The organism is Nonomuraea sp. 10N515B, from assembly GCF_052245915.1.
Lineage (GTDB): Bacteria > Actinomycetota > Actinomycetes > Streptosporangiales > Streptosporangiaceae > Nonomuraea.
The window spans coordinates 112,260-227,602 of the sequence record NZ_JBQQBQ010000012.1 but is presented as its reverse complement, the minus strand read 5'-3'; the positions used below and the strand labels follow the sequence as shown (position 1 = coordinate 227,602).

Annotated in this window: 100 protein-coding genes (2 of these 100 cut by a window edge); 52 read left to right on the top strand and 48 right to left on the bottom strand. The window is 70.0% G+C overall.

Translation table 11 applies throughout. From position 1 onward, the window contains the following. Positions 1–700: the 5' portion of a succinyl-diaminopimelate desuccinylase gene (gene dapE / locus ACTWQA_RS20585; protein WP_443160780.1), read on the bottom strand. 356 nt of this gene lie to the left of the window's left edge; only the first 700 of its 1,056 coding nucleotides appear in the window; its start codon is at positions 698–700; the stop codon falls past the left edge of the window. Continuing rightward, the gene (locus ACTWQA_RS20580; protein ID WP_327588874.1) at positions 700–1,533 is read right to left on the bottom strand and encodes a 2,3,4,5-tetrahydropyridine-2,6-dicarboxylate N-succinyltransferase; all 834 of its coding nucleotides are present in this window, start codon (positions 1,531–1,533) and stop codon (positions 700–702) included. The genes dapE and ACTWQA_RS20580 overlap by 1 nt, the downstream gene beginning before the upstream one ends. Before the next feature lie 44 nt (positions 1,534–1,577). Here ACTWQA_RS20580 and ACTWQA_RS20575 point away from each other — a divergent pair, with 44 nt between their 5' ends. After that, the gene (locus tag ACTWQA_RS20575) at positions 1,578–2,387 is read left to right on the top strand and encodes a hypothetical protein (RefSeq protein WP_305924036.1); all 810 of its coding nucleotides are present in this window, start codon (positions 1,578–1,580) and stop codon (positions 2,385–2,387) included. A 21-nt stretch (positions 2,388–2,408) separates the two neighbouring features. On the opposite strand, the gene ACTWQA_RS20570 is transcribed toward ACTWQA_RS20575, so the two are convergent. The 3 genes from ACTWQA_RS20570 to fdxA all read right to left on the bottom strand — a co-directional run bounded on the left by ACTWQA_RS20570 (position 2,409) and on the right by fdxA (position 4,640). Further along, positions 2,409–3,071, bottom strand: coding sequence for a DUF4178 domain-containing protein (locus tag ACTWQA_RS20570; protein ID WP_443160779.1), 663 nt, complete (start codon positions 3,069–3,071; stop codon positions 2,409–2,411). A gap of 77 nt (positions 3,072–3,148) precedes the next feature. Continuing rightward, positions 3,149–4,219, bottom strand: a complete 1,071-nt coding sequence (dapC, locus tag ACTWQA_RS20565; protein WP_443160778.1) for a succinyldiaminopimelate transaminase — start codon at positions 4,217–4,219, stop codon at positions 3,149–3,151. Between the two features lie 94 nt (positions 4,220–4,313). Continuing rightward, positions 4,314–4,640 (bottom strand): ferredoxin, encoded by a 327-nt coding sequence (gene fdxA, locus ACTWQA_RS20560; protein ID WP_305923991.1) that lies wholly within the window; start codon positions 4,638–4,640, stop codon positions 4,314–4,316. A 105-nt stretch (positions 4,641–4,745) separates the two neighbouring features. On the opposite strand from fdxA, the gene ACTWQA_RS20555 reads away from it, so the two are divergent. The 9 genes from ACTWQA_RS20555 (at position 4,746) to iscB (ending at position 19,158) form a co-directional block, all read left to right on the top strand. Beyond that, positions 4,746–4,976, top strand: a complete 231-nt coding sequence (locus tag ACTWQA_RS20555) for a hypothetical protein (RefSeq protein ID WP_443160777.1) — start codon at positions 4,746–4,748, stop codon at positions 4,974–4,976. A 17-nt stretch (positions 4,977–4,993) separates the two neighbouring features. Beyond that, positions 4,994–6,055: an ABC transporter substrate-binding protein gene (locus tag ACTWQA_RS20550; protein WP_443160776.1), complete on the top strand. Its 1,062-nt coding sequence runs from the start codon at positions 4,994–4,996 to the stop codon at positions 6,053–6,055. A 74-nt stretch (positions 6,056–6,129) separates the two neighbouring features. After that, complete coding sequence (locus tag ACTWQA_RS20545) at positions 6,130–6,933, top strand: methyltransferase domain-containing protein (protein ID WP_443160775.1); 804 nt, start codon at positions 6,130–6,132, stop codon at positions 6,931–6,933. A 112-nt stretch (positions 6,934–7,045) separates the two neighbouring features. After that, a complete protein-coding gene (locus tag ACTWQA_RS20540) occupies positions 7,046–9,499 on the top strand; it encodes a hypothetical protein (protein WP_443160774.1) in 2,454 nt (817 codons plus the stop codon). A gap of 4 nt (positions 9,500–9,503) precedes the next feature. Next, positions 9,504–11,324, top strand: coding sequence for a UvrD-helicase domain-containing protein (locus ACTWQA_RS20535; RefSeq protein ID WP_443160773.1), 1,821 nt, complete (start codon positions 9,504–9,506; stop codon positions 11,322–11,324). A 47-nt stretch (positions 11,325–11,371) separates the two neighbouring features. Next, positions 11,372–13,216, top strand: a complete 1,845-nt coding sequence (locus tag ACTWQA_RS20530) for a sigma factor-like helix-turn-helix DNA-binding protein (protein ID WP_443160772.1) — start codon at positions 11,372–11,374, stop codon at positions 13,214–13,216. Between the two features lie 34 nt (positions 13,217–13,250). Then, positions 13,251–14,606 (top strand): cysteine--tRNA ligase, encoded by a 1,356-nt coding sequence (cysS, locus tag ACTWQA_RS20525; RefSeq protein ID WP_443160771.1) that lies wholly within the window; start codon positions 13,251–13,253, stop codon positions 14,604–14,606. 216 nt (positions 14,607–14,822) lie between these two features. Continuing rightward, positions 14,823–17,312 (top strand): penicillin acylase family protein, encoded by a 2,490-nt coding sequence (locus ACTWQA_RS20520; RefSeq protein WP_443160836.1) that lies wholly within the window; start codon positions 14,823–14,825, stop codon positions 17,310–17,312. A gap of 475 nt (positions 17,313–17,787) precedes the next feature. Beyond that, positions 17,788–19,158 (top strand): RNA-guided endonuclease IscB, encoded by a 1,371-nt coding sequence (gene iscB / locus ACTWQA_RS20515; protein WP_443160770.1) that lies wholly within the window; start codon positions 17,788–17,790, stop codon positions 19,156–19,158. Between the two features lie 10 nt (positions 19,159–19,168). Here the strand turns inward: iscB and ACTWQA_RS20510 are convergent, their stop codons facing one another. Continuing rightward, positions 19,169–19,594, bottom strand: a complete 426-nt coding sequence (locus tag ACTWQA_RS20510; RefSeq protein ID WP_443160769.1) for a hypothetical protein — start codon at positions 19,592–19,594, stop codon at positions 19,169–19,171. A gap of 333 nt (positions 19,595–19,927) precedes the next feature. Here ACTWQA_RS20510 and ACTWQA_RS20505 point away from each other — a divergent pair, with 333 nt between their 5' ends. After that, positions 19,928–20,581, top strand: coding sequence for a hypothetical protein (locus ACTWQA_RS20505; protein WP_443160768.1), 654 nt, complete (start codon positions 19,928–19,930; stop codon positions 20,579–20,581). A gap of 230 nt (positions 20,582–20,811) precedes the next feature. Here ACTWQA_RS20505 and ACTWQA_RS20500 read toward each other — a convergent pair whose 3' ends face one another. The 3 genes from ACTWQA_RS20500 to mshB are packed head-to-tail and all read right to left on the bottom strand — an operon-like array spanning position 20,812 to position 22,657. Further along, complete coding sequence (locus ACTWQA_RS20500) at positions 20,812–21,306, bottom strand: flavin reductase family protein (RefSeq protein WP_443160767.1); 495 nt, start codon at positions 21,304–21,306, stop codon at positions 20,812–20,814. 17 nt (positions 21,307–21,323) lie between these two features. After that, positions 21,324–21,740 (bottom strand): DUF6113 family protein, encoded by a 417-nt coding sequence (locus ACTWQA_RS20495; protein WP_443160766.1) that lies wholly within the window; start codon positions 21,738–21,740, stop codon positions 21,324–21,326. 11 nt (positions 21,741–21,751) lie between these two features. Continuing rightward, entirely contained in the window at positions 21,752–22,657 is a 906-nt protein-coding gene (gene mshB, locus ACTWQA_RS20490; protein WP_443160765.1) for an N-acetyl-1-D-myo-inositol-2-amino-2-deoxy-alpha-D-glucopyranoside deacetylase, read from the bottom strand. Positions 22,658–22,736: 79 nt separating this feature from the next. Between mshB and ACTWQA_RS20485 the strand changes: the two genes are divergently transcribed. Both ACTWQA_RS20485 and ACTWQA_RS20480 read left to right on the top strand, forming a co-directional pair. Continuing rightward, complete coding sequence (locus ACTWQA_RS20485; RefSeq protein WP_443160764.1) at positions 22,737–24,809, top strand: prolyl oligopeptidase family serine peptidase; 2,073 nt, start codon at positions 22,737–22,739, stop codon at positions 24,807–24,809. A gap of 124 nt (positions 24,810–24,933) precedes the next feature. Continuing rightward, entirely contained in the window at positions 24,934–26,364 is a 1,431-nt protein-coding gene (locus tag ACTWQA_RS20480) for an alpha/beta fold hydrolase (protein ID WP_443160763.1), read from the top strand. Positions 26,365–26,467: 103 nt separating this feature from the next. Here ACTWQA_RS20480 and ACTWQA_RS20475 read toward each other — a convergent pair whose 3' ends face one another. The 3 genes from ACTWQA_RS20475 to ACTWQA_RS20465 all read right to left on the bottom strand — a co-directional run bounded on the left by ACTWQA_RS20475 (position 26,468) and on the right by ACTWQA_RS20465 (position 31,749). Next, positions 26,468–28,225, bottom strand: coding sequence for an ABC transporter ATP-binding protein (locus ACTWQA_RS20475; RefSeq protein WP_443160762.1), 1,758 nt, complete (start codon positions 28,223–28,225; stop codon positions 26,468–26,470). Between the two features lie 3 nt (positions 28,226–28,228). Further along, positions 28,229–30,367, bottom strand: coding sequence for an ABC transporter transmembrane domain-containing protein (locus ACTWQA_RS20470; RefSeq protein WP_443160761.1), 2,139 nt, complete (start codon positions 30,365–30,367; stop codon positions 28,229–28,231). Between the two features lie 218 nt (positions 30,368–30,585). After that, positions 30,586–31,749: an MFS transporter gene (locus ACTWQA_RS20465; RefSeq protein WP_443160760.1), complete on the bottom strand. Its 1,164-nt coding sequence runs from the start codon at positions 31,747–31,749 to the stop codon at positions 30,586–30,588. 45 nt (positions 31,750–31,794) lie between these two features. On the opposite strand from ACTWQA_RS20465, the gene ACTWQA_RS20460 reads away from it, so the two are divergent. Genes ACTWQA_RS20460 through ACTWQA_RS20440 form a run of 5 tightly spaced genes read left to right on the top strand, consistent with a single transcriptional unit; the run spans position 31,795 to position 38,790 of the window. Then, entirely contained in the window at positions 31,795–35,289 is a 3,495-nt protein-coding gene (locus ACTWQA_RS20460) for a nitrate reductase subunit alpha (RefSeq protein ID WP_443160759.1), read from the top strand. Further along, positions 35,289–36,893 carry a nitrate reductase subunit beta gene (gene narH / locus ACTWQA_RS20455; protein ID WP_443160758.1) on the top strand — a complete coding sequence of 535 codons (1,605 nt, stop codon included), beginning with the start codon at positions 35,289–35,291 and terminating at the stop codon, positions 36,891–36,893. The genes ACTWQA_RS20460 and narH overlap by 1 nt, the downstream gene beginning before the upstream one ends. After that, entirely contained in the window at positions 36,890–37,444 is a 555-nt protein-coding gene (gene narJ / locus ACTWQA_RS20450; protein WP_443160757.1) for a nitrate reductase molybdenum cofactor assembly chaperone, read from the top strand. The genes narH and narJ overlap by 4 nt, the downstream gene beginning before the upstream one ends. After that, entirely contained in the window at positions 37,441–38,121 is a 681-nt protein-coding gene (narI, locus tag ACTWQA_RS20445) for a respiratory nitrate reductase subunit gamma (protein WP_443160756.1), read from the top strand. Before narJ ends, narI begins: the two co-directional genes overlap by 4 nt. A 48-nt stretch (positions 38,122–38,169) precedes the next feature. Further along, complete coding sequence (locus ACTWQA_RS20440) at positions 38,170–38,790, top strand: phosphotransferase (RefSeq protein ID WP_443160755.1); 621 nt, start codon at positions 38,170–38,172, stop codon at positions 38,788–38,790. 3 nt (positions 38,791–38,793) lie between these two features. On the opposite strand, the gene ACTWQA_RS20435 is transcribed toward ACTWQA_RS20440, so the two are convergent. Continuing rightward, positions 38,794–39,285: a hypothetical protein gene (locus tag ACTWQA_RS20435; protein ID WP_443160754.1), complete on the bottom strand. Its 492-nt coding sequence runs from the start codon at positions 39,283–39,285 to the stop codon at positions 38,794–38,796. Positions 39,286–39,455: 170 nt separating this feature from the next. Between ACTWQA_RS20435 and ACTWQA_RS20430 the strand changes: the two genes are divergently transcribed. Beyond that, positions 39,456–40,262, top strand: a complete 807-nt coding sequence (locus tag ACTWQA_RS20430) for an SDR family oxidoreductase (protein ID WP_443160753.1) — start codon at positions 39,456–39,458, stop codon at positions 40,260–40,262. Here the strand turns inward: ACTWQA_RS20430 and ACTWQA_RS20425 are convergent. Both ACTWQA_RS20425 and ACTWQA_RS20420 read right to left on the bottom strand, forming a co-directional pair. Beyond that, entirely contained in the window at positions 40,259–40,930 is a 672-nt protein-coding gene (locus tag ACTWQA_RS20425; RefSeq protein ID WP_443160752.1) for a phosphotransferase, read from the bottom strand. The two genes, ACTWQA_RS20430 and ACTWQA_RS20425, sit on opposite strands and share 4 nt — an antisense overlap. A 25-nt stretch (positions 40,931–40,955) precedes the next feature. Then, positions 40,956–42,143 carry an RtcB family protein gene (locus ACTWQA_RS20420; RefSeq protein WP_443160751.1) on the bottom strand — a complete coding sequence of 396 codons (1,188 nt, stop codon included), beginning with the start codon at positions 42,141–42,143 and terminating at the stop codon, positions 40,956–40,958. A 210-nt stretch (positions 42,144–42,353) separates the two neighbouring features. On the opposite strand from ACTWQA_RS20420, the gene ACTWQA_RS20415 reads away from it, so the two are divergent. The 3 genes from ACTWQA_RS20415 (at position 42,354) to ACTWQA_RS20405 (ending at position 46,300) form a co-directional block, all read left to right on the top strand. Next, positions 42,354–42,959 (top strand): response regulator transcription factor, encoded by a 606-nt coding sequence (locus ACTWQA_RS20415; RefSeq protein ID WP_443160750.1) that lies wholly within the window; start codon positions 42,354–42,356, stop codon positions 42,957–42,959. Next, the gene (locus ACTWQA_RS20410) at positions 42,950–44,767 is read left to right on the top strand and encodes a sensor histidine kinase (protein WP_443160749.1); all 1,818 of its coding nucleotides are present in this window, start codon (positions 42,950–42,952) and stop codon (positions 44,765–44,767) included. The genes ACTWQA_RS20415 and ACTWQA_RS20410 overlap by 10 nt, the downstream gene beginning before the upstream one ends. Before the next feature lie 78 nt (positions 44,768–44,845). Beyond that, positions 44,846–46,300, top strand: a complete 1,455-nt coding sequence (locus tag ACTWQA_RS20405) for a multicopper oxidase family protein (protein ID WP_443160748.1) — start codon at positions 44,846–44,848, stop codon at positions 46,298–46,300. A gap of 16 nt (positions 46,301–46,316) precedes the next feature. Here ACTWQA_RS20405 and ACTWQA_RS20400 read toward each other — a convergent pair whose 3' ends face one another. The 5 genes from ACTWQA_RS20400 to ACTWQA_RS20380 all read right to left on the bottom strand — a co-directional run bounded on the left by ACTWQA_RS20400 (position 46,317) and on the right by ACTWQA_RS20380 (position 51,204). Continuing rightward, a complete protein-coding gene (locus ACTWQA_RS20400) occupies positions 46,317–46,652 on the bottom strand; it encodes a cupin domain-containing protein (protein ID WP_443160747.1) in 336 nt (111 codons plus the stop codon). A 129-nt stretch (positions 46,653–46,781) separates the two neighbouring features. Beyond that, a complete protein-coding gene (locus tag ACTWQA_RS20395) occupies positions 46,782–48,026 on the bottom strand; it encodes a CU044_5270 family protein (RefSeq protein WP_443160746.1) in 1,245 nt (414 codons plus the stop codon). After that, a complete protein-coding gene (locus ACTWQA_RS20390) occupies positions 48,023–48,586 on the bottom strand; it encodes an RNA polymerase sigma factor (protein ID WP_443160745.1) in 564 nt (187 codons plus the stop codon). Before ACTWQA_RS20390 ends, ACTWQA_RS20395 begins: the two co-directional genes overlap by 4 nt. A 358-nt stretch (positions 48,587–48,944) precedes the next feature. Next, positions 48,945–50,414, bottom strand: a complete 1,470-nt coding sequence (locus ACTWQA_RS20385) for an AAA family ATPase (RefSeq protein WP_443160744.1) — start codon at positions 50,412–50,414, stop codon at positions 48,945–48,947. A 55-nt stretch (positions 50,415–50,469) separates the two neighbouring features. Then, positions 50,470–51,204, bottom strand: a complete 735-nt coding sequence (locus ACTWQA_RS20380; protein WP_443160743.1) for an SDR family NAD(P)-dependent oxidoreductase — start codon at positions 51,202–51,204, stop codon at positions 50,470–50,472. Between the two features lie 110 nt (positions 51,205–51,314). On the opposite strand from ACTWQA_RS20380, the gene ACTWQA_RS20375 reads away from it, so the two are divergent. Both ACTWQA_RS20375 and ACTWQA_RS20370 read left to right on the top strand, forming a co-directional pair. Continuing rightward, the gene (locus ACTWQA_RS20375; protein ID WP_443160742.1) at positions 51,315–51,953 is read left to right on the top strand and encodes a TetR/AcrR family transcriptional regulator; all 639 of its coding nucleotides are present in this window, start codon (positions 51,315–51,317) and stop codon (positions 51,951–51,953) included. Between the two features lie 73 nt (positions 51,954–52,026). Beyond that, positions 52,027–52,518: a hypothetical protein gene (locus ACTWQA_RS20370; protein WP_443160741.1), complete on the top strand. Its 492-nt coding sequence runs from the start codon at positions 52,027–52,029 to the stop codon at positions 52,516–52,518. Between the two features lie 46 nt (positions 52,519–52,564). Here the strand turns inward: ACTWQA_RS20370 and ACTWQA_RS20365 are convergent, their stop codons facing one another. Genes ACTWQA_RS20365 through ACTWQA_RS20355 form a run of 3 tightly spaced genes read right to left on the bottom strand, consistent with a single transcriptional unit; the run spans position 52,565 to position 55,856 of the window. Next, a complete protein-coding gene (locus ACTWQA_RS20365; RefSeq protein WP_443160740.1) occupies positions 52,565–53,305 on the bottom strand; it encodes a succinate dehydrogenase/fumarate reductase iron-sulfur subunit in 741 nt (246 codons plus the stop codon). After that, positions 53,302–55,227, bottom strand: a complete 1,926-nt coding sequence (locus ACTWQA_RS20360; protein WP_443160739.1) for a fumarate reductase/succinate dehydrogenase flavoprotein subunit — start codon at positions 55,225–55,227, stop codon at positions 53,302–53,304. The genes ACTWQA_RS20365 and ACTWQA_RS20360 overlap by 4 nt, the downstream gene beginning before the upstream one ends. Further along, complete coding sequence (locus ACTWQA_RS20355) at positions 55,224–55,856, bottom strand: succinate dehydrogenase cytochrome b subunit (protein ID WP_443160835.1); 633 nt, start codon at positions 55,854–55,856, stop codon at positions 55,224–55,226. Before ACTWQA_RS20355 ends, ACTWQA_RS20360 begins: the two co-directional genes overlap by 4 nt. A gap of 250 nt (positions 55,857–56,106) precedes the next feature. On the opposite strand from ACTWQA_RS20355, the gene ACTWQA_RS20350 reads away from it, so the two are divergent. The 7 genes from ACTWQA_RS20350 (at position 56,107) to ACTWQA_RS20320 (ending at position 63,433) form a co-directional block, all read left to right on the top strand. Beyond that, positions 56,107–57,036, top strand: coding sequence for a LysR family transcriptional regulator (locus ACTWQA_RS20350; protein ID WP_305920943.1), 930 nt, complete (start codon positions 56,107–56,109; stop codon positions 57,034–57,036). A gap of 36 nt (positions 57,037–57,072) precedes the next feature. Then, entirely contained in the window at positions 57,073–58,206 is a 1,134-nt protein-coding gene (locus ACTWQA_RS20345; RefSeq protein WP_443160738.1) for a PP2C family protein-serine/threonine phosphatase, read from the top strand. Then, on the top strand, positions 58,203–59,348 hold the full coding sequence (locus tag ACTWQA_RS20340) for a sensor histidine kinase (RefSeq protein WP_443160737.1): 1,146 nt from the start codon (positions 58,203–58,205) through the stop codon (positions 59,346–59,348). The genes ACTWQA_RS20345 and ACTWQA_RS20340 overlap by 4 nt, the downstream gene beginning before the upstream one ends. After that, a complete protein-coding gene (locus tag ACTWQA_RS20335) occupies positions 59,341–59,802 on the top strand; it encodes a response regulator (protein WP_443160736.1) in 462 nt (153 codons plus the stop codon). The genes ACTWQA_RS20340 and ACTWQA_RS20335 overlap by 8 nt, the downstream gene beginning before the upstream one ends. A 179-nt stretch (positions 59,803–59,981) precedes the next feature. Next, positions 59,982–60,770, top strand: coding sequence for a hypothetical protein (locus ACTWQA_RS20330; RefSeq protein ID WP_443160735.1), 789 nt, complete (start codon positions 59,982–59,984; stop codon positions 60,768–60,770). A 12-nt stretch (positions 60,771–60,782) separates the two neighbouring features. Next, positions 60,783–62,684 carry a fumarate reductase/succinate dehydrogenase flavoprotein subunit gene (locus ACTWQA_RS20325; RefSeq protein WP_443160734.1) on the top strand — a complete coding sequence of 634 codons (1,902 nt, stop codon included), beginning with the start codon at positions 60,783–60,785 and terminating at the stop codon, positions 62,682–62,684. Next, on the top strand, positions 62,681–63,433 hold the full coding sequence (locus ACTWQA_RS20320) for a succinate dehydrogenase/fumarate reductase iron-sulfur subunit (RefSeq protein ID WP_443160733.1): 753 nt from the start codon (positions 62,681–62,683) through the stop codon (positions 63,431–63,433). The genes ACTWQA_RS20325 and ACTWQA_RS20320 overlap by 4 nt, the downstream gene beginning before the upstream one ends. Positions 63,434–63,493: 60 nt before the next feature. Here the strand turns inward: ACTWQA_RS20320 and ACTWQA_RS20315 are convergent, their stop codons facing one another. The 11 genes from ACTWQA_RS20315 to ACTWQA_RS20265 all read right to left on the bottom strand — a co-directional run bounded on the left by ACTWQA_RS20315 (position 63,494) and on the right by ACTWQA_RS20265 (position 78,512). Next, positions 63,494–64,729, bottom strand: a complete 1,236-nt coding sequence (locus ACTWQA_RS20315; RefSeq protein WP_443160732.1) for a hypothetical protein — start codon at positions 64,727–64,729, stop codon at positions 63,494–63,496. A 99-nt stretch (positions 64,730–64,828) separates the two neighbouring features. Next, positions 64,829–66,475, bottom strand: coding sequence for a hypothetical protein (locus ACTWQA_RS20310; RefSeq protein WP_443160731.1), 1,647 nt, complete (start codon positions 66,473–66,475; stop codon positions 64,829–64,831). 76 nt (positions 66,476–66,551) lie between these two features. Continuing rightward, entirely contained in the window at positions 66,552–66,953 is a 402-nt protein-coding gene (locus tag ACTWQA_RS20305) for a (deoxy)nucleoside triphosphate pyrophosphohydrolase (protein WP_443160730.1), read from the bottom strand. Positions 66,954–66,966: 13 nt separating this feature from the next. After that, positions 66,967–68,061, bottom strand: a complete 1,095-nt coding sequence (locus ACTWQA_RS20300; protein ID WP_443160729.1) for a C40 family peptidase — start codon at positions 68,059–68,061, stop codon at positions 66,967–66,969. Then, positions 68,058–68,678, bottom strand: coding sequence for a hypothetical protein (locus tag ACTWQA_RS20295; RefSeq protein WP_443160728.1), 621 nt, complete (start codon positions 68,676–68,678; stop codon positions 68,058–68,060). The genes ACTWQA_RS20300 and ACTWQA_RS20295 overlap by 4 nt, the downstream gene beginning before the upstream one ends. Positions 68,679–68,680: 2 nt before the next feature. Continuing rightward, on the bottom strand, positions 68,681–70,987 hold the full coding sequence (locus ACTWQA_RS20290) for a type IV secretion system protein (RefSeq protein ID WP_443160727.1): 2,307 nt from the start codon (positions 70,985–70,987) through the stop codon (positions 68,681–68,683). After that, positions 70,984–73,461, bottom strand: a complete 2,478-nt coding sequence (locus ACTWQA_RS20285; protein WP_305920956.1) for an ATP-binding protein — start codon at positions 73,459–73,461, stop codon at positions 70,984–70,986. Before ACTWQA_RS20285 ends, ACTWQA_RS20290 begins: the two co-directional genes overlap by 4 nt. A 47-nt stretch (positions 73,462–73,508) precedes the next feature. Beyond that, a complete protein-coding gene (locus ACTWQA_RS20280) occupies positions 73,509–76,460 on the bottom strand; it encodes a TcpE family conjugal transfer membrane protein (protein ID WP_443160726.1) in 2,952 nt (983 codons plus the stop codon). A 55-nt stretch (positions 76,461–76,515) separates the two neighbouring features. After that, the gene (locus ACTWQA_RS20275) at positions 76,516–76,779 is read right to left on the bottom strand and encodes a hypothetical protein (protein ID WP_138665184.1); all 264 of its coding nucleotides are present in this window, start codon (positions 76,777–76,779) and stop codon (positions 76,516–76,518) included. Positions 76,780–76,842: 63 nt separating this feature from the next. After that, the gene (locus ACTWQA_RS20270) at positions 76,843–77,598 is read right to left on the bottom strand and encodes a conjugal transfer protein (protein WP_443160725.1); all 756 of its coding nucleotides are present in this window, start codon (positions 77,596–77,598) and stop codon (positions 76,843–76,845) included. Positions 77,599–78,185: 587 nt separating this feature from the next. Further along, on the bottom strand, positions 78,186–78,512 hold the full coding sequence (locus ACTWQA_RS20265) for a hypothetical protein (RefSeq protein WP_443160724.1): 327 nt from the start codon (positions 78,510–78,512) through the stop codon (positions 78,186–78,188). Between the two features lie 204 nt (positions 78,513–78,716). On the opposite strand from ACTWQA_RS20265, the gene ACTWQA_RS20260 reads away from it, so the two are divergent. Next, the gene (locus ACTWQA_RS20260; protein WP_443160834.1) at positions 78,717–78,983 is read left to right on the top strand and encodes an exodeoxyribonuclease VII small subunit; all 267 of its coding nucleotides are present in this window, start codon (positions 78,717–78,719) and stop codon (positions 78,981–78,983) included. A gap of 207 nt (positions 78,984–79,190) precedes the next feature. On the opposite strand, the gene ACTWQA_RS20255 is transcribed toward ACTWQA_RS20260, so the two are convergent. Further along, a complete protein-coding gene (locus ACTWQA_RS20255) occupies positions 79,191–79,604 on the bottom strand; it encodes a nitroreductase family deazaflavin-dependent oxidoreductase (protein WP_443160723.1) in 414 nt (137 codons plus the stop codon). 84 nt (positions 79,605–79,688) lie between these two features. Here ACTWQA_RS20255 and ACTWQA_RS20250 point away from each other — a divergent pair, with 84 nt between their 5' ends. Then, a complete protein-coding gene (locus tag ACTWQA_RS20250; protein WP_443160722.1) occupies positions 79,689–80,291 on the top strand; it encodes a TetR/AcrR family transcriptional regulator in 603 nt (200 codons plus the stop codon). A gap of 106 nt (positions 80,292–80,397) precedes the next feature. Here the strand turns inward: ACTWQA_RS20250 and xseA are convergent, their stop codons facing one another. Both xseA and ACTWQA_RS20240 read right to left on the bottom strand, forming a co-directional pair. Further along, positions 80,398–81,609 (bottom strand): exodeoxyribonuclease VII large subunit, encoded by a 1,212-nt coding sequence (gene xseA / locus ACTWQA_RS20245; RefSeq protein WP_443160721.1) that lies wholly within the window; start codon positions 81,607–81,609, stop codon positions 80,398–80,400. A 26-nt stretch (positions 81,610–81,635) separates the two neighbouring features. Then, a complete protein-coding gene (locus ACTWQA_RS20240; protein ID WP_443160720.1) occupies positions 81,636–82,577 on the bottom strand; it encodes a hypothetical protein in 942 nt (313 codons plus the stop codon). A 100-nt stretch (positions 82,578–82,677) separates the two neighbouring features. Here ACTWQA_RS20240 and ACTWQA_RS20235 point away from each other — a divergent pair, with 100 nt between their 5' ends. Next, positions 82,678–83,646 carry a 4-hydroxy-3-methylbut-2-enyl diphosphate reductase gene (locus ACTWQA_RS20235; protein ID WP_305920965.1) on the top strand — a complete coding sequence of 323 codons (969 nt, stop codon included), beginning with the start codon at positions 82,678–82,680 and terminating at the stop codon, positions 83,644–83,646. A gap of 26 nt (positions 83,647–83,672) precedes the next feature. Here the strand turns inward: ACTWQA_RS20235 and ACTWQA_RS20230 are convergent, their stop codons facing one another. Then, the gene (locus tag ACTWQA_RS20230; protein WP_305920966.1) at positions 83,673–84,149 is read right to left on the bottom strand and encodes a DUF6542 domain-containing protein; all 477 of its coding nucleotides are present in this window, start codon (positions 84,147–84,149) and stop codon (positions 83,673–83,675) included. 61 nt (positions 84,150–84,210) lie between these two features. Further along, positions 84,211–85,467, bottom strand: coding sequence for a DNA recombination protein RmuC (gene rmuC, locus ACTWQA_RS20225; RefSeq protein WP_443160719.1), 1,257 nt, complete (start codon positions 85,465–85,467; stop codon positions 84,211–84,213). A gap of 79 nt (positions 85,468–85,546) precedes the next feature. Here rmuC and ychF point away from each other — a divergent pair, with 79 nt between their 5' ends. Further along, on the top strand, positions 85,547–86,623 hold the full coding sequence (gene ychF, locus ACTWQA_RS20220) for a redox-regulated ATPase YchF (RefSeq protein ID WP_305920967.1): 1,077 nt from the start codon (positions 85,547–85,549) through the stop codon (positions 86,621–86,623). A gap of 14 nt (positions 86,624–86,637) precedes the next feature. On the opposite strand, the gene ACTWQA_RS20215 is transcribed toward ychF, so the two are convergent. Together ACTWQA_RS20215 and ACTWQA_RS20210 are read right to left on the bottom strand one after the other, a co-directional pair. Continuing rightward, a complete protein-coding gene (locus ACTWQA_RS20215; protein ID WP_443160718.1) occupies positions 86,638–87,168 on the bottom strand; it encodes a DUF4245 domain-containing protein in 531 nt (176 codons plus the stop codon). An 11-nt stretch (positions 87,169–87,179) separates the two neighbouring features. Continuing rightward, the gene (locus tag ACTWQA_RS20210; RefSeq protein ID WP_327588808.1) at positions 87,180–87,788 is read right to left on the bottom strand and encodes a TetR/AcrR family transcriptional regulator; all 609 of its coding nucleotides are present in this window, start codon (positions 87,786–87,788) and stop codon (positions 87,180–87,182) included. Positions 87,789–88,006: 218 nt separating this feature from the next. Here ACTWQA_RS20210 and glpX point away from each other — a divergent pair, with 218 nt between their 5' ends. Further along, the gene (gene glpX, locus ACTWQA_RS20205; RefSeq protein WP_443160717.1) at positions 88,007–89,035 is read left to right on the top strand and encodes a class II fructose-bisphosphatase; all 1,029 of its coding nucleotides are present in this window, start codon (positions 88,007–88,009) and stop codon (positions 89,033–89,035) included. 65 nt (positions 89,036–89,100) lie between these two features. On the opposite strand, the gene ACTWQA_RS20200 is transcribed toward glpX, so the two are convergent. Continuing rightward, positions 89,101–89,751, bottom strand: a complete 651-nt coding sequence (locus ACTWQA_RS20200; protein ID WP_305920971.1) for a DUF1707 SHOCT-like domain-containing protein — start codon at positions 89,749–89,751, stop codon at positions 89,101–89,103. A gap of 115 nt (positions 89,752–89,866) precedes the next feature. Here ACTWQA_RS20200 and ACTWQA_RS20195 point away from each other — a divergent pair, with 115 nt between their 5' ends. Together ACTWQA_RS20195 and ACTWQA_RS20190 are read left to right on the top strand one after the other, a co-directional pair. Then, on the top strand, positions 89,867–90,115 hold the full coding sequence (locus tag ACTWQA_RS20195; RefSeq protein ID WP_443160716.1) for a hypothetical protein: 249 nt from the start codon (positions 89,867–89,869) through the stop codon (positions 90,113–90,115). 57 nt (positions 90,116–90,172) lie between these two features. Beyond that, positions 90,173–90,862, top strand: coding sequence for a DUF998 domain-containing protein (locus tag ACTWQA_RS20190; protein ID WP_443160715.1), 690 nt, complete (start codon positions 90,173–90,175; stop codon positions 90,860–90,862). A gap of 8 nt (positions 90,863–90,870) precedes the next feature. Here ACTWQA_RS20190 and ACTWQA_RS20185 read toward each other — a convergent pair whose 3' ends face one another. Next, positions 90,871–91,455 (bottom strand): TetR/AcrR family transcriptional regulator, encoded by a 585-nt coding sequence (locus tag ACTWQA_RS20185; RefSeq protein WP_443160714.1) that lies wholly within the window; start codon positions 91,453–91,455, stop codon positions 90,871–90,873. Positions 91,456–91,549: 94 nt separating this feature from the next. On the opposite strand from ACTWQA_RS20185, the gene ACTWQA_RS20180 reads away from it, so the two are divergent. Then, positions 91,550–92,713, top strand: a complete 1,164-nt coding sequence (locus ACTWQA_RS20180) for an MFS transporter (protein WP_443160713.1) — start codon at positions 91,550–91,552, stop codon at positions 92,711–92,713. Here ACTWQA_RS20180 and pdxR read toward each other — a convergent pair. After that, a complete protein-coding gene (gene pdxR / locus ACTWQA_RS20175) occupies positions 92,710–94,116 on the bottom strand; it encodes a MocR-like pyridoxine biosynthesis transcription factor PdxR (RefSeq protein ID WP_443160712.1) in 1,407 nt (468 codons plus the stop codon). The two genes, ACTWQA_RS20180 and pdxR, sit on opposite strands and share 4 nt — an antisense overlap. Positions 94,117–94,184: 68 nt before the next feature. Here pdxR and ACTWQA_RS20170 point away from each other — a divergent pair, with 68 nt between their 5' ends. Both ACTWQA_RS20170 and ACTWQA_RS20165 read left to right on the top strand, forming a co-directional pair. Next, positions 94,185–95,072: a DMT family transporter gene (locus ACTWQA_RS20170; protein WP_443160711.1), complete on the top strand. Its 888-nt coding sequence runs from the start codon at positions 94,185–94,187 to the stop codon at positions 95,070–95,072. 26 nt (positions 95,073–95,098) lie between these two features. Continuing rightward, complete coding sequence (locus ACTWQA_RS20165; protein WP_443160710.1) at positions 95,099–96,751, top strand: fumarate hydratase; 1,653 nt, start codon at positions 95,099–95,101, stop codon at positions 96,749–96,751. A gap of 110 nt (positions 96,752–96,861) precedes the next feature. Here ACTWQA_RS20165 and ACTWQA_RS20160 read toward each other — a convergent pair whose 3' ends face one another. Further along, complete coding sequence (locus tag ACTWQA_RS20160; protein ID WP_305920980.1) at positions 96,862–97,056, bottom strand: DUF5999 family protein; 195 nt, start codon at positions 97,054–97,056, stop codon at positions 96,862–96,864. Between the two features lie 632 nt (positions 97,057–97,688). Here ACTWQA_RS20160 and ACTWQA_RS20155 point away from each other — a divergent pair. From ACTWQA_RS20155 to ACTWQA_RS20145, 3 genes are read left to right on the top strand one after another with little or no spacing between them, the layout of a single operon-like run. Then, a complete protein-coding gene (locus ACTWQA_RS20155; RefSeq protein ID WP_443160709.1) occupies positions 97,689–98,795 on the top strand; it encodes a serine/threonine-protein kinase in 1,107 nt (368 codons plus the stop codon). Positions 98,796–98,830: 35 nt separating this feature from the next. Beyond that, the gene (locus tag ACTWQA_RS20150; RefSeq protein WP_443160708.1) at positions 98,831–101,053 is read left to right on the top strand and encodes a serine/threonine-protein kinase; all 2,223 of its coding nucleotides are present in this window, start codon (positions 98,831–98,833) and stop codon (positions 101,051–101,053) included. Positions 101,054–101,101: 48 nt separating this feature from the next. Continuing rightward, positions 101,102–102,487 (top strand): class II fumarate hydratase, encoded by a 1,386-nt coding sequence (locus ACTWQA_RS20145; RefSeq protein ID WP_443160707.1) that lies wholly within the window; start codon positions 101,102–101,104, stop codon positions 102,485–102,487. A gap of 10 nt (positions 102,488–102,497) precedes the next feature. Here ACTWQA_RS20145 and trpD read toward each other — a convergent pair whose 3' ends face one another. Beyond that, a complete protein-coding gene (trpD, locus tag ACTWQA_RS20140) occupies positions 102,498–103,568 on the bottom strand; it encodes an anthranilate phosphoribosyltransferase (RefSeq protein WP_443160706.1) in 1,071 nt (356 codons plus the stop codon). 240 nt (positions 103,569–103,808) lie between these two features. On the opposite strand from trpD, the gene ACTWQA_RS20135 reads away from it, so the two are divergent. From ACTWQA_RS20135 to ACTWQA_RS20115, 5 genes are read left to right on the top strand one after another with little or no spacing between them, the layout of a single operon-like run. Then, positions 103,809–104,561, top strand: coding sequence for a 3-hydroxybutyrate dehydrogenase (locus ACTWQA_RS20135; RefSeq protein WP_305920985.1), 753 nt, complete (start codon positions 103,809–103,811; stop codon positions 104,559–104,561). Beyond that, positions 104,561–106,474 (top strand): helix-turn-helix domain-containing protein, encoded by a 1,914-nt coding sequence (locus ACTWQA_RS20130; protein ID WP_443160705.1) that lies wholly within the window; start codon positions 104,561–104,563, stop codon positions 106,472–106,474. Before ACTWQA_RS20135 ends, ACTWQA_RS20130 begins: the two co-directional genes overlap by 1 nt. Positions 106,475–106,505: 31 nt before the next feature. Beyond that, entirely contained in the window at positions 106,506–107,780 is a 1,275-nt protein-coding gene (locus tag ACTWQA_RS20125; RefSeq protein WP_443160704.1) for an MFS transporter, read from the top strand. Next, the gene (locus ACTWQA_RS20120) at positions 107,777–108,778 is read left to right on the top strand and encodes an alpha/beta fold hydrolase (protein WP_443160703.1); all 1,002 of its coding nucleotides are present in this window, start codon (positions 107,777–107,779) and stop codon (positions 108,776–108,778) included. The genes ACTWQA_RS20125 and ACTWQA_RS20120 overlap by 4 nt, the downstream gene beginning before the upstream one ends. Next, positions 108,779–109,921, top strand: a complete 1,143-nt coding sequence (locus ACTWQA_RS20115; protein WP_443160702.1) for an alpha/beta hydrolase family protein — start codon at positions 108,779–108,781, stop codon at positions 109,919–109,921. On the opposite strand, the gene ACTWQA_RS20110 is transcribed toward ACTWQA_RS20115, so the two are convergent. Both ACTWQA_RS20110 and ACTWQA_RS20105 read right to left on the bottom strand, forming a co-directional pair. Beyond that, a complete protein-coding gene (locus ACTWQA_RS20110; protein ID WP_443160701.1) occupies positions 109,914–111,905 on the bottom strand; it encodes a glycosyltransferase family 2 protein in 1,992 nt (663 codons plus the stop codon). The genes ACTWQA_RS20115 and ACTWQA_RS20110 overlap by 8 nt on opposite strands. 90 nt (positions 111,906–111,995) lie before the next feature. Then, entirely contained in the window at positions 111,996–112,697 is a 702-nt protein-coding gene (locus tag ACTWQA_RS20105) for a lytic transglycosylase domain-containing protein (protein WP_443160700.1), read from the bottom strand. A gap of 284 nt (positions 112,698–112,981) precedes the next feature. Here ACTWQA_RS20105 and ACTWQA_RS20100 point away from each other — a divergent pair, with 284 nt between their 5' ends. The 3 genes in view from ACTWQA_RS20100 to ACTWQA_RS20090 are tightly spaced (at most 29 nt apart) and all read left to right on the top strand, a layout consistent with a single transcriptional unit that may run on beyond the window. Beyond that, positions 112,982–113,656: a response regulator transcription factor gene (locus tag ACTWQA_RS20100; protein WP_305920992.1), complete on the top strand. Its 675-nt coding sequence runs from the start codon at positions 112,982–112,984 to the stop codon at positions 113,654–113,656. A 29-nt stretch (positions 113,657–113,685) separates the two neighbouring features. Then, the gene (locus tag ACTWQA_RS20095; RefSeq protein ID WP_443160699.1) at positions 113,686–115,065 is read left to right on the top strand and encodes an ATP-binding protein; all 1,380 of its coding nucleotides are present in this window, start codon (positions 113,686–113,688) and stop codon (positions 115,063–115,065) included. Between the two features lie 26 nt (positions 115,066–115,091). Then, positions 115,092–115,343: the 5' portion of a hypothetical protein gene (locus ACTWQA_RS20090; RefSeq protein ID WP_443160698.1), read on the top strand. The gene runs 225 nt beyond the window's last position; only the first 252 of its 477 coding nucleotides appear in the window; it begins with the start codon at positions 115,092–115,094; the stop codon falls past the right edge of the window.

Genomic DNA, 115,343 nt, shown 5'->3' with positions numbered 1-115,343 from the left:
GGATGACGTTGCCGGCCACGCCGCCCCGCACGCCGACCGCGTTGAGTCCCTCGTGGTATTCGAGCGCGTCCACGACCGGCCGTCGCGCCTCGTAGGCGTTCAGTCTCGCCAGCACCGGCTCGATCCCGTGAATGGCGTTGACCCCGAACCACGACCTGGCGCTGTGCGCCCGCTTGCCCGTCACCGTGATGTCGGCGCGCAAGGTGCCCTGGCAGCCGCCCTCGATCACGCCGTCGGTCGGCTCCATCAGCACCGCGAAGTCGGCCAGCAGCCAGTCGGCGTGGTCCCTGGCCACCCGGGTGAGGCCGTTGCGCTCCGCCTCGACCTCCTCGCAGTCGTAGAAGACGTAGGTCACGTCCTTGTTGGGCGCCGGCACGGTGGCCGCCAGCTTGAGCGCGACCGCCACGCCGGCCTTCATGTCGGAGGTGCCGCACCCGTACAGCAGGTCGCCCTCCACGCGGCTGGGCAGGTTGGCGGCCAGGGGGACGGTGTCGAGGTGGCCGGCGATCAACACGCGCTCGGCGCGCCCCAGCTCGGTGCGGGCCACAACGGTCTCCCCCGACCGCTCCACCTTCAGATGCGGCAGCGCGGACAGCGCCCGCTCGACGATGTTCGCCAGCGCCCGCTCATCGCCGCTCACCGACTCGATGTCCACGATCGCGGCGGTGAGCGCGCGTACGTCCTGCGTCAGGTCCAGCATCAGGTGTTCACTCCGTGTTCCCGCAGCACCTCGTTGAGCGCCGCCTTGTCGTGCCGCTGCCCCGGCTTCAGCCGCTTGATCACCAGCACGCAGGGCAGCCCGAACGTGCCTCCGGGGTATTCCTTCTGTCGGGTGCCCCCGACCGCCACGCACCAGTCGGGGATCCGGCCGCGGGCCAGCTCCTCGCCCGTCTCCACGTCGATCACCGGGATCGTGCCCGACAGGATCGTGCCGGCGCCGACGACCGCGCCCTGCCCCACCCGGGCGCCCTCGACGATCATCGCCCGGCTGCCGATGAGCGCCTCGTCCTCGATGACGACCGGCACGGCGTTGGGCGGCTCCAGCACGCCGCCGATGCCGACACCGCCGGAAAGATGCACGTTTTGTCCGATCTGGGCGCAAGATCCTACCGTGGCCCAGGTGTCGACCATCGTCCCGGCGTCCACGTACGCGCCGATGTTGGTGAACGACGGCATCAGCACCACCCCGGGCGCCAGATAGGCGCCCCAGCGGGCGATCGCGCCCGGCACCACCCGCACCCCGTCGAACGAGCTCTTCAAAGGGATCCTGTCGTGGTGATGGAAGTCGCCCACCTGGGACCGCGCCATGCCCAGCACCTTGAAGGCCAGCAGGATCGCCCTTTTGGCGCGCTCGTCCACCACGACCTCGCCGTCCACCAGGCGGGCCGCCCTGGCCTCGCCCTTGTCGAGCTGATCCACCGCGCCGACGACCGTGTGGCGCGCGTCGACGTCGGAGGTCGACAGCTCCGCGCGACGCTCCCACAGCTTGTCTATGGCCGGGGATATCGGTGTGGAGGTGCTCACGTCACTCATGGCCACGGAGCTTATCCAGGCCGGGTAGGTTTTTCAGGGTGCGCATGCGGTTCTCCCGTGGAGTCATCACCATCGCGATCATCATGGTCGTGCTCGCCGTGGGCATATCCGTGGGCGTCTACCACCTGCTGAAGAAGGCGACGCCGCTGGCGGTGCCCGACCCCTACTGCGTCGTGCGCACCCCCGACGGCGTCCGTGAGCTCCAACCAGAGCAGGCGCAGATCTCCGCCACGATCGCCGCCGTGGCGGCGCGCAGGAAGCTGCCCGAGCGGGCCGTGGTCATCGCCTACGCGACCGCGATCCAGGAGTCGAAGCTGCTGAACCTGGAATACGGTGACCGTGACTCGGTGGGCGTGTTCCAGCAGCGCGAGTCGCAGGGGTGGGGCCGCAAGGAGCAGCTCATGGACCCCGTCTACGCCACGAACAAGTTCTTCGCCGCCCTGGTGAAGGTGAAGAACTACCGGAAGATCCCGCTGGCGGAGGCGGCCCAGGCGGTGCAGCGCTCGGCGGGCGGCTACGCGTACGCGCCGCACGAGGGGGAGGCCAAGATCCTCGCCGCGGCCTTCACCGGCCGGGTGCCGCAGGCCGTGCACTGCTGGTATCCGACGGCCAAGACCCCGGCGCCGCGGCCCAAGACGACCGAGGCGCGCAAGCAACTCGCCCGGGCGCTGGGCAGCACCGCGATCGTCAGCAAGAAGCGCGGGTGGCTGATCGCCGCCTGGTCGGTGGCCCACGCCGAGAAGTACGCGCTGAGCCAGGTCCGTTACAGCGGCGCCACGTGGTCCAACGACGTCGAGCTGGAAGGCTGGAAAGCCGGCGACACGTCCGGCACCGCCCAGGTCGAGCTCTCCTGACCCGCCCCGGGGCTGGGTGCGCTACGAGGCGCGGCGGACGATGGAGATGGAGCCAGGCGGCAGGGGCTGGGCGTAGCTGGCCGTCCAGCCGCTGCCCTGAATGCGTTCGAAGGACAGCAACCGTCCGTCGGAGGCGCGGTAGTCGGCGAAATCGAGCAATCCCCGATCGGGGTTACCGGTGTCCCCCTCGCTCCGGAACGCCGCCGTGCCCCGCTCGATCGGGAAGAACTCCACGCCCTCCATGATCAGCATGCTCTTGGCCGGGATCATGCCCTGCGTGGGCACGTCGTTCCAGAGCAACACTTCCAAATGCGGCCGATCGCCGGCACGCACCTCGACCGAGAGCCACTGCAGGCGCCGGGAAGCATCCCGCAGCAGGTATTCGGTCCACTGCTGCCCTTGCCACGAAATGTGCATGGCGCCCAGCACACGGGCGGGCGACCCGAGCACTTCGATCCGGTCACCCACCTGGATCGTGCGCGGGTCGATGTAATCGGTGCCGGCCTGCCCCGGCACGCTGACCGGAGCCGGCATGGGACTCTCGACGGGAGCGACCTCGACCACCGGCGGCGGCGTGCTCGTGCGGCCCTTCCTGTCTTGCCGCAAGGTGGCCAAGAAGGCTCCCAGCAGCAGGAGGACCAGGGCGATGCTCAGCCCGAGTACGACCATGGAGGTCACGCTCATCGATCAGCTCGCTCCACTCGCGGCCTGCCTCGGCGTAAGCCCTTATCGATTTGTTGGCTTGCTTTTGACGGGCGATCCTACTGGAGGCGGCGCACCGCCGCACTGATGCGTTCGTCAGTGGCGGTGACGGCGATGCGGATGTGCCGCGCACCTGCCGCTCCGTAGAACTCGCCGGGGGCGACCAGAATACCGATTTCGGAGAGCTTGCCTACCTGGTCCCAGGCGTTCTGCCCGTTCGATGCCCAGAAGTAGAGCCCTGCCGTCGAATGGTCGATCTGCCAGCCCGCCTGCTCCAGCGCGGGCCGCAGCAGGGCGCGGCGCGCGGCGTAGCGCTCGCGCTGGGCGTCGGCGTGCGCGTCGTCCCCGAGCGCGGCCGTCATCGCGGCCTGTGCGGGGGCCGGCATCATCATGCCCGCGTGCTTGCGGATCTCCAGCAGCCGCTTGACCAGGACGGGATCGCCCGTCACGAACCCGGCGCGGTAGCCGGCCAGGTTGGAGCGCTTGGAGAGTGAGTGAACCGCGAGCAGCCCTTCGTGGGAGCCGCCGCAGACGTCGGGGTGGAGGATCGAGACCGGCTCCTCTTCCCAGCCGAGCTCGATGTAGCACTCGTCGGAGGCGACGATCGTGCCGCGCTCGCGGGCCCAGGAGACGACCTTGCGCAGGTGCTCGGCGGGCAGCACCCGGCCGGTGGGGTTGCCGGGCGAGTTGACCCAGAGCAGGTCCACCTGCTCTGGGCCGAGCGCGAGCGTGCTGTCGGAGGCCGTGGCCACGGCCCCGGCCAGGCGGGCGCCCACGTCATAGGTGGGGTAGGCCAGCTCGGGGAAGACCACGCGCCGGGCGCCGAGATAGGTCGGCAGCCAGGCGACGAACTCCTTGGAGCCGATCAGCGGGAGCACGTCCTGCTGCTCGACGGTGACGCCGTGCCTGCGCCGCAGCCACCCGGCCGCGGCCTCGCGCAGCGACTTGGTGCCGTGCGTGAACGGGTAGCCGGGGCTGTCGGCGGCCTGGACGAGGGCGTGCCTGACGACCTCGGGCACGGAGTCGATCGGCGTGCCGATCGAGAGGTCGACGATGCCGTCGGGATGTGCGAGTGCGCGCTCCTTGTACGGCTCCAGCCGATCCCAGGGGAAGTCGGGCAGGTTGTTCACGGTTCTCCAGGGTGTTGCGTTGCCGTACGAAAAGCACACGCCGCGAGGGCGCATCCAGCACGGGATGCCCCCTCGCGAGGCGTATCAGAACCGGCTAGTGGTCCTCAGCCTGCGGCGGCAGGGCGGCCACCACCGGGTGGTCCTTGTCGATCTTCCCGACCTTGGAAGCGCCACCGGGCGAGCCGAGGTCTTCGAAGAAGTCCACGTTCGCCTTGTAGTAGTCCTTCCACTGCTCGGGAAGGTCGTCCTCATAGAAAATCGCCTCGACGGGGCATACAGGCTCACACGCGCCGCAGTCCACGCACTCGTCGGGGTGGATGTAAAGCATGCGCTCGCCCTCGTAGATGCAATCGACGGGGCATTCCTCGATGCACGCCTTGTCCAGGACGTCCACGCAAGGCTGCGCGATGACGTAGGTCACCTCGAGCTCCTTCTTCTCCGCACCATGGCATGAGTCTGACCGCGGTTTGCTACGCCCTAGTATTGCCGTGCTTGCCAGCTGGCCGAAACGGAGGGTGGCAAACTCGTGGCCGCACGCCTCGTCATCGCGATTACAAGTCAGGACACAGGTAAACGGATCACCACACGCAGGCGCGTATCTGGAGGGTATCGCGATGCGGTAGGGATCCTCGAGTCCTGGGAGTCCGGCGTGCTACGACTTCGTAAAAAAGACGGCACGCTGGTGGAGATTCTTGAGGAGACGCTGGTTGCGGCCAAGGTCGTCCCGGCCGCGCCTCCTCGACCTGAGCGGATGTAACGGTAAGTATTCCATGTGTGACTGTACGTACCTGCGCCGCCGCAGCAGCCCTTCTCGCCAGCGCCGGATGCGGCGCGTCCACATCCTCGCAACCGGCTGAGAACCTGCCGCCGGTCAACGTGCAGGCGGGCTCGCTGAAGTCCGGCTTCGCCAACATGGAGCGCCTCGCCGAGGCCGCCAAGCGGGAGGGCGAGCTCAACGTGATCGCGCTGCCCCGCGACTGGGTCAACTACGGCGAGATCATCGACACCTTCGCCGACAAGTACGGGCTCAAGGTCAACGAGCTCGAGCCCGGCGCGAGCAGCCGCCGCCAGATCGACGCGGCCGCGCAGCTCAAGCCCGACGTGTTCGACCTGACCCTGGACGTCGCGGTGCGCGAGGCGGCCAGGTTCGCGCCATACAAGGTGCTGGGCTGGCAGGACCTGCCCGACGACGTGAAGGATCCGTCCGGCGCCTGGTACGCCGCCTACGGCGGTTACATGTCCATCGGGTACGACCCGCGCGCGGTCAAGCCCCCTGCCTCCTTCGCCGACCTGCTCCAGCCCGGCTACCGGGTGGCACTCGACGGGGACCCGCTGCGCTCGGCGTCGGCGTTCGGCGGCGTGATGGCGGCCTCCATGCGGGCCGGAGTGCCGCGGCCCGAGCAAGGGGTGGAGCTGTTCGCCAAGCTCAAGCAGGGCGGCCGGCTCACCGACCTGGCCAAGGCCAACACGATCGTCGCCTGGGATCACCTGAACGCCGCCCGCAGCGCCGGCCAGCCCGACGCGTGGCAGGTGACGATTCCGCGGGACGCGGCGCTCGGCGGCTACCACGTGCAGGCGATCAACAAGGCCGCCCCGCATCCCGCCGCGGCCCGCCTGTGGCAGGAGTTCCTGTTCTCGGACGAGGGCCAGAATCTGCTCCAGAAGGGCTGGGCCCGGCCGGCCCGCGGTGAGGCCATGACCATGAAGGGCACGCTCGACACGGCCCAGGCGGCCAAACTGCCCAAGGCGCCGGGGCCGCCCGTCCTCATGACGATTCCCCAGGCAGACGCGGCGAAGGCGTACTTGAAGAAGGAGTGGGCGAAGAGCGTGGGATGAGTCCAATGTGACTCGATATGTCCTAGGGACGTTCAGGCTCTAAAGTGAACAGACAGCACGGCCACGGGGGCCCGATGTCTGACGAATGTGAGCTGATCGTCTTGCGATACGACACACCGAGTTTGGAGCGGTGGAACAGTCGCGCCTACGACAGCAGCTTCGGCTACGTCTCCACACAGGGCGCACCGCTGGTCGACCTGCTGGATCCGCGGCCCGGCGAGCGTGTGCTCGACCTCGGGTGCGGCACGGGCGTGCTCACCGCGCAGCTCGCCTTCAGGGGCGCAGACGTCCTGGGCATAGACGGCTCGTCCGCCATGATCGAGAAGGCGCTGGCGCAGTACCCGGGCATCAACTTCATCGTCGGGGACGGGCACGACTTCACCGTGGTGGACCCGTACGACGCGGTCTTCTCCAACGCGGCGCTGCACTGGATGAGCCGGGATCCCGCCATCGTGATCGCCAACGTGCGCGAGGCGCTCACGCCCGGCGGGCGCTTTGTCGCCGAGATGGGCGGGGCGGGCAACTGCGCCGAGCTGACCGCCGCGATGCTGACCGCCTGGCGCGAGTACGGCCTGCAGGAGCCCGATCTGCCGTGGTACTTTCCCACGCCTGCCGAGTACGCCCGCCGGCTCGAGCAGGAGGGGTTCGTCGTCAGGCTGCTCGAATACTTCGACCGGCCGACCCCACTTGACGAATGCCCTGGCGGGGCGGCCGATTGGGTACGCATGTTCGCCGCCTCGGCGCTCAAGGGGCTCGCGCCGGACATCGTGGAGCCCCTGCTTCGTCGGGTCAATGAGCTGGCAGCGCCCGCGCTTCGCAGGGAGACTGGCTGGATGGCCGACTACGTGCGTTTGCGCTTTGCCGCTGTTCGGCGCTGATGCGTAGTGCATGATGCGTAGGGCTGTTTTGCCGGACTATGGTCTGTTCCGTGGGCGGCGAGATTATGGCTGCACCGCTGCGGCGGCGTGAGGGGCTGGTGAACGGAACGGGATGAACTTCTGCCTGAGCGACCTCGTACCACCGTTGAGGTGGAGCGACGCGTCGACGATCACGCTACTCACCGGGCAGCCGGACCTGCCGGATGCGTGGTGGCGCAGTCTGCCCATGCCGCATGTCCTCGCCGCCATCGGCCCCGAGTCCCTGGGCGAGTTGCTGACGGAGATCGCCCTCGAGCAGTGGCCGGCGGCGGCCCTGGGTGACGTGCTGCCCGCGCTGCACGTGCTCGACCCGGATGACGCCGACGAGCCCGCCGTCGCGATCGCGCTCGACCGGGCCGGGTCGTGGCCCGGGCTGCTGGGGCTGACCAGCCGGGAGCTGGTCGACCAGCCCTTCATCCAGGCGCGCCCGGTGCTCAACACGCTGTTCGCGGCCGTGTTCGCCCGCCTGGCGTCCCCGCAGGCCGCCCGGACGGCCTCTGTGGCCTCATCGGCGGCCGGCCCGGCTCCCGCGGCGATCCCCGCGCCGCGGGGCGAGCGGCACGGCCTGCCGCAGCCCGCACCCGCGCCAGTGCCCGAGGCCGTCGCTGAGGCGCCGCAGCCGGTGCCGGCGACCGAGGAGCCCGCGCATGCGCCGGACGCCGCGCCGGGCGAGCATGAGGCCGCCGCGCCGGCCGAAAGCAACCTTGAGCCTGCCGCAGCAGGCGCGGACGGCCCCGAGAGCGCGCTCCCACAGGAGGCGGCGGCCCAGCAGGGCGCGGCTCAAGACGCGCCGGAAGGCCCCGCGCCGGTGCTGGACGCCGACGCCGAGCCCGCTGTCGAGGCGGGCGATGGGCCCGAGCCCGTGCTGCACGCGGCCGAGGACCCCACGCCGGAGCCGGCGCCCGAAGAAGCGGCCGCAATGGCGACAGAAGCGCCCCGGAGCTCGCCCGAGGCCGAGGGCGCCCCGGAGCAGGCCGCCGAAGCCGAGGGCGCTCCAGAGGAAAGCGCCGCGCCGGTGCTGGACGCCGACGCCGAGCCCGCTGTCGAGGCGGGCGATGGGCCCGAGCCCGTGCTGCACGCGGCCGAGGACCCCACGCCGGAGCCGGCGGCCGAAGAAGCGGCCGCGTCTGCGGAAGAAGCGCCCCCGAGCTCGCCCGAGACCGAGGACGCCCCGGAGCAGGCCGCCGAAGCCGAGGGCTCTCCGGAGGAAGGCGCCGAAGTCGTCGGCGCACCGGAGGAGACCCCCGAAGCCGTCGGCGCCCCAGAAGAGACCCCCGAAGCCGTCGGCGCCCTGGAGGAGAGCCCTCAAGCCGAAGGCGCTCCGCAGGAAAGCGCGGAAGCCGAGGGAGCCCTGGAGGAGAGCCCCCGAGCGGAGGGCGCTCCGGAGGAGAGCGCCGAAGCAGGGCAGGCGGACGAGGAAGAGGAGCCGGCCGCGGCCGAAGCGCACGAGCAGGAGCTCCCCCAGCTCATCGAAACCGCGTTCGCCGGGCTGGACGACAAGAGCTGGGCCGTGGCGCAGAACCGGGTGTTCACGGACGAGCCCTCGGCCGTGGACCAGCTGGCCAAGCTGTTCGCCGTCCCGCCGGCCGAGATCTCCGCCACGGAGAACGAGTTCCGCGACCGCCTGAACCGCTGGCTGGCCAGTGAGGAGGCGGCCCCGTACCGGGCGCATCTGGACGAGCTGCGCAGGACGCTCGGCCCCGCGGCGCCCAAGGAGGAGCTGATCGGCGCGGCCGACTGGCACAGGGTGGAGATCCGCGCGCTGGAGGTGCCCGCCTGGCAGTTCGTGCTGGCCACGCTGCCTGGCCAGGCCCAGCCCGTGGCCCAGCAGCCCCAGATCGACCTGCCGCCCCCGCCGCGGCCGCATCCGCCGATGGAGCTGCCGCCGCAGTCGGCGTTCGGCCACGTGCCGATGCCGCCGCCCCCCGGACCGCCGCAGTTCCAGGCGTTCGCTCCGGCCGCGCCCCCGCCGGGCGAGTCCAACGGCGGGCAGGGCGAGCAGAAGCCGTACCAGCCGCTGAAGGACGTCTCCCAGACCAGGCGCTGCTTCAGGCAGCCGGACGGCCGCTGGTGGTTGCGCATCGACGTGACCGCCGAGCAGCTGGCGGGCGGCGAGTGCGCACTGCCGACGGGCTTCGCTTCCTACCTGGGCTTGTCGCCGGGCGAGAGCAGGACGGTCAGGAGCGCCGCGGGCGAGCTGACCATGACCTGGCACGGCAGGCCGGTGCTCGAGTCCATCGAACGCCTCCTCGTGGACGTCGGCGCCCGCGAGGGCGGGCACCTGTTCCTGACGCTGTCGGACGAGGGCGTGCTGCGGGCCAGGCACCTGCCGGTCGCCGCGCAGGGCGCCGAGAAGATCACCAAGGCGCTGCGCCTGGTCGGGTACACGGCTCCGGGCGGCACCAAAGATCAGGCAGCTCGGGTGATCGCCACGAGGATCGGCATGACGGGTCCGGTCAGCCTGCCGGACCTGCTCGTCAGGCTCCGCGAACGCGGGGACCGCGATCTGCTCGCCCTCTTGGACTGAGCCTGTGCCGCGGCTCGCGATCGGCCCTGAGTTTCCCAGGGAGCTCAGCGCACTGGCCCAGCCAGTGCGCAGGGACGCCGTGGTCGCGCTGCGCCGGTTCCTGCTGAACGTGGCCGGCGCCCCGCACCCCGAGCGGGTGCGGGGGGCCAGAGATCCGCGGGTCGCCACGCTGCGGCTGGCCGAGGGGCATCGCGGGGTGGTGGTACGCCAGCGGGACGTCTATTGGCTGCGTACGGTCCTGCCCGACCCCGAGGCCTGGTCGTACGCGCAACGCCACAGGTACGGCGTCAACCCGGTGGTCGGCGTCGTCGAGGAGTGGGACGCCGAGGCCCTGGAGCGGGTGGAGCCCGCGTTACGCAGGTCCGCCGGCTCGTCGCGGCTGTTCGCCCCGATCTGCGACGGCGACCTGCTGGCACTCGGCCTGGACGGGCACGCCCTGCCGCTGTTCCGGCTCATCACGACCGAGGCCGACGTGGCCGCGCTCGAACCCCTGCTGCCGCCCACCCAGCACCTGCCGCTCGCCGTACTGGCCCGCGGCGGCTCGCTGGCCGAGGCCTGGCGCGAGCTGGACGCCTGGCGCGCCTCGGACGCCGACCCCGGGGCGATCGACCCCGACGACCTGCACGCGGCGCTGCGGCGCAGCCCGGACCGGGCGGCGTTCGCGGCCGACAAGGTGGCGCTCGACCGGGTCCTGGGGGCGCCGGAGTGGTGCACGTTCCCTCATCCAGCACAGCACCGGCTGTCCAGGGCGGCCCGCTACGAGCATCCGGTGCTGGTGGTCGGCGGCGCGGGCACCGGCAAGACCGTCATGGCCCTGCACCGCGCCGCCCACCTGGCCGCGAACGGCAGCGGTCCCGTCCTGCTCATCACGCTCTCGCAGGGCCTCGCCGAGGAGCTGTCGGCCAGGCTGGACGAGCTGATCGAGGACGAGATCATTCGCAAGCGGGTCGAAGTGGACAATGCCGAGCGCCTGGCCATGCGCATCGTGGCCGACGCGGAGGGCCGCCGCCCGCCGCTGGTGGGCCCGGGGGCGCGGTCGCTGGCCCAGCTGACGGACGAGGCGCTCAGGCTGTTGTCGCTCACGACCGGCGACCTGCTGGACGACGTGGAGCCGGAGCGCAAGCCGTACCGTCACATCGTGGTGGACGAGGCGCAGGACATCAGCCCGGCGCAGTGGCGGCTGCTGCGGGCGGCGGTGCCGCGCGCGCACGACGACCTGTTCATCGTGGGTGACCCGCACCAGCGGGTCACCGACACGCGGGTGGCTCTGGGCACCCTCGGCATCCCCGCCCAGCAGCACACGTTGAAGGTCTCCTATCGGCTGCCGCAGGAGCTGCTGTCCTTCGTGGTCCGGCTGCGCGGCGGCGGCCCGGCGCCCGGCCTGGTCAAGGGCGCGACCGAGATGTACGGCTACCGCGCCACGCACAACGGCGAACGCCCGATGATCAGGGCGTACGACTCGCCCGAGTCGGAGCTGGCCGGGCTGCGGGCCACGATCGAGTCGTGGCTGGCCGACGGCGTGCCCACCGGCGAGATCGCCGTCGGCGCCCGCACCACCCGGCTCGTCCGGCAGGCCAAGAAGGCGCTGGCGGGCCTGGACGTGCGGGCCTCGACCTTCCAGCATCTGAAGGGGCTGGAGTTCGAGCGGGTGGCGCTGATCGGCGTGGCGGAGGGCGTGGTGCCCGAGCCGCCGCCGGAAGAACCTGGCGCAAGGGCTCGAGCCCTGCAGCGCGAGCGGAGCATACTGTTCGTCGCCTGCACACGTGCGCGGGCGATGCTCTATATCTCCCATTCCGGAAGAGGCAGCCCCTTTACGCCCCTCTGATCACATAGTCTGAACTGCGGATACTTCCCATTGCCGGTTGGACCTCAATGAATCTCAGCCTGAGCGACCTCGCGCCACCCGTGCGCTGGACCTCCCCTGGTCAAATCGCGCCGATCGTGGAGGAGCCCCAGCTGCCCGAGGCCTGGTGGCAGGCGATCCCCCTCGACCGCGCGTGCGCCATCGTCGGCACCCAGACCGTGGCGAGCCACCTGGCCGACCTGGCCGTGGCCTGCTGGGCGCACCTGATGCTCGGCGACATCCTGCCGCTGGTGCGCTTCTCCGACCCCGCCGAGGCCGAGCGCACGCCGGAGTCGCTGGGCAAGGACGTCGTGCAGAAGCTGTTCACCGGCGTGTTCGAGCGGCTGCTCGAGCCCGTGCCCGACGCTGTGCCCGCGCCCTCCCGGCCGGACAGGCCGCTGCCCGAAGTGATCGACGCGCTGTTCGCGGCGCTGGACGAGCGGCAGCGGGCCATCGCCCGCGACCGGCTGTACGCGGCGCAGCGGGCCACGCTCGACGAGCTGGCGCAGCGCTTCTCGGTGACGCGGGAGCGGATCAGGCAGATCGAGCGCGACCTGCGCGACCACGTGGAGGCCTGGCTCAGCGGCCCCGACGCGGTGGCGCTGGTGGCGCACGTGGCGTGGCTGCGTACCCGGCTCGGCTCCGCCGTCCCCGCCGACGACCTGCAGGCCGCCGTTCCGTGGCACGGGACCGAGCTGCGTACGCTCGGGATGCCCGCGTGGCGGTTCGTGCGCACGCTGCTCACCGGCTTTGAGCAGTCCGACGGCTGGCTCGTCGCGGGCGGGGCGGACGAGCTGCGCGAGAAGACGCGCCAGCTGTTCGCCGACGGGCCGCACCCGCTCGGCGAGGCCCTGTCCATGGTGTCCCAGCTCGGCGTGCGCGAGGACGTGGCCGAGCGGTGGATCCTGGCCGTGCCGCAGCTCCGCGTGCTCGGCCAGCACGTGGTGCCGTGGCCGCGCAGCATCAACGAGAAGGCGGAGGCGGTGCTGGCGGTGGCGGGCGCGCCGCTGTCGCCCGAAGAGATCCAGGAGCGCATCGGCGAGGACTACAGCCTGGTCGGCATCCGCAACCAGCTCACCGCCGACGAGCGGTTCATGCGGGTGGACAGGAACAAGTACGGGCTGACCCGGTGGGGCGGTGAGGAGTATCTGGGGATCAGGGAGATGATCGCCAGGGAGATCGAGCGGGCCGGCGGCGAGGCGTCGGTGAGCACGATCGTGACGAACCTGACCACCCGGTACGACGTCTCCGAGAGCTCGGTGCGGGCGTACTCGGGCGGTCCCGGGTTCGAGCGCACGCAGCGGGGCTGGATCCGCGTGGCGGGCACCTCGCCGAGCGGGGAGGCGGAGCCGTACCAGCCGCGCAAGGACGTGTCGGAGACGCGCCGCAGCTTCCGCTCCCGCGACGGGCGCTGGTGGCACCGGGTGGACATCAACGCCGAGCACCTGCGCGGGTCGGGGTCGCCGCTGCCGACGGGGTTCGCGGCCTACCTCGGCATGGCGCCCGGTGGGCAGCTGACCGCCTCGGCGCCGTCCGGTGACGTGGTGATCAGCTGGCACAACCAGCCGACCATGGGGTCGATCAGGAACGTGCTGGCCGAGTACAAGGCGAGCGAGGGCGACCACGTCTTCCTCACCGTGTCGGACGGCGGCGAGTTGCTGACCCGCTACCTGCCTGCCGCGCCCGTCGGGATGCCGCCCATCAATCGCGCGCTCTACCTGTTCGGCTACACCGCTCCGGTCAGCTCGGAGATGGAGGGGCTGCGGCTGATCGGGGCCAGGATCGGGCTGCCCGACACGGCCACCCGCGAGGAGATCCTGGGCAGGCTGCGCGAGCGCGGCGACCGGGACATCCTCGGCTTCCTGGGCGAGTGAGCTCCCGCATTCCGGGGTCGGTTAGGCTCGGGAGATGTTGCGGATCTACGACACGCGGACCAGGCAGGTCGAGGAGCTCGCCTTCGGGCGGGCGGCGCGGATCTACACCTGCGGACCGACGGTCTACCGCTACGCGCATGTGGGCAACCTGCGCACCTACCTGCTGTCCGACCTGATCAGGCGGGTGCTCGAGCGGCGGCGGACGCGCGTGCTGGCCTGCCAGAACATCACCGACGTCGGCCACCTGACCGACTCCGGGGTCGACAAGGTCGTGCAGCAGGCGCAGGCCGAAGGGCGCTCCGTGCGGGAGCTGGCGCGCTTCTACGAGGACGCCTTCAGGTCCGACACCGCCGCGCTCAACCTCCGTCCGCCGGAGCACACGCCGCGCGCGAGCGAGACGATCGAGCTGATGATCGAGCTGATCGCCAAGCTGATCGAGAAGGAGCACGCGTACGTGGTGCCGGACGGATCGGTGTTCTTTGACGTACGGACATTTCCCACCTACGGCGAAATTTCTGGAAATCGCCTGGATGCACTGAAGCCGGCCCACCGCGTGGACACCGTCGACCCGCGCAAGCGCTTCCACGCCGACTGGGCCCTGTGGAAACCCGCCGAAGGCGAGCTGACCTGGGAGGCTCCGTGGGGGCGGGGGTTCCCGGGGTGGCACGTCGAGTGCTCGGCCATGTCGCTGCGCTACCTCGGGGCGCCCTTCGACCTCCACACCGGCGGGATCGACCTGCGCTTCCCCCACCACGAGGACGAACGGGCCCAGTCCAACGCGGCGGCGGGGCAGGAGGTCGTACGGCACTGGGTGCACGGGGAGCACCTGCTGTTCGACGGGCGCAAGATGGCGAAGTCCACGGGCAACGTGGTGCTGCTGTCCGACGTGGTGGCGGCCGGGCTCGATCCGCTCGCCGTGCGGATGGCGTTCATGGAGCACCGCTACCGGCAGCAGATGAACCTGACGTGGGACACGCTGCGGGCGGCCGATCGCACGGTGCGGCGGTGGCGGACGCGCGTGGCCGAGTGGGCCGAGTCGCCCAGCGCGCCGATGGCGTCCACGTACGTGGAGCGGATGGAGACCGCCTTCGCCGACGACCTGGACACGCCCGAGGCCTTGCGGGTGCTGCGGGAGCTGGAGCGGGACGAGTCGGTGGCCCCGGGGGCGAAGTTCGAATCATTCCTGCACCTGGACCAGGTGCTCGGGCTGGATCTGTCCACGGACATCGGCAAGGTGCCCGTGCTGCCCCCGGGGGCGGGGGAACTCCTGGAGGCGAGGGCCCGGGCGCGCGAGGCGAAGGACTGGAAGGAGGCTGATCGCCTGCGGGACGAGCTGTCCGCTCTGGGGGTCCGCGTCTCCGACACCCCCGACGGCCAAACCTGGACCTGACCCACCCTTACCGCCGCTCGCCGCACCACCGTGCGCCCGCCGGGCTGTTCATGACCCCAACCATCTACGGCGGGTGAGACGTCGGCAGCCTCCTGTGACCGCCACCTCAAAGTCGCCTGCGAAGGACCGTGAAGTCGGCCGGAGGAGTGATCGCGGGCTGCCAGACTTAGTGCCAGTTTCGGCAAGATGGAGGTGTCGGTGAGGCCCTATGCGTGGATGCCGCGGCCGTTGCGGTGGTTCGCTCGGGTGTTGACCGTTCTTCTCGCCCTGGCCCTCGTGCTGGCAGGGGTCGTCGTCTACACCGTGCGGAAGTCGTTCCCGCAGGTTGATGGATCGTTGCGACTACCCGGGTTATCCGCCGATGTAGAGATTTATCGCGATAAATGGGGAGTCCCCCACATCTATGCCGGCAGCGCCGCCGACCTCTTCATGGCCCAAGGGTTCGTCCACGCCCAGGACCGCTTCTACGAGATGGACTTCCGCCGCCACATGACCGCGGGCCGCCTCTCGGAGCTCTTCGGCGCCTCCACCCTCGGCACGGACAAGGCGCTCAGGACCATGGGCTGGCGCAGGGTCGCCGAACAGGAGCTGCCCGAGCTGGCCAAGCCGACCCAGGACTACCTCAACGCGTACGCCAAGGGTGTGAACGCCTGGCTCAGCGCCAACCCCAACGCCTCCGATCGCAGCCTCGAATACTCCGTTCTGAAGCTCCAGAACAGCGCCTACCAGCCGGAGGCGTGGACCGCGGTCGACTCCCTCTCCTGGCTGAAGGCCATGGCCTGGGACCTGCGCTCCAACATGGAGGACGAGATCGACCGGGCGCTGATCGCCGCCACGCTGCCCAGGGAGCGGGTCGAGCAGCTCTACCCCGGCTACCCGTACGACCGCCACTCCCCGATCGTCACCGAGGGCACCATCGATGAGGACCGCTTCAACCAGCGGGCCGAGCCGCGGCTACGCGCCGGCGTCGGCGCGCTGACCCAGGCGGCCGCGACGATGGACGCCGTGCCGAGCACGATGGGCACCGAGGACCGCGAGGGCGTCGGGTCGAACTCGTGGGTGATCTCCGGCGCGCACACCGCCAGTGGCAAGCCGCTGCTGGCCAACGACCCGCACCTGTCCCCGCAGATGCCGTCCGTCTGGTACCAGGCGGGGCTGCACTGCAGGAAGGTCTCCGAGGAGTGCCCGTTCGACGTCACGGGGTTCACCTTCTCCGGCGTTCCCGGCGTGATCATCGGGCACACTGACAAGATCGCGTGGGGTTTCACGAACCTGGGTCCCGACGTGGCCGACCTGTTCCTGGAGAAGGTCGACGGCGACACGTACCTGCACAAGGGCGAGCAGCTGAAGCTGGAAACCAGGCAGGAGCAGATCAAGGTGGCGGGCGGCTCCCCTGTCACGATCACCGTGAAGAGCACCATGCACGGCCCGCTGATCAACGAGGTGATCGGCGACGCCAAGCCCACCGGCGAGACGAACGCGGTCGCGCTGCAGTGGACGGCGCTGACCCCTGGCAGAAGCGCCGACGCGATCTTCGCGTTGGACAAGGCCGCCGACTGGCAGGAGTTCAAGGCCGCGGCGGCGCTGTTCGACGTGCCCGCGCAGAACCTGGTGTACGCCGACACCACGGGCAAGATCGGCTACCAGGCGCCCGGGCGTATCCCCGTACGCCAGAAAGGCGACGGCACCTGGCCCGTCCCCGGGTGGACGGGCGAGTACGACTGGAGGGCGGCGCCCATCCCGTACGACCAGCTGCCGTCAGTGGAGGACCCGGCGGACGGCTTCATCGTGACGGCGAACAACGCGGTCATCGACCCCAGGCGCTACCGGCCGCTGCTGACCGCGGACTGGGCGCATGGCTACCGCTCCGAGCGCATCCGCGACCTCGTCAAGGACGCCATCGAGAAGGGCAAGGTCGACGCGGCGACCATGTCCCGGATCCAGCAGGACACCCACAACGGCTTCGCGGACACGCTGGTGCCTGCACTGATGGAGGTGAACCTGGCAGGCCCGAGCATCCGGGCCAGGGAGCTGCTGAAGGCGTGGGACGGCACGCAGAGCGCCGATTCCGCACCCGCCGCGTTCTTCAACGCGGTCTGGCGGCAGCTGCTCGTGCTGACGTTCAACGACGAGCTGCCGGAGGGGGCCAGGCCGGCCGGAGGCGACCGCTGGTACGAGGTGATCAGGCGCCTGCTCCAACTCCCGGACGACCCCTTCTGGGATGACGTGACCACGAAGAACCATACGGAGAGGCGTGACGACATCCTGCGGCAGGCGATGGCGTCGGCCTACCACGAGCTGTCGGAACGGCTCGGGACGGACGCCCGCGCGTGGCGGTGGGGCGATCTGCACCAGCTGGAGCTGGTCAACGGCTCGCTGGGGACCTCGGGGATCGCGCCGGTCGAGTGGTTGTTCAACCGCGGCCCGTTCGCCGTGGCGGGGAGCAAGGACGCGCTGAACGCCACGGGCTGGAACGTTCAGAGGGACTACACGGTCAGCGCCGTGCCGTCGATGCGCATGATCGTCGATCTGTCCGACCTGGACGCCTCCCAATGGATCAACCTGACGGGCGCTTCCGGGCATGCCTTCCACGACAACTACTGGGACCAGGCGGAGGTGTGGGCCAGGGGCGACCTGTTACCGATGCGCTCCACACCGGAGTCGGTCAAGAAGGACGCCGCGCACACCCTCAGGCTGACGCCCTGAACGTACGACCAGGGTCGTAGTCACGATCCAAACCGTGGGCCGACGCACGGGCCGGGGTCGGTCTGCCAGCATGGGCCCATGAATCGCCTCTGGCAACTCGTCGGAGCCCTGCTCTGATGATGCCTACCGTCGCACTTCAACGTCGCTCGCTCCACGACCCGAAGCGGAAAGCCTGGACTTGCCCTCCGTGAATCGGCGCGGGTCGGAGTGACCAGACCCAGCCACCACGCACAAGGAGGTGACCTTGGTGGCTACGTTGGACACACGTCAGCAGATCCACTCCGCCGTGCTTCCTCAGCGGCGGACCCTGGAATCCGCGTCAGCAGACACCCCTGAAGCAGGGACGAAACGGGGCGCGGAGGCCCTCAGGCAGCGGAGTGCCCAACATGGTCGAGGGGAGACCCACGCCGCCTCACCTGGCGGCGCGGGCGTCACCCGCGCAAGCGGAGCACGCGGTCGTGAGACCGCACCCCGCGTGTTCGTCCTCGCTTCGGATGGCACGCCGCTAGACCCGTGCCACCCCGCCCGCGCACGCAAGCTCCTGACGGCGGGACGGGCGGTCGTGGCCCGGCACACGCCCTTCGCCATCCGGCTGAAGGACCGCACCGCGGAGCAGTCACAGGTCGAGGGTGTGGAGGTCGGCATCGACCCGGGCAGCCGGCACACCGGCATCAGCGTGTTCCAGGCTCGTGACAGGATCCGGTTCGGCCTATATAGCATCCAGCTCGACCACCGCGGCGATAAGATCCGCGACAAGCTCACCGCACGCTCGGCCTACCGCAATCGTCGCCGCACGGCCAACCTGCGCTATCGCGCCCCCCGGTTCGCCAATCGCGCCCGTCCACAGGGCTGGCTGCCACCGAGCCTTAGGCATCGGGTGGAGACCGTGATGAGCTGGGTGCGGCGGTTGCGCCGCCTGGTCCCGGTACGTGCTATCCATGTAGAAACCGTGCGATTCGACACCAATGCCCTGGTCGCCGGCAGGCCGCTGGAAGGTGTGGAGTACCAGCACGGCACACTGCACGGCTATGAAGTGCGCGAATATTTGCTGGACAAATGGGGGCGGGCATGCGCGTACTGCGGAGCGAGTGGCGTCCCGTTGAACGTCGACCATATCCAGCCCCGCGCTCGAGGCGGCACGGATCGGATCAGCAACCTGTGCCTGGCGTGCGTGACCTGTAACCAGGCCAAGAACAGCATCCCGGTCAGAGCGTTCCTGGCCGACCGCCCGGCGGTGTTGGCTCGCGTGCTCGCCCACGCCAAGGCACCACTGCGGGATGCTACGGCCGTGAATAGCACCCGCCGAGCGCTCTACCGAGCGTTGGCGGCGACCGTCCTGCCGATAGGCTGTGGCAGCGGCGGTCGCACGAAGTGGAACCGCCACCGCAACGGCATCCCCAAGTCCCACACCCTGGACGCTCTCCACGTCGGCCAACTCGACCACGTGGTGTCTTGGCCGAGCCAAGTGCTGGTGGTCGCCGCCACCGGGAGAGGAACATACTGCCGCACCCGTACCGACGCCTTCGGTTTCCCCCGGCTCCGCCTGCCCCGCACCAAGCAGATCCACGGCTACCAGACCGGGGATCTCGTGCGCGCGATCGTGCCAAAAGGGAAATACGCCGGAACCCACACCGGCAGGGTCTCCGTCCGCACCTCCGGCTACCACACCATACAGACCCCCTCCGGCCGCCTCGACACCTCGCACAAGCATCTTCGCCTGCTCCAGCGAGCCGATGGCTACGCCTACACGATCAAGAAGGAAACATACGTGTCCGCCCCTGACGGCGAACCAGCTCGGAGACACGCTACCGACCTCGGGCACCTCCAAACCAAGCCATCATCTTGACTGAAGGCTGTCAACCTTGGCTGCCGCCGCCCCTCCTCCACCACAGCGGCGCGCGGGGGTAACCGCCGTCCTCGAGATCGGCGAGGCGTTCGAAAATGTTGTACGTCGCCTGGTGCCCGCACAACATGACCGACACCAGCATGGCCAGCAGGTAGAGCGGCAACATGGGCAATCCGACGCACCAGGCCCACTGGGTGGCGTGCCGCCCTTCGTGCAGCAGGAGCCGGTTGCTCAGCGAATCCCACCTGGTCAGGACGACGTTTCCCACGGTGAACGCCCCCGCGATGGGGAAGCGGTAGCGGTAGCCGAAGGCGAGGATGAGGCCGTCGGGGCCGGGTCGGCGGGTGGCGCCACCGATGATCGAGATCAGCAAACCGAGCGGAGTGGCGAGGTTGATGAAGTTCGCCACGCGCCGGAACCGAAAGCGCCTGTCCATGCGTCTCAGTCTTGACCAATCTTGACATGTCGGAATAATGGCCAGGGTCCTGAAATCTCCTACAAGAGCAGGATTATGAGATTCTCTCTCCTGGGCGCGCTGCTCGGCACCGTCGCACTGGCAGGAGCCGGCGGAGTCGCGTTCACCCAGACGTCAACGTCCGATCCCCTACGATTCTCTGACACGTCTGCCGATGGGCGAGTGGCTTTAGCCGCCGCGACTCCGACCGCTTCTCCCACGGAGACGCCGCCTCCACCAACTCCCACTGAGACGCCGCCGCCCCCCACTCCCACCGAAGCTCCACCCGCTGAGGACTACGTCGTCACGACGGCGGTGGTCAAGAGGAGAGGCACGTCCTACCTGGACGTCTCCATTGAGTACACCGGGGCCGCCATCTTCAGCGTCAAGCAGAAAGTGTGCAAGCGAAGGTCGTGCAAGACCGCGACCGCGGACATCCCGGTCACTGAAGGAACAGCACAATCCATCAAGCGACTGGGCTGGGGCTCGTACAAGAAGCGTGGTGAGCCGGCCGTCGCCATGACGCCTCTGCCGACCGTCACGGTCACGGAGCCAGGCCCCACGGTCACGGTCACCGAGCCCGGTCCGACGGTGACGGTCACCTGCCAGCCCGCACCGACGGACACCGCCACGCCGACCGACGTCCCCACGGACACGCCGACGGCGACGGTGACCCCGACAGAGACGCCCACGACCCCACCGACCGAGACCCCGACCCCGACCGTGACTCCGACGGAGACGGCGACAACCACTCCGACGGACACGCCTACCGAAACCCCGACAGGGACCCCGACGGACACGCTGCCGCCGACGGTGACTCCCACGGAGATCCCCGTCTGCCCGGCGCCGGAGCAGCCCTCGGAGCCCCCGACGGACACGGCGCCACCGCCCACGGAGACGCCGACCGGCGTCCCGACGGAGACACCAACCGCGACACCGACGGAGACGGCGACCACTCCCGCTCAGTGACAGCGGAGTTACGACCGACCGTCTGACCCGGGCCAGGCCACCGTGCCTGGCCCGGCTCATGCCCAGACACCGCCCGCTCGCGCGGCGACAGCAGGTGGCAGCACCCGCGCGGCGACAGCACCCGCACACCGAGCTCGCTCAACGCCTTCGCGATCCTGATCAGCGTCGTTGTCTTCGCCCTCGCCGCGGCGGACAGGGCGCCGGTGGGGCGAGGGCCGCTTCCGACAGCACTAGAGGCGCTTGTAGCGCCCCTCGTGGTACATGAGCGGCGCCTCTTCGGACGGCGTGCCCATCGCGGTCACCTCGCCCACCACGATCGAATGGTCTCCGCCCTCATGGACATCCGTCGTCGTGCACTCGAGCGTGGCGATCGCCTCGTCGAACAACGCCACCCCCGAATGTCCCCGATGGTGCGCCCACTTGGTGAGCTGCCCGTTCAACGGCCGCCCTCGATGCGCGAAGAACCGTGAGGCGTCCTCCATCGAGGCCGGCAGCACGGACACCCCCCACACCCTCGTCTCCAGCACCACGTCGTGGAAGCGGGCCACCTTCTCGGCGCAGAACAACACGAGCAGCGGTTCGAGCGAAACAGAGGTGAAGGAATTCACCGTCATCGCGTGATCGATGCCGCCGAACCTGGTCGTGACGATCGCGACTCCGGTGGCGAAGCGGCCGACGACCTTGCGATATGCCTCAGGGTCCACAGGCCGCTCTATCGAATGCACGAAGTCACTGTATGCCGCTACATGGGATTCTTTGGAGAATACCCCCGCAGAAGCCACGATTCCCCACCGGACGAGGGCGACAGCAAGTAGGCCACAACGAGAGCCACGAGCCCCCCGTACAGGTAGAGGTAGCCGGCAACGCCGTGCGCGATCACGAGGTCACCGGGTCCCAGCTCCAGCGCGAACGGCATCGTCACCAGCAGCCACCCGCCCCCCGTTGTCACGACCCCGAGCCGTGCGCGCATCAGCTTGCCCGCCCCCAGGCACACCCCGAACAACGCCAGCATCCAGACGACGGCCGCGACCGGAATCGGGCCGATCTGCCACACCGGATGCGTGAACCCGCCCACGACCCCCATGACGATCCCCAGCACGAACAGCATGCCGTAGGCCGCCCCACCCAGCGCCGACTCGGCCTGGCTGCGATGCTCCATGTCGAATGAGGTTAGTGGATGCCCGCGAAGAGATCGTTCTCGCGGTTGTGCGGCTCACCGAGGCCGCCTGCCTCGACCGGCGGCCCGGGCACCGGCCGGCCGGGCACTCCGACCGCCAGGATGTAGTGCTCCACGCCCAGCACCTCCTGGCCGATCTTGTTGGACAGGGCGAACCACGGGTCCTGGACGCTGATCTGGGTGACGTGCGCGCGCATGGCCTCGATCTTGTTGCCGATCCACGGGCGCGCGTCGATCTCGGTGGTGATGTCCTCGTCCCGGTTGCCGAACGGCAGGTCATCGACGTTTTCGGTGATGAAGTCCACATCGGCCTCGCGCAGCGCTTCCGCCGTGCGTCCCATGACGGACCTGGGCAGGGCCGTGTGGTAGAGCTTCGCTATCTGCCACGGCTCGCCCTCGCCGAAGCCCGGCTTCGCGGCCAGCTCGAACGCTCTGCGCGAAACACGGTGGGCCTGGATGTGGTCGGGGTGACCGTAGAAGCCGTTGTCGTCGTACGTGACCAGCACCTGCGGGCGTATCTCGCGGATGACCTTGACCAGCTCGCCCGCGGCCTCGTCGAGGTCGGCGCGCCAGAACGCCCGGGGATGGTCATTGGACGCCACCCCCATCATCCCCGAGTCCCGCCAGCGTCCGGGACCGCCGAGGAAGCGGTGGTCCTCGACGCCGAGCGCCTGGCAGGCGGCCTCGAGCTCGCCGATCCGATAGGGGCCGAGCGCGTCGTCCTGATCTGCGGCCAGGTGAGCGAGATCGCCGGGAATGATCTCCCCTTCCTCGCCCAGTGTGCACGTCACGAGCGTGACGTGGGCGCCCTCGGCGACGTATTTGGCCATGGTCGCGCCGGTGCCGATCGACTCGTCGTCCGGGTGGGCGTGCACGAGCAGGAGCCGTCGATCCGTCATGGCCACGAGCGTACCGACCAGGGTCCTGTTCCTCAGACCCCGGCCCGGCCATGGGCCCGGCGGTGGCAGGATTGGGGCCATGAGCGAGAGCTTTCCGCGTCTGTCTGCCAGGACCCGCCGGTTCACCCTCGGGGTGCCCAGGGGCTTCACTATCTCGCCGGACGGCGGCCGCGTGGTGTTCCTGCGGACGCGATCGGGCACCGACCCGGTGACGTGCTTGTGGGAGCTCGACACGGAAACGCACGTCGAACGCCTGGTCGTCGACCCTCGTACGATCCACGGCGACGACGAGGACCTGCCGCCCGAGGAGCGGGCCAGGCGCGAGCGCAGCCGCGAGGCGGCGGGCGGCGTGGTCGCGTACGCCACCGACACCGGTGTGACGACCGCCTGCTTCGCCCTGTCCGGCGGCCTCTACGTCGTCGACCTGGCCACCGGCCGGGCCCGCAAGCTGGACACTCCGGGCGCGGTCATCGACCCCCGGCTGTCCCCCGACGGGCGACGTGTCGCCTACGTGAAGGGAGGCGCGCTCCACGTCCAGGACCTGGTGTCGGGCGAGGACCGCGCGCTGGCCACGCCGGAGTCGGAGACGGTGACGTACGGGCTGGCCGAGTTCATCGCCGCTGAGGAGATGGACAGGATGCGCGGCTACTGGTGGGCGCCTTCGGGCGACGCGCTGCTGGTGGAGCGGGTGGACGAGGCTCCGGTGCGCACCTGGCACATCGCCGACCCGGCCAATCCCGACCGGCCCGCGACGGCTCAGCGCTACCCTGCCGCCGGCACGCCCAACGCGATCACCGAGCTCTACGTGCTGGGGCTCGACGGGTCGCGGGTCACGGTGCCGTACGCGGAGGAATACCTGACGACAGCCGCCTGGGACGCCCACGCGCTGTCGATCGTGACGCTGACCCGCGACCAGAAGACGATGCGGCTGTTCACGGTCGACCCGGCGACCGGCGCCTCCACCCTCGTCCGCCAGGACAACGACCCCGCCTGGGTCGACATCGTCACCGGCGTGCCCGCTCACCTCGACGACGGTTCGCTGGTCTGGGTGGCCGCCTCCGACGGCGGTCACCGCCTCTTCGTGGGCGAGCGCGCCGTCACGCCGCCGACGCTCCAGGTGCGGGCCGTGCTCGACGTCGACCACGACAGCGTGTTGTTCAGCGCGAGCGGCGACCCGACCGAAATCCAGCTGTGGACGTGGGACGGGCACTCGCTGCTGCCGGTCTCGACCCGTTCCGGGGTGTTCTCGGGGCGGATGGCGGGTGGCGTGGGCGTGCTCAGCGAGCAGAGTCTCGACACCGAGGGAGTGTCGACCACGGTCGTCCGCCGCGATGGCATGGCCGTGCCCATCCCGTCCTTCGCCGAGCGCCCCGGACTCGACCTGCGGGTCTCGATCGGCCGCTCGGGCCGCAGGGAGCTGGCCACCGCCGTGGTGCTCCCCTCCTGGCACGAGCAGGGCTCAGGCAAGCTGCCGGTGCTCATGGACCCGTACGGCGGCCCGCACGCGCAGCGGGTGCTCAACCGGCGTGGCGCGTTCCTGGAGAGCCAGTGGTTCGCCGAGCAGGGCTTCGCCGTCGTCGTCGCCGACGGCCGCGGCACCCCCGGCAGGAGCACCGATTTCGAGCGGGCGGTGCGGGGCGACCTGGCGACCCCGGCGCTCGAGGACCAGATCGACGCCCTGCAGGGCGTGGCCGAGCAATACGGCGACGACCTCGACCTGACGAAGGTGGCCATTCGCGGCTGGTCGTTCGGCGGCTTCCTGGCCGCGCTCGCGGTGTTGCGACGCCCCGACGTGTTCCACGCGGCCGTGGCGGGAGCCCCCGTGACGGACTGGCGGCTGTACGACACCTGCTACACCGAGCGATACCTGGGCCATCCGGACGAGCAGCCCGAGGTGTACGAGAAGTCCTCGTTGTTCGCGGACGCCGACAAGCTCGATCGGCCGCTGCTGCTGATCCACGGCCTGGCCGACGACAACGTCGTGGCCGCGCACACGCTCCGCCTGTCGTCGGCCCTGCTCGCGGCCGGTCGCCAGCACAGCGTGCTCCCGCTCTCCGGCGTCACGCACATGACGCCCCAGGAGGTCGTGGCGGAGAACCTGCTGCTGCTCCAGGTGGACTTCCTGAAGAAGTCACTGGGCGTGACCTCGTGACTGGCCGCCGCCACGATCGCCGGGCGCCGGCCGGGTCTGACAACCCGTGGTAGGACTCTGCGCCCGGCAAAACCAAACCCTGGTCTGACGCGCCCGCGGCCGCCGGTCCGCGATCGTTAACGCCATGCTGAAGCCCATCCTCATCACCCTTTCCGTGCTCACCGTGAGCGTCCCGACGGCGACGGCGACGGCGGCGCAGGCCGGACCTCGCTCGGTGAGACCGGCCGAGACTGTGACCACCATCCAGGACTGGAGTCCCTGCCCCAACGACAAGATCGGCATGGAGTGTGCCGACCTGCGAGTCCCCGCCAATTGGAAGAAACCCGAGGGCCGCACGATCACCCTCAAACTGGGGCGGCTCAGATCCACCGGCACCTCGGAAGGCTCTGTCCTGGTGGCCTACGGCGGCCCCGGCGGCCCGGGCATCGCCATCACCCAGTCAGCCGCCTCGACTTGGTGGACCGATCTCCGCAAGCGCATGGACATCGTCACCTGGGACACCCGCGGCTACGGCGAGCAGTTCCAGGGTCTCAGCACCGGCCTGCCCTGCGTCTGGACCCGCATTCCCCTCCCCGACCTCCCCCAGGACGACGCCGACTTCGGCCGCCTGTCCGACACCAACCGCGGCTACGCCGAGGCATGCCGGCTCAAGGACCCCGAGCTGTTCGCCAACATGAGCTCAGCGGACCAGGCCAGAGACATGGAGGCGATCAGAAAGGCCCTGGGCGACCAGCCGCTCAACTACTACGGCGCTTCTTACGCCGGCTTCTACGGCCAGGCATACGCCCGCCTCTTCCCCGGCCGGATCCGCACGATGGTCCTCGACGGCACCTGGAGCCACAGCGCCGCCGACTGGACCGACGAGCTGGAGGAAATGGCGAAGTCCAACGAGCAGGCCATGCGGCGCTTCTTCACCTGGTGCGCCGCGAACGGCTGCGATGACGTCCCCGGCCTTTGGCGTGAGCTGATCGCCCGAGCCGACCGCACACCCATCCCCACCACGACCGCCAACGTGGCCTACAAGGCCCGCGACCTGCAGTCCTTCGCCCTGTCCCACGCCCGTCAGGGCTCCACGGCCTGGCCCGGACTGGCCGAGGCCATCCGCAAGGCCGCCAAGGGCGATGCCTCGGTCTTCGTCTCGTCTCGCGGCTCCCGCTACCCCGACCAGGCCACCGGTGTGACGGAATGTGCAGACTGGCCCCGTTTCGCCAACCTCAAGGAAGCCGTCGCCACGACTCGCCGTCTGCAGCGCCTCGCTCCCAACACCGGCACCGCCAACACCATGGCCTCGGCGACGCTGGGCTGCATCGGCTGGCCACAGCCGGTGAGCAACCCACCCGCCCCGCTCCCCAAGGGCCTGCCGCCCATGCTGGGCGCGGGCGCGTGGGGCGAGTCTGACGCGGTGGCCCGCGTCCTGTCCCAGGTCCCGGGCAGCGTCACCATCTACCATGACGGCCCGGGCCACACGCTCTACGGCAACAACGCGTGCGCCCGCACCCACGTCAACCGCTACTTCACCGACCGCACCCTGCCCTCCCACCCGGCAAAGTGCTGACTACCGACCCACCGTCATCGTCCAGGACCAGGCAGTGCCCGCGCCTCACAGGCCCGCTGTCCTCAGGACCGGGCAGTGCCCGCGCCTCACAGGCCTGCCGTCCTCAGGACCGGGCGACCGTCGATGTCCCGTGCCAGCTGGACCACAGCGCGGCATAGGACCCGCCCTCGGCGACCAGCTCATCATGCGAACCCAGCTCGCTGATCCGCCCGTCCTCCACGACCGCCACCCGATCGGCGTCATGCGCCGTGTAGAGCCGGTGCGCGATCGCAATCACCGTACGCCCGTCCAGCACGGCGGCCAGGGAACGCTCCAGATGCCGGGCCGCCCGGGGGTCGATGAGGGAGGTGGCCTCGTCCAGGACCAGGGTGTGCGGGTCGGCGAGCACCAGCCTGGCCAGTGCCAGCTGCTGGGCGTGGGCAGGCGAGATGGCCAGCCCACCGGACCCGACCTGCGTCTCCAGCCCGGAAGGCAGCCCTTGCACCCAGTCGAGCGCGTCCACCGCCTCCAGTGCCTTGCGCACCGCCGCGTCGTCGGCGTGAGGCCGGGCGATCAGGAGGTTGTCGCGCACGGTGCCCTTGAACACGTGGTGCTCCTGGGTGACCAGTGCGACGTGCCCCCGCAGATCGTTCAGCGGCAGGTCCACGAGCGGCACGCCGCCGACGCTCACCGAGCCGGTGCGCGGCCCGTGGATGCCCGCCAGCAACCGTCCCAGCGTGGACTTGCCCGCCCCGGAAGGCCCGACCATGGCCAGCCGTTCGCCGGGCTGGACGGTCAGCGACACGCCGTGCAGGACGTCGCGGCCCTCGCGGTAGGCGTACCTGACGTCGGAGGCCTCCAGCAGCTCACCCGAGGGCTGTGCGGAGGAGGGCACGCGGTCCTCGGGCACGTTGGCCACGCCGAGGAGGCGCGCCATGGCCGCACCGCCCACCTGCAGCTCGTCGATCCACATCAGGAACCTGTCGAGCGGGTCGATCAACTGCTGGGCATAGAGCGCGGCGGCGGTCACCTGGGCGAGCGTCACCCAGCCGTTGGTGTAGAACAGGCCGCCGACCAGCAGCGCGCTCACCACCGGGATGATGTAGCCCAGCTCGACGGCGGGATACCACCTGACGCGCAGCCCGAGCGTATACCGCTCGGCCGCGTACGAGCTCCTGATGTCGCCGTCGGTACGCGCCCTGCGGCGCTCCTGGAGGCCCAGCGCCTCCACGGCCCTGGCGCCTTCGACGGTCTCGGCCAATCCTTCGGTCATGTCGGCGTATGCGGCGTTCTCGCGCAGGTAGCCGTCACGCGCCCGCTTCAGATACCAGCGGGTGGCCACCCAGAGGACCGGCCCCGCGATCAGCATCGGAAGCATGAGCAGCGGACTGACCAGCACCAGCGCGCCCATGGTGATCAGGAAGGTGACCATCGCGATCAGCGTCTCCGGCACGGCGTGCCGGACGGTGCGCGACAGGGAGTCCACGTCACGGGAGGTTCTGGTGATCAGGTCGCCGGATCCGGCCCGCTCGACCGTGGACAGGGGCAGGGCGAGCACCTGGTCCACGAATTCCTCACGCAGCTCGGCCAGGACCTTCTCCCCGAGCCGGGCGGAGGCCAGCACGGCGTACCGCATGAGCACGCCCTCCAGCAGCAGGAACCCGCCGATGGCGGCGGCCACCAGGGTGACGTGGACCTCGGCGCCGCGCTCGACGTCCTCGACCAGGGCGCCGAGCTGCCACGGCACGACCAGCCCGGCCACTGCGGCCAGCCCGTGCAGCAGAAGGGCAATGGTGAGCGGGCGCGGATATTTGAGCGTCAGCCGCCGGGCGTATGCGCGCACCTGCTTCCGGTCGGCGACCGGAAGAATGTCACGGGCCACGGGTCAGTCCTCTCCACGAGTGACGGTCGCCGCGTATTCAGGCGAGCTGTCCAGCAACTGCCGGTGCGTGCCCTCGGCGAGCACCCGGCCGTTCTCGATGTAGATCACGTGGTCCGTTCGGTCGAGCACCAGCGGGCTGGTGGTGCAGATCAGCGTGGTCTTGCCGGCGCGGCTCGTGGCCAGGCGCTCGGCGATGCGCGCCTCGCTGTGGGCGTCGACGGCGCTGGTGGGCTCGACAAGGATGAGCACTTCGGGGTCGGCCAGCAGCGCCCTGACCAGCCGCAGCCGCTGCTGCTGTCCACCGGAGAACTCCCGGCCCGCCTCCGCCACCCACGTGTCGAGCCCGTCGGGCAGGGCTTCGATGATGTCGTCCGCACAGGCCGTGTAGAGCGCCTCGCGCATCCGCTCACCGTCGACGCCCTCGCCGTCCCGCACCTTCCACCCTCCGTCGGCCAACCCTCCGTCGACCAACCCGCCGTCGACCAACCGGCCATCGATCAATCCGCCGTCGACCAACCGGCCATCGATCAGCCGCCCATCGATCAGCGGCCCGTCGGCCGACCCTCCACCGATCAGCCGTCCATCGGCCAGCCCTCCGTCGATCGGCTCTCCGTCGGTCGGCTCTCCGTCGGCCCCATCGATGAGGCGGATGGCGCCGTCCAACCCGCCGTCGTCCAACCCGCCGTCCCTTGGCCGGCCGCCGTCTGGCCGGCCGCCGTCTGGCCGGCCAGCGCGCCGCGCAGGGGTGTCGGCCCGGACGAGCGCCCGCATCCGGACGGGAGCCGCATCGCGGGCGTCCGGCCTTGGACCAGCGTCGGCGCGGACGGCCGGGTCGGCGCCCAGGGCCGGGTCGGTGCGGAGGGCCGGGTCGGTGCGGATGGTCAGTTCGTCCCGGAGGCGGCCGGTGAAGAGACGGGCGGCGTTGTCGGCGACGAGGATGCGGCGGCGGACTTCATCCAGCGGCAACGTGCCGAGGTCGGCCGCCCCGAACATGACGTCCCCGACGGTGTAGCGGCCGAGCCGGTCGGCGATGGCGATGGCGTCCTCGGGCGCGTTCGCGGCCACCGCTGTGAGCATGCCCGGCTGCACCGTGACCCCGCTGTACGAGTCCCGCAGCACCCCACCCGGGCTGCTCCCCTGACCACCCTTGACCTCGGGCTCCAGGGACAGGATGCGGATTACCCGTCCGGCGGCCACATGCCCCTTGGTGAGCTTGTCCGCCATCTCGGTGAGCGTGCGCATGGGGCCGATGAGGAACACCGCGTACAGGTAGAACGCGACAAGTTGCCCGGTAGGTATCTCCCCGGCCACGGCGAAGGAGGCGCCGACGCCGGTGACGACCGCGATGAGCAGGCCGGGCAGCAGGATCTGGGCGCCTTCCAGCACCGACTCGACCCGGGCCACCCGCACGCCGGCCTGCCGCGCCCGCTGCGACTCCTCCCGGTAACGCTCGGCGAACACCTGCTCGCCGCCGATGCCGCGCAGCACCCGCAGCCCGGCCACGATGTCGGCGGCCCTGGTGGACAGCTCGCCGGTCAGCTCGCGTTGCCTGGCCTGCCGCCGGTGCAGGGGCCTGAGCAGCGGCCCGACCGCGACGGCCATGAGCGGCACGCCGAACAACACGAGCAGCCCGAGCGGCAGCGAGGTCGAGATGAGGATCACGGTGACGGTGATGATCGCCACGACGGAGCCGACGCCGCGCAGCAGGATGTCCATGGAGCTGCCGATGTGGGCGATGTCGGAGTTGCCGACGCTGATGACCTCGCCGGTCGAGAGCCGTTTGGGGAGCGTGGCGCCGAGCCTGGCGGCCTGCCTGGCCGTGAGCTGCACGGTGCGGTAGGCGGCGGCCAGCCAGTTGTAGACGGCCAGCCGGTGCCGCATGACTCCGCTGAACGCCTGCAGCAACCCGAGCCCGAACAGGATGGACGACCAGATCAGCAGCGCCCGCGTGTCCTTGGCGGTCACGGCCTCGATGCCCTGTCCGAGCACGGCCGGCATCAAGGCCTGCACCAGCCACCACAGGGTCGCGTAGCCGATGCCCGCGAGCAGGGATGGCATCTGCCGCCGCGCGGTCCACCACAGATAGCGGAGCGGGCTGCGGATGTCGGGCACGCCGGGATCGGCCTCAGGAAGGGAGCGCATAGCTCGACAAGATTGACAAGATGTCCCCCGGCCCAGCAAACGGTTTTCCCGCGCGGCCTGGCCTGAGCATGCGAAACGCCGCCAGGGCACGTCGCCCCCATGGCTGTCCCGCCCGCACCTCCAGGGCACGTCGCCGCCGAGGCTGCCCCGTCCGCACCTCCAGGGCACGTCGCCCCCGCGACTGTCCCGTCCACAACTCCACCGGAGGGTGTCCGCGGTCAGACCGCACGGAAGGCCCGCCACGTGTACGCCAGCGCGACCAACGCCGTCACCGTCAGCAACATGTACCCGATCGTGTACGCCCCTGTGGCGCTGTAGACGACGCCCATCACGAGCGGCGGGAAGTACCCGCCGAGCCCTCCGGCCGCGCCGACGAGACCGGTCACCGTGCCCACCTTGGAGGCCTCGACGACCTTGGTCACCAATGCGAACACACCGCCCGTCCCGAGCCCCAGGAAGAAGGCCATGAGTACGAAGCTCACCCCGGCAGGCACCTCGAGCGGCGGCCGCCACGCCAGGACGAGCGCCATGACCGCGATCCCGGCGAACGCGATCAGCAACACCCGCACGGCCCCGATCCGGTCGGAGGCGGTGCCGCCCAGTGGCCTGGACAGCACGGCCGCGATCGAGAACCCGGCCGAACGCAGCCCGGCATCGGTCTGAACGAACTGGTAAACGTTCGCCAGCAACGTCGGCAGGTACGTGGAGAACGCCACGAACCCGCCGAACGCGACCGCGTACAGGAACGCGCACTGCCAGGTCGCCTTGATGCGCAGCGCCTCCCGGGCGGCCGGCCCGGAGGCGGTGGCGGGCGACCAGCGGGGCGAGTCGCGGCTGCCGCCCAGCATGATCACGCCGGTCAGCGCCAGCAGCGCCGCCATCAGCACATGGGCAGCCCCCCGCCCGAAGGCCTCCACCAGGCGCGGCGTGCAGAACGCCGCCAGCGCGGCCCCACCCATGCCCGCCCCGAACACGCCGGTCGCGAAGCCCTGGCGGGCGGGCTCGTACCAGGCGTTCACGAAGGGGATGCCGATCGCGAACGACGTGCCGGGAATGCCGAGCAGAAATCCCCAGAACAGCAGCCACCCGTACGAGTCCGACCACCCGACGAACAACACGGGCACGATCGAGACGAAACAGACCGCGGCGAACATGCGCCGCCCGCCGAGCCGGTCGGCCAGCATCCCCGCCGGGATCCGCCCCAGAGCACCGACCAGCACCGGGATCGCGACCAGCAACGACGTCTGCGTCGGCGACAATCCGAGTCGCCTGCTGTAGCTCCCCGCCAGTGGCCCGATCAGGTTCCACGCCCAGAACGTGATCGCGAACGCCATCGTGGCCAGCACCAGGTTCCGCACCTGACCTTTACGGAGCTCAGACATATACCCTGTGTAACAGAGGACTACGTTCTGTGATGAAGTGGGGGTATGAGCGCGGAGGACGTCCTACTGAAGATGGGCCGGTTCCTACGCAGGTCGGCCACGAGCCCGGACCTGCGGGCCATCCACCTGACGGGCGGCGTCGAGGGCGATGCCTTCTACCGGGACCGATGGAGCCACGACAAGGTGGTCCGCTCCACGCACGGCGTGAACTGCACGGGATCGTGCTCGTGGAAGGTCTACGTCAAGGACGGCATCATCACGTGGGAGGCCCAGCAGACCGACTACCCGAGCGTGGGCCCCGACCGCCCCGAGTACGAGCCGCGCGGCTGCCCGCGCGGGGCCGCCTTCTCCTGGTACACCTACTCGCCGACGCGGATCCGCTACCCGTACGCCCGGCGCGTCCTGCTCGAGATGTACGCCGACGCTCGGCAACGCCTCGGCGACCCGGTGGCCGCATGGGCCGAAATCACGACAAATCCGGAAAAGCGGGAAAGGTACCAAAAGGCCCGCGGCCGGGGCGGCCTCGTCCGCGTCAGCTGGGACCTGGCCACCGAGATGATCGCCGCCGCCCACGTCCACACCATCAAGGCCTACGGCCCGGACCGCATCGCCGGCTTCTCCCCCATCCCCGCCATGTCGATGGTCTCCCACGCGATCGGCTCCAGGTTCGTGTCCCTGATCGGCGGCACCATGTTGTCCTACTACGACTGGTACGCCGACCTGCCGGTGGCCTCTCCCCAGGTGTTCGGCGACCAGACCGACGTACCGGAGTCCGCGGACTGGTGGGACGCCGCGTACCTGCTGATGTGGGGCGCGAACGTCCCCGTCACCCGCACCCCCGACACCCACTGGATGGCCGAGGCCCGCTACCGCGGCCAGAAGGTCGTGGTCGTGAGCCCCGACTACAACGACGCCGCCACCTTCGCCGACGAGTTCCTGAGCGTGCGACCGGGCACGGACGGCGCGCTGGCCATGGCCATGGGGCACGTCCTGCTCAAGGAGTTCTTCGTCGACCGCGAGACGCCGTTCTTCACCGACTACATCAAGCGGTTCACCGATCTGCCCTTCCTGGTGCGGCTGGAGGAGCACGAGGGCGCCTGCCTGCCCGGCAAGTTCCTCACGGCGCGGGACCTGGGCTCGGACGAGGAGGCAGCCGAGTGGAAGACCGTCCTCATGTCGCGGGACGGCGTGCCGGTGGTACCGAACGGCTCGATCGGCTTCCGCTGGACGGAGTCGGGCAAGGGCCGCTGGAACCTGAACCTCGACACGGACCCCGAGCTCACCCTCCTTGGCCGCGGGCAGAGCGCGGAGGTGCTGCTGCCCCGCTTCGACGGCGGCGCCGCGACCCACCGGGGCGTGCCGGTGGTGAAGGTCGGGGACCATCTCGTCACCACGGTGTTCGATCTGCTGCTCGCCCAGTACGGCGTCCAGCGGGAGGGGCTGCCCGGCGATTGGCCGACCGGCTACGAGGACGCCGCGCAGCCGTACACGCCGGCCTGGCAGGAGCCGATCACGGGTGTCCCGGCCGAGCGCGCCACCAAGATCGCCAGGGAGTTCGGCAGGACGGCGGAGGTGTCCAAGGGCCGCTGCATGATCATCCTGGGGGCGGGCACCACACAGTGGTTCCACGGCGACACGATCTACCGGGCGTTCCTGTCGCTGCTCCTGCTGACCGGCTGCCAGGGCCGCAACGGCGGCGGCTGGGCGCACTACGTGGGCCAGGAGAAATGCCGCCCGCAGACCGGATGGGCGCTGCTGGCGAGCGCCACGGACTGGTCCCGGCCGCCCCGGCAGACCCCGGGCACCCCGTTCTGGTATCTGCACACCGACCAGTGGCGCTACGACCGCTTCGACGCCGGCGAGCTGACCTCGCCTCTGGCCCGCGGCACCTTCCGCGGCAAGCACACCGCCGACCTCATCACGGAGGCCGTGCGCAACGGCTGGATGCCGATGTCCCCGATGTTCGACCGCAACCCGCTGGACCTCGGCGACGCGGACGACCCCATCGCCCACACCCGCGACGAGCTGCGGGCGGGCAGACTCGGGTACGCCGTCGAGCACCCGGACGACCCACGCAACTGGCCGCGCGTGCTCACCCTCTGGCGCTCCAACCTCCTCGGCTCCTCGGCCAAGGGCGATGAGTACTTCCTGCACCACCTCCTCGGCGCGACCTCCAACCTGGAGCACCCCGACGAGGAGGCGGCGACGGGCAAGCTGGATCTCCTCCTCACCCTCGACTTCCGGATGACGTCCTCGACGGTCTTCTCCGACATCGTGCTCCCGGCCGCCACCTGGTACGAGAAGCACGACCTGTCCTCCACGGACATGCATCCGTTCGTGCACGCGTTCAACCCGGCGATCACCCCTCCCTGGCAGACGAAGACCGATTTCACCGCCTTCCACCTCATCGCCCGCGCCTTCAGCGACCTCGCCAGAGAGCACCTGGGCGTGCGCCGCGACGTGGTCGCGACCGCACACCAGCACGACACCCCAGGCGAGCTGGCCCGGGACGCCGGCCCGGACCTCAAGCTCGTCGAGCGCGACTACGGCGCGATCGCCGAGAAACTGGGCGCGCTCGGCCCGCTGACGGAGAAGCTCGGCCTCCCGGTCAAGGGCGTGACCTTCCTGCCCGACGAGGAGGTGGCCTGGCTGGGCCAGCGCTGCGGCCTCGTCCCGCGCGGCGTGGCCAAGGGCAGGCCGGAGCTGGACACCGACTCCAAGGCCTGCGAGGCCATCCTCGCCCTGTCGGGCGTCAGCAACGGCCGCCTGGCCGTCCAGGGTTTCCGCGAGCTCGCCGCACGGACCGGCACCGACCTCGAGGGCCTGGCCCACGAGGGGCACCGCATCGTCTTCTCCGACACCCAGGCCCGGCCGGTGCACGTCGCCGCCAGCCCCGAATGGTCCGGCAAGGAGGCGCACAACCGCCGCTACTCCCCCTTCACGATCAACGTCGAGAACGGCAAACCCTGGCACACCCTCACCGGCCGCATGCATTTCTTCCTCGACCACGACTGGATGCACGAGTACGGCGAGGCCCTGCCGATCTTCCGCCCCCCGCTGGACCTGGCCGCGCTGCTGGGCGAGACCGGCACGCTGCGGTACCTGACCCCGCACAGCAAGTGGTCGATCCACTCCGAGTATCAGGACAACCTGCTCATGTTGTCGCTCTCCCGCGGCGGCCCCACGATCTGGATGTCCGTCGAGGACGCCGCCAGGATCGGGGTGGCCGACAACGACTGGATCGAGGCGGTCAACCGCAATGGCGTGGTCGTCGCGCGGGCGATCGTCTCCCACCGCATGCCGGTCGGCACGGTCTACATGCACCACGCCCAGGACCGCCTGATCGACGTGCCGAAGTCGGAGGCCACCGGCCGTCGCGGCGGCATCCACAACGCTCTGACGAGGGTCCTCATCAAGCCGACGCACATGATCGGCGGTTACGCCCAGCTCTCGTACGGCTTCAACTACCTCGGCCCCACCGGCAACCAGCGCGACGAGCTGACCACCATTCGTCGCAGATCCCAGGAGGTACGTTACTGATGCGGATCATGGCCCAGATCGCCATGGTGATGAACCTGGACAAGTGCATCGGGTGCCACACCTGCTCGGTCACGTGCAAACAGACCTGGACCAACCGGCCCGGCGTCGAGTACGTCTGGTGGCAGAACGTCGAGACCCGCCCCGGCCAGGGCTACCCCAGACGGTACGAGGACCAGGACCGCTGGCACGGCGGCTGGACCCTCGACCGGAAGGGCAAACTCCAGCTCCGGGCGGGCGGCCGCCTGCGCAAGCTGCTCACCATCTTCGCCAACCCGATCATGCCGTCCATCCAGGACTACTACGAGCCCTGGACCTACGACTACGAGAACCTCACGAACGCGCCCCTCTCCGAGGACATCCCCGTCGCGCCGCCCAGGTCGCTGATCAGCGGCGAGCCCACGAAGATCCGCTGGAGCGCCAACTGGGACGACAGCCTCGGCGGCGACCCCACGCCCGACCCGGTGCTGGAGCAGGTGTCGGAGCAGGTCAAGCTGTCGTTCGAAGAAGCGTTCATGTTCTACCTGCCGCGCATTTGCGAGCACTGCCTCAACCCGTCGTGCGTGGCCTCCTGCCCGTCGGGGGCGCTGTACAAGCGCGAGGAGGACGGCATCGTGCTGGTGGACCAGGACCGCTGCCGCGGCTGGCGCATGTGCGTGACCGGCTGCCCGTACAAGAAGATGTACTTCAACCACAAGACCGGCAAGGCCGAGAAGTGCACGTTCTGCTATCCGCGGGTCGAGGTCGGCCTGCCGACCGTCTGCTCGGAGACGTGTGTCGGCCGCCTCCGCTACATCGGGGTCCTGCTGTACGACGCCGACCGGGTCTCGGAGGCCGCCTCGGTCCCCGACGAACGGGACCTGTACGAGGCGCAGCTGGACATCTTCGTCGACCCCGACGACCCGGCCGTCGCCAGCGCCGGCCTGCCTCCCGACTGGGTGGAAGCCGCGCGCAGATCGCCCGTCTACCAGCTGATCAAGAAATACCGGATCGCGCTCCCTCTGCACCCGGAGTACCGGACCCTCCCCATGGTCTGGTACGTCCCGCCGCTCTCCCCCGTCGTGGACGCGCTCGCCGGCACCGGCCACGACGGCGAGGACGCGGTCAACCTGTTCGCCGCCATCGAGGCGTTGCGCATCCCCGTCGGCTACCTGGCCGAGCTGTTCACCGCGGGCGACCCGGCGCCGGTGACCACCGCGCTGCGCCGCCTGGCCGCGATGCGCTCGTACATGCGGGCGGTCAACCTGGGCGTGCCGCAGCCGGTTCCGCCCGACGCGGGCCTGGAGGAGGACGAGCTGAACGCCATGTACCGGCTGCTGGCGCTCGCCAAGTACGACGAGCGTTATGTGATCCCGACCGCGTACGGCAACCCGCCGGGGATCTGGGAGGAAGGCGCGTGCAGCCTGGACTACGACGGCGGGCCCGGCATGCAGCCCCCGTTCGGGGAGGCGTCGGGCCATCCCGTGCCGGTCTCGATCGAGAGCTTCCACGGCCTGAAGGAACGCCAGACCAGCGACGAGACCACCCACGACCGGGTGAACCTCCTCAACTGGGACGGCCGGGGCACTCCGGCCGGGCTGTTCCCGCCGCGGAGGAAGAAGAAATGACCGAGCGCGTGCTCTGGCAGGCCGCCGCGCATCTGCTGGCCTACCCAGATGAACGGTTCTGGCGACGTCTGCCGCTGATCAGGGAGGCGGCCGAGACGTACTTCGCCGCGTTCCTCGGCCGGGCCGCCGAGCTGGGTCCCGGTGAGCTGGCCGCGCACTACGTGGAGACGTTCGACCTGAACCGGCGCTGCTGCCTCTACCTGACCTACTACACCGACGGCGACACCCGCCGCCGGGGCGAGTCGCTGGCCGCGCTGAAACGCCGCTACCGCGCCGCGGGATGGGAGCTGATGGAGGACGAGCTGCCGGACTTCCTGCCGGTCGTGCTGGAGTTCGCCGCGCTCGACCCCTCCGGGCCCGCGCTGCTCGCCGAGCATCGTGTGGGGCTGGAGCTGCTGCTGGCCTCCCTGGCGGCACGCGAGTCGCCGTACGCGCACGTGATCGGCGCCGTGTGCGCCGCACTCCCGCCGCTCACCGCCGCCCAGCGGGCCGCGGCGAGCCGGCTGGCCACGGGCGGGCCGCCTGCCGAGACCGTGGGGAGGCACGCATGAGCTGGGGCGAGAGCGTGATGTGGATCATCCTTCCGTACGTCACGATCGTGATCTTCGTCGGCGGCCTGCTCTGGCGCTACCGGTACGACAAGTTCGGCTGGACCACGCGCTCCTCCCAGCTCTACGAGAGCCGGCTGCTGCGGGTGGCCAGCCCGCTGTTCCACTACGCGCTGCTCTTCGTGATCATCGGCCACATCACCGGGCTGCTCATCCCGGTGAGCTGGACCAACGCCATCGGCGTGAGCAATCACGCCTACCACGTGAACGCGCTCACCTGGGGCGGGATCGCCGGCCTTGCCACGCTCGTGGCGGTGGGCCTGCTGATCTACCGCCGCCGCACCACCGGTCCCGTGTTCCTGGCGACCACGACCAACGACAAGACCATGTACGCCGTGCTGACGGCGGCGATCTTCTCGGGGGTGGTGACGACCGTGGCGGGGTTCGTGCCCAGCGAGGTGAGTTACCGGACCACGGTCGGACCCTGGTTCCGCGGCGTGCTCACCTTCCAGCCCGACGTGACGGCGATGGGACAGGCGAGCGGCCTTTACAAGGTGCACACATTGATCGGGATGGCGCTGATCGTACTTTTCCCGTTCAGCCGCTTGGTGCATGCGCTTTCCGCCCCGTTGGGCTATTTGTTCCGTCCTTACATCGTGTATCGGAGGCGGCCGAGGTAGCGCGCCACGGGTCCCAGGAGGGGTTTCCGTGCGCCAGAATCGACCCTTGTGAAGCACGGGTACACCAACAGCACAGTCGGCGACGGCGCCCTGGTCGTGAAGTGCTACCAGGGTCCTGAGGCGACGTTCAGGCTGCGTACGGAGAGCAGATACCTGCGCCGACTGCGCGGCCGTCTCCCGGTCCCGCGCCTTCACCAGGTCACCGAGACGAGCCTCACCACCCGCTTCGTCTCCGGCGCCCACGGCCAGGACCTCCTGGACGAGGGCCGCGCGGTGGAGGTGCTCACGGAGTGCGGCCGGATCTTGGGCGGCATCCATCGGCTGGGCATCGTGCACGGCGACTTCGGCCCGCAGAACATGTTGTTCGACCCGGCCACGTTCGAGACGACCGCCATCCTGGACTGGGAGTGGGCCCACCCCGGACGGCCGGTCGAGGACCTGGCGTGGTGCGAGTGGATCATCCGCAGCCACCACCCCGAGCACGTGCCGCTGCTCCCGCACTTCTTCGCCGCCTACGACGGGTCCGTCCCGGGATGGCCGGAGCGGCAGGCGGCCATGGTGGCCCGCTGCCGCGACCTGCTCGACTTCTGCGCCCGGTGGGAGCCGGGCGGGGACGCCGAGAAGCTCTGGCGCCGCCGCCTCGACACCACGGCCTCCTGGACCGAGTAACGATCAATCCCGGGTAGCGTGCATCTCCTGCTCGAACTCCCACTCGCCGCCCTCGACCGCGACCCACCCCCGCCACACGAACGACGTGTCCGTGACATCGGAGAACGCCCACCGCGCCCGCGTCCCGTCCTGCGCCGTTCCCTCCTGGATCATCCCGTCCCCGTCCGGGCGCCCGATCTGGCTGACGTAGTTGCCATGGTGCGGGTCCTGCCAGGTGATGTGCCACACCTTCGCCGTACGGTCGTAACAGCGGACGGTGGTCCCCCGCGGCCCCTCCTCCGGCGTGTAGAGCACGTCCTGGATCGCGAGCCCGCCGAGCACCCAGCCGAAGCACCACCGCTCCCGCACGGTCCGCCATGCACCGTCCGCCGCGCGATAACGGTTGTGGACACTCCAGTCGCCGACGAGGCGCCCGTACAACATGAGCTCGTCGACGTGCTCCGGGTGGGGCCCGTCGGCGCCGCGGAGCTCGAGGATCTCCAACATTGAGGTCATGGACGACCACTCCCTGTCACTGATGGTCCGACCCGCCCAGCGTGACAACCGAGCCCCTCGAAAAGCTTGAACTTCCTTGCGCCCCGGCCCGATGCTCACGCTCAACGCGCTGCAGGATGCTGCGGGCTGCCCTTGACGGTTCTGTCGGTGGCGTTTGCTTGACTCGGGACATGGCTCAGCATGTGATCCTTGTTCTCGGCGCGACCGGCTCCACCGGCCGTCGGGTGGCCAGCCTGCTGCGTACCTACGGGCACGCCGTACGGGCGGCGTCCAGGAGCGGCGAGACCACCTTCGACTGGTCGGAGCCGGGCACCTGGGAGCCCGCGGTGGCAGGCACTTCCGCCGTCTATCTCATGGCACCAGACGGCATCCCGGTCGATCCGCGGTTCGTGTCGCTGGCCGTCGAGCGGGGCGTCCGGCGCATTGTGCTGCTGTCCAGCACGGCCATCGAGACCATGGGCGACGAGCGCCTGATGTCCGCCGAGCGCACCGTGCGCGACTCGGGCGCCGAGTGGACGATCCTGCGGCCGAGCTGGTTCGACCAGAACTTCGACGAAGGCTTCTTCCAGTCCACGATCCTCACGGGCGAGGTAGTGGTCCCGCTGAGGGACGTGCGGCAGGCGTTCGTGGACGCCGGCGACATCGCGGCCGTCGCCGCCGTTGCCCTCACGGAGGACGGCCACGCGGGGCGGACCTACGAAATCACGGGGCCGCGCTCGCTGACGTTCGGTGAGGCCGTGGAGATCATCGGCCGGGCGGCCGGTCGCAAGGTCCGCTACCGGGGAAGCGACGAGGACTACCTGACGGCGATGGGCTTCTCTGAGCAGGCGATGGCCGAGCTCAAAGCATTCGCCGCACTCCGCGACCTCGGCGACCAGCCGGTCTCGGAGGCAGTGCGCCAGGTCACGGGCCGCCCGCCCAAACCCTTCGAGACCTACGCTACGGAGGCCGCCGCCCAGGGCGCCTGGCGTCCCTAGAGTTCCCTGACCAGGCTCACCGCCGCGTCGATCAGCCCCACCTCCCGTGCGGAGAGCGCCTCATCCTCGGCTCGCCTGATCTTGGCCCGATCGAGCCCGTCCCCGTAGTCCATCGCGGCGCCGAGCTCATCGAGTAACGTGAGGAGCATCTCGCGCGCCGGCACCGCGAGCTCACTCTCCTCGTCCACCACGACCTGTGCGACGATCACCGCCGACATGGCGCAGTCCACCCCGGGCGGCCCCTCCATGCTGTTGGGCCAGTCGATCACGAAGGGGCCGCCCGGCGTCAGCATCACGTTGTCCGGATGCAGATCCATGTGGAGCACCCGATCGCGGGGATCGCCGGAGATCCGGGCCGGGATCGCGTGCAACCGCCGCATCAGCCGCGCTGTGACCCGGCCCGCCTCCGCGGGCGAGATCTCCCCGTCGGCCAGCGCCCGCAACATCGTCGGCCCCGACAGCCGCCGCATCACCAGATCGTGGGCGCGCCCATCACCGGAACTGGGATAGACATCCGGCACTGGAAACCCGTGCCGCGCCACATGCGCCATGACGGCCGCCTCCCGCCGGACGTCGATCGGGGCACGGTATCGGCGCAGCACCCGGTCGCCGTCGATCGCGTACACGTCCGCACTGCGCCCCGACCCCAGCAGCTCGCCGATCACCATACGCTCAACCTACCGACGGATCCGGCTACCCCTTGATGCAGACGAGCTGCCGCAAGTGGGCCACGACCTCCACCAGGTCGGTCTGGGCGGCCATCACGGACTCCAGGTCCTTGTACGCCCCCGGAATCTCGTCGATCACTCCCGGGTCCTTGCGGCACTCCACGCCCAGCGTCTGCTCCTGCAGGTCCTTGACCGTGAACGTCTTCTTGGCCTTGGTCCTGCTCATCTTCCGCCCGGCCCCGTGCGAGGCCGAGTTGAACGCCAGGCTGTTGCCCAGACCCTTGACGATGTAGGTGCCGGTGGCCATCGAGCCGGGGATGATCCCCAGCTCACCGGAGCCGGCCCGGATGGCGCCCTTCCTCGTGACGAGGACGTCCACGCCGTCGTACCGCTCCTCCGCCACGTAGTTGTGGTGGCAGGAGATCGGCTGCTCGAACGTGATGTTCGGCAGGTGCCGGCGCAGCACGTCGCAGACGAGCCCCATCATCAGCGCCCGGTTGCGCCGCGCGTAGTCCTGAGCCCAGAACAGGTCACGCCGGTAGGCGTCCATCTGCGGCGTGTGCGCGACGAACACCGCCAGATCGCGATCTACCAGCCCCTGGTTGTGCGACAGCCCGTGCGCGACGTCGATGTGGTGCTCGGCCAGTTCCTTGCCGATGTTGCGCGACCCGGAGTGCAGCACGACCCAGACGGCGCCCTCGTCGTCGGCGCACACCTCCAGGAAGTGGTTGCCGCCGCCGAGCGTGCCCATCTGCACCTCGGCCCGCTCCCGCAATCTCCGCACGGTCGGCGCCAGATCGTCGAAGCCCTCCCAGAACTCCGCCCACCCGGACGTCTTCATCCCGGCGACCTTCCCGGGATCGATCGGCCGCTTGTGGTGGTGGAACCCGACCGGCACGGCCTGCTCCAGCTTCCCCCGCAGGTAGGCCAGATTGTCCGGAAGCTGCGACGCCTTGTAGGAGGTCTTCACGGCCGTCATCCCGCAGCCGATGTCCACGCCCACCGCGGCCGGCGACACGGCGTCCCGCATCGCGATGACCGACCCCACCGTCGCACCCTTGCCGTGGTGCACGTCGGGCATGACGGCGACACCGTGCACCCACGGCAGGTTCGCCACATTACGCAGCTGCTGCATCGCCTGCGGGTCGACCGTCTCGGGCTCAGCCCACATCCTGATCGGATGCCGGGTCCCGGTCACCTCGTGGTACGTCATCGCGTGTCGCCTCCTTCCCGATCACCGAACTGGATCTATCAGGCCAGAGGTCCCATACCCACCGCAACCGAATATCCCGAGTCGTCGACCCCCGCCAAGTGAGACCCGACAGCGCCTCGCTCAGGGCGTGAATTCTTCATGATCCACAGTGAAGATCTCCCGAGATGGTAGAAATGGCTCGAAAGTGTGTCCTGATGGTAGGGGCGATGGATGATCCGGGTTCTGCTCGCCGAGGACATGCACATGGTCCGAGGGGCACTGGTCGCACTGCTCGAGCTCGAACCCGACATCAAGGTCGTCGCGGAGGCCGCGACCGGCGACGAGATCGTGCCCATGGCGCTGGAGCACGCGCCGGACGTGGCGGTGATCGACGTCGAGCTGCCCCACGTCGACGGGCTCACCGCCACGGCCGAGCTGCGCAGGCGGTTGCCGCGATGCCGGGTGCTGATCGTGACGAGCTTCGGCCGCCCGGGAAGCGTCCGCAAGGCCTTCGCCGCCCAGGCCTCCGGGTTCGTGGTCAAGGACGCCCCGCCGGATCAGCTTGCCGATGCGATCAGGAGGGTCGCGGCAGGTGAGCGGGTGATCGATCCCCAGCTCGCCGTGGCCGCGCTGGAGGCGGTCGAGAGCCCGCTCAAGCCGCGTGAGCTGGAGGTGCTCGGGAGGTTCTCTGACGGCGAGGACGTGGAGCAGATCGCCGAGGCGCTGTTCCTGTCCGTGGGCACCGTACGCAACTACCTCACCGGGATCGTTGCCAAGCTGCACGCCCGCAACCGGCTGCACGCTGTCCGGATCGCCCAGGACGCCGGTTGGCTCTGAGCCCAGCCCGCCTGCTCGCCGGCTTCATCTGCGTGATGTGCCTGCTACGGGTGAGCTTCCATCTCGGCGAGGCCTCGGCCGGGCCGTTGACCGTGGCGAGCATCATCGGGGTCGCCACCCTCCAGCTGCCGATCTCGCTGCCGGGCCGGCGGCGCCTGTCCGCCGTGCTCTTCCCGGTGCAGGCCGTACTGAACTACCTGCCCTTGCTGGCCGAGGCCGACAGCTGGCGGGCGGGCGGGTCGGGGTTCGTCGCCGCCTCGGCCCTCCTCGTGGTGCACGGTCCCTCCGCCTGGCTGATCTTCGGGCTGATCGCGGTCGCCGAGGGCGCCATAGCGTCCGCGCTGGTCCTCGCTCCCGTGTACGTCTATTACGCAGTCGTCGCCCCCCTCACTGTCGGCCTGATGCTGTACGGCCTCAGCCGGCTCGCCGACCTGCTGGACCGGGTCCAGCGGGAGCGGTCCGAGCTGGCTGCCAGGGCCGGCGAAGTCGAACGGCTACGGCTGTGGGGGCACGTACACCGCCTGGTCGTGAGCAGCGTGTCCGCCGTCGAACGGCTGGCGCGGCGCGCTCGGCGCCAAGGCGACATGGAGGCGGCGCAAACGGCGATCGCCCGGGCCGTCGCCGTCGCGCGGGAGGCGCTCGAGCAGGTACGGTCCCTGCCGCCCGCCGAAGCGGCGATCCCGGTCCCGCCTGGCGATGACGACACGCGGATCCTACGACTGGCCACGCCGATCCTTGTCGTCACGCACGTCCTGTTCATCGGGCAGTCGCTGTTCAACTTCGCCGCCGACGAGACGCTCGATCCCGGTTCTGGGGACGTCGGCTACCTGGCCCTGCTGCCCGTGACCTTCGGCCTGCAGTTCTGGCACCTGGCCGCCCTGCGCACGTGCACCCGGCCCCGGGGCCTGGCCTGGACCATGACCGCTCAGGCGCTCACCATCTACGCACCGCTGGTGCAAGGCGAAGCGTCCGGGCTCCTCGTATCGGGGTTCTTCGCCGGTGTCGTCCTGCTCTACGTACGGGCGCCGGTGTCGTGGCCGCTGTGCGTGGTGATCTGCGGTCTCCCCGCCGTCGAGGCCTGGACCGCCTGGGGCCCGATCGCTTCCGCCTACCGATCCTTCAGTACCCTGTCCACCGCCCTGGCGGTCTACGGCCTGACCCGGCTGGTCGCTCTCGTCACCGAGCTCAAGCAGACCCGGGCCGAGCTCGTCGAGGTGGCAGCCCTGCGCGAACGGCTGAAGGTGGGCAGGGACGTACACGACCTGCTCGGCCGCGGGCTCACCACGATCGTCCTGCAGGGGGAGCTCACGCTGCGACTGCTGAAGGCGGACCCGAGCCGGGCGATGGGGCAACTCGAGCGGGTGACGCAGGCAGCGCGGGCCGCGCTCGCCGACACCGCCCGGCTGAGCACACCGGACCGGCGCCTGTCGCTGGCCGGCGAGGTCGACTCCGCCAGAGCGGTGCTGGAGTCGGCGGGAGCGGGCGTGCGGATCGATGCCGCGCCCGTGCCCTGGCCGGTCGAGCCCGTGCTCGCCGTCGTGCTGCGCGAGGCGGTCACCAACGTGCTCAGGCACAGCACACCAGGCGAATGCCTGATCGAGATCGCCGTCGAGGACGGCCGCGTACGGCTGCGGGTGACCAACGACGGAGCCGCCCCCGACTCCGACGAGCCCGGCACGGGGCTGCCGAGCCTGCGTGCCCGCCTGGCCGCCATCGGCGGCGAGCTCACCACCGCCCGGACCGGCGACCGCTTCGAGCTCCTCGCCCGCACGCCAGTCGATCATGAGGATCTCACGCCCACGAGGTGAATCCGGCGACTGTGCCGGGGAGCGCCCGGTACCTCACAGTGGATCCGCCACACTGACACGAAAGATCAACCGGGGACCATGAATCGTCGACAGTTCCTAGCGGCCGCCGCGCTCTCCGGCCTCGCCTCCGCCTGCGGCTCCGGCGCCGCAGGCGCCCGTGCTCCGCGCGATCCGGCCGCCTTCCGCACCGAGCTGCGCGTACCGCCACTGCTCGAGCCCGAGGTGGACAAGGACGGGACGCGGCGATACGTACTGACGATGCAGCGGGGCCGCAGCGAGATCCTGGCCGGAAAGCCGGTCGAGACCTGGGGGTTCAACGGCCCGCACCTAGGGCCGACGATCCGGGCGGCACGCGGCGACAGGGTCCGGATGACGGTCACCAACCGGCTGGACGAGGCGAGCACCGTGCACTGGCACGGAATGCGGCTGCCCGCGAAGATGGACGGCGGGCCGCACCAGATGATCGAACCGGGCGCCACGTGGAGCCCGCACTGGACCATCGACCAGCCCGCCGCCACGTCCTGGTATCACCCGCACCCACACGGCATGACCGCCACGCAGGTCTACCGCGGCCTCGCCGGCATGTTCATCATCGACGACCGGACCACAGCGGAGCTCCCCGCCACCTACGGGATCGACGACGTCCCCCTCATCCTCCAGGACAAGAGCCTCGCTGAGGACGGCTCGCCGACGGGCGACCCGTTGAAGGGCACTTTCGGCATCCTGGGCGACCACATCCTGGTCAACGGCACATACGCCCCTTTCGTCAACGTCCGCACCGAGCGGGTGCGCTTTCGGGTCCTCAACGGATCGAACGCCCGGATGTACCACCTCACGTTCGCCGACGGCCGCGCGTTCCACGTTGTCGGCAATGACGCCGGCCTGCTGCCGGCGCCGGTCCAGGTCGACCAGGTCTCGCTCACCCCGGGCGAGCGCGTGGAGGTCGTCGTGACCTTCGCCGCCGGCGAGCAGGTATTCCTGCGCACGGTCTCGGGGTCCGACGACATCGACGAGGGAGACTTCGACCTTCTGAAGATCGTCGCGGCGCCGCGGCTCGCCGCCTCCCCTCGCCTGCCGGCCGGCCTGGCCACCCCCACTCCGATCGTGGTCCCCCCGAACGCCAAGGTCCGCCGGTTCCGGCTCAACGGCCACGACGCCATCAACGGCAAGGAAATGGACCTGTCGCGAATCGACGAGGTGGTCCCCGCCGGCGCCACGGAAATCTGGGAGATCGAGAACACCGTCTACGCCCACAACTTCCACATCCACGAGGTGGCGTTCCAGGTGCTCGCCGTGGACGGGGAGAAACCTCCCGCGTACGCGAGCGGCCACAAGGACACCGTCTACGTGCCGCCGAAGAGCACGGTACGGCTCGCCGTCCAGTTCGGCCGGTTCACCGATCCGGCGACGCCGTACATGTACCACTGCCACATCCTGCGGCACGAGGACTCCGGCATGATGGGGCAGTTCGTGGTCGTGGAGCCGGGCACTGAGAACCAGGTGCCCCGCACGATAACCGCCCACCACATGTAGCGCCGCCGGCCGCAGGTCAGCTGCCGTATTGCCGGGTTTCGTCCCGCTCCACCAGCAGCACGTGCGCGGGCTCGTCCGCGACCGGCCGGTGCCGCAGTCCCTTGGGCACGACGAAGACGTCGCCCGCCACCATGGTGACCGGGTCGCGACCCTCGATCTCGATCCGGAACGTGCCGTCCCAGCACAGGAACAGCTCGTCCTCGTCGTGATCGTGCCAGGGGAACTCGCCGTGCAGCTGGGCCAGTCGCACCACGGCGTCGTTCGCCCGAGCCAGCTCCCGCTGCTGGAAGGGGCCCGGGAGCGTAGGGATGACCTGCGGAATCGACACTGCGGCAGACGATTCGATCTTCATGACGTTCCTCCTCGAAAGTCCAGGACTCCATCGAACCGTCCACCGTCGGCCCCTTCCCAGAGCCAATAGCCCCAAATTGGACCGTTTCTCGAACCAATCAGCGCGGAGTCGGTCTGCCGGGCCCTGCCGTCACGGCTTGTCGTCGGTCCAGCCGGCCTCCAGCACCGCGGTGGAGCTGAACACCTCTCCGGGCTCGAACTGCGCCTGCAACCCACCGGGCTTCACCACGACGTTCTCGTTGGCGAGTGCCCGGCCGGTCGACTCGTCGAAGATCAGCCGGTTCTCCAGGACGGCGCCGCTCTTGATGCGCTCCTCGATCGAGACCGCGGTGCCCTGGCGGCCTTGGGCGTCGGTGACGTTCTCGATGACCTTGACGGTGTCGAGCTCGGCCAGCATGCGGAACGCCGCACCCCGTACCTGCGGCGTCACCGGCATATCCGTGATCAGGCCCGCGCTCACCTTGAACAGCCAGACACCCGAGGCCATCGGCGTGCTCGAGGACTCCGTGTCATGCCCCTCGTACGAGCGCAGTAGCCACTTCTTGAGGTCGTCCGGGTCGCTCGGCAGCCCGCGCAGATCCTTCATGGTCACGTTCCGGCCCAGCCAGAACACCTTGTCCCCGTCCACCAGCGGGCTGTGACTGGTCCGCACCTTGCCCGGCGCCGCCCCCGTCTCCAGGACCAGCGAACCGCCCTTGCCCGGCACCGCCACCTCGACCTTCTCCGGCGACCCGGCCGCCTCCCACGCCTTCCTGTCCTCCTCGGTGGCCGGCTGCGTCCCGAGCGACTGGCTACGGCTCCACTGCTCGCCACCGGTTGCGCTGGGCGTCCACATCTCGTCCCGGCTCTCCGTCGCCATGTCGTAGCCGCCCTTCGCCACGGTGGACAACGTCCGGCTCACCGACGCGGTGTGCCAGTAGTCCCCGGTGCGCTCGGGCTGCCGGTCGGCCTTCTCCGCGGCGGCCAGCAGCACGTCCCGCGCCGACAACGTGACGCGCGGCGCGGCGGTCCCGCCCGGACTCGCCGTCGAGCCGCTGCCATCCGGGTCCGCCGTCGAACCGGCACCGTCCGGGTTCACCGTCGAGCCGGCGCCGTCCGGGGCATCCGTGGCGGTGGCATTCCGGCCGCCACCGTCCGGCGCCCGCGGGGTCGGCGCCGCCCCGTTCCCCGCCAGGACCACCGCTACCGCGGTCACGGCCGCCGCGGCCCCGGCCAGCCCCAGTCCCCAGACCGGCCGCACGACCTTGCGCCGCCGCCGCGCCTGCCTCGGCTGGGACATGGCGTAGGACAGCTCGGCGGCCCTGGTGCGCTCGTCCACCGGGCCGTCACCGAGATGAGCAGGCCTGGCGGCCCTGAGTTCGTCGATGGGACTCATGACAACTCCTCGTTGTAGCTCCGGATGTGAGGCAGGGACGGGCGCGCCTGGGGGCGAGCGTGCAGGTGGACCGCGGCCGACTCCGCGGCCTCGTTCATCGCCTGCTTGAGCCGTTTGCGAGCCCGATGCAACCGGACCCGGAACGCCGCGGCCGAGCACCCGACGACCCGGGCCGCCTCCTTCGGCGACAGCCCGTGCCAGGCGACCAGGAGGAGAATCTCCCGATCGTCCTCCGGCAACGCGGCCAGCGCCCGCAACACCCCGATCCGCTCGGTCACCTGCTCGGCCACGTCGCCCTCGGTCCAGGCCCGCAACTCGGCGGCCAGCGCCTCCCTGCGTGCCTCCGTCCGTACGTTGTCGCGCAGGATGTTCCTGGCCACGCCGAGCAACCACGGCAGAGCAGGCTCGGGCACGTCGTCGAGCCGCCGCCAGGCGATCGCGAACGTCTCGCTCACCACCTCGTCCGCGACCTGCCGCCCCGCGCGACTGACCACGTAGGCCCACACACGTTGTCGGCATTCGTCGTACATGCCGGTGAACCGGTCCGCATCATCCGCCACCGCCCAGCCCCTTCGTTCCGGATGCGTTCTTCTGACACCAGGAAGTGGTCTGAGCCCCCTCGTTGTTACGCGCCCCTTCGAAGGACTTCACCGAGCTCCGGGCATGACCACCGGATCGCCCGAGTCGACAAGGGCAGGCAGGTCGACCAGCAGGACTCTTTGAGCCGGTCGAGACCGTCGAGATCCGCGGTGCGTCGCCGGGTCACCGTCGCCTCATCAGTATGTTCGGCAGCATACTAATTAGCCAACGACACAGCCCATCTCAAGCATCAACGGCGTGACGAGGTGCACCTATGCGCACTACGCCGGGATCGTGCTCGGGGCGATCGCGTTGCTCATGAGCCCGCACGCCGGGCTGTCACTCCCCGGAATACATACGGTTCAGGTCGACGAGTTCCACGTCCGCGCGCCCCCGTGCCGCCTCCACCAAGTCGTCGGCGAATCCCGGCCGTGCGAACAGCAGCAGTTTGGGTGGCTTGTCGACCCGGGCATCAGGAAGCAGCGCACGCAGATGCTCCAGCCGCTGGAGCTGGGAAATGTCCATGGGTGCGAGGGTGCCCTTGGCCTCGCCGATCGCGATGATCCGGTCGGCGGCGAAGGAATTCGTCTCCGTCACCACGATGTCGAGCTCATGTCCCTTGCGGTGCACACGGCATGGGATATCGCTCGGACGTACGGCACTGGCGATTCCGTTGAGCGTGTCACTGGACGCGTGCAGGAAGCACCACTGGCGGGCGAGATCCTCGAAATGGGGACCGTAGATCTTCGAGGCCACCGTATCGGCGTTGGCCCGCCAGACTCGGCCGGCCTGACCGATGACAAGCTCAGGCTCACGGCGCTGAGTGATCAATTGGTGGAGGCGAACGATCGGCTCCGCGATCCTGAACACGCTTCGCTTGTCGCGCAACGCGTCGTCGACCTGCTCAACGAGGCCGATACTCCGCAGGCCATTGAGGACGTGAGCCAATGCGCCGGCGGGCCGGCCAAGGGCTGCGGCGATTTCGGAGCGACGCTGGTTGCCCGCGCTGATGGCGCTCAACGTGGCCGCGTACGAACTGGGATCGGCGATCGACGGCTCTTCCCGAAGCAGCAGCCCGCCTTCCCGGAACATGGCCGAGGCCGGGTTCAGCAAACGCCGCTCCACCCATCGATCGAAACCATCGACATCGGCAGGCCCTGACCCGCCGCACATCTCCAGGTAGGCGGGGGTGCCGCCGACAAGCGCGTGCACACGGAAAGCCAACTCCGGGTTTTCCGTCAGCCCCCAGAACGCGCTGGCATCGCGAAACCCGAATGGCCGCACGATCAGCTCGAGCACTGCTCGTCCTCGAAGCGGGGCACCTCCGCCGAGCAACTGGGCCATCGTCGTCAGGGCACTGCCGCAGAGGATCATGCGCGTACGAGTGCGCTCCTTCGCGTGGCCCATCGGACTCAGGGCCTGCTGCAGGTAGGACGGCAACCCGGGGGTGGCGGAAATCAGATAGGGAAATTCATCAATGATCACCGGCGTTGCCCGCTCTTCGCCGAGCCGGAGCAGTTCGTCGAGCCCTTCTCGCCAATGCCTGAACGACACCGGCTGACGCAAACCGCGAAAGGCCGCGTAAGCGGCGCCGAGGTCGGCGAGGTTCTGGGCCTCGGACTGCTGGGTGGCGGCCAAGAGCATGCCACCCGTTTCCTGCGCCAGGAGTTCGAGCATGAGTGTCTTGCCCTGACGGCGACGCCCGTACACGAGGCCCAGGGTGGCACCGCTCGATGGGGCGGTGGCGAAATCGGCCAGTTCCTCCCACTCCGCGTCACGGCCGAACAGGCGCTCCGGCTTGCGCAGCACTCGCCACCTCCATATCGGCAAGGAATGATAAGTCAAACTATGATAGTTGTACTTATCATTCTAGCAGCTTCCGACCGAAGTTCCCCACCAGAGCCTCAACCCGGTCGCGCTTGGAGTACAGCTTCCAGAAGCTCTCCGCGAAAACGTCCGGATGAATGACCTCCGGCTCGAACCCGAGCGGCTCCTTGGACGACGCAATGGCCTGGTGCGGCACGCTTCCCTCGATCATCGCGCCGACGTTGACCGCCCCGACAAAGACGCCCTTGTCGGCGAGGACGGCGTTGAGTGTGTGGAAGTAGTTGCGCAGCGCGGCCTGAGCCATGCCCGCGTTCCCGAGGAACGGGACCGGGTGGATGCCGGACTGTCCGGCCGTGAAGAGGACGGCGCCGTCGCCGTACTCGACCATGTCGGGGAGAGTCTGGCGCACCAGGGCGATCGCGGAGAGCAGGAAGCGGTCCAGGATGAGCTGCGTGTTGTCGACGTCGACGTCCAGGGTCGACACGATCCCGTCCCCTAGATCCCCGCCGCCGGGGCTGAACTCCGCGACGTCGATCCGCCCGTACCGCTCCTTGATCGCCGTCACGACGTTCGCGATCTGGTCGCGGTCGTAGACGTCGGCGGTGAAGCCGGCCGCCTCGATGCCGTCGCGGGCGAGCTCGGCGACGAGGCGGTCGAGGTTCTTCCTGGTACGGGCGACGAGCGCGACGCGGAAGCCCTCGCGCCCGAAGCGGCGGGCGACGGACAGGCCCAGGACGGGACCGGCGCCGAAGATGGCCAGCGTTTTAGGCATGGCAAATCCTTCCTTAATCGATCCAGCGAAGTTGATGGCAGTCTCAACTTTCTCCCGCTCGCAGCCTAGCCATAAGTTGGGACTGTTCTCAAGTTCGGTACGATGGCAGCATGCCGACGCACGCCAAGCCCCTTCGCAGGGACGCACAGCGAAACCGGGACCTGCTGGTGGCGGCCGCCCGCGACCTGTTCGCCACACGGGGCCTGGACGTGGCCCTGGACGAGATCGCCCGCACGGCCGGGGTGAGCAACGGAACCCTCTACAACCACTTCCCGAGCCGCAACGACCTCGTCGACGCCGTCTTCGCCGACCGGACGGCCACGGTGGCGCGGATCGCCGAGCATGCCCTGTCGATGGCGGATCCATGGGCCGGACTGGTGCACTTCCTGGAGCGGGTGTGCGAGCTGCAGGCCGCCGATCGCGGCTACAACGACCTCGTCTCGCGCCGGGTCCCGCAGGTCGCGCCCCCTTCAGAGAACCATGCGCGGGGCTACGAGCTCATGCAGCGGATCGTCCGGCGAGCGCGAGAGGCAGGCGTGCTGCGGGAGGACTGCACGCTGGCGGACATGGCGTTCGTGACCTGGGGGATCGCCCGCACGGTGGAGGCCACGGGGGCGGTGCGGCCGCAGGCGTGGCGACGGCATTTGGCTCTGATACTGGACGGGTTCCGGGCGTCGGCGGCTCATCCGCTGCCGGAGCCACCCATGACGCCTGATGAGCTGGCACGCATCATGCGGGAGTGTTCCTGATCCCCGAACAGCCCAAAACTAGGCATCATCCCGCACGCCAACCCCTCGAGCCGGGAAGGCTCCCGATGTGGACGTGCGTGACACCAAGGGAAGACCGGAACGGGTCGAGTTCGCGGGGGCTGTGTACGGCTCGCTGCTGGCGGCTTCGGTCGTGGCCGGCAGCGCGGTGGACGGCACGCCGCTGTCAGCGGGCGACCTCGTGGTCGTGTTGATCTGCACCGGTGTGGTGTTCTGGCTGACCCACGTCTACGCCTTGGTGGTGTCCCACGGAACCTACGCCCTGACCTGGCGGCGCCTGCGCGTAGTCGCTCGTCAGGACTGGCCGGTGGCCCAGGCCTCGTTCCCGCCTGCCATCGGGGCCGCCTTCGCCTCGGCGCTGGGCCTGTCCGACAGGGGAGCCACCTGGGTGGCGTTGGTCGTCGCGGTGGCGAGCCAGGTCGCCTGGGCGGTCGCATCCGCCGCCACGGCCCGCTTCTCCGCGCGAGCCATGGTCCTTTCCGGGGCCGCCAACCTCGTACTGGGACTGGCCATCATCGCGCTCAAGACCCTGGTGGGCGCTCATTGAACCGGCTGCCCGGCCCGGGCTGATCTCCCGGGCCGGTGGCGGCCTCCTACTTGGCGTTCGCCTTCAGATAGTCGCTGTTCATGCGCGCGATCGTCTCCAGCGGAATGCCCTTCGGGCACACGGCCGTGCATTCGCCCGTGTTCGTGCAGCCGCCGAAGCCCTCCGCGTCCATCTGGTCCACCATGGCCTTGGCGCGCGACAGGCGCTCCGGCTGGCCCTGCGGGAGCAGGCTCAGGTGAGTGATCTTGGCGGCGGTGAACAGGGAGGCCGAGCCGTTCGGGCAGGCCGCCACGCAGGCGCCGCAGCCGATGCAGGTGGCCGCGTCGAAGGCGGCGTCGGCGTCTTCCTTGCGCACCGGGACGCTGTGCGCGTCCGGGGCCGAGCCGGCGGGGACCGAGACGAAGCCGCCGGCCTGGATGATGCGGTCGAAGGCGCTGCGGTCCACGACCAGGTCCTTGACGACCGGGAACGGTGCCGCCCGCCACGGCTCGATGGTGATCGTGGCGCCGTCCTCGAAGTGGCGCATGTGGAGCTGGCAGGTCGTCGTGGCGCGCTGCTCACCGTGGGCGACGCCGTTGATGACCATGCCGCACATGCCGCAGATGCCCTCGCGGCAGTCGTGGTCGAAGGCGATCGGGTCATCGCCCTCGAGGATGAGACGCTCGTTGAGGACGTCGAGCATCTCCAGGAAGGACATGTCCGGGGACACGTCCTCCACCTTGTACGTCACCATCCGGCCGTCGTCGGAAGGGCCGTTCTGACGCCAGACCTTCAGGGTCAGGTTCACTTGTAACTCCGCTGGGTCATCTTGACGTACTCGTACTCGAGCGGTTCCTTGTGCAGCACCGGCTCACCGGAAGGGGAGAACTCCCAGGCGGAGACGTGCGCGAAGTGCTCGTCGTCACGCAGGGCCTCGCCGTCGGCGTCTTGGGACTCGGCGCGGAAGTGGCCGCCGCAGGACTCCGTGCGGATCAACGCGTCCAGGCACATGAGCTCGGCCAGGTCGAAGAAGTCGGCGACGCGGCCGGCGCGCTCCAGCACCTGGTTCAGCTCCTCGGCGGTGCCGGTGACCTTGACGTTCTGCCAGAACTCCTCGCGCAGCTCAGGGATGCGCTCCAGGGCCTTGCGCAGCGACTCCTCGGTGCGCTCCATGCCGCAGTAGTCCCACATGAGCTTGCCCAGCTCACGGTGGAAGGAGTCGGGGGTGCGGGTGCCGTTCACGGACAGGAGACGGTCGATCTTGTTCCTGACCTTGACCTCGGCCTCGGCAATGGCCGCGTCGTCGACGTCGCCGAACGGGCCGGCGGCCAGGTAGTCGCCGATGGTGGTCGGAAGCACGAAATATCCGTCGGCCAGGCCCTGCATCAGCGCGGACGCGCCGAGGCGGTTGGCGCCGTGATCGGAGAAGTTGGCCTCGCCGATGACGAACAGGCCGGGGATCGTGGACTGCAGGTCGTAGTCCACCCACAGGCCGCCCATGGTGTAGTGGACCGCCGGGTAGATGCGCATCGGCACGTCGTACGGGTTCTCGCCGGTGATGCGCTCGTACATCTCGAAGAGGTTGCCGTACTTCTTCTCGACCGCGTCGCGGCCGAGGCGGTTGATGGCGTCCCGGAAGTCCAGGTAGACGCCCAGGCCGCCGGGGCCGACGCCGCGGCCCTCGTCGCAGACGTTCTTGGCGGCGCGGGAGGCGATGTCGCGGGGGACGAGGTTCCCGAAGGCGGGATAAATCCGCTCCAGGTAGTAGTCGCGCTCGTCGTCCGGGATGTCCCCGGGGGCGCGGGTGTCGTTCTTGCGCAGCGGCACCCACACACGCCCGTCGTTACGCAGCGACTCCGACATCAGCGTCAGCTTCGACTGGTACTCGCCCGACACCGGGATGCAGGTCGGGTGGATCTGCGTGTAGCAGGGATTGGCGAAGTACGCTCCGCGCTCGTGCGCCCGCCAGATCGCCGTCGTGTTGCAGCCCTTGGCGTTCGTGGACAGGAAGAACACGTTGCCGTAGCCGCCGGTGGCCAGCACCACGGCGTCGGCCAGGTGCCGCTCGATCTCGCCGGTCACCATGTCGCGCACGATGATCCCGCGCGCCCGGCCGTCGGCGACGATCACGTCGAGCATCTCGTGCCGCGTGTGCATGGTCACGGTCCCGGCCGCGATCTGCCGCTCCAGCGCCTGGTAGGCGCCCAGCAGCAGCTGCTGGCCCGTCTGGCCGCGGGCGTAGAACGTACGGGAGACCTGGGCGCCGCCGAAGGAGCGGGTGTCGAGCAGGCCGCCGTACTCGCGGGCGAACGGCACGCCCTGCGCGACCGCCTGGTCGATGATGTTCACCGACACCTGGGCCAGGCGGTAGACGTTCGACTCGCGGGCGCGGAAGTCGCCGCCCTTCACGGTGTCGTAGAAGAGCCGGTAGATGCTGTCACCGTCGCCGCGGTAGTTCTTGGCGGCGTTGATGCCGCCCTGCGCGGCGATGGAGTGGGCGCGGCGCGGGGTGTCCTGATAGCAGAACGACTTGACGTTGTAGCCCAGCTCGCCCAGCGTCGCCGCGGCCGAGCCGCCCGCGAGGCCGGTGCCGACCACGATCACGGTGAGCTTGCGCTTGTTGGCCGGATTGACCAGCTTCGCGGAGAACTTCCGCTTCTCCCACTGCTCCGCGATGGGCCCGGCAGGAGCCTTGGTGTCCCGAATCTCCGGACCTTCCGTGTATTTCACTTCACAACTCCGAACGTGATCGCGAGAGGCGGCGCCAGGAAGCCGATCACCAGGACCGCGGAGACCAGGGCGGCCGAAGCCTTCAGAACCCGGTAGCGGTTGCGGTTGGCCCAGCCGAGCGTCTGCACGGCGCTCCAGATGCCGTGCCGCAGGTGCAGGCCCACCATGACGACGGCCACGAAGTAGATCAGCGTCACCCACCAGCGGGACGGCTCGAAGCCGGCGACCATCCGGTCGGCCGGGGCGGAGTCGAAGCCCTTGGGGTTGACGACGCCGAAGGTCAGGTCGAGCAGGTGCCAGACGACGAAGAGCGCGATCGTCAGTCCGCCCCACCGCATGATGTGCGTGGCGTAGCCGTTCGCCTGCGGCTTCTTGGCGACGTACTTGACCGGCCTGGCCTTGCCGGCCCGCCGGGAGAGGGAGATCGCGGCCCACATGTGCAGGACGACTGACGCGACGAGGACGACCTCCAGGATCGTCAGCAGCGTCCGGTACGGCAGCAGCGGCTCGAGCAACGTGCGCAGCGCGTGCGCGTAGTCGTTGAAGGAGTCCTTGCCCAGGAAGATCTTGAGGTTCCCGAGCATGTGGAGGAGGAGGAAGAGCACCATCACGGCACCGGTGACGGCCATCACGGCCTTCTTGCCGTTCGACGAGCCGAGGAACCCGCCGGCCTTCTTACGCGTTGGAGTGCTCTTGGGAGCGGGAACCGGCGCGGTCGCGGCACCGCGCTCAATCGTCGCAGTCACGTCTTCAGACGCTAGGTACGCAGCAATGATCCGTCCAAGTCATCACGGGCCTGGTTTCCATAGCCGGAAGCTATGATGCTGGTATGTGCGGCCTTTTCCGGACGATCAGGCGGGCCGATGCGAGGAAAATCACATGCAGCTGCAGCAACTGGCCTCCTTCGTGGCCGTCGCCGAGACCAGGCACTTCACCCAGGCCGCCGAGCGCATGCGGGTCGCGCAGCCGTCGCTCAGCAAGCAGATCAAGGCGCTGGAGAGCGACCTCGGGGCGGCCCTGTTCTCCCGGGCGCGCGGCAACGTCACACTGACCCCGGCCGGGGAGGCGCTGCTGCCGCTCGCGCGACGCATCCTCGCCGACGCCGACACCGCCAGGCAGGAGGTGGCCCAGCTGGCGGGGCTCAGAAGGGGCAGGGTGCGGCTCGGGGCCACGCCGTCGCTGTGCGCGGGGCTGCTGGCGGACGCGCTGGCCCGCTTCCATCGCGCGTACCCGGGGATCGAGCTGCTGGTCGAGGAGGGCGGCTCGCGGGACCTGATCAGGGCGCTGGCGCGCGGGCAGCTCGACCTGTCGCTGATCATCATGCCGCTGCAGAGCGACGATCCTTCGCTGGTGACCGAGGAGATCCTGCGGGAGAACCTCGTGGTGGTCTCGCATTCCCATGAGGCATCCAGGCGCCCGTACATCGAGATCGAGGACCTGCGCGGGCGGCCGATGGTGATGTTCCGGCGCGGCTACGACCTGCGGGAGGCGACGCTGGCCGCGTGCCGGCAGGCCGGGTTCGAGCCGAGGTTCGCGGTGCAGGGCGGCGAGATGGACGCGGTGCTGCGGTTCGTGGAGGCGGGGCTGGGGGTGGCCGTGGTGCCCTCCATGGTGCTCGACGGGCGGCCCGGGCTTTCCGGCACGCCGCTCGCGCCGCCGGGGCTCAGCCGGACGATCGCGCTGGCCCACCGCAAGGATGTCGAGCCGACGACGGCCGCGCAGGCGTTCCGGGAGACCCTGCTCACCTTTGTAGTGGAAGCTGGACATGAAGGCACGCTTCCACAAGGGGTAGAGCTCATCGCAGAATGAGCAGCAACATCTCCAATGTCCCGGTGAGGCGATTTGGTGACAGCAAATCTCTCCGAAACGCTGACGCTGCTCCTCCTCGAGGATGATGACGGCGACGCGTTCCTCGTCGAGGAGTTGCTCCAGCAGGCGGTCGCGCCGCCGAAGATCTTCCGGGCGCGGAGCCTCCAAGAGGCCAAGACCAAGCTGACCTCCAAGATCCAGTGTGTGCTCGTCGACCTCTCGCTACCCGACGCCTCCCGGCTGGAGGCGCTGGAGGAGGTGCTGGCGCTGGCGCCGCACGCGGCCGTGCTGGTGCTCACCGGGCTGCGTGACGTCCACCTGGGCGTCGCCGCCGTGCAGGCGGGGGCGCAGGACTACCTGGTCAAACAGGACATCGACGCGCGGCTGCTGGCCAGGGCCATCAGGTACGCCATGGAGCGCAAGCGGGCCGACCAGACCCAGCTCAGGCTCGTGCAGGCGGAGCTGATCGCCAAGGAGAACGCCAGGATGCAGCGGGGCCTGCTCCCCGTCGCGCTCCTGCGCACCGACGCGATCGAGCACACGACGCGTTACCTGCCGGGCAGCGGCGGCACGCTGGCCGGGGACTTCCTGGACGCGGTGCAGACGCCGGACGGCGCGGTGCACCTCGTGGTGGGCGACGTGTGCGGGCACGGCCCCGACGAGGCCGCGCTCGGCGTGGCACTGCGCATCGCCTGGCGTACGTTGGTATTGGCCGGGCAGACCGACGACACGTTGCTGCGCACGCTCGACGCCCTGTTGCGGGCCGAGCGCAAGGCGCCGGAGATCTTCACGACACTCTGTATGGCGACGATCACCCCTGACCTGCAGCACGCCAGGATGCGCGTGGTCGGGCACCCACCGCCGGTGCTCGTGCGTGACGGCGTCGTCGAGGTGGTCGAAGGCGCCCCGTCCGGCCCGCCGCTCGGGATCTTCCCGGACGCGGAATGGCCGGTGATCGACGTGCCGCTGGGCGAGAGGTGGTCGATGATGCTCTACACCGACGGCCTGATCGAGGCGGCCGTGGGCGAGCGCAACGAGCTGCTGGGTGTGGAGGGCCTGATCGACCTCGTACGCGGGCACGGCGCGATCGACCTCGACCGGCTGATCAGGCATGTGGGCACACTGAGCGACGACCTGGCCGTGGTCCTGGTGAGCAGGGGGAGAGCATGAGCATCCATCCGCTGCCGCCACCCAAGGAGCCGGTGGGACTGGGCAGGCTGCCGGTCGCCCGCTGGTTCATGTTCATCGGCGCGGTGGCCGGCGTGGCCTTCGCGGCCGGGGTCGTGGTCACCATGCTGATGCTCTCCCAGGCCCAGGCACTGGACCCGAACGCGGACGTGGCCGCGCAGATCGGGCAGCTGAACGCGGCGTTGATCGTGCTGTTCGCGGTGTTGCTCGCCTGCGGAGTCGGATTGGCGATCATCGTGCGCTACGCCGTGCTGAAGCCCATCGACCAGCTCACCGACCAGGTGCGCAAGGTCGCCGCCGGCGACTTCGACCACACCTTGCAGGTGGACCGTCCGGCGGAGCTGGCCGAGCTGTCCAGCCACCTCGACGCCATGCGCGACCGCGTCGTGTCGGCCTGGCGGGTGGCCTCCGACCAGGCCGAGGAACTCCGCAGATCCAACGGCGAGCTGGAGCAGTTCGCGTACGTGGCCAGCCACGACCTGCAGGAGCCACTGCGCAAGGTGGCCAGCTTCACCCAGATGCTGGAGCAGCGTTACAGCGAGCAGCTCGACGAGCGGGCCAGGCAGTACATCCACTACGCGGTGGACGGCGCGAAACGGATGCAGCTGCTGATCAACGACCTGCTGGACTTCTCCAGAGTCGGCCGGGCCACCGGCGAGCGCACCGTGACCGACTCGGGCGAGGCGCTGAACCAGGCGCTGGAGAACCTGTCGGCCACCCTGGAGGACACCGAGACCACGGTCACCAGGGACGACCTGCCCAAGGTCAAGGGCAACCGGCTGCAGCTGACCCAGCTGTTCCAGAATCTGATCGAGAACGCGATCAAGTTCCGCTCCGAGGCGCCCCCGCGCGTCCACATCGGGGTGAAGCGGTCCGGCGACATGTGGGAGTTCAGCTGCTCGGACAACGGCATCGGGGTCGAGTCCAAGTACGCCGACCGCATCTTCCTCATCTTCCAGCGTCTCCACCCCCGGGACGTGTATCCAGGGACTGGCATCGGCCTGGCACTGTGCCGCAAGATCGTCGAATACCACGGCGGACAAATGTGGCTCGACAAGAGTGCGGAGGGCCAGGGTGCGACGTTCCGCTGGACGCTACCCGCGGCTGGAGACGACGATGACTGAGTGGCGCCCGATCGAGGTCCTCCTGGTGGAGGACGACCAAGGGGACATCTTGCTGACCAAGGAGGCCTTCGACTTCAACAAGGTGCGCAACCGCCTCAACGTGGTGAACGACGGCGAGCAGGCGATGGCTTACCTGCGCCAAGAGGACGGCTACGCCGACGCGCCACGCCCGGATCTCATCCTGCTGGACCTCAACCTGCCGCGGATGAGCGGCATGGAGGTGCTGAGCGAGGTCAAGGCCGACACCGACCTGGCGACGATCCCCGTGGTGATCCTGACGACGTCGGAAGCCGAGGAGGACATCCTCCACAGTTACCGGCTGCACGCCAACGCCTATGTGTCGAAACCGGTGGACTTTGAGCAATTTATCCGGGTTGTCCGGCAGATCGATGATTTCTTCGTGACTGTGGTTAAGTTGCCCACGCAGGGGCAGCGCCCTGACGGGCGTACGTGACAGGAATCACAGCCAGTCATCGAAAAAGTGAGTGACCCCGCTCACAAATGTCGATGCGGTCGTCGTAACGTATCCCCCACCAACGCGCGCTTGAGCGGATACCGCCCCTACGCGCGCCCAGCGAAACGAACCACGGACCCCCTGCGCGAAAGGGTCCGCGGGAGGTGGAGAGGTCCGCGATGACCCAGACGACGCCCGAAGCCCCACTGCGAAGGCAGCGTGCGCAAGTCAAGGTGCGCACCCTGCGCACCGACAGATGGTGGCTGGTCCCGCTGCTCACATTCCTCGGGCTGAGCTCGTTCCTTGTGTACGGTGTGTGGGCGATCATCGACACGAGCAACTTCGTCGAGCCGTATGTCGCCCCGTTCGCCTCGCCGTGTCTGACGACCCAGGAGGTCTGTGACGGCGCGAGGCTGTTCGGGTGGGCGCCCATCGGTGACTGGTGGGTCCTTCCGCCAGGACTGATCATTCTCGGCCTGCCGGGCGGATTCCGGTTGACGTGCTATTACTACCGCAAGTCGTACTACCGCTCGTTCTGGTTGTCGCCGCCCGCGTGCGCGGTGCAGGAGCCGCACGGCAAGTACACCGGTGAGCGGCGCTTCCCGCTGATCCTGCAGAACGTGCACAGGTACTTCTTCTACGGGGCCATCGTGATCGGCCTCATCCTGGCCTACGACGCCGTTCTGGCGCTCGTCCACAAGCCGCTCGGCCTGGGCACCTGGATCCTGATCGCCAACGCCGTCCTGATCAATCTGTACTCGCTTTCGTGCCACTCCTGCCGGCACATCACGGCGGGCCGGCTCAACCACTTCTCCCGTCACCCGCTGCGTTATCGGGCTTGGACGTTCGTCTCCAAGCTCAACGCCAAGCACCAACCCCTCGCGTGGGCCTCGATGTTCTCCGTCATGGGCGCCGACTTCTATGTCCGCCTGGTGGCCAAGGGCATCATCGCCTTCCCGTACGCGTAAGGACAGCTTTCAGTGGACAACTCGCTTAACACAGAGCGTCACGAATACGACGTCGTCGTCATCGGCGCCGGCGGCGCGGGGCTTCGCGCTGCGATCGAGGCCCGCCAGCAGGGCAAGCGGACGGCCATCGTCTGCAAGTCGCTGTTCGGCAAGGCGCACACGGTCATGGCCGAGGGCGGCGCGGCCGCCGCGATGGGCAACGTCAACTCCGACGACAACTGGATGGTGCACTTCCGCGACACCATGCGGGGCGGCAAGTTCCTCAACAACTGGCGGATGGCCGAGCTGCACGCCAAGGAGGCTCCCGACCGGGTGTGGGAGCTGGAGGCCTGGGGCGCGCTGTTCGACCGCACCAAGGACGGCAAGATCAGCCAGCGGAACTTCGGCGGGCACGAATACCCGCGGCTCGCACACGTGGGCGACCGTACCGGGCTGGAGCTGATCCGCACGCTGCAGCAGCGCGTCGTCGCGCTCCAGCAGGAGGACTACGAGAACCACGGCGACTACGAGGCCTACATCAAGGTCTTCGCCGAGTGCACGGTCACCCGGCTGCTCAAGGACGGCGACCGGATCTCCGGCGCCTACGGCTACTGGCGCGAGACCGGAAACTTCATCCTCTTCGACGCGCCGGCCGTGGTGCTGGCCACCGGCGGCATCGGCAAGTCCTACGTCGTCACCTCCAACTCCTGGGAGTACACCGGTGACGGCCACGCCCTGGCCCTGCTGGCCGGCGCGAAGCTGATCAACATGGAGTTCATCCAGTTCCACCCCACCGGGATGGTCTGGCCGCCGTCCGTGCGCGGCATCCTCGTCACCGAGTCCGTCCGCGGTGACGGCGGCGTGCTGCGCAACTCCGAGGGCAAGCGCTTCATGTTCGACTACATCCCCGAGGTGTTCAAGGACAAGTACGCCACCACCGAGGAGGAGGGCGACCGCTGGTACACCGACCAGGCCAACAACCGGCGCCCGCCGGAGCTGCTGCCGCGTGATGAGGTGGCCCGCGCGATCAACGCCGAGGTGAAGGCCGGGCGCGGATCCCCGCAGGGCGGCGTGTTCCTCGACGTCTCCACCCGGCTCCCGGCCGAGGAGATCAAGAAGCGGCTGCCGTCGATGCACCACCAGTTCAAGGAGCTGGCCGACGTCGACATCACCGCCGAGCCCATGCAGGTGGGCCCGACCTGCCACTACATCATGGGCGGCGTCGAGGTGGACGCCGACACCGGCGCGGCGGCCGTACCGGGGTTGTTCGCGGCCGGCGAGGTGTCCGGCGGCATGCACGGCTCCAACCGGCTCGGCGGCAACTCGCTGTCCGACCTGCTGGTGTTCGGGCGCCGGGCGGGCGCGGGCGCGGCGGCGTACGTGGACGGGCTCAAGAGCCGGCCCAAGGTCGCTCCCGAGCAGGTCGACGAGGCCCACGGGGAGGCGATCGCGCCGCTGGGCCGCAACGGCGAAAACCCCTACGAGGTCCACCACGAGCTCCAGCGCACGATGAACGACCTGGTCGGCATCATCCGCAAGGCCGAGGAGGTCTCCGAGGCCCTTCAGGTCGTGGAGAAGATCAAGGAACGCGTGCGCATGGTCGGGGCGGCCGGCTCGCGCATCTACAACCCCGGCTGGCACCTCGCGATCGACCTGCGCAACATGGTGCTGGTGTCGGAGTGCGTGGCCAAGGCCGCGTTGCTGCGCGAGGAGAGCCGCGGTGGGCACACCCGCGACGACTTCCCGGGGATGAACCCGGACTGGCGCCGCAAGCTGCTCGTCTGCTCCACCGAGGACGGCTCGACGATCAAGGTCGAGGAGAAGGTCCAGCCGCGTATGCGCGACGACCTGATCACCCTGTTCGACCGCGGCGAGCTGAGCAAATACCTCACCGACGGAGAGATGACCGAGTTCGACGGGATAGCGAAGGCATGAGCTACAAGGCAAAGTTCAAGGTCTGGCGTGGTGAGGGCGGCGAGGGCAAGCTCGAGGACTTCACCGTGGAGGTCAACGAGGGCGAGGTCGTCCTCGACATCATCCACCGGCTGCAGGCCACGCAGGCGCCCGATCTGGCGGTGCGCTGGAACTGCAAGGCAGGCAAGTGCGGCTCGTGCAGCATGGAGATCAACGGCAAGCCGAAGCTGGGCTGCATGACCCGCATGTCCACCTTCGAGGAGGACGAGACCATCACGGTCACGCCGATGCGGACCTTCCCCGTCATCAAGGACCTCGTCACCGACGTCTCGTACAACTACCAGAAGGCCAGGGAGGTCCCCTCCTTCACGCCGCCGGCCGAGGTGCGGCCAGGCGAATACCGGATGAAGCAGGTCGACGTCGAGCGGTCCCAGGAGTTCCGCAAGTGCATCGAATGCTTCATGTGTAACAACGTCTGCCACGTGATCCGCGACCACGAGGAGAACAAGACCAACTTCTCCGGTCCCCGGTTCCTCATGCGGATCGCCGAGCTGGACATGCACCCCTATGACGTGGCGGACCGGCAGGAGGCGGCCCAGCAGGAGCACGGGCTGGGCTACTGCAACATCACCAAGTGCTGCACCGAGGTCTGCCCCGAGCACATCAAGATCACCGACAACGCGCTGATCCCGATGAAGGAGCGCGTGGTGGACCGCAAGTACGACCCGCTGGTGTGGCTGGGCAGCAAGATCTTCAAGCGCGCCAAGTAGGCCGTCACACGAATGAGGGGGCTGGACAGGTGTCCAGCCCCCTCATTCGTTGTCCAGCGGCTACTCGGAGCGGCGGAAACGCTCGCGCTCAGAGTCCGGCATCTCCTTGGTCGGCTCCTGCTGCGGCAGCGGCTGCACGGCCGTCACGTCCTCGTCGGCGGGCAGGTACGGCGGCGGCTCGTACTCCTGCCCGGGCCGCTGCGGCGGCTCGAACAGGGACGTGCCCTGCTGCCACGGCTCGGAGTCACCGGACTCCGCCGCGGAGGCCGAGCCGAGAGGATGCTCGTGCCCGTCCTCGAACGGGGTGCCACCGCCCGCCGGGATGTCGGCCGGGGGAACCAGCGGCTCGAACGGGTCGCGGTATTCCTTGGGCTTGGGCGGCTCGTGGTTGTAGGAGTGGAACTCATCCGGGTGCAGCACCACGGGCGGCGGCTCGGAAGGCGCCGCGGGCGGCGGCTCCTGCGCGTAGCCCTGCGGCGGGTACGGGTGCCCGACGTCCTGGTAGACCTGACCGCTCGGGTACGTCTGCACCGGCACGAAGCTGATGATCGGCGCGTACGCCGTGCCACCCGGGTAGCCGGCGGGCGGGAACCCCGCCGCGGCGGCGTATCCCGGACCGGCCGGGTAACCGCCGGGCGGCATGTCCGGACGCCCGCCCATCTGCGGTCCCGCCTTGCGTACGGCGGCCGCGTGGGCCATGCGGCGCAGCCTGCCCTCGAAGATCAGCACAGCGAAGAGCGCGAGCAGGACCAGGACCAGCGCCGGGATGCTGAGCTTCTGCGTGAGCGTCCGCTGGTCGAACTCCGGCGCCGCGCCACGCAACTCCAGCGGCACCTCTTCGGAGGCGGCGGACTGCGTCTCCGTGGGGAGCACGGGGGCGGTCGTCGTCGGCGGGCCGACCGTCGGCATCTCGACGGTCGCGTCAGGGGTGCTCGACGTGGGCGGGGGCTCGACGTTCTGCGAAGGCACCGGCTCCAGGTTCTGCGTGGGGGTGGTCTGCGGCGGGGTGGCCGGGGGCGTGGTGGACTTCGTCGGCGTCGGGGTCTTGCTGGGCTTCTTCGGAGACGCGGTGACGGTCTTGGTGACCGTCGTCTCCGGGTCCCCCTCGGGCGTCGGGGTGCCTAAGGTGGTGGTCACCGTGACCGTGGTCTGGGGGTCGGACTGGCACGCCGGGTCGGCGACGTCGCAAGGCTCGACGGGAGGGTCGTAGGCCGTCACGGACGCGCTCGCGCTCTGCACGATGAAAGGCGTCGCTCCGGCGCCGGCCAGTCCCAGCGCCAGGACGATCGCAGACACGGCCGTCGCTCGTCTGCGTGCCACCGGTGCCCTCCGCCGTCATCCCGGAACCATGGTCAAGGGAATACTAGTCGGGTCAAAGTAACAGTAAAGACCGGATTACAACACCATTCTACGCCTCCGGTGCTTTTGTACCGTGACAATGAGCCAGAGGGCCCCCAGCAGCGTCCCGATGCCGCCGACGACCATCGCATGCCCCATGGGACCCTTCAGCGGATTGCCCTGTCCGGTCGGCCGGGCCCGCTTCGTGGCGGCGGCCATTTCCCACGGCAGGGGCGCGGCCTCCGTCCCGGAGAGCGCGGCGATCTGGGGAGACGGGGTGGTGCCGGGCGCGGGCGATGCGCCGACCGTTGGCACGTCGGCAAGGCCCTGCTGAAGTACGTCCGGAAGCGCCTGATCGAGGGAGACGCCCTGGGTGGACGAGCTCGCGACCGCCTTCCCGGACACGGTGGGAACGCTCTCGATGGACGAGCTCGCGACGGCTCCCCCGGACGCGGCGGGAACACTCTGCGCTGGCGTGCGGGGAGACGCTGGTGCGGACATGTGGCGAAGCGTCTGCTGCGGTGTAACCTGCCGCAGGGTCAGCTCAAGGTCGGGCGCCTCGGCTTCGGCCGTCCGGCGCGCCTGCGGATCGGCGAGCTTGGCGGCGTCGCCGCTGATCGGCGGTGCAGTGCCGATGACCCGCATGGCGACGGATCTGCGCATGGTCGTCCGACCGTCGTCCGGCTCGGCCCGCATCTCGGCCACCGCCGCCAGCACCACCTTCCTGGCCCCCTCGGGCGTCGTGAGCGTCACGTCGACGGATCGTTCGCCGTCGACCTTCCCCAGCCTGCACACGTGCGCCCCCAGCAGGGACCCGTACGGGAGAGCGGGCGTCCCCACGGTGGCCAGCGCCCGCGTCGCCAGCACCCGCGCGGGGAGCACCGGGACGGGGGACGCTCCTGCTGTCACGGCCCCCGTCGCGGGAGGCCAACCCGGAACGGGACCTTGCCCGCCGTCGGCCGTCGGCGCGCTCAGCCCGTCCTCACCCGACTCGAGGGTCATCGGCCCGCCCGTCGTCGCGCCGCCGCCCACCACGCCGCCAGGCATCGCGCCGCCGCCCGTCGTCGCGCCGCCGCCCGTCGTCGCGCCGCCGCCCGTCACGCCGCCGCCCGTCACGCCGCCGCCCGTCACGCCGCCGCCCGTCACGCCGCCAGGCATCGCGCCGCTGGCCGTGGCGCCGCTGGCCGTCGGGACGTCGGTCCTGGGGACGTCGGTCTGCGGGCCGGTGGCCGTAAGACCGCCGGGCGCCGAACCTGCGGTCGTAAGTCCGTCAGACGCCGCACCGTGGGGAGCAGGGCCGACGGACGCCGGGCCGGGGAGCGGAGGACCGCCGTACTCCGGAGCGAGGGAAGCGGCGCCGACGGACGGCGAGCCGAGGGGAGCAGGCCCGCCAGGCACCGAGCCCAGGGGGCCGGCGAGGGGCGAGCTGAGGGCAGGATGGGAGGGCTGGCCGGCCGGTGACACGCAAGCCACCTCCGACAACGCCTCCACCGGACTGGCGGCCACCGCCACCCTGGCCCCCTTGGCCATCCCGTTCAGCCGCACCCTGAACCGCTGCACGTCTCCGGTCCTGACCCGCTTCCCCGCACCGCCGTCGCCCTGGCTCACCCGCTCCACCACCAGCGAGACCCCGGTCGCGGCCATGGGCACGGATGGCACCGCCACCAGTATCAGCACACCGGCAAGAATCCAGCCACGACGCATCACTCCCACTCCCCCGCTGCGACACATGACCCGTTACTCACGTCTAGTAATCACTATGTCACAGAGGGTGACATACTCAGTCCGGCGGGATCAGGCTCTCCACGTTCTTCATGATCGGCAGATCGGCCCCCAGCCACTCCACGTCGAAATACTCCCCCGGCCCCAGCCACCGCAACGCCAGATGCTCCCGGGGCTCCGGCGTCCCGGAAGCGATCGCGGCCAGCCAGACCCGCAGCACGTACCCCTTGGACAGCGGCCAGTCACCGCCCACCCGCGCGCCCACCGCGATTTCCACGCCGAGTTCCTCGCGGCATTCCCGGATCAGCGCCTGGACCTCGTCCTCGCCCGGATCCACTTTGCCGCCGGGGAACTCCCAGCCACCGGCGAGCGCCGCCGGCTGCGCGCGCTGGGCGGCCAGCACCCGGCCGCCCTCGGCGACGATCACCGCCGCCACGACCACCACCACGTCCTCGCTCATGCGTTGCGATTCCTCATAGGGAAGGATTTTGCAGCTTCTTCAGCTGTTCGAGCACGTCGGGGTTCTGCAGGGGGCGGGTGAACCCGACGCGGTTGCCGCGGACCTCGTAGCTGGTGACCTTGATCGGCCCGCACAGCCGGCACCTGGCCTCGAGCATCTTGCCCTTCGACACCACAAGCCCGACGTGTCCGGGGTTGTCGGCCGAGGTGCCCGGCCCGGCGTTGAAGAACACCAGGTCGCCCGGCTGCTCCTCCCCCGCTAACACTTTCACCCCGAACGGCCACTGCAGGAACGTCGTGCGCGGGATCGTGAGCCCCGCCGACCGGTAGGCGGCGTAAATGACGCCGGAGCAGTCGTACGCGTCCGGCCCGGTGCCACCCCACAGGTACGGCTTGCCGCGCTGGGCCAGCGCATACTGCAGGATCTTGGCCACGACGTCGCTCGGCGCGGCCTCCACCAGCGAGTCGTCGCACTCGTCCTCGGCCTGCGGCGGCACTTTCACGTCCCCGGACTTGGCATAATTCCTGGCGATCGCCTCGACCTGGTCGACGTACCACCAGGCGCGGTTGTAGACGAACAACGCCTGCCGCACGTTCTCGGGCGCCCCGTTGCGCTTGAGCATCTTCGCGGCGCCGAGGATCGCGTCGGCCGGGTTGTACACGTCGCCCACGCCGTCCCCGTCACCGTCGGAGGCGTACCCGTTGAACGTGGACGACATCGCGATCCTCGCCTTACCGCCCCACGTGGAGATCAGGAACTGCATCGGCCCGGCCGCGCCCGCCGAGTTGGTGCCGCTTTTGACGCCGGGCAGCGTGGAGCGGCCGTGGTCGGTCTCGCGCTTGCCCACGGCGGCCAGGACGTTCCACTGGACGCCGATCTTGTCGCCGTGCCCCTTGTACAGCTCCAGGTACTTGGCGGGAATGTCGGCGGCGGCGGAGTCGGAGGCCTCTTCCACCTGTGTGGTGTCCGTGCAGTCGATGGAGGTGCGGCCCTCGCTGAGGAACGACGGCATCGAGATCAGCAACATCGGCGACACCACGACCAGGGCCAGCAGCAGCCCCCCTGCCAGGCCGATCAGCAGGGCGAGGCGGGTTCGCGAGACGTTCATTCCGGGTCTCCGAACTGGCCCTCGGCCGCCGGCATGATGTCGAAGATCCGCCAGTCTGCGCTGGACTGGCTGACCGTGACCGCGTACTCCTCGGTGAGCTGCTTGCCGCCGCTCTTCGCGGTGACCTGCCTGGTCCCGACGACGACGAAGACAATGGAATTCTTCTCGATCTGCCTGATCTCCTTGAGCCTGGCCGTGGCCGTGGAGACGATCTCCTCGGTGCGGTTCTGCTCGATGGTGCCCGCCGAGGTGATCGTGCGGGTCAGGGCGGTGCCCAGTTCGGGGGTGGTGTACGCCTTGATCCGGGCAGCGTACGCGGCCGGGTCCTCGTCGTACCTGAACGTGCCGTACTCGGCGGTGAACCGTTCGGCCACGTCCGCCGCGGCGGCCAGCTGCTCCTTCTTCATCGGCAGATAGTTGTAGACGTCGAACGGCGCCGAGCTCGCGGTCGCGAGCGGCGTGCTGGAGGCCACGGCCCTGCTGGTGGCGCGGGTGGCCTGCGGCACGGGCTGGGCCGGGTCCTCCCTGTCCGCCCACATGAGGTAGAGGCCGACGCCGGCGATGACCACGACGATGGCGGCGAAGGCCAGCCCCCGCCTGTCACCTGGCTGCGCCATGTTCAGTCCTTGTTCGGTTTGAGCCAGAAGGGCACGGACGGATCGTCGGAGCCACCGTTACGGCTGCTGCGCAGCCACAGCGGCGGCGCCTCGGACGCGCGCGGGGCAGGCTCGTCGGAACCGCCGAAGATGCGGGGTCCCCCCGCCCTGGGGGTGCCGTTGGAGCCGCCACCGCTCGGCCTGGCCCCGCCGGAGCGGGAGCCGCCGCCACCCGAGCCGCCGAACAGGCCGCCGCCTCCCGACCCGCGTGACCGGGAACCGCCCGAACGCGAGCCTCCCGAGCCGCCGAACCGCGACCCGCGCGTGGAGCCGGTACGCGAGCCACCCGAAGAGCCGCCCGAAGAGCCGCCCGTGGAGCCGCCGCGTGACGCCCAGCCGCCACCCGACCGGCTGCCGAACCAGCCACCCGATGACGAGCCACCGCCGGAGGACGATCCGCCCGCCAACGACGAGCCCCCGCCCGACGCAGCGCCGCCGGTGCCGCCCAGCCGCGGGCCACCGGTCCCGCCCACCCGTGGGCCGCCCGTGCCGCCCGCCCGGGGCCCACCGACGGCCGGACCGCCGGTGCGCCCGCCCAGGTTGAGTGGCGGCGCGGTGCCCCTGCGCGGCTCCGGAGCCGCCCGGTTGCCTGCCTTGCCGCCCTGCTGGTCGGTGTCGAGCGGGGCCGCCGTGGCCGGGATCCTGGTGCCCGAAGCGGCTCCTTCGCCTTCCTCGCGTACCCGGGCCTGTCCTGCCGCCGCGGCGGTCGCGGCCGCCGCTCCGGCCGGGTTGGCCGCGGTCGCCGCCCTGATGAGGGGCTCGGCCTTGCGCAGTCCCCAACGGCCGATCCTGGCCGACGCGACCGGCGGCAGCGCGCCCGCCGACCGTTCGAGCACGGACGAGCTCGCGGCCTCGCCCAGCATGCGGGTGGCGACCGTGTGCCCGTTGATCGAGGCGAACAAGTGCTGGAACGGGCGCCGGTAGAAGAACACCGCGATCGTCAGCAGGGCCATGAACAGCACCTGCATGCCCCATGGCATGGCCGTGGAGATGATCAGGGCGTACCCGTACACGAGCACGCTCAGCACGATCGTCAGCACGGCCTGCCTGAGCAGGGTGCCGATGAGCATCTCCACCCAGCGCAGGGCGACGATGCGGCCGCTGCCCGGATGCACGCCGATCAGCAGGAATATCGGCCCCAGGATCAGCAGCAGGAGGAAGCCGACCTTCAGCACCAGCAGCGAGACCGCCACCAGGAAGATGAGCAGGCCGGCCACGATGGCGGCGATGAACGCGCCGACCGCCACGCCGAGCCGGTTGGACCAGTCGCGGCCGGAGAAGACCGTGTAGCGGGGGTCGTTCCTGAGCTTGTCGGCCAGCGAGGCGTAGTCCTGCTGGCGGGCCCCCACGTCAGGCGCCGGTTGGCCGGCCACGGCCGGCGGGATCGACTGCATCTCCAGCACCTTGCGGCCCCAGTCGCGCACGATGGGCTGCTGCGGGTCGGCGGTGCCGAACAGGCCCACCAGCCACGGCTTGCAGACCAGCGTGGACCACAGCGCGTCGGCGTTCTGGTCGACACCCGCCGTGCCGATCTGGCCGTACCCGCCGGGCTTCACCTCCGGCGTGGCCGTGCCGGGCGGGGGCAGGCAGGAGGCGCCGCCCGCACCGGGCAGGCCGGAGAACGCCGAGTTGACGACCTCGCCGGTCTTGTCGGTGACGACCTTGCCCAAGCCGGTGAAATCGGCGGGACGGCTGAAGAACCAGACCGCCACGGTGACCGCCAGCACCATCCAGATCACGCCCTCGGTGGTCGTGGTGGCGCGCTTGCGGATCAGTCCGTACCAGGCCAGCCAGATCGCGCCGAGGATCACGACCGGCTGGAGGAAGTCCCAGTACATGGCGTCGGCGAGCCTCGTGACGATGTCGTCGACAACGTCCTTGATCGCCTGGAGCGGTCCTTCGGTCGCCGCCGCCTGGTACGTCGTGATCGTCAGCCGGTCGATGGCCTTGGCCGCGGTGAAGATGCCGTTGGCCCACATGTTGCCGAGCACGGCGACGTACTCGGAGCAGCCCAGCTCGTGCGTGTGCCAGAACTGGCCGCTCATGCCGAACTGGCCGTAGTTGGTGGTGGGCGCCCCGGTAGCCGGGATCGGCGGCTGGATCAGGCCGTCGGTGCCGCCGCCCACCACCTCCGGGGTGAGCGGGCCCGACAGGTCACAGGGCGCCGCCGCGGCCGGCACGGACATGCCTCCGATGACCAGCGGCACCACGATGATGCCGGTGACCAGCGCGAGAGCCAGCGCGATTCGTCGGGATAGCCGGATCTTCATGACCGTACCTCCTGCGCCCTGCCCACGCCCCCTTGAAGATCATCATGCCCGGTGCCGTCGGGTTTGTCGTGTGTCGGGTTCGTGTCGAGCCAGCGGAGAAGTTCCTCGGAGATCAGGTCTACTCCGATCCGGCCCGCTCTGCCATCCAGATCGCGGAATACGCATTCGCCGTTGCCGAGTGAGCGCAGCACGGCCTTGTGCTCTTCCGACGACTCCACCCCCAGCAGGGACATCACGTGGTCCACCTCCACCCGTTCGGTGGACCGGAACGCGAAGACGGACGACAGGCAGTTGGTCACCTGCTCGTTCAGCAGGTCTCCCGCGTTCTGGGAGACGAGAACCAGCGCGGTGTTGCGGGAGCGGCCCATCCGGCTCACCTCGGGCACCAGCTTGGCGCCCTCGGGAGTCGAGGTGATCGCCCACGCCTCGTCCAGGAAGATCGCCTTCGGGGTGCGCCGGTCGAGCCCGTTCATGAGCCGGCGCGCGAACTGGGACACCAGGTAGAGCAGGGCCACCGACAACCGCTGCTCGTAGGAGTAGTCCTCCCTGGTCGTCGCCACGTCGGGCAGCGTCAGCCCGCCCAGCGTGAACACGGTCGTCCACCCCTCGCTGTCGATCTGGTCGCCGCCCGAGGGGTCGAAGCAGAGCCTGGCCAGGTGCATCTCGGACATCGAGCGGAGCACCGCGCCCAGGTTCTTCGACGCCGGGTCCTCGGCCTGCTCCAAGTGGTCCACGACCTTCCCGAGCGACGGGTCGGGCGCGTTGGAGACCGCGGCCACCGCCTGGATCATCGCCGACTCGCGCTCCTCCGACATGCGCGGCAACAGCAGCCGCAGCGTCTCGGTGGCCATGGTCTTCTTCGCAGCGATGTCGTCGCCGAACGAGAACGGGTCCAGCAGGCCGGGCGCCGCCGAGCCGAGCGGGATGATCCTGGCCTTGCGGCCCCGCTTCTCCAGCAGCCGCACAAGGGACTCGGCGTCGCCCTTCGGGTCGATCACCGCTACCGTCACGCCGCGCAGCGCCATCTGGTAGATCATCAGCAGGGCAAGCGTGGTCTTGCCGCCGCCCGGCTCGCCGGTGATCGCGATGGCGGTCGGCCGGTTGCGGGTGGCCGCCACCAGCGGGTCGAAGTGCACGATGCTGCGGGCGCGGCCGACGGTCTCGCCGATGTACGGGCCGAGCCAGCCCTCGTTGCCCTCATCCAGCCGGTCGCCGAGGTCCACGGTGGCCGTGGCCATGCCGCCGGCGATCGTCCGCAGCGGCTGGCGCTGGGCGTAGGCGTTGACCCGTACTCTCTCGCCCGGCAGCGCCTCGCAGAACAGCGAGAACTGGTCGCCGGTCGAGGCGACCACGTCGATGCCCATGTCGCGGTAGTGCTCAACGACCGCCTCGACCCGCTGCACGCAGATCTCCTCGGTCGGGGCCGACACGATCAGGCGGTGCCAGCCGTACACGAAGGGCAGCCGCTCCTTCGTGATGCCGTGCTCCAGCATGCGGGCCGCGTCGATCTGCTCGGCCAGCGCCAGCGGCGCCTCCGCGCCGGCCTCGCGGATGTGGTGGTCCATGTCGCGGGCGTGCGCGAGCTTACGCGCCACGTCCTTCGACGCCTTGACCGGCGGGATCAGCCGCATCCGCGACGAGACCTCCACCGGGAACGGCAGCTGGTCGGCGAAGTGCAGCCACGGCTCGCCGTCGGGGAACGGCATCAGGTCCGGGAAGCGGGCGAACGACAGGTTGGCCACATACGAGTCGCCCTGCGGCTGCACGATCCGCAGCAGCGACCTGCCGTTGTGGATCTCGCCCTCGACCAGCGACTCGATCTCGCCCTTGCCCCAGCGCCGCCGCGGGCTGGCCGACGGCGGCGGGTCGCCGAGCGCGCCCGCGGCCGCGTGCTGGAACAACCACGCCACCTCGACGGAGGTGGCGTGCCGGGCGTACAGAGCGCTCGAGGCGAGCGCTCGGCCCAGGCGTTCGGCCTGTTCGGTCCACCGCCCTACCTCGCTGTCGGGTACGTGGTCGTCATCCATGCCGAGCGCCTTCTCGGTCTTCTGGTAGAAGCCGAGCAGCTGGGCCAGCACGCCGCTGCCGAGCTGCTTGCCCCGGGGGCCCAGCCGCACGCCGAGATAGACCTCCTTGCTCCAGAAGTCCTTGGCCCAGACGTGCCGGTACATCTCCTCCAGGTAGTCGCGCCAGCCAGGCCCCTCGTCGGACGTGGCATTGAGCGCCATGGCCCACTCCGCCGCAGGGTACGTGCGGTGCGCGACCCTCAGGTGGACCTCGGCGTCGGGCATCCTGATCGCGGCCAGCGCGATCGTGATGTTGGTGGCCAGCGCCTCACGCTCCTCGGGCGTGACGAACTCGTAGCTGACCGTCGGGAGGCGGAAGTACGCCCACGCGCAGGTGTCTGTGAGCAGGATGCGGTCGTCGAAGTAGCGGACCGCGAGGCGCTGGTGCGCTCGGGACGCCCTGCTCATGCCGCCCCCTCGGCGCATGAACGGGCCAGGCCTGCTCGCTTGTTCACTTAACGCTCACCGATTCTCGTGCCCGGGGGGTCACTCGCCAACTCCTCTTCGCTCGGTCGTACGGTCTGTGCCGCGAAGCCCGCGACCACCACACCGGCGAGGGCGAGATAGGCCCGCCGCCCGGCCGCGCGCAACTGCCCGGGATCGACGATCTCGGCCCCGCCTGGCGCCAGATCGTCCTCCCAGGGGACCCTGACGATGGCCCGGCACCTGCCTCTGGCCACCGACTCCGCCTGCTCGACGTCGGCCATCGAACGCCTGCTCACGCCGTTGACCACCATGACCGCACGCCTGCGCAGCTCCGCGCAGCCGTGCCCGTCGAGCCACTCGTACGTCATCCCCACCGCCTCCGGCGCCTCCTCGCTCGCCGGGACCACCAGAACGAGCTGGTCCGCGTACGGCAGGAGCCGGGCCGCCAGCGCGGCGGCCGGATCGATCACGGCCAGCTTGTAGTGGCGCTCCAGCAGGCGCATGGACTCGCCCAGCCGGTGGTCGGAGAAGAAGGACCGATCCGCGAGGCGCTGCTCGGCGCCCGCGTCGGTGTCCGCGCTGATCACTTCGAGCCCGGAGGCCGTCCGCGTGGTGTATCCGCGCATCGTGAGATAACCGCTGACCCGGTCCAGCCCGGACAGCAGCGAAGTGAGAGTTTCCGGGGTTTCCGGTTGGATCCTGCTGGTCAGGGTGGTGCCGCCGGTGTTGGCGTCGACGGCCACGACCCTGTCGTCGCGGTAGGTGGCGAAGGTGTGGCCGAGCATGAGGGCCGTGGTGCTCTGCCCGGCGCCGCCGGTGCAACCCAGGACGACGATCCTGCGGCTGCCGCTGAACACCGCCCTGGCCCTGGCCTCGTCGATCTCGGACCCGTCGGTCCGTACGTTGTTGCCGCCGACGACCACTTGAGCGATCCGCCGCCAGCCGCCGGAGTCGCGCCCGATCACGGACTCGACCCTGCGCACCCGCGTCTCACCGGGCCTGGGCACCGGCCCCACCAGCCCATCGACCGCCGCGGCCCCGCCCCTGGCCCGGCCACCGATCGCGTCGTGCGTGACCGCCGCCTGCTCGCCCGCCGACGCAGGCTGCCCGTGCACTGCCTGCTCCTGGCCCGCTGACGCGGGCTGCTCGTGCGCTGCCCGCTCCTCGTCCGCTGACGCGGGCTGCCTGCGCGCTACCTGCTCCTCGTCCGCCGTCCGATCGCCTGCCGCGGTCTCCCCCGCCGTGGCGCGGCTATCCGACGGGACCGGCGTCAGCCTGGGCCGGTCGCCTGCCCCGGTCGATGCAGACGGGCCGCCCGGTGCGTCGGCGGACACGCCTGGCCGGCGCGTTTCGGCACCCTCGGACGGCGCGTCGCCCGCCGCAGCCGGCGCGCTGGAGGCGCCGGGACGGGGCAAGGGCTTGGCGTTCGGGTTGAGCGGCGGCCAGACCCGTTGGGTTCCCGACAGCACCAGCGCCGGTCCCAGCCTGGGCGGCTGTCCCTTCCTGTGCTGGTCTCGGGCGACCTCGTCCTCGCGCCGCCCGCCCTCGGCCCGACCGGCCGTCTTCCTACGGCCGGCCGCCGTGTCGACCGGCGTGTCGGCCGGCGTGTCGGCCGGCGCATCGGCGCTGGCCGCGAGTCTCCTCAGCCGCCGCAGGGCTTCGGTGTCGATCGGCTTGCCGGCGGCGGGCTTGCCACTCTGCGCCGTCCCGCTTTCCCGCCCGGCGTCCTCATGAGAACGGGTCCCGCTGCTCACGCCCTCCTGGTCATCGGTCTCAAAAGCCGTGGCCACATCGTCTACAGGCTCAGCACCAGTGACCGCACCGACTTCGGCCACAGAGCTCGTGGCCGCATCCTCCGCAGCCGGCGTGCCCGCATGAGCAGCGGTCTCGGGAGCCCCGGCCGCCGGGCCCACGGTCTCGCGGCCGGAGGTCTCCTCGCCGGCGATCTCACGACGCACCACGTCACGCGTCGCCGCGTCACGCGTCGCCACCTCACGCGTCGCCGCGTCACGGGTCGCCACCTCACGCGCCACCTCGGACGTCGCCACCTCGGAGGTCGCCACCTCACGGAGCGCGGCCTCACGGGTCGCCACCTCACGGAGCGCGGCCTCACGGAGCGCGGCCTGCTGGGTCGCGGCTTCCCTGATCGCGCCCTCCCGGGTGGACAGGCGCCAGCCGCTCGTCCCCTTCGCGCCGGCCCTGCGACCGCTGTCTTTCCTGGCGCGGTCCCTGCCGGTGTCCGTCCTGGCGCCGTCTCTGCCGGTGTCCGTCCGGCCGGCATCCCGGCCGGTGTCCGTCCGGTCGAAATCCCGGCCGGTGTCCGTCTTTCGGCTGTCTCTCTGGCCTGCGGACTCGCGCTCGAGCCGGGGCGGCGGCGATGTCGTACCGGGAGCAGGCTGGCGCGCCTGAGCCTTGAGGGCGGGCGCTGCGGCACCGCGGCGGGCGCCCCAGCCGGTGCCTGCGGCAGCGGGCTCGGCGACCGGAGCCTGGCCTGCCGCGGCGGCAGCGGCCGCGACGGCGGGGCGCACCTGGCGGGGTCCGGCGATCCGCTGGCCCTCGCGTCTGCGCCGCGGTTGACGGCTCTTGCCCGGCCGCTTGGACTTGGCCCGCGCGGGGGCGATGCGCCACACGCGCGCGGAGAAGGTGACCGTCTCGGGTTCGCCCATGGGCGCGAGGCGGCACCAGGCCTTCGGCTCGCCCAAGTAGCGCAGGTGGGACTCGAGGAGCTCGGTGAGCCGCTTGCCCTCGATGACAGGGCGGGTCGACAGCCACGTCACGATCCCCGGCGGCACCAGGAACAGCACGTGCCACGGCATCGCGACCGGCACGCCCACCAGGATCAGCAGGAGGGACCACGGGATGAACACGCCGACGAAGACGCCGATCCAGACGATAGGCAGCGGCATCGGCAGCCGTAGGTCGTACAGCTTGTAGAGCCGCTTCTCTATCCGCCAGATGTTCGTATACGTGGGCAGGTCCACCCGGTCCTCCTCTCCACCCGCTCGTGTATGACCGCCGACGGACGGTCTCAACCCCTTATCTGATGCCCAGTGCGCCCGCGATTGCCTTCGCCGTCACCTCGATGATGTTGGGAACGTAGAAGATCACTCCGATGGCCACGGCCAGGATCAGGAACTGCACGAATCGTGTGATCTCGCGGGTGAAGAGGAAGAAGAGCGCCACCACGGAGACGACGACGAGGAACAGCGGAGCGAAGAACGCGCGCAGGAAGTCGGCGAGCCCTCCGGTGTCGATGCCGGTCGACGTGGGCGTCGGCGACATTTCGATCAAAGTGAGCATTACGGTCTTCAAGGTCACTTCTCGTCCTCCCGGGGGGTACCGATCGGCAGCGCGGCCGAGCCTCTAGTCAACGACCCGGCCGGCGCCGCGGATGTCGGCGACGAACCACTTGTCGCCCTGCTTCTCGACGGTAAGCCGGTAGGCCTGCTCCAAGCGCGCGCCGACCGCGGCCGGGTCGGTGGTGTTGGGGGTGGCCTGGGCCTCGCCGTTCGGCACGACCCACACGACGACCGCCTGGATCTCTCGAGTGGCACCCCCCACAGGCACCACGACTTTCTTGAGCTCTGCGAAGGTGAAGGCGCCACCGAAGCTCGGCAGGGTCTTGCCGGCGGCCACGTAGCGCTGCAGCCCGGCGGCGTCGCCGGACGCGTAGTCCTTGAAGAAGCCCTCCAATTGCGGTTTGAGCTCGGCGGCGGCCGCGTCGTCGGTCTCCGGCGGCGCCACCTGGGGCAGCTCGGCCGGAGCGGGGGCGGGCAGGATGGCCGGGCGGCCCGAGACGACGAACCTCTTGGCCTCGTCGTCGCCGGAGTAGTAGATCGGGACCGACAACATCAGCCTGCGCGCGCCGGACTGGAAGGCCACACTGACCACCGCGTTGTGGGCGTCGGCCGTCTCGATGTCGTACGGCTGGATGGCGACGGCCGCCAGCTTGCCCACGCCGTCCCAGCCCATCCGCGGATCCGAGGCGTCGGGCAGGAACGCCGCCAGCTTGCGTGACCTGCTGGCGTCGTCTTCAGGGCTGAAATTGAGATAGACCCCGGCGAACTGGGCGGCGAAAGCCATGCCGCGGTCCACCGGGAATCCGTTGTTCGCTACCACGGCACCATTGGACGTTGTTGCTTCTTGCTGGGTAAACCGCTCAAATGGGGCACGGATCCCATTCACCACGATAACCACGATAAGCGCCCAGAGAATGATGCGGCCGGTCCACACCAGCCACCGCCCGCCGCCACCGGACCAGCCGCCACGGCGCGGCCGGCGGGGTGGCGGCGCGTCGAAGTCAGCGGTGTCCAGGGTTGCGGAAAGCCCGGGCCCGTCAGCGATCCGAGGATCGTGCTGGACGGTAGACCTACGAGCCATCACGCCTCCGCTCGCGCCGATCCCCCCGGCTGGCGCGGTGTCGTCCGTTGCCGATCCCCATCATCCGCGGTGAAGTAGTCACCCTATCCGGTCTCCGCCATTCTTCCAGGAAAGCCACGCCCATGCTGCAGGCATGACAGCCCTCACGGCAAACCGGGACAGGATGACAGGCTCCAGTGCCGATTCCTGTCACTTCCCGGTTGAATCGGCTTTCGACCAGGCCAGACGCCTAAATCGCCTAGCCAGGCAGCCATGGATTCCTGACCAAAATAGGCATGGACTCTCACGCCTTGCGCATTCGGCATGGGACGCGAGCGGAGGGGGCGTCAGGCGGGCTCCGGGTCCTGGGTGGACCGTCCCTGCCGCCTGCTCTGCAGGTCCACGACCGTCGTCCGGCTCTGGAGGTCCACCACCGTAGGGCGTACCGACCGCTCGAGTGAGCCGCGCAGGTCGGCCAGCATCTCGACGGTGTTGCTCTCGCGCATGCGGCCGGCCATCTCGTTGCGCTCGTCGACCTTCCTACGCAGGTAGGCCTCCCGGTTGACGCGCAGGCCGTACATGAGCTCGACCCTGATCAAGGCGAGCTCCTCCTCGAGGCTGATGCCCGCCAGCGTGGGCGCAGGACGTCGTTTCCGGATGATGCGACGGATCATGAAGGGCCTCCCGAGTCAGCGTGAACGCCGTGACGATTCGACGCGCAGGGGCCCAAAGTGGTTGACGCCATCATTTGTCCCGGGATCAGACATCGCGCACTCCTGGAAGTCAGACGCCGCAGCCGGCAATCGTCGCCATCCAACGACGGCGACTTAGCGTAGCGAATGAACACTCAAAGTGAGTGGATTGACGCTGCGCGGCGGATGTCGGCCGGCCCGTCTAGGGTGGTGACTGTGGCAGCAGACGAGAAGGCGCCCTCATACGAGCAGGCCCGCGAGGAGTTGACCGAGGTGGTGCGCCGCCTGGAGACAGGCGGGCTCACGCTGGAGCAGTCGATCGAGCTCTGGGAGCGCGGGGAGAGGCTCGCGGCGGTCTGTGAGGAGTGGCTCCAGGGGGCCAGGGTCAAGCTGGCCGCCGCCATGGCCCGCCGCTCGGAGCCCACCTCAGGCGCCGACGACACACCTTTCTGAGCGCCACGCCCGACGACCCGGCCCGCCGACCGCGCCACACCCGACGACCCGGCCCGCCGACCGCGCCACACCCGACGACGCGGCCTCCCGAGCCCGCCACGCCCAACGGCGCGCCCTCCCGGGGACGCCACGCCCGACGATGTGCCCTCCCGGGGACGCCACCCAGCGACACGCCTTTCTGAAGGCGGCTCTGACGTCCAGGGACGTTCAGGCGGCCTGGGGCAGCAGGGCCACTACGGGGATGCGGCGGCTGGTCTTGGCCTCATACTCGGCGAAACCCGGCGCCTGCGCCACCATCCTGGCGTAGAGCTGGTCGCGCTCCTCCCCCTCGATGAAGACGGCCTTGGCCTCGAACGTCTCCGTGCCGACCTCCACGGCGGCCGAGGGCGTGGCCCGCAAGTTGTGGTACCAGGCGGGGTGGTTGTCCGCGCCGGCATTGGACGCGATGACGACGTAACGATCGCCGTCCTCGAGATACATCACCGGGGTGGTGACCGGCTTGCCGCTCCTGGCTCCCGTGGTGGTGAGCAGCACGAGCGGTGAGCCTTCGAACATGCCGCCGACGCGGCCTTCGTTGGCCCGGAACTCATCGATGATCTGCTGGTTGAACTCGTTCGGCATCCTCAGCTCCTCAAAAAATCGGAGAGATCTCCGGTTCGGAGACTAATCGGAGAACTCTCCGGTTACAAGCGGTATGCTCCACCCGTGCGCGAACGTCGATCGTTGCCCCTGGTCGGGCAGCCCCAGCCGGAGCGGGCCGACGCCGCGCGCAACCGTCAGAAGATCATCGACGTGGCGGCCCGGATGATCGCCGAACGCGGCGCCGCCGACCTGTCGCTCGACGAAGTGGCCCGCATGGCCGGTGTCGGCGTGGGCACCGTCTACCGGCGCTTCGGCGACCGGAGCGGGCTGGTCTACGCGCTGCTCGACGAGCGGGAACGACGGTTCCAGTCGGCCTTCTTCGCCGGCCCGCCGCCGCTCGGGCCCGGCGCCCCGGCCGGTGAGCGGATCACGGCGTTCCTGCACGCGCTCGTCGAGCGCATCGTGGCGCAGCAGGAGCTGTTCCTCCTGCTGGAGCAGGGCGGCAAGAGTGGCGGGTTCAGCGGGCCGTACCGGGTGCACCACATCCACCTGGCGACGCTGCTCACCGAGGCCTGTCCGCACGCCGACGCGCCGTTCCTGGCCGACGCGCTGCTCGCGCCGATCAACGCCCGCCTGATCGCCCTGCAGACCGAGGAGCGCGGCATGAGCATCGACGAGATCAAGTCCGGCCTGACGGCACTCGCCGCGGCCGTCACCCGCGCTTAGGGGCGCCCGCCCAGGTCATCGCCCAGGGCGCCTGCTCAGGTCATCGCCCAGGGCGCCTGCTCAGGTCATCGCCCAGGGCGCGTGCTCAGGTCATGAGGCAAGGCCGCTACGTGCCCTCGTTTTCCACCCGAACGCTCAGTCTGTCGTCGGACAGGCGGATCGTCAGCGGTGAGCCGGGCGCCACGTCCTTGGCCAGGCGCACCACCTCGCCCGACGGGTGCTGGACGATGGCGTATCCCCGCTCCAGCGTGGCCGCCGGGGACAGCGCGACCAGGCGGGCCCGCAGATGGACCAGGTCGTCGGCGGCCCGGTCGAGCGAGCCGGACAACGAGCGCCTGGCCCGGTCACGCAGGGACTCGACCTGCTCGGCCCTGCGCTCGAGCTCGCGTACGGGGTCGGCCAGCGAGGGCCGCGAGCGCACGGACGTCAGCCAGGACATCTCGCGGTCGAGCCAGCCGCTCACCACCCTGCGGCCCCGGTCGCGCAGCTGGCGCACCAGCGTCAGCTGCTCGCCGACGTCGGGCACGACCTTCTTGGCGGCGTCGGTGGGGGTGGACGCGCGCACGTCCGCCACCAGGTCGAGCAGCGGGCTGTCCTGCTCGTGCCCGATCGCGCTCACGACGGGCGTGCGGCAGGCGGCCACCGCGCGGACGAGCGTCTCGTCAGAGAACGGCAGGAGGTCCTCCAGAGAGCCGCCGCCGCGGGCGACGACGATCACGTCGACATCGGCGTCCACGTCCAGCTTGCGGAGCGCCTCCGTCACCTCGCCCACCGCGTAAGGCCCCTGGACGGCCACTTCCTCGACCTTGAACCGCACTGCGGGCCAGCGGCGGCGGGAGTTTTCCAGCACGTCGCGCTCGGCCGCGGAGTCGCGGCCGCAGATGAGCCCGATCGTGCCCGGCAGGAACGGCAGCCGCCGCTTCCTGCCGGCGCTGAAGAGCCCTTCGGCGGCCAGCAACTGCCTGAGTCGCTCCAGCCTGGCCAGCAGCTCGCCCACGCCGACCGGGCGGATCTCCAACGCGGTGAAGGCGAACGAGCCCTTGTTGACCCAGAAGTCCGGCTTCACCTGCATGACGACCCTGGCGCCGTCGGCCGGTCGCGGCACGGCCGCCTCGTAGACGCCACGCGGAGCGGTGACCCTGGCGGACACGTTGGCGATCGGGTCGCGCAGGGTCAGGAACACCGTGCCGCCGCGGGCACTCAGATCGGTGATCTGCCCCTCGACCCAGACCGTGCCGAGCCTGGCGATCCAGCCGCCCACCATCTGCAGGACTGTGCGGATGGGGAGCGGGGACTCGGGCGAGGTCTTCTCGGTCATGGCGGAAGACTACGGGCTCGCTCTGACTACTCTCCGGCCTGCAGCTTGGCCAGGCGGTTCCCGAACATCCGCACGACCTCGGGCCGGCCCTGCGTGGCCTGCTCGTAGGCCAGGAAGTCGCTGATCTGCTCGGCGGTCTTGCCGCGCATCCTGGCGCGCAGGGAGGCGACGGTCATCTCGTCATAGCCGGGCAGCGGCTCGGCCGGCTTGGCGACCTGCTCAGGCGCGGCAACGGGCGCTTCCGCGACCGCGGGCTCGGCGACGGCCTTGGGGGCGGCGGGCGCGACCTTCGGCTCCGCGGCAGGGGCGGGCTCGTCCACGACCTCCGGCTCCGCAGCACGGGCGGGCTCGTCCACGACCTTCGTCTCGGCGGTGGGCTTGGGGCTCGCCTCCGTCTTGGCGGCGGGCTTGGGAGTCGCCTTCGTCTTGGCAGCCGGCTTCGGCGCCGTCTCGGGCTCGGGCGCGGTCTCCGTCTTGGCGGCGGACTTGGGAGCTGCCTCCGTCTTGGCAGCCGGCTTCGGCGCCGTCTCGGGCTCGGTCACAGTCTCCGTCTTGGCGGCGGGCTCGGCGGCGGGGGCCTCGGGCTCGGCGGTGGCGACCGGCTCCTCCTTGCCCGCCGGCGCGAAGATGACCGGGTCCGGCTTGGTCTTGGCGGCGCCGTTCGGCTCGGCGGCGCCCGGTCGCGGCGCGAAGATGACCGGCTCCTTTCTGGCCGGCTTGTCCTCCGCCGGGGGCGCGGCCACCTGGTCGGCGGCGGAAGGACGGGAGACTTGCTCCTCCTCGCGCTCCTCCTTGGCGCCAAGGCCCTTGATGGAGTTTTTCACCCGGTCCACCAGCAGCAGCGCCTGCCCTGCTGCGCTGAGCGTGGACTGGATGACCATGAGCGGAAGGTCCTTGGCCTTCTCCTTCAGCTCGTCCTTGTTGGTGACGGTCTTGGTGATCTTGCGTATCACGTCGCTAAGGGACATGACGTCTCCCTGGGAGGTCTGTATGGGACGGCCAGTCTGGCAAACCGCGGGCGACCACGCACGCGCGGGCCTGATGGCCGCTCCACGTAGCATAGAAAGTATGGAGCCCCAGACCCTCACTTCCCGCCGAGTCCTTGTAGCCAAGCCACGGGGCTACTGTGCCGGAGTCGATCGAGCCGTGGTAGCGGTCGAGAAGGCTCTGGAGCAGTACGGCGCTCCGATCTACGTACGCAAGCAGATCGTCCACAACACCCACGTCGTCAAGACGCTCGAGGCCAGGGGCGCCATCTTCGTCGAGGAGACCGAGGAGGTCCCCGAGGGCGCGATCGTGGTGTTCTCCGCCCACGGCGTCTCGCCGGCCGTGCACGCCGAGGCGAAGCAGCGTAATCTGCGCACCATCGACGCCACCTGCCCGCTGGTCACCAAGGTGCACAACGAGGCGAAGAGGTTCGCGGGACAGGACTACGAGATCCTGCTGATCGGGCACGAGGGCCACGAGGAGGTCGAGGGCACCGCCGGAGAGGCCCCCGAGCACATCCAGCTCGTCGACGGCCTCGACTCGGTCGACCGGGTGCAGGTGAAGGACCCGAGCAAGCTGATCTGGTTGTCGCAGACCACGCTGTCGGTCGACGAGACCACCGAGACCGTCTCCAAGCTCAAGCAACGTTTCCCCAACCTCCTCGACCCGCCGAGCGACGACATCTGCTACGCCACCCAGAACCGGCAGATCGCGGTCAAGGAGATCGCCGCCGAGGCGCAGCTGGTGATCGTGGTTGGCTCGGAAAACTCCTCCAACTCCAAGCGCCTGGTCGAGGTGGCCAAGGACTACGGCGCCGACGCCTCCTACCTGGTCGACAACGCGAGGTTCATCCGCGACGAGTGGCTGGAGGGCGTCACCACGGTCGGCGTGACCAGCGGCGCCTCGGTCCCTGAAGAGCTGGTCGAGGAGGTGCTCGCGCACCTGGCCGAGCACGGGTTCGGCGACGTGACCGAGGTCGAGCCGGTGCAGGAGAGCATGCGCTTCGCCCTGCCTCACGAGCTGCGCAAGGACCTCAGGATCCTCTCGTAGTCCTCGCCGTCCACGCCACGCGGCCGCTAATCGTCGCCGCGTGGCGTCCCGTAGACCTTGGGCTCGAAATAGCCCTCGGGCTCGGGCACGAACGGCTGGCGCGGGCGCGGCACCTCCGCGCCCGCCTTCAGCTCCGCCCGCAGGTCGCGTACGTTGTCCCGCAGCCCACGCCGCCAGGCCACGCCCAGCACGATGGCCGACCCGGCGAACAACCACGGCGCGCCCCGCGTCATCGAGGTGTAGAGGCCGAGGGCCAGCGACTGCACGATCGACACCGAGCCGAATGCCCGCCCCAGCTCCACGAACAGCGTGGCGCAGAAGAACACCAGCGGCGGCGTCACCACCAGCGACAGCAGCTCGCGCCGGTTGACCAGGAGCACCCCCAGCAGGCTGGCCAGGACGAAGGCCGCGCCCACCACCTCCTGGACATCGATCAGCGCCGCCACGATGTAGCCCGCCAGGGTGGCGACCAAGGCGAGCGCGATGGCGCCGCGAGCGGTCAACCTGACAGCCGAACGCCTGCCTTTCTCCCCCACTGGACCGCCCCCATTCCCTTGGCCCCGTTTACTGCGACCCGTGAGCCAACTTACCGTTCGAGCTGGAAAGCAGAGGCGACGTTTCGAGTAGTTCGGGGGATGACAGGGGTCTCGGCAGCCCGTCGAGCATCTCGGGAGAGTCGAGCTCGCCGTCCACGACGCCCAGATCGTGTAGCTTGCGCGCGGTGACCAGGACGCGGCTTTCGAGCGATCCGACCGACTTGTTGTAGGCCTCCACGGCCCGGGTCAACGCCTTGCCCAGCGCGTCGACGTTCCTGCCCAGCGACGAGAGCCGCTCGTACAGCTCCTTGCCCAGTTCGAACACGGCTCGCGCGTTCTCGCTCAGCGCGGCCTGCTGCCAGGCGTAGTGGGCGGTGCGCAGCATGGTGATCAGCGTCGTGGGCGTGGCGATGTGGACGCGCCGCGCCATGGCGTACTCCAGCAGTGTGGGGTCGCGTTCGAGCGCCGGCGCCAGGAACGCCTCGCCGGGGATGAACAACACCACGAACTCCGGCGACGGATTGAACGCCTGCCAGTAGGCCTTGGCGGCCAGCCGGTCGATGTGCTCGCGCACGTGCCTGGCGTGCGCGTCGAGCCGAACCGTGGCCAGCGACTCGTCCGACGCCTCAGCGGCCTCCAGATAGGCCGCCAGCGAGACCTTGGAGTCCACCACGATGTTCTTGCCGCCCGCGAGCCGCACGACCATGTCGGGCCGCATGGAGCCCTCCGTGACCTGCTCGTCGAAGTCGCAGTGACGCTGCATGCCGGCGATCTCGGCGACTCTGCGCAGCTGCAGCTCTCCCCACCGGCCGCGCGCCTCCGGCCGCTGCAGGGCCCGGACCAGGGCGGTGGTCTGGGAGCGCAACTGCTCGTGGCTCTGGCGCACGAACTCCATCTGCTTGGCCAGCTCGGCCCGCGCCGCGCGCTGGCCGGACTCGGTGTCGCGCAGCTGCGCCTCGACCCGGGTCAGCGCGTCCTTCAGCGGCTCGACCAGGTGCTCGACGGCTTGCTTGCGCTGCTCCAGATCGCCCGCGGCCTCCGCGCGGGTCGCGGCCAGCCTGGTCTCGGCCAGCTCCAGGAAACGGATGTTGTTGACATCGAGCGCACGCGTGGACAGCGCCTGGAATCGCTCGGCCAGCTGCTCTTCGACGTAGACGAGCTTTTCCGCGGCGCTCTTGGCTCGCGCGTCGGCCTCGGCCACCCGCACCGCCGCCCGCGTCCTGGCCACCAGGAACCCGATGAGCAGCCCGACAGCGAGCCCGATGAGAAGCGAGACGACGTCCACTCGATCGATGATTGCAGGACTCGGCACGCCGTTCCCCGCCCGACACGCTCGTTACGCTCAGCACGTAAACTTGGGATCCGTGAGTCTCTCCATAGGCATCGTCGGCCTGCCCAATGTCGGTAAGTCCACGCTGTTCAACGCGCTGACCAAGACCGGCAACGCTCTGGCGGCCAACTACCCGTTCGCCACCATCGAGCCCAACGTGGGCATCGTGGGCGTGCCCGACGACCGCCTGCCCGTGCTGGCCGGGATCTTCGGCTCGGCCCGCATCCTGCCCGCCAAGGTCGAGTTCGTCGACATCGCGGGCCTGGTCAAGGGGGCGTCGGAGGGGCAGGGCAGGGGCAACCAGTTCCTCTCCAACATCCGCGACACGGACGCGATCTGCCAGGTCATCCGAGTCTTCACCGATCCCGACGTGACGCACGTGGACGGCGAGATCTCCCCCAAGCGCGACATCGAGACCATCAACTTCGAGCTGGTCATGGCCGACCTGCAGACGGTCGAGAAGGCCATCCCGCGTCTGCAGAAGGAGGCGCGCACCGTCAAGGACAAGAAGCCGGCGTTGGAGGCTGCCGAGGCCGCCAAGGCGGTCCTGGAGACCGGCAAGACCATCTTCGAGAGCGGCCTGGAGCGCGAGGAGCTGCGCGAGCTGCACCTGATGACGGCCAAGCCGTTCCTGTACGTGTTCAACCTCGACGCCGACGAGCTGACCGACACCGCGCTCAGGGAGCAGCTGTCGGCGCTGGTCGCCCCGGCCGAGGCGGTCTTCCTCGACGCCAAGATCGAGTCCGAGCTGGTCGAGCTCGACGAGGAGGAGGCGCTCGAGCTGCTGCAGTCGGTCGGCCAGGAGGAGTCCGGGCTGCGCCAGCTGGCCAGGGTCGGCTTCGAGACGCTCGGCCTGCAGACGTACCTGACGGCCGGGCCGAAGGAGACGCGGGCCTGGACGATCCGCAAGGGCGCCACCGCGCCCGAGGCGGCCGGCGTGATCCACACCGACTTCCAGCGCGGCTTCATCAAGGCCGAGATCGTCTCCTTCGACGACCTGGTCGAGGTCGGCTCGATCGCCAACGCCCGCGCCGCGGGCAAGGCCCGCGTCGAGGGCAAGGACTACGTGATGCGCGACGGCGACGTGGTGGAGTTCCGCTTCAACGTCTGAGCGAGCCGTGGGGGCTACCCCTTGGGGCGCTGCTGCAGGAGGGCTGCCAGCTGGGCCAGCTCGGGCCAGTCCGCCGTGCCAGTGATCACCAGGGTCACGTCGGGCAGGACGCGGACCAGCGTGCGCTGCTTCTTGTCCTCGCGATAGCGCTGCTCCCACGCGACCCCGCCGACCTGTTGCGTGCCGATGGTCTTGTCGGAGTTGGCCATGCGGGCGGCGAACCCGGCGGCGGGCTGCTCGTTGCTCTGCACGAACATCGCGTGCGCCCGCTTGGCCGTGGCGAAGCCGAGGTAGAGAACCTGGGCGCCGTTCTCGCCCTTGGCGATCCTGTTGCTGTTGGGCACCCAGTCCTGCGGGTCCTGCCGCGGCGCCCACACCGCGTAGGGCACCGAGTGGCCGAAGTTGGCGACGGTGATCGAGTAGTCGCGCCGCGGGATGTGCGCTTCCCGGCCCTGCGGAGCCGCCAGCAGGAACAACACCGCCCCCGCGAGGCAGACGAAAAGCGCTACCGCGTAGCCGTAGAAACCTTCGGTGAACCGTCGCACAGTTGGCGAGGTTACCCGCTGGAAGGGGCGGTCGCGGACGCGGCCGGGCGGATCTGCCCGATGATGGCGAGGACCTCCTCGGCCAAGCCGCGGTCGCCGGTGCGCACCACCTCGGAGACGGCCGCGGCCAGCGCGCCGGTGACCACCACGACCAGCGCGGGCTCGTCCTCGAACAGCGCCGCGTTGCGCTGCGCCCACATGCGCAGCCGGTCGCGCATGACCACCTCGAAGCCGGGCGGGCCGTCGCCGCGCAGGAACAGCGCGGCCAGCTCGCGCTCCTCCATGCAGCCGTCGAGGTAGGCGCGGGCGGCGCTGAGGAACACCCCCATGGGGTCGCTCTCGCCGCCGGCGCGGGCCGCTCTGGCCGCCTGCTTGGTCCGCTGGGTCTGCCTGGCCTGCCACTCCTCGAACAGCGTCAGGTAGAGGTCCGCCTTGCCGGAGAAGTGGTGGTAGAGGCTGCCCACGCTGGCGTCGGCCCTGGCCACCACGTCGGTCACGCCCGCCTCGGCGAAGCCCTTCGAGACGAAGACCTCCCGCGCGGCGGCGAGCAGCGAGGTGCGCGTCGCCGCGCCCCGCTCCGACGTGCGCGGCTGAGCCACCACGTGTTCCACATCGCTCATTCGCCCTCCTCCACGGCGCGGCGCCATGCTCCATGGTGAAGGCATGATCCCTGACGCGCACAGGGTATGGCGCAAAATTCGTTCGCAAGTCGAGCTTACCGATGCTTCTGCGGCTTACCGCAGGCACAGGACTAAGCCGGACCCGGCAGGTTATCCCCCTCTGGGCGGGAAGAGAAGGGCAACTACGATCGAGAGAGTTGTCTGCGAGGAGGCCAATGATGTCCGATTCCGTACCGCCCGCGCTCGCCACGAGCGAGCACGCTCCCGACCGCAACCTGGCGCTGGAGCTCGTCCGCGTCACCGAGGCGGCCGCGATGGCCGCGGCCCGTTGGGTCGGCCGCGGTGACAAGAACGGCGCCGACGGCGCGGCGGTGAACGCCATGCGCCAGCTGATCAGCACGGTCTCGATGAACGGCGTGGTGGTCATCGGCGAGGGCGAGAAGGACCACGCCCCGATGTTGTACAACGGCGAGCGCGTGGGCGACGGCAGCGGCCCGGACTGCGACGTGGCCGTGGATCCCATCGACGGCACCCGGCTGACCGCGCTCGGCATGCCCGACGCCGTGTCGGTGATCGCGGTGAGCGAGCGCGGCTCGATGTACGACCCCTCGGCCGTGTTCTACATGGAGAAGCTGGTCACCGGCCCCGAGGCGGCCGACGTGGTCGACATCGAGGCCCCCGTGTCCGCCAACATCACCGCAGTCGCCAGAGCCAAGCACTGCTCCCCGTCCGACGTGACGGTGGTCGTGCTCGACCGGCCCAGGCACGAACGGCTGGTCAAGGAGATCAGGGAGACGGGCGCGCGCATCAAGTTCATCACCGACGGCGACGTGGCCGGCGCGATCACGGCAGCCCGCGCGGGCACCGGCATCGACCTGATGCTGGGCATCGGCGGCACACCCGAGGGCATCGTGGCCGCGTGCGCGCTCAAGTGTCTGGGCGGGGTGATCCAGGGCAAGCTCTGGCCGCGCGACGACGCCGAGCGCGGCAAGGCTCTCGACGCGGGACACGATCTCAACCAGGTGCTCACCACCAACGACCTGGTCAGCTCCGACGACGTGTTCTTCGCGGCGACGGGCATCACGCACGGCGAGCTCATGCAGGGCGTACGGTTCCGCGCCGGCTCCGCGGTGACGGAGTCGCTGGTGATGCGCGGCCGTTCGGGCACCATCCGCAAGATCGAGAGCGAGCACCAGCTCTGGAAGCTGCGCGCGTACAGCGCGATCAACTTCGACACGGCGGGCTGAGGCCCCAGGGGAGCGGCCGGCGTATGGCGACCGAGCCGCCTCACGGAGTGAGGCCGCGAACACAGTCAGCGGCGACGCTTGCGGCGGGGCGGCTCCTTGACCTTGACGTCGCCGGCGAAGTTGGTGGTGCGGACCTCGACCACGGGCGCGCCCGGCTCGGTCGGCTGTTTGTTCAGCCGGACGGTCTTGCCCTTGGCGACCCTGATCACCTCGAGGTCCTCGGGCACGTGGATCTCCAGCCCGCCGAAGACGAGCGTGGCGTTGATGATGACCCGCCGGTTCTGCAGGATCGCCTCGCGCAGGTCCAGCTTGGTGGTGCCGAACATGGCCGTCACCGTGAGCTCGGCGGGGACGACCCAGCGTCCGCCGCGCTGCTCCTGTTTGAAGATGGCCGACACGGGCCGGCCGTCCAGGTTGAGCGGCTGCTGGTCGGCGGGCAGCAGGTCGCCGGTGAGCTGCGCCAGCTCACCCAGCGTGCGCGCGGAATAGAGCACGCCGAGCCGCTCCTCCAGCTCCTCCAGGGTGAGCCGGCCATCGGCGTGCGCGTCCTGGAGCACCTGCGCGATGCGCTCACGGTCGGCGTCGGAAGCACGTAGCTCGTGCGGCGCCGGCACCTCGCCCGAGGCGGGCAGGCGGCGGGCGGAGACGAACTCCTCGGCCAGCCGCTCTCCGACTTCCTGCAGCTTCGGCAACCAGGATCCCGCGCGTTCGTTCACACATATGACGATATCTGGCGCCCGCACGATTCGCTCGTCCCGGAAGGGCCCACTCCTGACGGATTCGCGCCACCAGCCCGGCGATCTCCTCCGCCAGGTCGTCGTTCACCTCGGCGTGGCGGTTGAGCAGGCGGTACCACATGGCCCCGAAGATGAGGTCCGCGAAGCCCTGGTGCCGCCGATCAGCAGCGTCGGCCAGGGCGCCGAGGCCACGTTGCGGCTGGTGAACGGGCTCGACGGCGTCACCGGGCGCTACTTCGACCAGCAGCGGGAGAGCCGGGCGGACGCGCAGGCGTACGATCTCGAGGCCAGGAAGCGGCTGCGCGAGCGGAGCGACGACCTCATCCGGCGCGCACTCTCATGAAATTTTTGGAATCTCCGCACACACTCTTCCTGTTGATCCAGACAAAGGGAGGTGTGCGTGCATCAACCGGCACGATGGGGACTTGGTGCGGCAGGCGCGGGCGTCGCGGTGATCCTGGGCCTGGAGTTGACGAGCCTCGACGAGGTGAACCCGATCAGGAGGACCATCAGCGAGCACGGCCTCGGCCCTGACGGCTGGATCTTCGGGCTCGCGGTGGGCCTGCTGGCGGCCGGGTCGGTGGCCATCGGGGTGTCGCTGGCACGCAAGAAGCTCGCCGGCGTCTTCGGCACCGTGGCGCTCATGGGGTGGAGCGTGGGGTTGTTCCTGACGGCCTGGTTCGAGAAGCACGACTGGTCGGTCGGGCCGAGCACGAGCGGCAGCATCCATCGCGTGGGCAGCATCATCGCGTTCGTGTGCCTGCCGCTGGCGGCCGTGATCATCGCCCGTCCGTGGCGGCATCGGGAGCGGTCGAAGGCCACGCTCGTGGCGTTCGGGCTCGGGATCTGCTCGGTGTTGTGGGTTGTGTTCATCGGCGCGATGATCCTGATCGCCGCGGAGACCGGGATGGCGTGGTGGCGGGTCATGCCGCTCGGGCTGGTGGAGCGCGGTCTCGCGGTCACGGAGGTCGCCGCGCTGCTCGCCCTGGGGGTGTGGGCCGCGGCCCGGCGATGGGACGGCGACGACGCCGTCCAGAGAGCCGGCGAGGTCGTCACGCCGGTGGGCGGAGCAGGCGTGGCAGGGCGATGAGGCGGTCGTCACGTCGGCGGGCGTAGCAGGGCGATGAGGTCGTCCACGTAGCTTCTGAAGACGGCCGCCATGTCCACCCGGTCCGGGTCGATCAGCCACTGCGTCTGAAGGCCGTCCATCATCGCGATCAGCCGGTCGGCGTGCGCCTCGGCGTCGAGGTCCGAGCGGAACTCGCCGCGCTCCACGCCCCGCCGCAGCGCTGCCGCCATGTCGGCGCGCAGCCGGCGGTAGCGTCGCCTGGCCCACTCGTGGCCGGGGTGGTCCGGCGTCACGGCCTCGCCGCTGATCACGGAGAACAGCTGCACCAGCCCGGGCGCCCGCGCGTTGTGCTCCACCACGCCGACCAGGGCGCGCAGCGCATCGATCCCGCCGGCCGAGGCCAGGTCGACCTTGCGTTGGTCGAGCTCGTCCCGGTAGTCCAGCACCGCGACGAGCAGCCGTTCCTTGCTCTTGAAGTGGTGCAGCAGCCCGGCCTGGGAGAGCTCGACCCGCTCGGCGATGCGGGCGAGCGACGCCCCTCGATAGCCGTTCTCGGCGAACTCCAGGAGCGCGGCGGCCAGGATGCGGTCCCTGCGCGCCTCTCCCCGTTTCACCCCGGCACCTTATCTGGTGCTGGCGTGGCGGCTGGGCGTGCCGCTAACCTGACCCCGCCTCACGTTTGATCTCCCCCCCAATCAGGAGGCCGCCGTGCCGTCCCCGCGTGATCGCCAGGCCCGCCTCGCCACATATGTGGTCTACGCCGTGCAAGGGCTGTCCTTCGCCTCGCTGCTCATCCAGGTCGCCAATCTGCAGGCCAAACACGGGCTCGACGAGGGCACGCTGACGGTGCTGCTGCTGATCGTGCCCGTGTTCGCGGGCGTCGGCAGCGTGGCGGCCGGCGCGTTCGCCGCCCGGTTCGGCAGCAAGCTGCTGCTGCGCATCGCCCAGCCGGTGGTCGCCGCGGCCGTGGTGCTGACCGGGCTCGCGCCGAGCGTGCCACTGCTGGTGCCAGTGCTGCTGGTGTTCGGGGTGGCGGTGGGCGCTGTGGACGCCGGCATGAACATGCAGGGTGTCGCGGTCGAGCGCAGGTACGGCATGCACGTGCTGAACGGCTTCCACTGCATGTGGAGCGTGTTCAGCCTGGCAGGGGCGCTGTGGGCGTCGGTTGCCGCAGGCCTGCCGCTACCGCTCGTCATGGCGATCCCCATGGTCGTCGCCGTGGCCGGCTCGCTCTACGCCGGGCCGAACCTGTGCACCATCGAGGAGGAGAAGGTCGAGAGCACGTCCGTCCAGGCCGAGGGCCGCTTCCCGTGGCGGCCGATTCTCCCGCTCTGCCTGGCCATGGCCTTCCTGTACATCGGCGACGCCGCGGTCTCCAACTTCAACACCCTGTTCATGAAGGACGTCCTGGCGGCGGGACCGCAGGTGATCCCGCTGGCCTACGCGGCGTACCAGGCCACGACGCTGGTCGTCCGGCTCGGCGGCGACGTCGCGGTCAGGAGGTACGGCCCCGCCGCCATCGTCAGGATCGGCGGTGTGATCGCCACGCTCGGCTTCCTGGGTGTCGTGCTGGCCCCGAGCCAGCCGCTCGGCATCGTCGCGTTCGGCCTCACGGGTATGGGGCTGGCGGTGGTCGCGCCGCAGTCGTTCTCGGCGGCGGGCAGGCTCGACCCGGCCGGGACCGGGGTGGCCATCGCCCGGGTGAACCTCTTCAACTACGTCGGCTTCATCGTGGGCGCGGCGCTGGTGGGCGGCATCGCGGACGCCACGGACATGCGGGTGGCGTTCGTCGCGCCGCTGGTGCTGGCCGCCGCCATCATCGCGCTGGCGCCCGGCTTCCAGCCGAAGCAGGCCGCTGACTCCTCGCGCTAAGTGAGGCGTTCTCCCTCGGTCAGCAGTTTCTCCTTGATGCCGCGTACGGCCTCGGCGGCCTTGTGCGCCGGCAACCGCGCGAACCCGACCACGACGGCCGGCGGCCCCGGCGACTCCCGCATGGGCCCCACCGGCTCGGCGGACACGCCGATGGCCTGCGCGATCCGCGCCACCTGGTGCTCGTCCCAGCCGCCCGGCAGCTCCAGGTAGGCGTGCAGGCCCGCCTCGATGCCCTTGACCTGCACCTCGGGCAGGTCCGCCGCCAGCGCCGCGACCAGGGCGTCCCGGCGGCGACGGTATTCCCTGCGCATCCGCCTCAGATGCTTGTCGTAGCCGCCGGTACGCAGGAAGTGGGCCAGCGCGTACTGCTCGATGACGGGCGAGCCCAGGTCCTGCTCCCCCCGCGCCCGCCGGATCGCCTCGGCCAGCTCGGCGGGGGCCGCCACCCAGCCCATGCGCAGCCCGGGGGCGAGTGCCTTGCTGACGCTGCCGGAAAGGACCACCCGTTCGGGCGCCAGGCCCTGCAGGCAGCCGACGGGGTCGCGGTCGAACCGGAACTCGGCGTCGTAGTCGTCCTCCAGGATCACGCGGTTGCCCGCGGCCGCCCACTCCATCAGAGCGGCGCGGCGCGCCGGGGACAGGACCACGCCGGTCGGATACTGGTGCGCCGGCGTGACCAGGACCGCGTCCCCGCTCAGCCGCCGCACGTCCAGGCCCTCCTCGTCCACCGGCACCGGTACCAGGTGCGCGCCCGCCCGCCTGAGCAGCGGGCGCTGACGGTGACTGGTGGGGTCCTCGACGGCCAGGCGCGGCGCGCGGTGCTGGGACAGCACGTGCAGGACCAGGCTGAGCCCCTGGGCCACGCCGCCGACGACGACGAGGTTCTCCGGCCGCACGTCGGCCGCCCGGACCCTCCTGAGGTAGCCGGCCAGTTCCTCGCGCAACTCGGGCACGCCGCCGGGATCGCCGTAGTCGAGGGCATCGGACGGCACGGTGGCCAGAACGTGCCGCACCGCCGCCAGCCAGCGCTCCCTGGGGAAATGGCCGAGGTCGGGAGAAGTGGGGCGGTGTCCGTAGAAAGGGCTGGCCGTGGCGCGGCGCACCGGCTTGGCCCGCATTGGCGCGGCCCGGGGCGGCCTGCGGGTGGTCACCGTGGAGTTCTTGGGGGTGACCTGGGTGCCGACGCCCACCCTGGAGACCAGGAATCCCTCGGCGACGAGCTGCTCGTACGCCTCCACCACCACGCCTCTGGAGACCTGGAGGTCGGTGGCGAGGTCGCGGGTGGCGGGCAGCCGGGTCCCCGGGGCCAGCCGGCCGCCGCGGATGGAGTCGCGCAGCTCGGACGCGATCTGCCCAGCTATGCCCCCCTTATCGCGATTTATCTGGATATGAAGGTCAGCCATATTGGTCCTGTCTTTCGGCCGGACATTGGACTGTTTGTGCGAACCATTGTCTACCTAGCATCCTTCACATGAGAAACGGCATACTGGGCGCCGCCTCGGCCATGTTCCTGGTAGGGACACTGGCCGGGGTGTCGGGGCTCGTCGGCGCATACCCCCTATACGGCGGACAGGCCGTCCGGTATCTCGTCGCAGCGGTCATCCTGCTCCTCATAACGGGGGCTCTCGGCCTCCGGTTCGTCCGGCTGACGCTCAGGGAGAGCCTCTGCCTCGGCGGACTCACCCTGCTCGGCCTGGTGTTCTTCAACGTCTGTGTGATCGAGTCCACGCGTTCTTCGGGCCCGGCGCTGGTCGGGACCATCCTCGGCACCGTTCCGCTGTGGCTGGCGCTGGCCGGCGGGCGTCCCGCACCCCGGCTGCTGATCGGGGCGAGCGTGGTGGTGGCCGGGGCGACGCTGGCCACAGGACTCGGCACGGGCAACCTGCCCGGGCTGCTGTGGGCGCTCGGCGCGCTCGTGGGCGAGGTGAGCTTCTCCGTGCTCGCCATCCCACTGCTGCCGAAGCTGGGGGCGATCAGGCTGTCGGCGTACTCGACGGCGCTGTCGGTGCCCATGCTGGTGGCGGTCGGGCTGCTCACCGAGGGCGCCGCGATGTTCAGGACGCCCACGGCGGCGGAGGCGCTCGGATTCGCCTATCTGGCCGTCGTCATCACGGTGCTGGCCTTCTTCCTCTGGTACACCGCGCTTCCCAAGCTCGGTCCGGGCCTGGCCGGGCTGTTCGCCGGGCTCATCCCGGTGGGCGCGATCTCCACGGGGGTGATCCTGGGAATCGCCACGCCGTCCACGTACGACCTGCTCGGGGCGGGACTGGTGATCGCGGGCATCGTCGTGGGCCTCACCGCCGGTCGATCGCTGGCGAAGGCCCCGGTCGCAGCACGAAGGGAGAGAGCGAGCGCGTAATCTCTAGGCAACGCGAAAGGATGGACATGGGCGAGTTCGACTACACCGACCTGCTGCCGCTGGGAGCCGATGAGACCGAATATCGGCTGATCACGACGGAGGGGGTGCGGAAGGTCGAGGCGGCTGGGCGTACGTTCCTCGAGGTCGAGCCGGAGGCGTTGCGGCTGCTCACCGAGACGGCCGTCCACGACATCTCCCACTACCTGCGGGCCTCCCACCTCGCCCAGCTCCGGAAGATCGTCGATGACCCCGAGTCCAGCGGCAACGACCGCTTCGTCGCGCTCGACCTGCTGAAGAACGCCTCCATCTCGGCCGGCGGCGTCCTGCCGATGTGCCAGGACACCGGCACCGCGATCGTCATGGGCAAGCGCGGCCGCCACGTGCTGACCGACGGGCGCGACGCCGAGCACATCACACACGGCGTGTACGACGCCTACACCCGGCTCAATCTCCGCTACTCGCAGATGGCGCCGCTCACCATGTGGGAGGAGAAGAACACCGGCAACAACCTGCCGGCCCAGATCGAGCTCTACGCCGAGGACCCGCACGGCCATCCGGACGAATACAAGCTGCTGTTCATGGCCAAGGGCGGCGGCTCGGCCAACAAGTCGTTCCTTTACCAGGAGACCAAGGCCGTGCTCAACGAGAAGCGCATGATGGCCTTCCTGGAGGAGAAGATCCGCTCGCTCGGCACCGCGGCCTGCCCGCCCTACCATCTGGCGGTCGTCGTGGGCGGCACCTCCGCCGAGTACGCGCTCAAGACCGCCAAATACGCCAGCGCCCGCTACCTCGACTCGATCCCCACCGAAGGGTCGCCGTCCGGGCACGGATTCCGCGACCTGGAGATGGAGGCGAAGGTCTTCGAGCTGACGCAGAAGCTGGGCATCGGGGCGCAGTTCGGCGGGAAATACTTCTGCCACGACGTCCGCGTCATCCGCCTGCCGAGGCACGGGGCATCCTGCCCGGTGGCCATCGCCGTGTCGTGCTCTGCCGACCGCCAGGCGCTGGCGAAGATCACGCCGGAGGGCGTGTTCCTGGAGCAGCTGGAGACCGACCCGGCGCGCTTCCTGCCGGAGACGACCGACGAGCACCTGTCCGACGGTGTCGTCCAGGTTGACCTCAATCGGCCGATGCCGGAGATCCTCGCCGAGCTGACGAAATATCCGGTCAAGACCCGGCTGTCGCTGACCGGCCCTCTCGTGGTCGCCCGCGACATCGCCCACGCGAAGATCGCAGAGCTGCTGGACAACGGCGGCGAGATGCCGCAATACCTGAAGGACCACGCCGTCTACTACGCGGGACCGGCCAAGACGCCGTCGGGCTACGCCTCCGGCTCGTTCGGGCCCACGACTGCCGGCCGGATGGACTCGTACGTCGAGCGCTTCCAGGCGGCGGGCGGCTCGATGGTGATGCTGGCCAAAGGCAACAGGTCCAAGCAGGTCACGGAGGCCTGCCAGAAGTACGGCGGTTTCTACCTGGGCTCCATCGGCGGTCCGGCGGCCAGGCTGGCGCAGGACTGCATCAAGAAGGTGGAGGTGCTCGAATATCCCGAACTGGGCATGGAAGCGGTCTGGAAGATCGAGGTGGTGGACTTCCCGGCGTTCATCGTCGTCGACGACAAGGGCGAAGACTTCTTCACCGATCGCACGGGACCGGTCCTGACGATCGGGCGTCGCTGAGCGGGTGCCTGCCGACGCCGAAGGGTGCCGGGTGTTTCGCGCCGCTCGGCACCGGCGTCGGGTGAGTTAGGAGTCGGGTGAGCTAGGGGGTCTGGCGAGCCAGGGGTTGGTCAGGCGGCCAGTTGCAGGGGCGCCCGGTGCGGTGCCACGACGGTGCCGTCGGGCAGCAGCAGACCAGTGTCCTCGAACAGCACGACACCGTTGCACAACAGGCTCCAGCCCTGGTCGGGGTGGGCCGAGATCACGTGCGACGCCTCACGATCGGGCGCCTCGGCACTGGGGCAAGGGGGGTAGTGACTGCACATCGCGCACCTCTCAGCTTGCGCTGCGGATTCCGGGTCTTCAAAAGGGGAGCTTGCGCCCCGACGGCGTGCGAAGGTCCAGTGCGGCTCCGGTCGGCTTCTTCGGCCGGCGGCGAACCTGTGTCTGGCGCATCTTCATCACGTCCCTCAACGGTCTGCGGTTAGTTGTCGAGCTCCGGATTCACTCCCAGTGTGACGATCGGCACTGACACTTTCGGCCGTCTCTGGGAGATCGCCTTCTCTCATGGCTTAACCATGCCCCCGCCCCCTTACGACACCCTTACAACTCGCTGACGGCTCTCTTGAGTTCCTGTCAGCGGGCCTTCCCCGTACATGAAAGTCCCCTACAAGGCATCATGCATCTTTGCGCGCCACCGGTGTGTGCCGCTCGACACACCCACCGTGAGCTGGGATAACGCGCAGCAACTGATCGGGCTCACCGGCGGGGACCGCCGGTGAGCCCGATCCGCCGTCACGCTCGCCGTCCACGATCACGATCGCAGCGGGGAGTGAACATCGCGCCGCACTCCGTGCGATTGCTGACGGGGCGAGTCAGACCGGTTGACTTAAGTTCGCAACAATTTATCGGCCGCGCCTCTACTGGTCGGTTTACACAAATAGGTAAGCTGCCAGGCATGCGTGCGCCCTCCGGTTACCTACTCGCGGCGCGCTATCGGCTCATGGAGCCTGTCGGGCGCGGCGGCATGGGCACCGTTTGGCGGGCACACGACGAGCTGCTCAACCGCCACGTGGCGGTCAAGGAGGTGCGGCTGCCCACCGTGCTCGACGAGGAGCTGCGTGCCGAGCTGTGCGCTCGCACCGAGCGCGAGGGCAGGGCGACCGCGATGGTCGCGCACCCATCGGTCATCACCGTCTTCGACGTGGTCACCGAGGACGACCGTCCGTGGATCGTGATGGAGCTGCTCAGGGCCAAGTCACTGGAGCAGCTCATCCAGGAGGAGGGCGCGCTCGATCCGCGCAGGGTCGCCGAGATCGGCAGGCAGATCCTCGGCGCGCTGCGGGCCGTGCACGCCAAGGGGATCTTGCATCGCGACGTCAAGCCGAGCAACGTGCTGGTGACCGAGGACCGGGCGGTGCTCACCGACTTCGGCCTGGCCGCACTCGAAGGTGACGTTTCCATCACCCAGGCGGGGATCGTCCTGGGGTCCGCGGGATACATCGCCCCGGAGCGGGTGCTCGGCTCGAAGGCCAGCCCGGCCGGTGATCTGTGGTCGCTCGGCGCGACGCTCTACACCGCCGTCGAGGGCAGGGGCCTGCACGGCCGCCGCACGGCCGCCGCCGCGCTCGCGGCGCTCACCAGTGGCGAGCCCATCCCGATGACCAAGGCGGGGCCGCTCGCTCCCGTGCTTGACGCGCTGCTCAGGATCGACCCGCAGACCAGGCTCGATTCCGTACGCGCTTCGCTCATGCTGGCCAGGGTGGCCGCCGGCGGCTCGGCCGAGGAGCCGCTGACGCCGCGCAAACCCCCACGTTCTGGACCTGGGATCACACCGCCGTCTTTCACACGCAGGCCCGCGCATCGCGGGCTGCACCGGGCCGACGTCATGACGACGATGACCGTTCCCGTGCCGCGGCAGGAGCGTAAACCCGGCGAGGGCCTGCACAGGAAGCGTGTTGAACCACGGCCCACACCGTCCGCTTATGCCCGTTTCAAGGCGACGGTGATAAAGTTGTGCCTTCCTCGGCGGTTCTGGCCAAGAGAACTTCGCAAGCGAGGGTAAAGCACTTCCCAAGCGAGAATCGATATCTTCTTCTCATGCCGGAACAGCAGACACGCCTGCTCGCGGAGCGCTACGAGCTCATAGCCCCGCTCGGTCGGGGAACCATGGGCACCGTGTGGCGAGCCCGCGACCGCGCGCTCGGGCGCGAGGTGGCGGTCAAGGAAATCCGCCAGGACCCGGGACTCACCGAGGAACAGCGGTCCGAGCTGCGCGAACGTATGGTGCGTGAAGGCCGCATCGCCTCGCGGATCAACCACCCCTCCGTCGCGTCCATTCACGACGTGCTGATCCAGGACAACAGCCCGTGGATCATCATGGAGCTCATCGAGGCCCGCTCGCTGGAGCAGGTCATCGAGGAGGAGGGGCCACTGCCGCCCCGGCTCGTGGCCGAGATCGGCGTCGACCTGCTCGGCGCGCTGCGTGCCGCGCACGCCCAGGGCATCACGCACCGCGACGTCAAGCCGGGCAACGTGCTCATCACCGAGAGCGGCCGTGTGGTGCTGACCGACTTCGGGATCGCCAAGGCCGAGGGCGACTCACGGCTGACGAAGACAGGCATGGTGATCGGCTCACCCGGCTACACGGCCCCGGAACGCGCCAGAGGTGAATACACCGGGCCCGAGTCGGACATCTGGTCGCTCGGGGCGACGCTGTACTTCGCGGTGGAGGGGCGGCCGGCGTATGAGCGGTCCACGATCGCGGAGACGCTGGCGGCGCTCCTCACCGAGAGCGCCGATCCGCCCACGCAGGCGGGGCAGCTGCGGCCCGTGCTGAACGGGCTGCTCAACAAGGACTATCGGCAGCGGCTCCACGCTGCCAAGGCGGAGACCTTGCTGCGCATGGTCGCCGACACCCCGACGAGCGAGATGCCGGTGCTGACGGCCGAGGCTCTCATGGCGCAGGAGGCTGCTTTGCCCGATCCGTTCGCCGCCCCGAAGCCTCCTGCCGGCCAGGCCCCCGCCGGGCCGGGCGGGCCGGGCGCCCACGGCGGCCCTGGCGCCCAGGGCGGTCCCGGCGCGCAGGGTGGCCCTGGCATGCAGCGTGGCCCTGGCGTGCAGCGTGGCCCTGGCGTGCAGGGGCGCCCGGCAGGCCCAGGAGCCCAAGCACCTGGCGGCCCCGGCGTCGGCGGTCCTGGACACGGGCCGATCGGCCCCGGCATGCATGGCCCCGCCGGTCGTGGCGCGCCCGCCAGGCCCGGCGCAGGCGCTCCCGGACACGGCCCCGCAGGCCGCGGAGGCCCGGGCAGGCCAGGCGCAGTCGACGCCGGAGTGCCGCACGCCGGCAGCCCCGGTGCTGGCGAAACCGGCGCGGGTGGCCCGGGTGGACCCGGCGCAGGCAGGCCAGGCGCAAGCGGACCCGGCGCAGGCGGCGCCGGACTGCCGCACGCCGGCAGGCCCGGTGCGGGCGGACCCGGTGCGGGCGGACCCGGTGCGGGCGGACCCGGTGCGGGCGGACCCGGTGCGGGCGGACCCGGTGGACCCGGTGTGGGTCGCCTGGGCGGCGTTGGATCGGTGGGCAGTGGGCCTGGCGGGCCGGGGCCGCAGCCTGTGTCCGGGCCTCAGGTGCCCGGGGGCGGGCGAGGGCCGGCGTCGGGACCTCAGGGGCCGATGCGCGGCCAGAACGCGCCCACCGTGCCGCAGAGCACCTGCCACCCACATGGCCAGCAGCCGGTAGCGCAGGGTCCCGGCTCGCAGGCCGGTGGGCCAAGGGCGCAGAGCGGCGGCCCAGGGGCACAGACCCCCGGGCCGGGGGCACAGGCCGGCGGCCCGGCAGCGGAGGCGCGTGGAGCCGGGGCGGCGGGCAGTGGGCCTCAGGCGGCGTCCCCCGAGACGGCGTACGATCCCGAGCGGACGGTGAGCATCGCGCGTCCCAAGGGCACGTTCCCGACGGCGCCGCAGCAGGGGCAGCCGCCGAAGCCGCCCGGCGACGAGGGCTCCGTCTCCACCATGCGCATCCAGACACCGCACAGCGGTTCGCCTGGCCAGCAGGTCTACCCGCTGCCCGCGCCCCCGGCGGGGCAGCAGCAGCAGGCGCCCCAGCAGCCCGCGAGGCCGCAGAACCCGCAGCAGGCGGCGCCCCAGCAGGGCCCGCAGGGACCGCATCAGGGCAAGGGCCTGGGGACGGACCTGTTCGCCATCGCCGGGCAGGAGGAGCAGCAGCCCGCGGGCAACCGTAACGGCATGCTGGTGCTCATGGCGGTGGCCGCCGCGGCCGCCGTGGTGATCGCCGTGCTCATCGTCGCGCTCTTCTCCGCCTGAGCACGGCACCCCCGCAGCCGTCGGGGACCGTGCGTAAGACTGGGAGGCATGAGCGAGTTCAGGATCGAGCATGACTCGATGGGCGAGGTTCGCGTGCCCGCAGGTGCGAGGTGGCGCGCCCAGACCCAGCGGGCAGTGGAGAATTTCCCGATTTCCGGACGACCCCTGGAGCCGTCCCACATCGCCGCGCTGGGCCTGATCAAGGCGGTCGCCGCCGAGGTCAACGGCGAGCTGGGCGTGATCGACAAGGACTTGGCCGAGGCGATCGCGCAGGCGGCCGCCGACGTCGCCGAGAACGAGCACGACGACCATTTCCCGATCGACGTCTTCCAGACCGGCTCGGGCACCTCGTCCAACATGAACGCCAACGAGGTGATCGCATCGTTGGCCGAGGAGCGGCTGGGCCGCCCCGTGCACCCGAACGACCATGTGAACGCCTCCCAGTCGTCCAACGACGTCTTTCCGACCTCGATCCACGTGGCGGCCGCGACCGAGGTGACGTACCACCTGCTGCCCTCGCTCCAGCACCTGGCGACGGCGCTGCGGCAGAAGGCGATCGAGTTCGACGGAGTGGTGAAGTCGGGGCGCACCCACCTGATGGACGCGACCCCGGTGACGCTGGGCCAGGAGTTCGGCGGTTACGCCACACAGATCGACCACGCTGTCGCACGAGTGTCCGCCGCCCTTGAGCGCGTGCTGGAGCTGCCTCTGGGCGGCACCGCCGTGGGCACCGGCATCAACACCCCGCCCGGATTCGCCCAGGCGGCCATCGCCAAGTTGCGTGAGGCGACCAGCATTCCGTTCATCGAGGCCAGGGACCATTTCGAGGCCCAGAGCGCGCAGGACTCCATTGTGGAGTTGTCGGGGCAGCTCAAGGTGGTGGCGGTGTCGCTCACCAAGATCGCCAACGACCTCCGCTGGATGGGCTCGGGGCCGCGAGCCGGGCTGGGCGAGATCAACCTGCCCGACCTGCAGCCCGGATCCTCGATCATGCCCGGCAAGGTCAACCCGGTGATCCCCGAGGCCACGACCATGGTCGCGGCCCAGGTGATCGGCAACGACGCGGCGATCACGTTCGCCGGCGCGTCGGGCAACTTTGAGCTGAACGTGCAGTTGCCGGTCATCGCGCGCAACATCCTGGAGTCGATCAGGCTGCTGGCCAACGTCTCGCGCCTGCTCGCCGACCGCTGCGTCACGGGCATCACGGCGAACACGCACCGCCTGCGCGAGTACGCCGAGTCGTCCCCCTCGATCGTCACACCGCTGAACAAGTACGTCGGCTACGAGGAGGCCGCCAGGATCGCCAAGCAGGCGCTCGCGGAACGCAAGACCATCCGCGAGGTCGTCATCGAGCGCGGCCACGTGGCCGACGGCACCTTGACCGAGGACCAGCTCGACGCCGCGCTCGACGTCCTGTCGATGACCAGACCTTAAGGATCCGGACCTAATGATCAGACGCTGACGCGAGCGCCCGCGTGGCGTGCCCCCAGCGGGTGAGCAGGGACAGGGCGGCACCGGAGTCCACGGCGTCGGCGGCCCGCTTGTAGGCGCCGGCCAGGGCGGGCGTGAGCTCGTCCGCGGGCGGCGTGCCCTCGGCGGCCACGACGGCGGCGGCCGCGTTCAGCAGGACCACGTCCCGCACCGGACCCCGCTCGCCCATCAGGACGGCCCGCGCCACGGCGGCGTTGTGCTTGGCGTCGTCGCCGCGCAGGTCGTCGGGGTGGGCCCGCGGGATGGACAGCTCGGCGGGGTCGAAGGCGATCCGCGTCACGGTGCCGCGGCGTACCAGCCAGATCGTCGAGGGTCCGCAGGTGGTCAGCTCGTCGAGCCCGTCGTCACCGCGGAAGACGAGTGAGGAGCCGCCACGCTGGGCCAGGACGCCCGCGATGACGGGAGCCATCGCCGGGTGGTAGACGCCGACCGCCTGCGCCGGCGGGAGTGCGGGGTTGGTGAGCGGGGCCAGGAAGTTGAAGACCGTGGGGACGCCCAGCTCGCGGCGCGGCCCCGCGGTGCGCCGCATCGCCGGGTTGAACGCGGGCGCGAAGCAGAACGTGATGCCGATCTTGTCGGCGACCTCGACCACCGCGGCGGGCGGCAGATCGATGACCACGCCCAGTTCCTCCAGCACGTCGGCGGCGCCGGCTTTGGACGAGGCCGCCCGGCCGCCGTGCTTGGCCACTTTCACGCCCGCGGCGGCGGCCACGATGGCGGCCATGGTGGAGATGTTCACGGTGTTGGCGCGGTCGCCGCCGGTGCCGACGAGGTCGACGGGATCACCGGGGATCCGGATCGCCGCCGACCTGGATAGCAGGCCGTCGGCCAGCCCGGACACCTCCTCCACGCTCTCGCCCTTGGCACGCAGGGCGATGACGAACGCGGCGATCTGGGCGTTCGTGGCCTCCCCCGAGATGATCTGCTCCATGGCCCAGGCGGCCTGGCGCGCGGTGAGGGACGTGCCGTCGAGGAGCAAGGCGAACAGTTCGGGCCAGGTGGTGGGAGTGGTGGTGCTGGTCACGAGGAGCGCCCCTTTCTTCAGAGCTCGACGGGGGCGCGTGTGGAGATGCCGACGGCCGCCTCGTCGAGGCGGCCGTGTGCGTATGCGCTGCGAGGTCCGCCTAGGAGGCGGGCCACCACTGCTGCGCATACGCGATCATGTGTCCAAAGATAGCAGACCCGTTGATCCACATAGCAGGGCACCGATCTATGTCGTCGGCACCCATGCGTCCCGGCGCGGCGAGCGCCTAGGGTGCGGGGTATGGCGAAGGAGCTGACTGGGCGGACCGCGCTGGTGACGGGGGCGGGGAGCGGTATCGGGGCGGCCTGCGCCCGCCGGCTGGCCGCGGCCGGGGCCAGGGTGCTGGTCCTCGACCTGCGGGCCGAGCCCGCCGAGAAGGTGGCCGCCGAGGTGGGCGGCACGGCCGTGGTGGCCGATCTGAGCGATTCGGGGTTCGTGGCCGCGCTGCCGGACGAGCCCATCGATATCGTGGTGAACAACGCCGGGTTCCAGCACGTCGCGCCGATCGAGGAGTTCCCGCCCGAGGTGTTCGCCACGATGCTGCGTGTCATGGTGGAGGCGCCGTTCCTGATCGCGCGACGGGTGTTGCCCGGCATGTACGCCAGAGGCTGGGGGAGGTTCGTGAACATCTCGTCGGTGCACGGGTTGCGGGCCTCGCCGTTCAAGTCGGCGTACACGACGGCCAAACACGCGCTGGAGGGGTTTTCCAAGGTCGTGGCGCTCGAAGGGGCGCCCCATGGGGTGACCTCGACCTGCGTGTGCCCCGCCTACGTGCGGACCGGGCTGGTCGAGGCGCAGATCGCCGACCAGGCCAGGGTGCACGGCATCGAGCCTGACGAGGTCGTCGAGGACATCATGCTGCAGCCCGCCGCGATCAAGCGGCTGATCGAGCCGGAAGAGGTGGCCGAGCTGGTCGCCTATCTGTGCGGGCCGAGCGGCGCGTTCATCACCGGCGTTTCGCTGCCGGTGGACGGTGGTTGGACGGCGCGGTAGTGAGCACCCGGTTTCTCGAGCTCCTGGCCAGGGAGGCGTCGGCGGTCGAGTTCGAGGGGCCGATCATCGAGGCCAGGGCGCGAGGTGCGGACCCGGCCGCGATCGAGGAGCTGGAGCAGGCCAAGGTCGCCGCGCTGAAGGTGCGGGCGCTGCTCAAGCGGCGGGCCAGGCGCGAGGCGGAGCTGTCGGCCCTGTACGACACCGCCGGCGACCTGGCGGCGCTGCGTGACCTGGACGCCGTGCTGGAGGCCATCGTGCACCGGGCCAGGCAGCTGCTGGCCACGGATATCGCTTACATGACGCTGCACGACCCCGAGCAGGGCGACACGTACATGCGGGTCACGGACGGGTCGATCTCGGCCAAGTTCCGTGCGTTGCGGCTGGCCATGGGTGCGGGGCTGGGCGGGCTGGTGGCGCAGACGGCGACACCGTACTCGACGGCCGACTATTTCGCCGACGCCCGCTTCCGGCACAAGGACCACATCGACGAGGCCGTCAAGGAGGAGGGCCTGGTCGCGATCCTGGGCGTGCCGCTGCGGCTGGGCAAGCGGGTGATCGGCGTGCTGATGGCGGCCAACCGCAGCGCCAGGCCGTTCCACCAGGAGGAGGTGTCGCTGCTGGCCAGCCTGGCCGCGCACGCCGCCGTCGCGATCGACAACGCCAGGCTGCTGCAGGAGACCAGGAACGCGCTGGAGGAGCTGTCCCAGGCGCACCGGACGGCCAGGGAGCACGGCGAGGCGGTGGAGCGGGCGGCGCTGGCCCATGATCGGATGACCTCGCTGGTGCTGCGCGGCGGCGGGATCGAGGACGTGGCCGCCGTGGTGACCGACGTGCTCGGCGGCTCTCTCGCCGTGCTGGACGACCTGGGGCGGGCGATCACGGGTGACGTCGGGGAGCTCGACTCCGGGGTGTTCGAGGCGGCGCAGGCGTCCAGGGCGCTGGGGCGCACCGTGCGCAGAGGCGATCTGCTGATCGCGTCCGTGGACGTCGGCGGGGAGCCGTTGTGCACGCTCATCCTGCGCAGCGACGACGCCGATGAGCGCATCCTGGAGCGGGCGGCGCTGGTGTGCGCGCTGCTGCTGCTGTTCAGGAGAAGCGTGGCCGAGGCCGAGGGGCGGGTCAGGGGCGAGCTGCTGGACGACCTGATCGCGCGGCCCGACTCCCCTGGCCTGGCCGACCGGGCACGCAGGCTCGGGGTCGATCTGGGGGCACCGCACGTCGTGGTGGTGGTCAAGCACGGCGGGCAGCGGGAACGGGCCGCGTTCTGGGCGTCGTCGCAGGCCACGCAGCGGCACGGGCTGGCCGCCGGGCGCGGGGACGAGGTGGTGCTGCTGGTCCCCGGCGACCACGCGGGCTCCGTCGCACAGCGGGTGGCCGCTGAGCTGAGCGCGTCGCTGCACAGCCCGGCCACGGCCGGGGCCTGCGGTGTGCGTGGCGGCGCCGGGCAGCTGCGTGGGGGCACAGCGGACCTGCGGGGCGGCACAGGGGACGTGGCCGCGGCTTACCTGGAGGCACGGCGGTGCGCCGAGGCGCTGATCGCGCTGGGCCGGGCCGGGGACGGGGCGAGCGCGGCCGAGCTGGGCTTCGTCGGGCTGCTCGTCGGTGACGGCCGCGATGTGCACGGGTTCGTGGACCGGGTGCTCGGCGCCGTGATCGACTACGACACGCGCCGGGGCACCGCGCTGGCCGACACGCTGAGCGCGTACTTCGGCACGGGCGGCTCGCCGTCCCGTACGGCCGAGGTCATGCACATTCACGTCAACACCGTCACGCAGCGGCTCGACCGGATCGGAAAGCTGCTCGGCGACGGCTGGCTGGAGCCGGAGCGCGCGCTGGAGATCCAGCTGGCGCTGCGCTTGCACCGGCTCGGCCACACATCCACACCGCAGACTGTGGGCCCGGACTCCATATGAGTGATGCCGGTCACTCTTTACCGTGACCGGCATGGCCACTTCCATCAAGAAGATCGTCGCCGCGAGCCTGATCGGCACCACCATCGAGTGGTACGACTTCTTCCTGTACGGCTCGGCAGCCGCTCTCGTCTTCAACACCCTCTTCTTCCCCGGATCCGACCCGCTGACCGGCACGCTGCTGTCGTTCCTCACCTACGCCGTCGGATTCGTCGCCCGCCCGCTCGGCGGCCTGGTCTTCGGTCACTTCGGCGACCGGGTCGGCCGCAAGACGCTGCTGGTCGTCAGCCTGCTGATGATGGGCGTCGCGACGTTCCTCATCGGCTGCCTGCCGACGTACGAGACCCTCGGCCCGTCCGCGGCGCTGCTGCTGACGGCCCTCAGGCTCGTGCAGGGCTTCGCGCTCGGCGGCGAGTGGGGCGGCGCGGTGCTCATCGTCTCCGAGCACGGCGACAACGCACGGCGCGGCTTCTGGGCCTCCTGGCCGCAGGCCGGCGCACCCGGCGGCAACCTGCTGGCCACCGGTGTGCTGGCGGCGCTGGCCGCCTGGCAGCCGGACGAGGCGTTCCTGTCGTGGGGCTGGCGGGTGCCGTTCCTGCTGTCGGGCGTGCTGGTGCTGATCGGCCTGTGGATCAGGTTGTCGATCAGCGAGTCGCCGGTCTTTCAGCAGGCTCCGCCCGAGGAGCGGGCGCCGATCGTCGGCGTGCTGCGCTACCACTGGAAGGACGTGCTCACCGCCATCGGCGCCCGCCTGGCCGAGAACATCTCCTTCTACCTGCTGACCGTCTTCGTCATCACCTACGCCAAGTCCAACAACATCCCCAACTCGACCGTGCTGAACGCGGTGCTGATCGCCTCGGCCATCCACTTCGTCACGATCCCGATGTGGGGCGCGTTGTCCGACCGCGTCGGCCGCCGCCCGATCTACCTGGCCGGCGCCGCCGGCATCGGGGTGTGGATCTTCGCGTTCTTCCCGCTCATCGACACGGGCAACTTCTTCGCGATCACCCTCGCCGTCACCGTCGGCCTGCTCTTCCACGGCATGATGTACGGCCCGCAGGCGGCGTTCTTCTCCGAGCTGTTCGGCACCAGGATGCGCTACACCGGCGTGTCGATCGGCGCGCAGCTGTCGGCGATCGTGGCGGGCGCGCTGGCCCCGATCATCGCGGTGACGCTGCTGAAGACCTACTCGAGCAGCGTGCCCATTTCGCTCTACCTTGGTCTGGCGGCGGTCCTCACCCTGGTCGCGGTCTACGCCGCCCGCGAGACCCAGGGCCGCGACCTGGCCGAAAGGATCCACGCGCAATGAAGGTCACCACGCCGCGGCTCACGCAGAACGTCCTCACCGTCGCGGGCAGGGAGTCCGGCGAGCCGGTGTTGTTCGTGCACGGCAACGTCTCCTCGGCCGCGTTCTGGCGCGACAGCATGGCGGCGCTGCCGGAGGGCTACCGACCGCTCGCGGTCGACCTGCGCGGCTTCGGCGAGAGTGATCCCGAGCCGGTGGACGCCACGCGAGGCCTGCGCGACTACTCCGACGACGTCCTGGAGCTGATCGAGGAGCTCGGCCTGGACGGGGTGCACCTCGTGGGCTGGAGCATGGGCGGCGGCGTCGTCCTACAGGCCCTGCGGGACCGCCCAGGCGCCGTCAGGAGCGTCACCCTGGTCAACCCCATCTCCCCGTACGGCTTCGGCGGCACCGAAGGCGCCGACGGCCGGCTGACCCACGCCGACGGCGCGGGCTCGGGAGCGGGGGCCGCGAATCCGGACTTCGTGGCCCGGCTGAAGGCGGGCGACCTGTCGGATGAGGCGCCCACGTCCCCGCGCAACGTCTTCCGCTCCGCGTACGTCAACAACCGTGAGGTCCCCGACGAGGACTTCTACCTGCGCTCGATGCTCACCACCCGGGTGGGCGAGACGCACTACCCGGGTGACGGGGCCACGTCGGCCGCGTGGCCGGGGGTGGCGCCGGGCAAACACGGCGTGCTCAACGCCATCGCCCCCACCCACTTCCGCCTGGACGACCTTCACGAGATCGACCCCAAGCCGCCCATCCTGTGGATCAGGGGCGCCGACGACATGATCGTCTCCGACACGTCCCTGTTCGACCTGGCCCACCTGGGCGCGCTCGGCGTGGTGCCCGGCTCCCCCGGTACGTCCGCCCAGCCGATGCTGGCCCAGACCAGGGAGGTCCTGGAGCGGTACGGCCCGTACCGCGAGGCCGTGCTCCAGGACTGCGGCCACAGCCCGCACCTGGAACACCCCGGAGAGTTCCGGCGCCTGCTGGCCGCCCACCTGAGAGAGGCATAGATGATCGTCGCGCTCACCCTGGTCGCGAGCCTGTTAACGGCGCCGCAGCAGCTCACGGTGCCCGGCGCGGAACGCGCGGTCGTCGCCACGCTCGCCGACCTGACCACGGCCGGCACCGCGAAGACCGGCCATACCGACCCCGCCGACTGGGCCGGGCTGCACTCGGCCGCCACGGTCAACCCGACAGGCGTGCCCGGCACGCAGATCGACGGCTACTTCCCCGACACCTCCACCACCAACGCCACACGCGGCTGGAACCACGACTCCCAGTTCGTGATCAGGCTTCCCGACCACTGGAACGGCGGTCTGGTCGTCAGCGGCACCCCGGGCAACAGGGAGCAGTACGCCAACGACTACACGATCTCCGACTGGGTCCTGTCCAAGGGCTACGCCTTCGCCGCCACCGACAAGGGCAACGTCGGCGTGAACTTCCACGAGGACGGCCGCCGGCCCGGCGACGCCATCGCCGAGTGGAACCACCGCGTCACCCAGCTCGCCGTGGCCGCCAAGGCCGTGGTCAGGCAACGGTACGGCAAGCAGCCCGCGCGCACGTTCGTCGCGGGCATCTCCAACGGCGGCTACCTCGTCAGGTGGCAGCTGGAGAACCGCGGCTGGCTTTACGACGGCGGCGTGGACTGGGAAGGCACGCTGTGGCGCGTCCAGGGCGACAACCTGCTGAACTTCCTGCCGCCGGCGTTGAAGGCGTATCCGGACGAGGCCGGGGTGCGGGCGGCCGGGTTCGCGGCGGGCTCGGAGTTCCTCTGGCCGTTCCACCGGCAGTATTACTGGGAGCTCACCCAGCAGCTCTACCAGAAGGAGCTGGATCCGTCCTACCAGGGCGCGGCTGCCGACTACGACTATGACGCGCGCAAGCCCTACGCCGCCGTGGCGAAGATCGGGCTGACCGGCCGGATCACCAAGCCGCTGATCACGATTCACGGGACGCTCGACACGCTGCTGCCGATCTCCCGCGACTCCGACGTCTACGCCGCGATGGTCGGACCGCACCGGCCGTTCAAGTACTACCGGGTCGAGGGCGGCAACCATCTGGACAGCCTGGTGGACGTCTATCCCGACCGGCTGAAGCCGATGTTGCCGGTCTTCAGGAACGCCTTCGAGGAGCTCGAGGGCTGGGTCACCTGAGGTAGCGGTGCCCGCCCGCGCGCGCCAGGCGCATGATGTGCCGCGCGCCGGGCAGCCGCCGGCAGATCCGGTGCAGCAGGGTGCCCCTGCCCATCGGTGAGCGGCGCTCGGGGTCGATGGCGGTGGCAGGACGTGCCTCGACCCTGCCCCTGCGCACCTCCAGCGCGAAGCGCAGCCCGACCTCATCGTCCGGCGAGCGCAGCGACGTCAGCCAGCCGCCTGGGCCCAGGCGGTCGGCGCTCGGCAGGCGGCTGACCGGCAGCTTGGCCACGAGCTGTCCGGCGATCTTGCCCGGCACCCCGGCCTCGACCAGCGCGGGGGCGCACACCTCGCGTTCGCTGCGCCCGGTGCTGCGCAGCACCAGTTCCAGCGGCGGCCCGCCGCTCGGCGGCACGTACGGCACCGGCAGCACCACGTAGGCGTGCCCGTCCACCTGCTTGACCTCCACCGCGGGCGACACCAGCGCGATCGACTCGGAGAACGAGCGCGGCTCGATGGCCAGGCCCAGCTCGCCCCGATCGGTCCAGCACGGCACCACCAGCCGCGTCCTGGGCCGCTGGGCCAGCACGCCCAGGCAGTTGAGCGGGCCGTCGGGGCGGCTCACCCGGCTCCTGGCCTGGTTGGCGCCGCCGAACATGCGGACGTGCACCTCCCAGTGACCAGGGCTGAGCGGCTCCCCGAATGCGGCCGTGGTCACGTCGATCCTGGTCTCGCCCTTGATCTGCACCCGGACCCGGCGGCGGCCGTCCTCGATCACCTCCACCCGCTGGGCCAGCGGCAGGAAGTGCACGACACCGGTCTCGGCGTGCCGCACGTAGACCTCGATCCGGGCCCGCTCGACGGCCTCGCTCACGTCGGTGACGCTCTCGCCGAGCAGCTTGGCGTCGATGGCGCGCGGCGGGATCCAGTGCATGCGCGCGCCGTCCGTACGGTATCGGTCGAGCCGGCCGTCGCCGCCCTTGACCTCCACGGTGAGCTCGAGCACCAGGACGTGGGCGTCCCAGCGCACCTCGGTGAGCTCGGTGTGGAGCCCGGACCGCTTGGAGGAGCCGGCGAGCAACACGATCTGGTCGAGACGGCCCTCCCTGACGAACGCGGCGACGGCGCGCAGCTGGCAGGGCAGGTAGCGGTCGAGCCGCTCGGGGAAGCGCTCGGACATGAGCTCCTGGACGAGGCGGAAGTGCATGCCCCTGTCGACGGAAGAGTCGGCGAACCGGCTGGTCAGCAGCGGGCGGAGGACGGCGTAGCGGAACCAGTAGCCGTAGATGCGGTCGCGCTGCCGCCCCTCGCCGACGTAGGTGTCGACGTCGTTCAGCAGCGCCCTGAGCTCCTTGACCATCGCCCGCGGATCCTCTTCGGCCTTGGGGCGCTCGCCGAGGTGGCAGCAGACCTGCTCGGCCAGCACGGCGATGACCTTGGCCTGCAGGTACGCCCGCATCACGAACGCCTGCTCGGCCAGCCGCCCGCCGGGCACGCTGAAGCCGAGCTCGTTCTCCTCCAGGAAGGCGCGCCGGTAGAGCTGCTGAGGGCCGAGCAGGCAGAGCAGGCGGTCGCGCAGGATGTCGGCGCGGGCGGTGCTCCGCGCGAAGGCGATCAGCGGTGAGCCGTGGTCGCGCACCAGGCGGCCGATCAGCACGTCCGCGTCGGTCTCCACGGCACGCTCGTGCATGCGGGCGATGGCGTCACGTTCCAGCCGGTCGCCCTGATCGAGGAAGTAGACGTAGTCGCCGGTCGCGGCTGCCAGGCCGACGTTGCGGCCGCGCATCGGCGAGCCCGTGTACGGGAGGTGGAACGTGCGTACGTTGTCGCGGGCCGCCGCGATGGCGTCCAGCCGCTCCGCGATCCCGTCCGTGGACCCATCGTCCAGGAGGATCACTTCGTAGTCGGCCGCGGGCATCGTCTGCTCCAGCGCGGAGCGGAGGCACGCGTCGGCGGTGTCACCCGGATTGTGGACATTGACGATCACACTGACCTTCACACCCATGCGGTCAGCCTCCGCCCGCCTCCACGATTCGGGCGCGGTGGCTTGCCGATTACAGAAGGAAAGTTGACCTCTGGCTGTGCTCCTCTAGGACTAGTACCAGCCGACCCGCTGCGAGTGCCCCCAGGCGGCGCACGGCGTGCCGTAGCGGCCCTTGATGTAGCCCAGGCCCCACTTGATCTGGGTGGCGGCGTTGGTCTGCCAGTCGGCGCCCGCGCTGGCCATCTTGCTGCCGGGCAGGGACTGCGGGATGCCGTACGCGCCGGAGTAGCGGTTCATCGCCCGCTCGTTCCAGCCGCTCTCCTTGTGCCACAGCCGCTCCAGGCAGCCCCACTGATCCTCGCCGAAGCCGAACTGACCGAGCATGGCCTTGGCGGTGGCCTTGTTGCTGCCCGGTGAGGGGTCGCTGCCCGGCGGGAAGTTCACCGCGGGGAACCCGTCGCCGGGGGGCGCCTGCTTCGGCACGACCCAGTCGATGTCGTCGGGGTTGTCGCCGGCCCCGGACCGGCCCTTCTCCAGCTTGTCCGCCCGGAACGCCTGCTCGGCCGCGGCCTTGAGCGCGTCGGTCTCCGGGTCGGGCGCGGACAGGTCGCCGCTGGCCAGCTTGCCCATGTCCTCGAGGGTGAAGCCCTCGGTCGCCGGCGCGTTGGCGTTCTCGATGGCGCGGTAGGCGACGAACCCGCCGCCGCCGCCGACGATCGCTATGGCCAGGACGGTGATGGCGACGCGCTTCGGCGTGAAGCGCGAAGGCCGCCGCGCCGAGGGAACGTCTTCTCTCGGGGGGCGCTCGCTCAAACGCGGACCGGGGCTCACGATCCATGAGCTTGCCCTGTCCTAGGGGGTGCTCCGCAACCGAAACGCGGGAATCGCTTGGGGCTACCTTGGCTAAGCAGCACGTTAGCGTGGCATTTCGGACTACTGTGATTTTCGTCACAGCAAATCGGCTTCCCTTCGTGCCCCCGTGAACCGAAGGGAAGCCCGCATCCATGATTTCCCTCGTTCTTCGGGATCCCGTAGTTGGTATGTCACAGTTTGATGACTTAGTTCGGGCATTAGGGACATGGAATAATAATGTGCGCGTGGCTGGCATCCTCCTGGTTGAAGACGACCCCTCCGTCCGTACGGCTCTCGAGCTGGCGTTGACCCGGCAGGGGCACTCCGTCACGTCCTACGCGACCGGCGAGGAGGCTCTCGACCACATCAGGGCCCGTCGCCCCGAGATCGCGATCCTGGACGTCATGCTCCCGGGCATCGACGGGATCGAAGTGTGCCGCCGGGTGCGCAAGCTGGACCAGCTGCCCGTCATCCTGCTCACGGCCAGGGGCGACGACCTCGACATCGTGGTCGGCCTGGAGGCCGGCGCCGACGACTACGTGGTCAAGCCGGTCGAGCCGCGGGTGCTCGACGCGCGGATCCGCGCCATCCTGCGCAGGGCCGAGTCGGCCGCCTCGGATCGCATCACGTTCGGCGACCTCGTGATCGACCGCGGCGCGCTCAAGGTCATGCTGGCCGGCAAGGAGATCCACCTGACGCCCACCGAGCTGCGGCTGCTGCTGGAGCTCGTCCGCCACCCCGGCCAGGTCCTCAACCGCCGCTATCTGCTGCGGGCCGTCTGGGACCACACGCACATCGCCGACTCGCGGCTGGTCGACGCCTGCGTGCAGCGCGTCCGCGCGAAGATCGAGCCAACGCCCGCCGAGCCCGTGTTCATCCACACGGTGCGCGGGTTCGGCTATCGGTTCAGCCCCCCGTGATCCCGTTGCCGACCGGCTTGCGAGCGCGCTTGGTCATCACGTTCACGCTCGTCGCCGTCACTGCCTCCACGCTGGTCGCCACGATCGGCTTCGAGCTGGCCAAGACGGCGCTGGTGAACAGGACCGAGACCACCTCGCTCGACCTGGTGATCAGGGAGCTGAGCAGCATCGACTTCGCCGTGGGCAAACTACGGCCGGGCGAGGCCGCGCCGACGAACAAGGAGCTCGACCGCCTGGCCCAGACGCTGAGCGCGCCCGGCCGCGGCGTCATCATCGAGTATGGCGACCTGGTCTCCGTCAACGGCCCCATGACCCTGAGCGACGTGCCCAACGAGCTGTACGGCCGGGCCAAGCAGAGCGTCGTCACCCAGCGGAGGGTGATCCGCAACGAGTTGTGGTTCATCGTCGGCGCCGGGGTGGCCAGGGACAACTTCGGCCGCCCCGAGGCCACCGACCTGCGGGCGTTCGTGTTCTTCCCCATGACCGCCGACGTCAACCAGCTGAACGCGCTCAGGGCCAGGCTGTTCCAGGGCGGCATCGCCATCGTGCTGATCGCCGTGGTCGTGTCGCTGCTGTCCGCCCGGCAGGTGCTGCTCCCCGTCCGGCGGCTGAGCGCGGCCGCGCAGGCGCTCGGCGAGGGCAAGCTGGACACGCGGCTGCCCGTGCACGGCCAGGACGAGCTGGCCGGGCTGACCGCCAGGTTCAACGACGCGGCGGCGGCACTGGAGCTCAGCGTGTCGGAGCTGCGCTCGCTCGAGGCCATGTCACGCCGGTTCGTGGCGGACGTCTCGCACGAGCTGCGCACGCCGCTGACCGCCATGACGGCCGTGGCCGACGTGCTCTCGGAGGAGGCCGGCCGGCTTCCCGAGGCGCCGGCGCAGGCCGTACGACTGGTGCTCCGAGAGATCGAGCGCCTGCGCGAGCTGGTCGAGCACCTCATCGAGATCAGCCGCTTCGACGCGGGCACGGCTACGCTCAACCTCGAGCCCGTCAACGTGGCCGACGCCATCGCCGACTGCCTGGAGACGCGCGGGTGGACCGACCAGGTGAAGGTGAACGCCTCCCAGGGGTTGACCGACAACCTCGATCCGATGAGGTTCGACGTCATCGTGGCCAACCTCGTCGGCAACGCGCTCAAGCACGGCCTGCCCCCGGTGGTGGTCAGCGCCAGGAGCACCGAGAACGGCCTGGAGGTGAAGGTACGCGACCACGGCAAGGGCATCCCGCTGGAGGCGCTGCCCCACGTCTTCGATCGTTTCTTCAAGGCAGGCGCCGGCCGGTCCCGCAGTCAGGGCAGCGGCCTGGGCCTGGCCATCGCCAGGGCCAATGTGCATCTGCACGGCGGCACGATCTCGGTACGCACCCAGAGCCCCGGCACCCTCTTCACGGTCTGGCTCCCGCACGCATGAAGAACGTCCGTGCTCTGTTAGCGGCCATGGCGTTCATGGTCGTGGCCGCGTGCGGCATCTCGCCCACCGACGTCCTGGACCGGGACAACGCGCCCACCACCAGGATCCCGCCGCCGTCCAAGACGATCTACCTGATCAGGGACGGCAAGCTCACACTGGAGCCGGCCGACGTGGCGAACAACACCGTCGAGAGCCTGCTCGGCGCGCTGTTCGCGGCCTCCACGCAGCCGCTGGGCGACCGGGACACCGAGCTGCGCGGGTTCACGTACCTGAGGGTC

Coding starts and splice junctions, on each gene's coding strand:
- ACTWQA_RS20580 (WP_327588874.1), bottom strand. CDS start 1,533: ATGAGTGACGTGAGCACCTCCACACCGATATCCCCGGCCATAGACAAG.
- ACTWQA_RS20575 (WP_305924036.1), top strand. CDS start 1,578: ATGCGGTTCTCCCGTGGAGTCATCACCATCGCGATCATCATGGTCGTG.
- ACTWQA_RS20570 (WP_443160779.1), bottom strand. CDS start 3,071: ATGAGCGTGACCTCCATGGTCGTACTCGGGCTGAGCATCGCCCTGGTC.
- ACTWQA_RS20545 (WP_443160775.1), top strand. CDS start 6,130: ATGTCTGACGAATGTGAGCTGATCGTCTTGCGATACGACACACCGAGT.
- ACTWQA_RS20540 (WP_443160774.1), top strand. CDS start 7,046: ATGAACTTCTGCCTGAGCGACCTCGTACCACCGTTGAGGTGGAGCGAC.
- ACTWQA_RS20530 (WP_443160772.1), top strand. CDS start 11,372: ATGAATCTCAGCCTGAGCGACCTCGCGCCACCCGTGCGCTGGACCTCC.
- cysS (WP_443160771.1), top strand. CDS start 13,251: ATGTTGCGGATCTACGACACGCGGACCAGGCAGGTCGAGGAGCTCGCC.
- ACTWQA_RS20520 (WP_443160836.1), top strand. CDS start 14,823: ATGCCGCGGCCGTTGCGGTGGTTCGCTCGGGTGTTGACCGTTCTTCTC.
- ACTWQA_RS20510 (WP_443160769.1), bottom strand. CDS start 19,594: ATGGACAGGCGCTTTCGGTTCCGGCGCGTGGCGAACTTCATCAACCTC.
- ACTWQA_RS20495 (WP_443160766.1), bottom strand. CDS start 21,740: ATGGAGCATCGCAGCCAGGCCGAGTCGGCGCTGGGTGGGGCGGCCTAC.
- mshB (WP_443160765.1), bottom strand. CDS start 22,657: ATGACGGATCGACGGCTCCTGCTCGTGCACGCCCACCCGGACGACGAG.
- ACTWQA_RS20485 (WP_443160764.1), top strand. CDS start 22,737: ATGAGCGAGAGCTTTCCGCGTCTGTCTGCCAGGACCCGCCGGTTCACC.
- ACTWQA_RS20480 (WP_443160763.1), top strand. CDS start 24,934: ATGCTGAAGCCCATCCTCATCACCCTTTCCGTGCTCACCGTGAGCGTC.
- ACTWQA_RS20470 (WP_443160761.1), bottom strand. CDS start 30,367: ATGCGCTCCCTTCCTGAGGCCGATCCCGGCGTGCCCGACATCCGCAGC.
- ACTWQA_RS20465 (WP_443160760.1), bottom strand. CDS start 31,749: ATGTCTGAGCTCCGTAAAGGTCAGGTGCGGAACCTGGTGCTGGCCACG.
- ACTWQA_RS20460 (WP_443160759.1), top strand. CDS start 31,795: ATGAGCGCGGAGGACGTCCTACTGAAGATGGGCCGGTTCCTACGCAGG.
- narH (WP_443160758.1), top strand. CDS start 35,289: ATGCGGATCATGGCCCAGATCGCCATGGTGATGAACCTGGACAAGTGC.
- narJ (WP_443160757.1), top strand. CDS start 36,890: ATGACCGAGCGCGTGCTCTGGCAGGCCGCCGCGCATCTGCTGGCCTAC.
- narI (WP_443160756.1), top strand. CDS start 37,441: ATGAGCTGGGGCGAGAGCGTGATGTGGATCATCCTTCCGTACGTCACG.
- ACTWQA_RS20435 (WP_443160754.1), bottom strand. CDS start 39,285: ATGACCTCAATGTTGGAGATCCTCGAGCTCCGCGGCGCCGACGGGCCC.
- ACTWQA_RS20430 (WP_443160753.1), top strand. CDS start 39,456: ATGGCTCAGCATGTGATCCTTGTTCTCGGCGCGACCGGCTCCACCGGC.
- ACTWQA_RS20425 (WP_443160752.1), bottom strand. CDS start 40,930: ATGGTGATCGGCGAGCTGCTGGGGTCGGGGCGCAGTGCGGACGTGTAC.
- ACTWQA_RS20420 (WP_443160751.1), bottom strand. CDS start 42,143: ATGACGTACCACGAGGTGACCGGGACCCGGCATCCGATCAGGATGTGG.
- ACTWQA_RS20415 (WP_443160750.1), top strand. CDS start 42,354: ATGATCCGGGTTCTGCTCGCCGAGGACATGCACATGGTCCGAGGGGCA.
- ACTWQA_RS20405 (WP_443160748.1), top strand. CDS start 44,846: ATGAATCGTCGACAGTTCCTAGCGGCCGCCGCGCTCTCCGGCCTCGCC.
- ACTWQA_RS20400 (WP_443160747.1), bottom strand. CDS start 46,652: ATGAAGATCGAATCGTCTGCCGCAGTGTCGATTCCGCAGGTCATCCCT.
- ACTWQA_RS20395 (WP_443160746.1), bottom strand. CDS start 48,026: ATGAGTCCCATCGACGAACTCAGGGCCGCCAGGCCTGCTCATCTCGGT.
- ACTWQA_RS20380 (WP_443160743.1), bottom strand. CDS start 51,204: ATGCCTAAAACGCTGGCCATCTTCGGCGCCGGTCCCGTCCTGGGCCTG.
- ACTWQA_RS20375 (WP_443160742.1), top strand. CDS start 51,315: ATGCCGACGCACGCCAAGCCCCTTCGCAGGGACGCACAGCGAAACCGG.
- ACTWQA_RS20355 (WP_443160835.1), bottom strand. CDS start 55,856: ATGGCCGTCACCGGTGCCGTGATGGTGCTCTTCCTCCTCCTCCACATG.
- ACTWQA_RS20350 (WP_305920943.1), top strand. CDS start 56,107: ATGCAGCTGCAGCAACTGGCCTCCTTCGTGGCCGTCGCCGAGACCAGG.
- ACTWQA_RS20340 (WP_443160737.1), top strand. CDS start 58,203: ATGAGCATCCATCCGCTGCCGCCACCCAAGGAGCCGGTGGGACTGGGC.
- ACTWQA_RS20335 (WP_443160736.1), top strand. CDS start 59,341: ATGACTGAGTGGCGCCCGATCGAGGTCCTCCTGGTGGAGGACGACCAA.
- ACTWQA_RS20330 (WP_443160735.1), top strand. CDS start 59,982: ATGACCCAGACGACGCCCGAAGCCCCACTGCGAAGGCAGCGTGCGCAA.
- ACTWQA_RS20320 (WP_443160733.1), top strand. CDS start 62,681: ATGAGCTACAAGGCAAAGTTCAAGGTCTGGCGTGGTGAGGGCGGCGAG.
- ACTWQA_RS20310 (WP_443160731.1), bottom strand. CDS start 66,475: ATGCGTCGTGGCTGGATTCTTGCCGGTGTGCTGATACTGGTGGCGGTG.
- ACTWQA_RS20305 (WP_443160730.1), bottom strand. CDS start 66,953: ATGAGCGAGGACGTGGTGGTGGTCGTGGCGGCGGTGATCGTCGCCGAG.
- ACTWQA_RS20300 (WP_443160729.1), bottom strand. CDS start 68,061: ATGAACGTCTCGCGAACCCGCCTCGCCCTGCTGATCGGCCTGGCAGGG.
- ACTWQA_RS20295 (WP_443160728.1), bottom strand. CDS start 68,678: ATGGCGCAGCCAGGTGACAGGCGGGGGCTGGCCTTCGCCGCCATCGTC.
- ACTWQA_RS20290 (WP_443160727.1), bottom strand. CDS start 70,987: ATGAAGATCCGGCTATCCCGACGAATCGCGCTGGCTCTCGCGCTGGTC.
- ACTWQA_RS20285 (WP_305920956.1), bottom strand. CDS start 73,461: ATGAGCAGGGCGTCCCGAGCGCACCAGCGCCTCGCGGTCCGCTACTTC.
- ACTWQA_RS20275 (WP_138665184.1), bottom strand. CDS start 76,779: ATGCTCACTTTGATCGAAATGTCGCCGACGCCCACGTCGACCGGCATC.
- ACTWQA_RS20265 (WP_443160724.1), bottom strand. CDS start 78,512: ATGATCCGTCGCATCATCCGGAAACGACGTCCTGCGCCCACGCTGGCG.
- ACTWQA_RS20260 (WP_443160834.1), top strand. CDS start 78,717: ATGTCGGCCGGCCCGTCTAGGGTGGTGACTGTGGCAGCAGACGAGAAG.
- ACTWQA_RS20255 (WP_443160723.1), bottom strand. CDS start 79,604: ATGCCGAACGAGTTCAACCAGCAGATCATCGATGAGTTCCGGGCCAAC.
- xseA (WP_443160721.1), bottom strand. CDS start 81,609: ATGACCGAGAAGACCTCGCCCGAGTCCCCGCTCCCCATCCGCACAGTC.
- ACTWQA_RS20240 (WP_443160720.1), bottom strand. CDS start 82,577: ATGTCCCTTAGCGACGTGATACGCAAGATCACCAAGACCGTCACCAAC.
- ACTWQA_RS20235 (WP_305920965.1), top strand. CDS start 82,678: ATGGAGCCCCAGACCCTCACTTCCCGCCGAGTCCTTGTAGCCAAGCCA.
- ACTWQA_RS20210 (WP_327588808.1), bottom strand. CDS start 87,788: ATGAGCGATGTGGAACACGTGGTGGCTCAGCCGCGCACGTCGGAGCGG.
- glpX (WP_443160717.1), top strand. CDS start 88,007: ATGTCCGATTCCGTACCGCCCGCGCTCGCCACGAGCGAGCACGCTCCC.
- pdxR (WP_443160712.1), bottom strand. CDS start 94,116: ATGGCTGACCTTCATATCCAGATAAATCGCGATAAGGGGGGCATAGCT.
- ACTWQA_RS20170 (WP_443160711.1), top strand. CDS start 94,185: ATGAGAAACGGCATACTGGGCGCCGCCTCGGCCATGTTCCTGGTAGGG.
- ACTWQA_RS20165 (WP_443160710.1), top strand. CDS start 95,099: ATGGGCGAGTTCGACTACACCGACCTGCTGCCGCTGGGAGCCGATGAG.
- ACTWQA_RS20160 (WP_305920980.1), bottom strand. CDS start 97,056: ATGTGCAGTCACTACCCCCCTTGCCCCAGTGCCGAGGCGCCCGATCGT.
- ACTWQA_RS20155 (WP_443160709.1), top strand. CDS start 97,689: ATGCGTGCGCCCTCCGGTTACCTACTCGCGGCGCGCTATCGGCTCATG.
- ACTWQA_RS20150 (WP_443160708.1), top strand. CDS start 98,831: ATGCCGGAACAGCAGACACGCCTGCTCGCGGAGCGCTACGAGCTCATA.
- ACTWQA_RS20145 (WP_443160707.1), top strand. CDS start 101,102: ATGAGCGAGTTCAGGATCGAGCATGACTCGATGGGCGAGGTTCGCGTG.
- ACTWQA_RS20135 (WP_305920985.1), top strand. CDS start 103,809: ATGGCGAAGGAGCTGACTGGGCGGACCGCGCTGGTGACGGGGGCGGGG.
- ACTWQA_RS20125 (WP_443160704.1), top strand. CDS start 106,506: ATGGCCACTTCCATCAAGAAGATCGTCGCCGCGAGCCTGATCGGCACC.
- ACTWQA_RS20120 (WP_443160703.1), top strand. CDS start 107,777: ATGAAGGTCACCACGCCGCGGCTCACGCAGAACGTCCTCACCGTCGCG.
- ACTWQA_RS20115 (WP_443160702.1), top strand. CDS start 108,779: ATGATCGTCGCGCTCACCCTGGTCGCGAGCCTGTTAACGGCGCCGCAG.
- ACTWQA_RS20110 (WP_443160701.1), bottom strand. CDS start 111,905: ATGGGTGTGAAGGTCAGTGTGATCGTCAATGTCCACAATCCGGGTGAC.